A 112,021-nucleotide genomic window follows, 5' to 3' on the forward strand; every position below is an offset into this window, starting at 1 on the left:
GGGACGCGCCGCAGCGCTCGCAGGGGCACGTCGGCGTCGAGCACACCGTCGTTCAGGCCGGCCGGCTGTGCGTCGAGGTGGCCGGCCGGACCGTGGAGCTCGGGCCCGGCGACTACGTCGCCTTCGACGCCCGCGAGCCGCACCGGTACACCGCCCCGGACGGCCCCGTGCAGTCGGTGCTCCTGCTGCAGTACCGCGCGGGCGAACGGCTCGAGGGCGAGCCGCACCCCGTCCTGGCGGATTGACGGGACCCAAGCGGCGACCTATCGTTCGCTATACCGAACGGTGGAGGGTCGATGAACCGAACGCGGGTGGTGGTGATCGGCGCCGGGATCGTCGGTGCGGCGTGCGCCCGGGAACTCGCCCTGGCGGGGTTCGACGTCCTGGTCCTCGACCGCGGCCGTCCCGCGGGCGGCACCACTTCGCACGGGGAAGGCAACCTGCTCGTCTCCGACAAGGGGCCGGGCGCCGAGCTCGCGCTCGCGCAGCTGTCCGCCCGGCTTTGGCCGCGGCTGGTGGCCGAGATCGCCGAAGACGACCCGCGGGCGGCCGCCGCGACGGAGTTCGACCCGAAGGGCGGCATCGTCGTGGCCACCACCGAGGCCGGAGCCGACGCGCTCGTCGCGTTCGCCGAGGCGCAACGCACCGCGGGCGTGCGCACCGAGCGGCTCTCCGCGGCGGACGTCGCGGCGGCCGAACCCGCGCTGACCCGCGAGGTGACCGCCGCCGTCCGCTACCCGGAGGACGCCCAGGTGCAGCCGGCGGGCGCCGCGCTGGCCCTGCTGGGTTCGGCGCTGCGCCACGGCGCCCGGCTGCGCACCGGCGCCGAGGTCACCGGCGCCCGGGTCCGGGACGGCCGGATCACCGGGGTCCGCGTGGCCGGCGAAGTGGTCGAGGCGGACGTGGTGGTGAACGCCGCGGGCCCCTGGTCGGGGCCGGTGTCGGCCCGGCTGGGCGCGCCGATCGCGGTCCGGCCCCGCCGCGGCGAGGTCCTGGTGACCACGCCGATGCCGGGCGTGGTGCGGCACAAGGTGTACGACGCGGACTACGTCGGCGCGGTCGGCACGGGCAGCGGCGAGCTGCAGACGTCGGCGGTGGTGGAGTCGACCTGGGGCGGCACGGTGCTGATCGGCTCGTCGCGCCGCCGCGTGGGCTTCGACGACACGATCCGCCCGGACGTGCTGGGCGCGATCGCGGCCAAGGCGGTCCGGCTCTTCCCGGCTCTGGCCGACGCCGCGGTGATGCGCGCCTACGGCGGCTTCCGGCCGTACGTGGACGACCACCTGCCGGTGCTGGGCGAGGACCCGAGGCTCGCCGGGCTGTGGCACGCGACCGGACACGAAGGGGCGGGCATCGGCTTGAGCGTCGGAACGGCTCTTCTGCTGCGCGAGTTGCTGACGGGCGCGACCCCGTCGATGCCGGTGGCGGAGTTCACCGTGGACCGTCCGGCGGTGCTGGCGTGAGCGAGCCGATCGAAATCACCGTCGACGGCCAGACCGTCACCGGGCTCGCCGGGCAGACCGTCGCCGGCGTGCTGCTCGCTGCCGGGTGGCTGTCCTGGCGGACCACGCGGTCCGGTGCGCCGCGCGGGGTCTTCTGCGGGATCGGTGCCTGCTTCGACTGCCTGCTCACCGTCAACGGCGTCGCCGACGTGCGGGCCTGCCGCCGCCGCGCCGCCGACGGCGACGAAATCCGGACCCAGACACGGGAGGAGCGCGCGTGACGCACGTCGTCATCGTCGGTGCCGGGCCCGCCGGGCTCGCGGCCGCCGAGCACGCGCTCGCCGCCGGGGCCGACGTCACCGTCCTCGACCAGGCCGACGCGCCGGGCGGCCAGTTCCACCGGGGCGCCGCGCACCGGCTCGAAGCACTCCTGAGCCGGTGCGAGTGGTGGCCGGAAAGCACCGTCTGGGCGGTGGAAGGCCGGCGGGTGCACGTCCTGCGCGGCCCGGCCGACGGGACGCACCGCCGTCGCCGCACCCTCGAACCCGGCGCGCTGGTCCTGGCCACCGGCGCGCACGACCGCGTCCTGCCGTTCCCCGGCTGGCAGCTGCCCGGCGTGTTCACCGCGGGCGCCGCGCAGGCACTGGCCAAGGGGGAGCGGGTCGCCGTCGGGCGGCGGGTGCTCGTCGCCGGGGCCGGGCCGTTCCTGCTGCCGGTCGCCGAATCCCTGGTGGACGTCGGAGCCGAAGTTCTCGGCGTCCTGGAGGCGAACCCGGCCCAAACCGTCCTCAAAGGATGGTCGTGGCGGGCGGCCGCCCACCTCGGCAAGATGACCGAACTGGTTCGTCACGCCGGCACGCTGGCCCGGCACCGCGTCCCGTACCGCATGGGCCGGGCGGTGATCGAGGCCCGCGGTGGCGACCGGGTCCGCGAAGCCGTCACCGCTCGCGTGCGCGCGGACTGGTCGGTCGTCCCCGGCACCGAACGCACCTACGCGATCGACGCGCTCTGCGTGGGGCACGGCTTCGTGCCGCAGCCCGAACTGGCCGTGGCGGCCGGCTGCGCCCTCGACGGCGGGTTCGTCCGGGTCGGCGACGACCAGCGCACCAGCGTCGCCGGCGTGTTCGCCGCGGGGGAGCTCACCGGGATCGGCGGCTCGGTCGCCGCCGCGGCGGAAGGCGCGGTCGCCGGGCAGGCCGCCGCCGGGAGGACGCCGGGCCGTGCCCTGCTCGAACGGCGCGACCACGCCCGTGCCTTCGCCCGCCGCCTGGCCGCCGCCCACCCGATTGGCGCGGCGTGGCCCGGCTGGCTGCGCGAAGACACGGTCGTCTGCCGGTGCGAGGAAACCAGCTACGGCGACCTGAAGACCGCCACCGCGGACCCGGCCGCACCCGGCCCGCACGCGCTCAAGCTCGGCACCCGCGCCGGGCTCGGCCCGTGCCAGGGCCGGATGTGCGGCCTCGCCGTCGCGGACCTCTGCGGCGGTGCCGAACGCCACCACCGTCCGATCGCCCAGCCGATCCGCCTGGGCGAGCTCGCCGAACCGAAGGAGCTCCCATGACCACCCGCGACCTCGGGGGCGTGGTCGTCGCCGCCGCGTTGCCCTACCGGGCCGACGACACCGCGCCGGCCGGGCTGGCCGTCGACTACGACGCCTACGCCGAGCACTGCCGGTGGCTCGTCGCGAACGGCTGCCGCGGGGTCGGCCCGAACGGTTCTCTCGGCGAGTACTCCTCGCTCACCGACGACGAACGCCGCCGCGTCGCCCGCACCGCGATCGAGGCCGTCGGCACGGACGGGATCGTCGTCGTCGGCGTGCACGGCCCCGGCGCGCACCAGGCGCGGTACTGGGCCGAGGCGGCGGCCGAGGACGGGGCGCACGGCGTGCTCTGCCTGCCGCCGACGCTCTACCGCGCCAACCGCGGCGAGGTGCTCGCCCACTTCGAGGCGGTGGCGTCGGCAGGCCTGCCGGTGATGGTCTACAACAACCCGTTCGACACGAAGGTCGACCTCACGCCGGACCTGCTGGCCGAGATCGCGCAGATCGACAACGTCGTGGCCGTCAAGGAGTTCTCCGGTGACGTCCGCCGCGTGCTGGAGATCCGCGAGCGCGCACCCGGCCTGGCCGTGATCTCCGGCGCCGACGACGTCGTCCTGGAGAGCCTGCTGATGGGCGCGACCGGGTGGTTCGCCGGGTTCCCCAACGTGTTCCCGGCCGAGTCGGCGCGGCTGTACGAGCTCGCCACGGCGGGCAAGCTCGAGGAGGCCAGGGCGCTGTACGAACCGCTGGTGGCCGCGTTCCGCTGGGACTCGCGCACCGAGTTCGTCCAGGCCATCAAGCTCGGGATGGACATGGTCGGCCGCCGCGGCGGGCCGTGCCGCCCGCCGCGGGGCCCGCTTTCGGACGTCCACCGCGAGCAGGTCCGCGCCGACATGGGCCGCGCGCTCGCGGCGCTGGGGGTGGCGTAGATGCGGGCGTCGCGCGCGATCACGGCGGTCGACTCGCACACCGAGGGCATGCCGACCCGGGTGGTGACCGGCGGGGTGGCCCCGATCCCCGGTGCCACGATGGCCGAGCGCCGCCGCCACTTCATGGCGCACCTGGACCACCTGCGGCAGTTCCTGATGAACGAACCGCGCGGCCATGCGGCGATGAGCGGCGCGATCCTGCAGCCGCCCTGCCGCGAGGACGCCGACTGGGGCGTGGTGTACATCGAGGTGTCCGGCTGCCTGCCGATGTGCGGCCACGGCACGATCGGCGTGGCGACGGTGCTCGTGGAGACGGGCATGGTGGAGGTGACCGAGCCGACGACGGTGGTCCGCCTGGACACCCCGGCCGGGCTGGTGCACGCGGAGGTGTCGGTCCGGGACGGGCGCGCGACCCGGGTCAAGCTGCGCAATGTGGCGTCGTTCCTCGCCGAGCGCGACGCCGAGGTTTCCGTGCCGGGCCTGGGTTCGGTCCGCTACGACCTCGCGTACGGCGGAAACTTCTACGCGATCTTGGATCTGTCCTCCGTGGACATCCCGTTCGACCGGGCGGAGAAGGACCGGATCCTGGCCGCGGGGCTGGCGATCATGGGCGCGATCAACGAGCAGCGGCCGCCGAAGCACCCGGAGGACCCGCTGATCGGCGGGTGCAAGCACGTCCAGTTCCTGGCGCCGGGGTCGGACGCGCGGGCGTCGCGGAACGCGATGGCGATCCACCCGGGCTGGTTCGACCGGTCGCCGTGCGGCACCGGGACGTCCGCCCGGATGGCCCAGCTGCACGCCCGCGGTGAGCTGCCGCTGCACACGCCGTTCGAGAACTCTTCGTTCATCGGCACGACGTTCACCGGTGAGCTGGTCGCCGAGACCGAGGTGGGCGGCGTGCCGGCGGTGGTGCCGGAGTTCTCCGGCCGGGCGTGGATCACCGGCACGGCGACGTACCTGCTCGACCCGGACGACCCGTTCCCGGCGGGGTTCGTGCTCTAGTGTCGCGCGTCCGAGATTCGTTGACCGCGGCCCCGGCTCAACCGCCCCAATGTGGCCTTGGTTGCGTCTGACGCACCCAAGGCGGCCTTCGGTGCTCCTCCCATGCCCCCACCGCCACCCTCAACGGAGGCGCTTCGCGCCGCTGCGTCATTCAACGCACCGAAGGCCACATTGGGGCGCATCGGCCCGGACGGCGAAGAGCTTGCGACGCGCGACACTAGGCGGGCTGCCAGAGCTCGATCCGGTGGCCTTCGGGATCGGTGACCCAGCCGAAGCGCCCGACCCCGGCCATGTCCTGCACCTCGTCGGCGACGTCCGCGCCGCGGGCGCGGAGCTGCCCGAGCATGGCGTCGAGGTCGCGGACCCGGAAGTTGAGCATGGTCTGCTGGGTCTCGGAGCCGAAGTAGCCGGTCCCGGCCTCGAACGGCGCGAAGACGGTGGGCCCGGGTTCCTGCTGCCAGAGGCCGTTTTCGTCGGTGTCGAGCCCGAGGCAGTCGCGGTACCAGGCGGCCAGGGCGGCGGGGTCGGTGGCGCGGATGAAGTACCCACCGATGCCGAGCACACGTTCCATGCGCCCGATCCTGCCAGCCGGGGCACCGGTGGGGCGGCTGACACGCGGGCCGCTCCGGCACCGCACCCAACGCCGTCGTGAGTGAGAAACAGTGTTCTAACCCTGTTTCTCACTCACGGCAAAAACCGTGTCCGGGGTTCAGTGCGCGTTTTCGGTGGCGCTCGGACGGCGCGGGGGTTCGGGCGGGCGGGCGCCGCCGGTTCGCGGCACGATCCGGGCGGCGGCCGTGCCGAGCCCGGTCGGCCCGAACGCCGAGGCGGGCAACGCCGGCGGCCGGCCGGGTGCGTCGGGCGGGCGGGGCGGGGTCACGGGCTCGGGCATCATCCCTCCCGGCCGATCTCGGCGCTTTCGAGGACGGCGAGGGCGTCGGGGACGAGGACGGCGGCGGAGTAGTAGGCGGAGACGAGGTAGGAGATGATGGCTTGTTCGTTGATGCCCATGAAGCGGACGTTGAGTCCGGGTTGGTATTCGTCGGGGAGTCCGGTTTGGTGGAGTCCGACGACGCCTTGGGCTTGTTCTCCGGTGCGCATGAGCAGGATGGAGCTGGTGCGGGTTTCGGTGACGGGGATTTTGTTGCAGGGGAGGATGGGGATGCCGTGCCAGGAGGGGACTTGGTGGCCGGCGAGGTCGACGCTGGCGGGGTAGATGCCGGCTTTGGTGCATTCGCGGCCGAAGGCGGCGATGGTGGTGGGGTGGGCGAGGAAGAAGCTGGGGTCTTTCCAGACGAGGGTGAGCAGGGCGTCGAGGTCGTCGGGGGTGGGTGGGCCGGTGCGGGTGGGGATGCGCTGGGCGAAGTCGGCGTTGTGCAGGAGCCCGAAGTCGGGGTTGTTGACCAGTTCGTGTTCCTGCCGTTCCCGCAACGCCTCCACCGTCAGCCGGAGTTGTTGTTCGATCTGGTTCATGGGCTGGTTGTAGAGGTCGGCGACGCGGGAGTGGACGCGGAGCACGGTTTGGGCGACGGAGAGTTCGTATTCGCGGGGGCGGGCTTCGTAGTCGACGAAGGTGCCGGGAAGGACGGGTTCGCCGTCGTGGCCGGAGGCGAGGGAGATTTCGGCTTCGCCGTGGTCGTTGCTGGCGGCGGCGCCGCGGGCGCGGTAGCCGGTGAGGTGGGTTTGGAGGGTTTCGGAGCGGGCGAGGACGTCGTCGAAGGCGGCGCGGGGGAGGGACAGGACGGTGCAGGTGGTGACGGCTTTGGCGGTGAATTCCCAGATGCCGTCGTTCTGGGTGAGGGTGGTTTCGCCGAAGTGGTCGCCGTCGGCGAGGGTGCCGAGGACGACTTGGTCGCCGTAGGCGCCGGTGCCGACCTTGGTGATCTTGCCGTGGGCGAGGAGGAAGACTTCGTCGGCGGGGGAGCCGAATTCGACGAGGGTGTCGCCGGGGGCGTATTCGCGTTGGGTGAACCGGTCGGCGAGTTCGGTGAGGACGTCTTCGTCGTCGTAGCCGCGCAGGGGGGCCAGTTCGCCCAGCTCCGGGGGGATGACGCGGACGTGGGCGCCGGTGGTGGTGAAGGTGACGCGTCCGTCGCCGACGGCGTAGGAGAGGCGGCGGTTGACGCGGTAGGCACCGCCGGAGACTTCGACCCAGGGCAGGAGCTTGAGCAGCCAGCGGGAGGAGATGCCCTGCATCTGCGGGACGGACTTGGTCGTCGTGGCCAGGGTCCGGGCCGCCGCCCGGCTCAGGCTCGACGGCGCCAGCTCGGATTCCACCTGCTCGGATCCCACCGGGTCGGTGACAGTCACAACGAAAACCCCAATCACTGGTAGCGGGGATTGGTGGCGTGCCAGGTGAAGCCGCCGCCCATCCAGGAACGGACACCCACGAGGAAGCGCTGCAGCTCCGGCGACGGCACGGCCAGCAGCGCGCGGTGGCCGTCCTCGAACTCGTGGACGATCTTGTTGTGCAGCGCGACGGTGGCCTCCACCGCCTCCTCGACCGAGCAGTCCCGGTCGGCCGCGATCTGCAGCACCATGTTGCAGACCGGTTTCTCGTCGGCCGCGTCCTTGGCGACCGAGTGCAGGTCGTTGACCAGCACCGACGCCGTCCCGGCCCGCATCATCGCCTCACGCACGCGCGGGTCGTAATAGAACGGCGCGGCCAGCTCGTAGCCGCCCACGGCGTCGACGAGCGTCATCGACGTGTAGAAGCTGTCGTGCTGGCGAGCCGCCAGGTATTCCCACGCCGGGGGATACCGCCCGGTGTGGCGCCACGCCGCGTAGGCGTCCCAGCTGACGAACATCGAGAACGTGGCGTAGCAGACCCGCTGCACGAGCACCGGCGAGCCGTGGCGGCCCAGGTGGTCGATCCCCGAGTGCAGCCCGACGAGGATCGGGTCGCTGCGCAACGCCTCGTCCAGCGGATCCGAGAACTCCCCGGCCGGGGCGACCGGGTCCATCGCCGCCATCACCAGCGCCAGCCGCGGCGGGAGCTCGGTGGGGGCCGCGCCGAGCGTGCTGTCGTCGGCGTAGTAGTCGTCGGCCGCCCACCAGACCGCGTTGAGCTGCGCCGCGACCAGCAACCGGTCCGGGTCGTCGCAGTCGGTGTGGGCGAGCATCGCCAGCCGGCCGAACCCGGCGCCGGCGATCTGCTCCAGGCCCTTGCCGGTGAACCCGCAGTCCGCCGCCCAGGCGACCAGCCACCGGTCGACCTCGGCGGCCAGGCCGTCGTCGACGCGGCCCTGGACCGGGCAGTACAGCGGCGACGCGCTGCCGTCACCCCACGGCAGGTACGCGTACGCCGGGTCTTGCCCGGCCGACGGCGCGAACTGGGTCGCGATCCGCGCCGCCGACGTCCCGAGCCCGAACGGCGCCGCCGGCAGCCCGCCGACGGTCCACTGTGGACAACTGGTGCTCTCCCCGGTCACCGCGCCCGCCTCAGACGCGGTCGGCGGCGATCAGCAGGTAGTGGAAACTGCCTTCGCGGTAGGCGGTCAGGAACGGCTTTTCGACGCCGGTGGCGACCGACGACTTCTCCCGCAGCTCCCAGTAGGGAATCGTCGCCGCGGTCAGGTCGACGACGTTGATCGGCACGAACCCGTTGGCCGCCATGGCCTTGAAGTAGTCGCCGCGCGCGTGGATGTTGCAGATGTAGTGCTGGTCGATCTGGCTCACCGCGCGCGACCGGCCGCCGGTGACGTCGTTGTAGCACCCGGTGATCGTCACGTACCGGCCGCCGGGCTTGAGCTGCCGCGCGTGCTCGGCGAACAGCTCGTTCAGGTCCACGTACATCGTGCTCTCGTTGTTCCAGATGCCTTGGAACGTCCCGGATTCGAAGCCGGTGTCGAGCATGTTCTTCAGGTGGTAGCGCACCGAGCCGTCGATCCCGCGCTGCCGCACGTGCGCGTTGGCGAACCCGACCTGCTGCTCCGAAATGGAAATGCCGTCGACCTGGCAGCCGAACCGCAGGTGGGCCATGACGCTCGTGCCGCCGCGGCCGCAGCCGGCGTCGAGCAGCCGGTCTTCCGGCTTGATCGGGCCGAGGTGGTCGAGCAGGACGTCCGCCTGCGCGGTCTCGAGCCGGTGCATCTCCGCGATGATCGCCTCGTCGCGCCGGTCGGCCGGGGTTTCGAGCACGGCCGGGTCGTAGTCGCCGAGCCCGTAGTGGTGGTGGTAGAGCCCGTCGACGTCGCCCAGCCGGAGGTTCACCGGATCCTTCTCCGCGTTCCAGTAGTCGGCGACCGACTGCTGGTAAGCGGTCCGGGTCACGGGCTTCTCGAGAGCGGTCATCGATGGCACTCCTCGTCGTTTCCTTGGCAGGCAAGGGGATCCGCTCGGCGGCTGCCCCCTGGGAGGAAACGCTAGTGGCGGGGGTTTCTCAGGGACAAGAAGCTTCACTCGGGCTGGATCTTCGTTGCCCGTCCGGCTCAACGACGCCCAGCTCAGAGGTGGCGCGCACGGCGCTGCCACCCCTCGTTCGAGACCAGGCCCGCCACGACCGGGTGACGAAACGCGACAGCGCGTGTCAGGTGATTTCGAGGTTCGCCATCATGCCCCGGTCTTCGTGTTCGGCGTTGTGGCAGTGGAAGAGGTACCGCCCGCGGTAGCCGTCGAAGCGGGTGATGATCTCCGCCGCTTCGCCCGGGCGCAGCGAGACGGTGTCCTTGAGCCCGGCGTCGTGCGGCAGCGGCGGCCGCCCGCCGCGCGAGAGTACGCGAAACCCGGCCAGGTGCAGGTGCACCGGGTGGTGGACGTCGGCGACCAGCCGCCACACCTCGACGTCGCCGAGGGCGACCGTGACGTCCGTGCGGGCCGGGTCGAACGGCCGCCCGTCGATCACCCAGCCGCGCCCGTGGTCCAGTTGCCCGGCGCGGAAGGAGAAGTCGCGGACCCGGACCGGCCGGTCCCAGGTCGGCAGATCCGTCGACAGCACCGCGGGTACCCGGCTGTCGTCCCGGGCGCGGCGGGCGACCCGGAAGGCCATCACCTCGGCGGTGCGCCTGGACCCCAGCCGGTTGAGCAGGCGGACGCGGCCGCCGACCGGGACGTCCGCGAAGTCGACGACGACGTCGTAGCGTTCCGCCGGCCCGATCGGCAGGGTCGCCTGGGTGACGGGCGCGGCGAGCAGCCCCTGGTCCGCGCCGATCTGGACGAGCGGGAGCCGCCGCCCGTCGTCGGCGACGGCCTCGAGTTCGTAGTGGCGGGCGTTGGACGCGTTGAGGATCCGCAGCCGGTACCGGGCCGCGTCGACCTCGTGCACCGGCCACGGCGCGCCGTTGACCAGGAGCACGTCGCCGAGCACGCCGCCCAGGAAGCTCTCCCGCACGCCCGGCCGCTCCCGCAGCGTGCCGTCCACCGACGGGTAGTCGAGGCTGCCGTCGGCGGCGAACGCGCGGTCGGTGATCAGCAGCGGCAGTTCCCGTGCCCCCGAGGGAAGGCCGAGCGCTTCTTCGGCGTCGTCGCGCACGATGTGCAGCCCCGCGAGACCGCGCCAGAGCGCCGGAGCCGTGAAATCCATCCGGTGGTCGTGGTACCAGAGCAACGCCGGCCGCTGGTCGAGCGGGAAGGTGTAGCTGCGGGTGAGGTGCGTCCGCACGGCCCGCGGATCGGGCATGGCGTGGTGCCCCGCCGTCCAGCCCGCGGGCAGCACCAGATCGGTCGGGTAGCCGTCGGAGTCCGCCGGCGTCCGCCCGCCGTGCAGGTGCACCACGGTCGGCACGGGCAGCTCGTTGCGGTGGGTCACGGTGATCGGCCGGCCGCGGCGCGACTCGATCGTCGGGCCCGGGAAGGTGCCGCCGTAGGTCCACATCGGCGTGCGGATCCCGGGCAGGATCTCGATTTCCGCGACGCGCTGGGTGATTTCGTAGCGCCCGGGTGCCACCGGTGGCAGCACCCGGGGCAACGGCAGCGGCACCCGGAACGGCGGTGGCAGCGGCACGGCGCTGCGGAGTTCGGCGCCGGTGACCGCGGGACGCCGCGACAGCGCGGCCGCGGTGGAGATGCCGGCGACGGTCAGCAGGCCGAAGGCACCGCCGAGCCGCAGCGCCTGGCGACGGCTCAGCTCACGCATCGACGACCTCCAGGGGACGCCGCCACAGCGCGACGACCAGCGCGGCGAGCCCGGCGACGGTCAGCACGCCCAGCGGCAGGTGCAGCCACAGAGCGCCGTCCAGCCCGGCGAAGTACTGGACCGTCTCCGCGGCCACCACCGCCGCCGTGGCGAGGAACGGCCACGCCCGCCGCAGCCGGACCCAGACCACGATCGCGACGATCAGCTGCACGTAGCCGAGGGACGTGACGACGTCGGCGCCGGTCGCGTGCAGCCGCAGGCCGTCGTAGCCGCCGCTGAGGTACACCCCGGCGAACACCGGCTGGCCGGTGATCGCCACCAGGTGCGCGCCCGCCACGACCCGCAGGGTCCAGCTCGTTTTCCCGGTTCTTTCCACAATCCGAAGCTATGACCGCGAAGTCATCATGTCTAAGATCAATATCGCTATGCCGTTATGACGCGGGAGGCATGACGTGGACCTCGGGACGCTGCGGCAGTTCCTCGTGGTGGCCCGGTTGGAGCACCTCAGCCGCGCGGCCGAAGAGCTGCGCGTCGCCCAGCCGTCGCTCAGCCGCACCATCGCGCGGCTGGAGAACGAGCTCGGCACGCCGTTGTTCGACCGGGCCGGCCGGCTCCGGCTCAACGACGCCGGAAAACTCTTCCGCGGCTACGTCGAACGCGCCCTCGGCGAGCTCGACGCGGGGCGCCGCGCGGTCGCCGACGCGACGGGCGAGGGCTTCGGCACCGTGCGGCTGGCGTCGGAAACCTTCCTCACCCTCACCCGGCCCCTCGCCGCCTTCAAGCGCGCCCACCCGGACATCGAAATCGAACTGCACCAGCTGCCCGCCGACGCGATGGCGCGGGCCCTGCGCGCCCAGGAGATCGACCTGTGCGTGGCGTCCCAGCCCATTCCCGACGAGGGCCTGGCCGGGGTGCAGCTGCTCGACGAGCCGGTGCTGGTGGCCACCCCGCTCGGACACCGGCTGGCGGACCGCACCTCGGTCACCGTCGAAGACCTCGCCGGCGAGCCGTTCGTCACCGCCCGGCCCGGGCACTGGCACCGGCGGCTGCTCGACCGGCTCTTCGCCGCCCGGGACCTGACGCCGAAGATCGTCTTCGAGGGCGACGAACCCGGCGCCATCCAGGAACTCATCAGCGCCGGCCTGGGCATCGGGCTCAACCCGGCGATGGCCCGCCGCGTCGCCGCGCAGGTGCCGGTCGTCTGGCTCCCGGTCGACAGCCCGGACTGCCGGCGCACGATCACCCTGTTCTGGGCCGCGGGCGACCGGCTGTCCGCCGCGGCCCGGCTGATGCGCACCGCGCTCACCGGCTGGCTTTGGGACCCTCCGTCGTGATCCCGGCGAGGAAGTGGCGCTGGGCCACGAAGAACACGATCAGCAGCGGCACGGTCGTGATGACGCTCCCGGCCAGCACGATCTCCCACCGCTGCTCGCCGGCCTGGCCGAACTGGTCGGACAGCGCCTTGAGCCCGCGCGGCAGCGTGTACAGCGCCGGGTCGCGCAGGTAGATCAGCGGCTTGAGCAGGTCCGACCAACCGGCCTTGAGCTCGAACACGAAACTGACGATCAGCGCCGGGCGGCACAGCGGCACCGCGATGCGCCAGAACAGCGTCCAGTGGTTCGCGCCGTCGACGCGGGCGGCCTCGAACACTTCGCGGGGCAGGCCGAGGAAGAACTGGCGCAGCAGGAAGATGTAGAACGCGCTGCCGAACAGGTTCCCCGCCCACAATGGCACCTGCGTGTGCGCCAGGCCGACGCTGTTCCAGATCAGGTACACCGGGATCATCGTCACCGCGGCCGGCAGCATCATGGTGGCCAGCACCAGGCCGAAGAAGGCGCTGCGGCCGGGAAAGCGGAAGTAGGCGAAGCCGAACGCCACCAGCGAACTGGTCAGCGTGACGGCCACGGCCCCCGCGAGCGACACCACGACGCTGTTGAGCAGCCAGGCCGCGACCGGGGCGGCCCGCCAGATCTCGACGTAGTTGTCCCACGCCCAGGTCCGGGGGATGAGCAGGTTGTCGAAGACCTGCGCGCGCGGCTTCACCGACGCGCTCAGCAGCCAGACGAACGGGTAGAGGAACAGCACGGTCCCCGCGGCCAGCGCCGCCCAGCGGAGGACCTGCCGCGCCGTCACCGGTCACCGCCTTCGTAGTAGACGAACCGGCGGCTCAGCCGCACCTGCACGAGGGTGATCGCCAGGATCACCACGAACAGCAGCCACGCCATCGCCGAGGCGTACCCGAGGTGGAGGAACTCGAACGCCTGCTGGAACAGGTAGATGAGGTAGAACAAGGCGGCGTCGTTGCTGTAGGTCGCCGAGGCCGCGGAGCCGTAGAAGGCGGTGTAGGCCTCGTCGAACGACTGCAGCGCCGCGATCGTCTGGACGATGAGGGTGAAGAACAGGGCCCCGCTGATCATCGGGACGGTGATCCGCCGGAACCGCTGCCACGCCGACGCGCCGTCGAGCTCGGCGGCTTCGTACAGCTCGCGCGGCACCCCGCGGAGCGCGGCCAGGTAGATGATCACCGTGCTGCCCACCGACCACAGATGCATCAGCACCAGCCCCGGCTTCACCCACGGCCCGTCGGTACTCCACTGTGGACCGTCGATGCCGACCAGGCCGAGCACGGAGTTGACCAGGCCGACCTGGCCGTTGAACAGGATGAGGAACAGCACGCCGACGGCGACCTTCGGGGTGATCTCGGGCAGATAGAACACCGTGCGGAAGAAGCCGGCCGACCGGCGCCCGGCCCGGGCCAGCAGCGAGGCCAGTGCCAGTGAGAAGGCCATCGTGGCCGGGACCGACATGACGGTGTACACCATCGTGTTGACCAGGCTCTTGCGCACGGCCGGGTCTTCGAGGAGTCGCCGGTAGTTGGCCCAGCCCACGGCGTCCGGCGGCCGCAGCGCGTCGTAGTCGGTGAAGGAGAGCACCAGGCTGGCGATCATCGGGATCGCCATGAAGATCACGAACCCGATCATCCACGGTGACAGGAAGGCGTACGCGGCCCAAGCTTCTCTCGTGCGCCGCTTCACCGGGCGGCGTCCAGCGCGCGCTGGGCTTCCTGCTGGCCCTGGCGCAGGGCGTCGGCGGGCTGCTGCTCGCCCGAGAGCACCCGGTTGACGGCGTTCTGCCAGGCCGTCTTGAACTCGGAACCGGCCGGGGACGCGGGCATGGTGAAGGCGCTGTCCTGGGCTGCGAGGACGGTCCGGACGGCGGCGTCGAACGCGGGCCGGTCCTTCAGCTGCACGAGGGAGCTGAAGATTTCCCGGTCGGCGACGCGGTTGCCGGTGTAGACGCCGGTGAACGCCTTGCCGCCGGCTTTCCGCTTCTCCGCGCGGGCCTTGGCGGCGGCGACCCACGTCGGCGCGTCGGTCATCGTCTTGATCCAGGTGCAGGCCTGCTCCTTGTGGGTGCTCCCGGCCGGGATGACCCAGGCGCTGCCGGTGACCCAGTCGATCGGGGTGCCCGCGGTGTCGGTGAAGGGCGCCGCGGAGAACCGCACGTCGGGGGAGTAGTTGGCCAGGACGTTGAGGTACCAGTCGTCCATCAGGGTGGCCGCCAGCTGGCCCTGCTTGAACGGGTTCTTTTCGCCGAAGAAGTCGAAGGAGTCGCGGAAGGCCTTCACCGCGCTCCAGCCGCCTTGGACGTCGATCAGCGATTTGGCGTAGGTGAGAGCCTCGGCCAGCCGCGGGTCGTCGAGGTGGGCGGTGCGGCCGTCGTCGCTGAGCATCTGCACGCCGTTGGCCTTGGCCCACAGCGGGAGGAACTCGGGGATCTTCGGGTCGAACCCGATCCGCGACAGCCCGTTGCCCGTGCGGACGGTGAGCTTCTCCGCGGCGGTGGTGAGCTTGGCCCGGTCGCCGAGGTCCTGCGGAGTGAAGCCGCTCCCCTGCACGGCGGTGTCGTTCACCAGCAGCACCCGGTTGTCGTAGAACTCGGGCAGGCCGTAGACCTTGCCGTCGAGGGTGACTTCCTTGAGCGCGGCGGGCCGGTACTGGCCGACGTCGATGTGCTGCTTGGCGATGCAGTCGGTGAGCGGCTCGAGCGTGCCGCGGGCGGCGTAGGTGCCGAGCAGCTGCCGGTCCAGGTAGACGAGATCGGGTGGGGTGTGCGAGGCGACGGAGGCGAGGAACTGCTGGGCGTCGAAGGCGCTGCCGCCGATCTTCACGGTGGCCGGCGCGATCGCCTTGCCCGCCAGCTCGGCCCGGGTGGTGGCGATTTCGTCGCCGAGGCCGAACCCCATGGTCGTCAGGGTGGCCGCGGCGCCGGTGTCGCCACCGCTGCCTACCCCACCGCACCCGGCGAGCAGAAGGACCACACCGGCACCGGCCAGAGCTTTGCGCACCATTGCACACCCCTCCCAGAAGAAAGGGGAGAGTACCCGCTCGGGTGAGGGTCCAAACCAGTTCAGTGCGCTTCGGTGACCCACGGGTTCGGGCGGCAGACGGCCCCGTCCGGCCGGACCTGGCGGGCGGCACCGGGTTCCCCGCGGTTGAGGTTCGCGAGATAGGTGTTGGACAGCCCGAAGGTCTGCTGCATCATCACCGGCGCCGGCGCGCCGAAGGCCGGGCAGCCGACGTGGCCGAGGCCGAGGGCGTGCCCCATCTCGTGGTTGATGGCGTAGGCCCGGTAGCCGGTCAGGTCGCCGTCGTAGGAGTGCGCGCCGCGGAGCCACCGGGCGAGGTTCACGACAATCCGGCGGTCCCGCGACAGGCGGCAGGAGGAGTCGAACGGGATGCTGAAGCCGCAGAGGTCCGGACGCCGGGCGGTGCCGGGACTGGTCAGGCTGATCCGCACGTCGGGGTCGGGGCCGGTGACCCGCCGGAAGGTGACGGCGCCGAGGCTGGTCCACCCGCGCGGGTCGGCGAGGATCGTGTCGACGTCGTAGTCGAAGGAGGGCAGCTCGACACCGTCTTCGATTTCGACGGTGTAGGTGAGGACCTTGTCGCCGGAGCCGATGTCGTGGCCACCGCCGGGGACGACGTGCCAGGTGCCCTCGCCGGTTTCGGTGACGGGAACGCCTTCGGGCAGGGCGGCGGGTTCCGGGGCCGGTGCCGGGGTGGTGGTCTTCGTGGTCGGCTGGGCGGCCGCGACCCCGGAGATCCGCCGCGGCTGCGCGGCTTCCGGGCTGAGCAGAAGCCCCAGTGCGAGAACCACGGCGAACACGAGCACGGCCGGCGGCCACCACGCGGATTGAGTGGGCTCGGGGGCGGCGGCGCGAGTGGGTGGGACGGGTGGTGGGGGAGGGGCCGCGGGCGCGCGGGGCACGCGGGGGGCCGGTGGGCCGACGGAGATCGCCGGGGCGACGGAGAGGGTGGTGGGCAGGTGTGCGGAGGGGGTGGCTTCGGCGGTGTCTTCGGTGGTGGTCGGGTCGGGTGCCGGTGCCGGGTTCGGCGGGGTTGTCGGGGCGTGTGGCGCGCGGGGCGGCGCGGTCGCGGTTCGCGGCTCGGCGGCGGGTGCCGGGGTCGGGCCAGCCGGGGCGAGGTGTGTTGTGCGGGTGGCTGAGGTTGCGTCTTCGACCGGGATGCGCGGCTGGGCCGCTGGGCTCGACATGGCCGAGGCGGGTTGTGCCGGGCGGTGGGGTGCGATGGGAATCGCGTTTTCGGTGGCGGTGTGTTGGTCGGGCGCAAGTGCCGGGTTCGGCGGGGTTGTCGGGGCGTGTGGTGCGCGGGTCGGCGCGGTCGCGGTTCGCGGCTCGGCGGCGGGTGCGGGGGTCGGGCCAGCCGGGGCGAGGTGTGTTGTGTGGGTCGCTGAGGTTGCGTCTTCGGCCGGGATGCGCGGCTCGGCTGCCGGGGCCGAGTGGGCTGGTGCGGGCGGGGTTGCGTGTTCGCTCGTGGTGCGCGGCTGCGGCCCGGGTGCCGGGCTTGGCGTGGCCGGGGCCGGATCCGCCGCGCGGGTCGGCGCGGATGCGGTCGCGGTTCGCGGCTCGGTTGCGGGTGCCGGGGTCGGCGCAGCCAGGGCGGGGTGTGCCAAGTGGGTGGCTGAGGTTGCGTCTTCGACCGGGATGCGCGGCTCGGGCGCCGGGGCCGAGTGGGCTGGTGCAGGCGGGGTCGCGTGTTCGCTCGTGGTGCGCGGCTGCGGGGCCGGATCCGCCGCGCGGGTGGGTGCTGGCTGAGCCACCGGAGCCGCCGTCGCGCGGGCCGGTGCCGTCGGGCGAGCCGGTGCGACCTGAGGCGCCGCAGCCGAATTCTGTTCCACCGGAGCCGGAGCCGTTCGGGCCGCCGGGGGCGGGATGCGCGGCGACCTGGGGGGCGGTGTCCCGTGCGGCTGCGCCGGGCGGCGGCGCGGCTGGGGCAGCCAGTCCACGCGGGCCATCGGGTGGCGTTCAGTAGGCAAGGGCCACGCTCGCACACTCCGGCGCCACCGCACCCTCGGATCGCGGGTACGACACCGTCGACGGATCGCCGTCGGAGGTGTAGCGGTGGCCCGTGGGGGACGCCAGCTCGTCGAGCCAGTGGGCCGAGCCGTACTCCGCCTCCGCGCCCGCCGACTGCGAACGGATCCTCGGGATCGCCGCCGGCTCGAACTTGCTCGAGCACGGTGACGGTGCCGGCCCGGCGCCCACCAGCAGCGCGCCGCCGTACGAATAGCCCGGGCCCTGCACCGCCAGCGCGGGGCGGTGCGGGCGGCTTCCGTACGGCAGGGCCAGCGTCGTCGGCTGGTAGCCCGGGATCGCCTGGCGGATCAGCGCGTCCTCCTCGGCGATGGCCGCCGTGGCCGCCGATTCCGTTGCGGTGCGCAGGTTCGTGTGGTGGCGCGTGTGGTTGCCGATCTCGAAGTGGTGCTCGGCCAGCCAGCGCAGCGCGCGCCCGTCGGGGTCGCCGCCGAACGGGTGCTCGTTGACGTACAAGCTGGCCACCGGCCGGAACTTCGGGTGGGCCGCCGCGACGTCCAGGAGGATCCGGACCGCCGTGCCGGGCTCCGGTTGTCCCTGGGGCGTCAGGCGGAACACGCTCGGGTCGCCGTCGTCGAACGTCAGGACCACCGGGTGCGCGCCCGCGGGGAGGTCGAGCCGGCGGGACACCAGTTCGGCCGTGGTGACCGGGACGTAGTTCTCGTTCGCGAGCCGCTCGAGCTCCGCCGTGAAGTCGGCGGGCGTGCGCTCGTAGACCGACTTCGGCTGCGCGACGAGGCGGTGGTACATCAGGACCGGCACCCGGCCGAGCTCGTCCGCGCCCACCTCCCGGGCGGCGGCGGGCGTGATGCGGACCGGCGCGGCGGTGGACGCCGGTTGCGGCGGAGCGGGCGCCGGGGCGTCGGGCGCGGGGCCGCCGCAGGCCGTCAGCGCGAGGACAGCGGTGAACCCGGCACCGAACCGGAAAGGGCAACGCATGCCCGAAGTGTGCGTCCGGGCCGCCGCGGGTGCGGTCCGTGCCACCGGGTCGGGTGATGGCGGAATTGCGCTTCACGGCACCGGAACCTATATTTCCGCAGGCCGGGGCCATGAACTCGGAAATGCCCCTGGCACGATTCGGTGATTGCGAGGAAACGGGTTTGGTGAAGATCAGCGGTGGGTATTTTCCCGCGATGGTCCCGAAAAAGGCGGTCGCCGCCGAACGAACCTTCGATCGACGTCTGGTCCTCACCGCCGCCCTCGCGGGCTTGGCCACGAGTGCGTGCGGTGCGCTGCAACGGGGGAAGGCGCTGGCCGTGCCGGCCCCGGCGGCCGTCGCGGCCGCACCGCCGCCACCCCCTCCGAATCCGCTCGAGAAAGGCCTTCTCGTCGGCTTTTGCGGAGCTCCGGGGGCGAAGGCGCTCGGCCGCATGACCGGCGACCTCGGAGAAGCGAGCCGTGCGCTCCGCCGTCAGATCGACACGTTCCCGGCGGGACGCCCGATCACCCCGGTCGTCGAGCTGATCGCCACCACCGTGCACCGCTCGCCCGGTGAGGACGGCATGTTCCGCAGCCGCTGCGAGGATTCGACCGTGCGCGAGTACCTCGACGCCGCGCGGGCGCTGAAGGGCCTGCTGCTGCTGAACATCCAGCCCGGTCGCGCCGACTTCCTGCCCGAGGTGCAGGCCTACGAGCGCTGGCTGACCGAGCCGGACGTCGGGGTCGCGCTCGACCCCGAGTGGGCCGTGGAACCGGGGGTCATCCCCGGCCGGAAGTTCGGCCGCACGACCGGTGCCGAGCTCGACGGGGTCGCCCGGTACCTCGGGAGCCTGGCCGACACGCACAACCTGCCGGCCAAGGTGATGATCTACCACCAGGTCGCCGCGTCCGTGGTGCGCGAGGAAGAACTTCTCAAGCAGCACCGGGGAGTCTCGGTCGTGAAGGTCGTCGACGGTATCGGTTCGGCGGCCGCGAAGAAAGCGACGTGGAAAACCCTGATGACGACCATGCCCGACCACGTGCGGCCGGGCTTCAAGCTGTTCTTCGAGGAAGACACCCGCCGCGGCGCGGACCTGATGACCCCGGCGGACGTCCTGGCGCTGAACCCCACGCCCGCCTATGTCGTGTACGAATAGCCGGTGACGGCGAAAGCCCGGTGCGGTCCGCCGCACCGGGCTTTTTCGTGCGTTCGCGCCGGCTCACGCACGACGAAAGCCCGGCGCGGGAGGGGAACCGCGCCGGGCCGTCGCCGGCTTGTCCGTCCGGGGTACCGGCCGGCCTAGCCGACCGGGACGGGCAGCCCGCCGAGAAGGTCGTTCACCAGTGCGGAAAGGCTGATCAGCACGCGCTGCAGCAGTGCGTTGAGCAAGGCCGACACCGGCGGCAGCGACTGGCGGGCCGCCAGCTGGTTGGCCAGCTCGTCGACGCCCTTGCGTGCTTCGGCGTTGTCCTTCTGCGCCGTGGCCGCGCTGTCCTTGGCCGCGGCCTGGATCGTGTACCGCTTGCCCTGGGCCAGATCCGACAGCAGCGGGTCGAGCTGGGCGAGGGTGGCCTGCGTGCCGGGCACGTCCCCGTTGTCCGCACGGGCCGCCAGCTGGTCGCGCAGGCCCTGGACCTCCGCCGCGGCGCTCGTGGTGCTCGACGACCCGCTGCCACCGGGCCCGCCCGCCGTCGCCACACCCACCCCCGCCAAGGTCACCGCCGCCGCGGTGACGAACACCGTGAGCGCTCGGGTCAGTGCACTTTTCATGTCGTACTCCTCCGGATTGTGCGATGCCGACTGCGATCATGGTGAGCGCCGATCCGCGATAGCGCGAGCGGATGTCCGGGGGCGGGCGGACCAGTTGATCTCGCACGGTGTACGGCCGTGCCGGTTCCCCGGAACAAACATCGACATCGCGTGAAGTGGCTGTTCAGCGCTTTTCCGCATCGGCTACGGTGTGTGACGCCACCACTCGTCCGTGTTGGACGGTTACGATATACGGCTGAATTGGCGGGGTTTTCTTTGCCTCAGGTGCGATCGGCGCCAGATCCGGGTGACACGGCATGTTCACTCGATCGTGAGGTTTACGGGAAGATATGATGGGTAATCAGCCCCATTTGCCCGGCGCCGGGAACGCCACTCGTAAGTAGGGTACGGTGGGAAAACGCTTCTTGCGCGACGAGCGCCTGGTTAATCTGGGTGGTGGTTGCAGGGCCGGTTTTCCCGGCCGTTACTGTGACCTCCTCGGTGCCGAGACCTGACAACTGGGCGCCATTCGGAGAGATGAAAACGCAGAACGTCCCGACGCCGACGGCGCCGGGACGTTCTGCGCGAAGAGAAGAGGGATCGCGGTGCGGGGTACCAGGGTCACCCGGGCACCCGGCGGGAGCCGGGCGTGCGGGATCGCCGGTGCCCAAGCACCAGGTGACGACCGGCGGCCCGGCAACAGTTCGCGATCACCGGACGGAAATCCGTTGGGCCGGACGGGTGGTGCCGAAGCGCCGGGTGGATTCTGCCGCGGTGTGATCAGTGGGGACCGGCGCTGGGACGCCGCCGATGGTCGGGCGCCGAGCGGGTTCTGGCGCGGTGTGCCCGGTGGGGACCGGCATTGCGACGCCGCCGATGGTCAGGCGCCGGGTGGATCCTGCTGCGATGTGCTCTGTGGGGACCGGCGCTGGGGCGCCGCCGAGAGTCGGGGGCCGGGCGGGTTTTGCTGCGGTGCGCCCGGTCAGGCGCCGGGTGGGTTCTGGCGCGGTGTGCCCGGTGGGGACCGGTACTACGACATCACCGGCCGTCAGACGCCCGGCGGGTTCCGCCGCGGCTCGGCCGGCGGGTACGTGTTCGCCGGCGGGGCTGTCGGGGCCGCGGCCGGATATCCCGCCATCGCCCCCGGCTTGGGGTCGCGCCGGATCAGCCCGGCCAAGCCCAGCAACCCCACCAAGCCGAGCAGGCCCCACAGGCCGTTGTTGTCGTTGTCGTCGTCGCGGGCGTTGTTGTCGTGGTTGGTGCCGTCGTCGGTCTGCTGGTGCCACGCCGGTGCCGTGAACTCCGGCGCCGCCGACGCCGGCACCGCTCCCGTCAGCGCGAACGCCGCGGCCGCGACGCCGGCGCAGCACAGCTTGCCTGCCTTGCGGTTCATCCCGGTTCTCCCTTCCGTTCCGGAAATCGGTCTTCCAGGGCGTACCCCCGCCCCCGGCATCCACTCGCGCTGTCACGGGAACGGGCGAAGACGCCGGGGCCCGGTCTTCCGCGCCTTTCCCGTCTTTGTAGGATGGTCGCCGGTTCAAGACGGAGCCGTGCAGGGACGCGCCGCGTGCGCACGTCCGCCTCCGGTCGTCCCTCCCCTTCTCAAGCGCAGCAGCGCATCCGAGCCGGGCAACACCGTCCACTGCCGTGGACCGGGGGAGGAATGAACACTGAACTCGCCGTCGCGCCGCTCGGCGCGACCTACACACCACGCCTGATCTGCACCACCGGCGACCGCCTGATCCACCCGGCGGACGGTCGCAACGACCTCGCCAGGATCGTCGTGCGCTGGGCCCGCGCCTGGGTCCCCGAAACCTGGCCCGCCCGCCAGTACTTCGCCGCGCTGGGCATCGGCGACGACGAAAACCCTTGCTACCGCGACGAAGACGTCATCGGGTGGCACCTTCTGCAGCCCCGGCCGGACTCGCTCGCGTGGCGGGTGCGGTCGGGCGAGATCGACGTGACCACCGCGCTCACGGCCGAAGCCGAGGCCTGGCCCGGATAGGAATCCCCGCGAAAGAGCTCTGCGCCTCACCCCGGCGCAGGGCTCTTTCGCGTGCCCGGAAACATTCTTTGCCCCGCAAGCGATTCATGACACGACGGCCGGGAAGTGCTGTCCGGCAAGCAGAACTCGCCGGATAACCCGATCGGACCACACGCGACGCGGTCAGCGGCTTGCGGTACCCACACGATGGTGGCACGAAGTGGAAACCGCGTACGACCATCAGTACGTTTCCCTCACGCGGGACGCCGAACACACTTTCGCCGGCATCCCGTTCTCCGAATATCGTTCACCGAGGAGCAATCCATGCTGAAGAAGATCGGCTTCGTCACGGCCACCGCGGCGGCCGGTGCGTTCCTGGCGGGCGGCATCGCCGCAGCCGACACCCCGGACGGGCACCACCACCACGGGCACCACCACGGCCACCACTACGGCGGCTACGACTACACCGGCCAGGTCGGCCTGGTGAACCTGAACGACACCGACGTGCTGCACAACGTCGACGCCGTGCTCGGCGTGTGCGACAACAACATCAACGTGCTGGGCGTCCAGGTGCCGGTGCAGGACACCGCCAACGGCATCGGCGTGCCGATCCTGTCGCCGGGTGAGCACGAGGCCAGCGGCGAGAACCCGGAGAACTGCGCCTCGGGCGCCCTGTCCGACGGCGGCACCAGCCAGGGTCACTGAGTTTTCCGTGCCCGGTGCCGCGTGCGTGCGGAAAGACCGGCACCGGGCACGGGAAATCGGTCGCCGGTGCGACGCCGCACTGCGCGCCCGGAACACGGAGCGAGCTGCACACTCCGGTTCCGCGTTCCGGGCACGCCGTGACGCCGCACGGCGCCGACCCGGGTGGGACCGGCCACGACGCTGGAGAAGTGCGCCGGTCCCACCCGGCCTGACGGCACCATAACGGACTTTCGCGGGCCCGGCGAACCGAAGCCGGGCCCGTTCCCGTTCCCCGAACCTCCGCCGGATCGTCCGGTGGGTACCCAGAAGGAGTATTTTCCCCGTGATCAAGCAGCTCGGCTTCGTCGCCACCGCCCTCGCCGCCGGGATGGCGGTCCTCGGCGGATCCGCGTCCGCGGCCAACGTCACCGTCGCCGGCCACCCGGTCGACTCCACCGACCAGTTCGGCCTCGTCGGCAACGTGCAGAACCTCGACGTGGTGCACAACCTCAACGTGGTCGGCGGCGTTTGCGACGACAACGTCAACGTCCTCGGTGTCCAGGTGCCGGTGCAGGACACCGCCAACGGCATCGGCGTGCCGATCCTGTCGCCGGGCGAGCACGAGGCCGAGGGCCAGAACGCGGAGAACTGCTCCGCCGGTGAGATCGCCGACGGCGGGACCGCCCAGGGCAACTGACCCGAGTGGTCCGACCGCCGCGCGGGGTACGCCCCGCGCGGCGGTTTCGTCATGTCCGGTCGAGCCGGTGCACGGCCACTTCGCGCACGACGAGCAGCATCGCGGCCGCGACCGGCACCGCGACGAACGCGCCGACGACGCCGAGCAGTTCGAACCCGAGCAGCACCGCGACGACGGTGACCAGCGCGGGAATCCGGACGGCCCGGCCGACGATCTTCGGCAACAGCACGTAGTCCTCGATCACCCGGTAGGCGACGAAGAAGCCGAGCGTCGCGAGCCCGACCGGCACCGACACCGTGAGCGCGACGAGAGTGGTGCCGGCGCCGGCCGCCACCGATCCGGCCACCGGCACCAGGTCGAGCACGGCGACGAGCACGGCGAGCACGAGCGCGTACGGCACGCCGAACGCCCACAGCCAGCCCAGGGTCGCCGCGCCCGCGATCAGCGACACCACGACGTTGCCGACGAGGTACGCGCCGACCTTCCGGAAGACCGCGTCCCCGATCAGGATCACCCGCGGCCGCCGCGACCGCGGGGCCAGCCGGTAGAGCGCGGTGCGGATCCGCGGGAAGTCGGCGACGAAGTAGGTGGCGAGCACCACGACGATCGCGGCGTCACCGAGCAGCGCGGCGACCGATTTCGCCACTTCGGACAGCTGGACGGACCGGGCGGCGGCTTCGAGCCCGAACAGTTCGTCGGCGCGGCCGAGCAGGGTGCCGTGGTCACGCAGCAGCGCCACGAACCGCGGCGCGCCGTTCCGCAGCTGCGCCGCCTGGTCGGCCAAGGGGACGGCGGCCGCGGCGATGCTGCCGCCGAGCACGGCCAGCCCGGCCACGACGACCACCACGGCGGCCAGCGCGCGGGGCACCCGGCGGGCGAGGCGGGCGGTCACCGGCTCGAGCCCGACCGCGAGGAAGAACGCGATGCCGATCAGCAGCAGCACGTCGGAGGCCGCGAGGAGGAGCTCGACGACGGCGACCGTGACGACCACCCCGGCCGTGGCCAGTAACCCGGTGAAGAACGGCGCGCGGCGGTCGAGCGGTTTTCCCGGCCTGCCCAGCGGCTCTTCCTGCCGCGCCGCCGCTCCCTCGGCCTCGCCGATGGGGTGCCCGGCGCGGTGGGCCCCGCGACCGCTCGTTGCGTGCATGCCTCGGCGGCTACCCCCGGCAGCACGGGGAATCCACCCGATCGGGGTACGCGGGCAAGTCCACGCTTCCCGGTGACGGCGTCGGCCTGCCGTTGCCGGAACCGTTGTGCTATCGGCAAAATCGCCTATGCGCTTGAAGTCTCTCGTGCTCGTTCCCGTCGTCGCGCTCGCGGCCGCCTTCGCGGTGGCCCCGGAAGCGGCGGCCATCAGCGCGCCCCGGCTGCTGCTCGAACAGGACTTCCCGGATCCGGACGTCGTCAAGACCGCGTGGGGCTACTTCGCGTTCGCGACGGGCACGAAGGCCACGCGGATCCCGGTGGCCAGTGCCACCGCGCCGGAAGGGCCTTGGCGCATCGCGGGTGACGCGCTCGGAGCCGTGCCCGCGTGGGCGAAACCGGACGGCGGGTTCTGGGCCCCCGACGTCACCCAGCTGCCGGACGGCACGTTCGTGCTGTACTTCGCGGCCGCGCAGACGGCAGGCGGCGGGATGTGCCTGGGCGCGGCGACGGCGAAGAAGGCGGAAGGACCGTACACACCGGACGGCGACCGCCCGCTGGTGTGCGAGCCCGGCGATCACGGGGACATCGACCCGCAGACGTTCGTCGACACGGACGGGTCACGTTATCTGCTGTACAAGAGCGACGGCGCGGCGACCGGACCGCCGTCGGCGATCTGGGTGCAGAAGCTGCAGGCCGACGGGCGCAGCCTGGCCGGTCCGCGCACCGAGCTGCTGCGGGCCGATCTCAAGACCGAGAATTCGGTCGTCGAAGCGCCTTCGGTGGTGAAGACGGGGTCGCTGTACCTGCTGTTCTACTCCGCGGACACGTTCGACAGCCCGGGTTACCACACGAGCTACGCGTCGGCGCCGTCGCTGGGCGGCGCGTTCGTGAAGGCGGACGGCCCGTTCCTGTCGACGGACCTGCTCGGCGGCAAAGCGGACGCCCCCGGCGGCGCCGACGTGGTGGACGGCCACATCTTCTTCCACGGCTGGCTGGGCGGCGCCCGCACGGCGAGGGGGCTGTACCAGCTGCCCATCACCTTTCCGGGTGATGTGCCGCAGCTGGGCTGACGTGTCACCCACCCGGGTAGCGCTCGGTTGGGCCGGCCGGGAGCCGGATATCCGGGAACCGAGGAACGGAGGAAGGTCATGACGGTGTGGTGGGGCTTGGCGGGCTTGCTGGGGCTGCTGGGGGTGTGCGGTCTCCTCCGGAGCCATCGCGCCGACGGGACACCGGTCGACGACGACCCGCTGGCGCGCTACCCGGCGGCCCGCGAACCGGCCACGCCGAACGCGGACGCGGCCCACACGCCGCTGATGACCCCGGCGATCACCCCGGAGATGCTGGCCCGGCCGGCCTTGCCGCGGGAAGAGGCGGCGGTGCCGGAGTCGGGGAGCATCGCGGGGGAGATCCCGGCGCCGCGGCCGGTGGCGGATCAGCCGGGTGCGCCGCAGGAGGTTCCGGCGGCGGGGGTTTCCGGGGTGCCGCAGGGGGAAATGCGGGTGACCGGCGTGCCGGATCAGGTCCCGGCGGCGCCGCAGGCGGCCGCCCCTGCGCCGGAGGTCGAGTACTCCGGTTTACCGTATGAGTCGGTTTCGCCGGTGGTGCAGGAGCAATCGGCGCCGCAGGTGGCCGCGCCTGCGCCGGTGGGCGAGGAGTCTCGCGAGCCGTATGTGCCGGTTTCCCCGGTGGCGCAGGAGCAATCGGCGCCGCAGGTGGCCGCGCCTGCGCCGGTGGCCGAGGACTCTCGCATGCCGTACATGCCGGTTTCCCCGGTGGCGCATGAACAACCGGCGCGGCATGCGGCCCAGCCGGAGGCCGAGAACTCCCGCACACCGTATGAGGCGGTTCCCCCTGGGGCACAGGAACAACCGGCGCAGGCGTGGGCTCCGGAACCGCGGGCTTCCGACCTTCCGCAGCAGCCGAAGCACGCGCGCCGGGCCGAAGGAACCGAAGCTCCCGTACCGCAGCAGCACCGCCCGGCGAAGGAAACCTCGCCGCCGCCCGAACCGGTGGCGGGTGGGCTGGCCGGCCGGTTCAAGCGGTTTCTCGGGGGCGCCTGACCCTCACGGCAGCGGTGCGCTGTCCTTGGCCACCCCGGCGAGCAGGTCGCCGTGCTCCTCGATCCGGTCGAGGACCTCGTCCGCCGTGAACGTCAGCCGCGTGACGTTGTGGCAGGCGCGGACCTCGTCCCACGTCACCGGGGTGGAGGCCGTCGGGTGGTCGCGGCCGCGCAGGGAATACGGGGCCACCGTCGTCTTGGCCGGGTTGTTCTGGCTCCAGTCGATGAACACCCGGCCCGTGCGCTGGGCCTTCGCCATCACCGCCGTCACCGACTCCGGTGTCTCCTTCGCCAGGCGCTGGGCGAGCCGCTTGGCGTACGCCGACGGGGTCGCCGGGTCGTCCGTCCGGATCCCGCAGTAGAGCTGCATCCCCTTGGAGCCCGACGTTTTCGCGTACGGGGTCAGCCCGTCGGCCACCAGGACGTCGTGGAGGCGCTCGGCCACCCGGCAGCAGTCGACGATCGTCGTTCCCGGGCCCGGGTCCAGGTCGAACACCAGCCGGTCGGGGGGACGGCGGGTGCCCGACTCGACCGTCCACTGGGGAACGTGCAGCTCGAGCGCCGCCATGTTCGCCGCCCACACCAAGCCCGGGAGGTCGTCCAGGAGCGGGTAGTCGATCGTGCCGCCCGTGCCGGCCAGGCGCACCGTGCGCAGCCACGCCGGGGCGCCCTTGGGGACGTTCTTCTCGAACCACTTCTGGCCGTCGACACCGTTGGGGTAGCGGATGAACGTGATCGGCCGCCCGGCGAGGTGCGGCAGCAGCACCTCCGCGACGCGGGAGTAGTAGTTGATCACCTCGCCCTTGGTGAACCCGTCCGCCGGGTACAGCACCTTGTCCAAATTGGACAGGGTGAGCCGCCGGTGGCCGGCCTGGACGGTGATCCGCTGCCCCGCCGGCTCCGGCGAAGGTGACGGCGAAGGTGCCGTCGGCGGCGGAGCCGCGGGTTCCTGCGGAACCGCCCGGGGCGCGAGGACGTCGGCGGGGTCCTTGTCGTGGCGCAGACCCCGCCAGGCGGTGTGCCGGACCCGGCCGCCGCGGGTGAACTGGCGGTAGACGACCTCGCCCACCAGCCGCGGCTCCACCCAGCGGGCACGGACGGTGTCCTCGCGCGGCGGCGTCGTCACGAACGGGTGCGTGCGCCGCTCCATGGCCTCCAGCTGCGCCCGCAGCTCGGCGCGGGTGGCCTGGCTGAAGCCGGTGCCGACGTCGCCGATGTAGACCAGGTCGCCGGTGACGGGGTCGTGCGCGCCGAGCAGCAGCCCGCCGAGGGTGCCGGTGAAGCTGTGCTGGCCGGGGCGCCAGCCGCAGACGATCACCTCCTGCGTCCGCACCAGCGGGTGCTTGAGCCACGAGTCCGGCCGCTGGCCGGGGTGGTAGGCCGAGGAACGCAGTTTCGCGACGACCCCCTCGTACCCGGCGGACGCGGCGTGGGCCAGGAAGTCGGCGGGTGTGCGGCGGTCGGCGGCGAGCTCGTCGAAGGTGACCGCGCGGACCACCGAAACGCGGTACGGATCGGGCATCGGCAGCTCGGCCAGCAGGGCCCGGCGCTCGTCGTAGGGCAGGCCCAGCAGGCTCCGGTCCCCGAGCCGGAGCAGGTCGAAGGCCAGGAACCGGACCGGGACGTCCTTGAACTCCAGCCCCTTCGGCCCGCTCTGGTGCCGGACGTAGCGGCCGCGGCGCTCCTGCATCCGCTCGAAGTCGATCCGGCCGTCTTCGCCGTAGACGACGACCTCGCCGTCGAGGTAGGCGGCGCGGCCGTCGAGGGCGGGGGCGAGCACGCCTTCGAGGTCGGCGAACTCCGCGGTGAAGTCGATGTTGTTGCGGCTGGTGAGCACGGTCGTGCCGTCCGGGGCGATCCGCATCGCCGCCCGGTAACCGTCCAGTTTGTACTCGTAGGCCCACTCCGGGCCGCTGCGCAGCCGTCCGCCGTCGGCCTTGGCGAGCATCGGCTCCAGCCAGGCCGGGACGAGCGACGCCTCGTCTGCCGCCATGTCGACCTCCGTCACCTTCGTGCCCAAGGTAACCCGTTCGGCCTAGATTAGCCGGGTTTGTGCAGGTGAAAGCGGCGTGAACGCCTGTTCGGCACGCCGCTCAGGCGGGCAGGAAGTCGTCGACGGCGCGGCGCAGGGTGGTGCGGACCGTCTCGGCGTCGTCGAGTTCGCCGCCGTGCAGGGCGCCGTCGCGCAGCAGGACGAGCACGCGGGCCGCGTGGTCCGGTTCCGGGTGCCCCAGCTCGGCGGCCTGCTCGCGCAGGACGCCGAAGAACCACTGCCGGTGATCCTCGATGACCTGGCGCACCCGGTTTGCGGGATCGGGGTACTCGGCGGCGGCGTTGAGGAACTGGCAGCCGCGGAAGTCCTCTCCGCAGGTCGCGTCGCCGACCACCGCCATGGTTTCGGCGAGCGCCTCGCGCGGTGGCCTGCCGGCCCGCGCCGCGTCGACGGCGGCGCGGATCCGACGGCTGGTCTCGGCGAGGTAGGCCGCGACGAGGTCGTCCTTCGTGGGGAAGTGGCGGTAGAAGGTCGCCCGGGTCACGGCCGCCTCGGAGACCAGGCGTTCCACCCCGACGGCGTGGATGCCTTCGGCGTAGAACAGCCGCGAGGCGGTCGCGAGCAGCCGGTCCTTCGGGTGCGGCTCGGCAGTCCTCATCCCCGCAGCTTAGAGAAAGACCGATCGTTCTGCCAGATCGGCTACGTCACATTGCCACGGCGGCCCGAAAGGGTCAGAGTAGTCGGCAGAAAGACCGATCGTTCTCCCTGAAGGAGCCAGCCATGAGCAAGCCCACCATCGTCCTGGTCCACGGCGCGTTCGCCGACTCGTCGAGCTGGACCGGCGTCGTCGCGAAGCTGCAGGAACAGGGCTATCCGGTGCTCGCGGTCGCGAACCCGCTGCGGGGTGTCGAGTCCGACGCGGCCTACGTGAAGGACGTCGTCGACAGCGTCGAAGGCCCGGTCGTCCTGGCCGGTCACTCCTACGGCGGTGCCCTGATCACCCGCGCGGCCACCGAGACGCCGAACGTCCGTGCCCTGGTCTACATCGCCGCGTTCCAGCCGGACGCGGGCGAGAGCGTGTTCGAGCTGTCCGGCCGCTACCCGGGCGCCAAGCTCGGCCCGGAGACCACGAACGTCCTCGAGCGCGACGGCGAGCCCGAGCTGTCGATCAAGCCCGGGGACTTCGCCGAGGTCTTCGCCGCCGACGTCCCCGCGGCCACCGCCGCGATCATGGCGGTGACGCAGCGGCCGGTCGCGCAGCAGGCCCTCGCCGCGCCGTTCGAAGGCACCCCGGCGTGGTCGAAGCTGCCGTCGTGGACGCTGGTGGCCAACCAGGACAACGCGATCCCCGCCCAGGCGCAGGAGTTCATGGCCGAGCGCGCGTCGTCGACGGTCCGCCGGATCGACGCTTCGCACGCGGTCGCGGTGTCCCAGCCCGAGGTGGTCGCCGAGGTGATCCTGGCCGCCGCCGCGGCGAGCGTCGAGTGAGTCAGCGGCTGAGCGTCCTCGCCTCGTCGAGGCGGGACAGCTTCTCGGGGTTGCGCACGGCGTAGATGCCCGTCACGAGGCCGTCGTCGATGCGGGCCGCCAGGACCGTGTCGGCCCGGCCGTCGCGACGGAGGATCAGCGCCGGGTAGCCGTTGACCTGGGCGGCTTCGAGCGTGCCCACGGCGAGGTTGCCCAGGCCGGCGGCGAGCAGGCGGGCGACGTCCCCCGCTCCGGTGACGGGCTCCGGCGCCGCCTGCACGACCCCGCCGCCGTCGCCGAGGAACACGACGTCCGGCGCGAGGACGTCGAGCAGGTTCCGCAGGTCGCCGGTTTCGACGGCGTGCCGGAACGCTTCGAGGGCGTCCCGGGTCGCCGCCCGCGAGACGGTCCCGCGCGGCCGGCGCGCGGCGACGTGGGACCGGGCCCGGTGCGCGATCTGGCGCACCGCGGCCGGGCTCTTACCGACGGCGTCGGCTATCTCGTCGTAGCCGAGGTCGAACACCTCGCGCAGCACGAAGACCGCCCGCTCGGCCGGCCCGAGCGTCTCCAGCACCAGCAGCATCGCCATCGACACGCTGTCGGCCAGCTCGGCGTCCTCGGCGACGTCGGGCGTGGTCAGCAGCGGCTCGGGCAGCCACGGCCCGACGTAGGACTCCTTGCGCCTGCCGAGCGCCCGCAGCCGCATCAACGCCAGGCGGGCGGTGATCCGGACCAGGTACGCGCGCTGGTCGCGCACCGCGTGGAGGTCGACCTCCACCCACCGCAGCCAGGTCTCCTGCAGGACGTCTTCGGCGTCGGCGGCCGAACCGAGCAGCTGGTAGGCGACGGTGAACAGCAGGTTCCGGTGGGCGACGAAGGCCTCGGTGGCGGGGTCGGCCATGGGATGCGTCCTCGTTCCGTTCGCGGGCTTTTCCACCAGATGCCGCCGACCGCCGCGGTGTGACAGTGATCGCCGTCACCCGCCCAGGGTGTCACGAGCCAGGGGGCCGCCGGCATCTCGTGGTCGTTCGCAGGCACCCACGAGAGGACGAAGCCATGGAACCCCGGTTCACGTTGACCGCCACCGAAATCGGCACCAGGTTCGCCAAGCGGTTCGGCACCGCGAGCCTGGCCATCATCCAGTCACCGCTGGAGAAGGTCACGCAGGAACTGGTGTCGCTGCGCGTCAGCCAGATCAACGGCTGCGGCTGGTGCGTCGACATCCACACGAAGGAGCTCGCGGCCGCCGGGGAGACGGGCGTGCGGATCAACCTGGTCGCGGCCTGGCGCGAGGCCACGGTCTTCACCGAAGCCGAGCAGGCGGCCCTCGCCCTGGCCGAAGAGGGCACCCGGATCGCCGACGCCGCCCCCGGTGTCTCCGACGACACCTGGGCCCGGGTGCGCGAGCACTACGACGACGACCGGATCGCCGCGCTGGTCGCCCTGGTCGCGCAGATGAACTCGGCCAACCGGCTCGCCGTGATCGTCCACCAGAAGGGCGGCGCCTACGAGCCGGGCATGTTCGGCTGACGCCGTCCGTGCTTCGCTGGGGGACATGACGAAGGCGGAGCGGTGGCGTCGGTACTGGGACCGCAAGTCCACGACCTACGACGCGGAGATGGGCGTCTGGGACCGCCGCCTCTTCGGCGACTCGCGGGAGTGGGCGTGCGGCCGGGCCGCCGGCGAGGTCCTCGAAGTCGCGGTCGGGACCGGGCTGAACCTGCCGTGCTACCCGGCGGAGGTGACGCTCACCGGCCTCGACCTCAGCGAGGGGATGCTCGCCATCGCCCGCGACCGGGCCGCCCGGCTCGGCCGGCCGGTGACCTTCCGCCGGGGCAGCGCCCACGACCTGCCGTTCGCCGAGGCCTCGTTCGACACCGTTCTGTGCACGTTCGGCCTCTGCGCCATCCCCGATCCCGCGGCCGCGGTCGGGGAGATGGTGCGGGTGCTGCGCCCGGGCGGCCGGCTGATCCTGGTCGACCACGTGACGTCGTCGTCGCGCGTCGTGCGGGGCCTGCAATGGCTGCTCGAGCTGGCGAGCGTCCCCCTGGCCGGCGAGCACTTCCGCCGCCGGCCGCTGAAGCTCGTCGAGGCACGGGGGCTGCCGGTCGAACAGCGCGAGCGGTTCAAACTCGGCCTGGTCGAACGGCTGGTCGCCCGCCGGATCAGCTGATCAGCACGCTTTCGTCCAGCCGGTTCAGCAGCGTCGCGGCGTCGCTGTAGACCGCCACCGCGCCGGCGTCGGTCAGCTCCGCCGCGCCGACGCCGCCGGAAAGCACCGAGACCGTGCGCACGCCGGCCTTCGTGGCGGCGTGGACGTCCCAGACCGCGTCGCCGACGAAGATCGTGTCCTCCGGCGCGGTCCCGGCCTTCTCGAGCGCGGCGAACACCGGCTCCGGGTCGGGCTTGGTCGCTTCCACGTCGTCCCCGGAGACGATGCCGGTCACCACGTCGTCGACGTCGAGGACCTTGCGCAGCGCCTCGAGCTCGTCCGGGCTCGCCGACGTCGCCAGCACGACACGCACCCCGCGCCCGGCCAGCTCGCGGACGAGCTCGGGAGCGCGGTCGAACGGCCGCAGCAGGTCGGCCGTCTCGAGGTAGAAGCGGCTGTGCAGCTCCTTGGCCCGGTCGCCGATGCGGCCGGCGTCTTCTTCACCCAGCAGGGTGGTCAGCAGCTTGCCGGAACCCTTGCCGATCGCGCGGTGCACGCGCCAGGAGTCGACGTCCCGGTCCAGTGCGTGGAACGCCCGGCGCCAGGCGTGGACGTGGAGGTAGTTGGAGTCGACGAGGGTGCCGTCGACGTCGAACAGGACCGCGGTGGCGATGGCTGGCTCCTCGGGTCGGTGCGGGTTTCCCGGTGCCCGGCGCGGGTATCGGGAGGGGTGCTCCGAATACCCCGTCGCGAAGGGACGTACACATGACCGGCCTCGTCTCGGCGGGGTTCCGCGGGCTGGCGGCCCTGCGGCGCGCCCCGGCCTTCCACCCGGCGGGTGTGGTGCTGCGCGGCGAGCTCCGGGCGGTCGCCGACGACCTGCCGTGGCCGTCCGGGCCGGTTCCCGTCGTCGCGCGGCTGTCCAAGGGCGCCGGCACGCCCGGGCGGATGCCGGACGCGCTCGGGCTGGCGGTGCGGATCCCCGGTGCCGGCCGCGACGGCGGGCCGTGGGACATCCTGCTGACGACGGCGGGCCGTGGCCACCTCGGCCGGATGCTGCCCCGGCCGGCGCCCGCCTGGACGCGCGGGGCCTACAGCAGCCTCGTGCCGTACCGCCTCGGCGATCGGCTCGTCTGGCTGGGGGCGTGGGCGGAAGCGTCGTCACCGCGGATCGAGGCGTCGCTCGAAGCGGCCTGCGCGGCCCAGGCGTGGGAGTTCGTGTTCCGGACCGGTCGTGCGGACGGGCGCTGGTCCGACACGGCGGTGCTGACGTTGACCGGACCCGGTGCGGAAGCGCCGTCGTTCGATCCGATGCTGAACCGGCCCGGTGGGCTGGAGTTCGCGCCGGACTGGCTGGTGCGGGTGCGGGAACGGGCCTACGCGGGGAGCCGGGCGGGGCGGCCGTCGTGATCCGGCCGCCCCGCCCGGTGCCCGGTCACCGCGAGTCGGCGATGGGGCTGCGCGTGGCGCCCAGCGGGATGAGGCCGAGCGCGATCATCCCGATGCCCAGGCCGAGGTGCAGCCAGTTGTCGGCGGTGTTCACCGGGACGAAGTTGGCCGCGCTGCCGTGGTCGATCACCAGGCCGTAGAGCCACAGGACCAGGTAGATCACCCCGCCGCCGACGAGGAACGCCCGGGCGCCGCTCGCGGTGCGCGCCAGGGCGAGCCCGGCGACGCCGAACGCCAGGTGCACGATGTTGTGCAGGATCGAAACGGCGAAGATGCCCAGGAGCAGGGCGCCGGAGTGGTGCCCGGCAAAGGTCAGCATGTCGTAGTTCGTCGTCACGCCGGGGATGAACCCCAGCACGCCGACCAGCAGGAAAACCACTCCCACGATCGCGGCGAGAAGCTGGCGCGGAGTACGCCGGACCTCGGTCTCCATCGATGACATGGTCGCTTCCTCCGATTCGGTGTGCAGGCCCCTCGGCCGGGGGACCCGCCGGGCGGCATGCCCCGCGGCGGGGCGGGCAAACGCGTTTCACGCCGGGGGTCGCCGGGTATGCCCGGGTTTCGCCCGATCGGAGGAAAGATGAGCACTCCCGAAATCGACCCGGTGACGGCCGAGAGCATGGAAGACGACGCCGACATCGCCGGCGAGCACACCGAGCCGACGTTCCGCGACCAGGAGCCCCGCGCGGGCGACAGTGACGAAAAGGACGCCGACCGCGGGGGCATGCCCTCGGCGTGAGGTCAGGAGCGGGCGCGCGGGTAGGTCCGGCGCTCGCCGATCCGGCCGTCCTTCGTGTGGATGAAGTGGGCCGTGCCGCGCTTGATCGCGAGCCTGCGCCCCTCCGCGACGGCGTCGGACTTCGTCTCGGCGCTGCCGGACGCCCGCGTGTTGCCGACGACCTTGTTCTTCCAGACCGAGCCGTCGTGGAAGGTCTCGACATCGCCGTCGGCCGGTTCGAACGTGGGCTCGCTCCCTGTCTCGGCGGGACCGGTCCCGTAGGTGCCGAAGAGGGCGGGGTCGGGCTTCGGTGCGGTGCCGGGGCCGCCGAGCGGTTCGGGGTCCATGAGGTATTCGATGCCGGCGTCGGTGGTCCAGCTGGTGCCCTTGGCGCCGTCGGGGCCGTCGGAGAGGTGCCAGATCGTGTGGTTGTGGGTCTGGTCTTCTTCGTCGAGCAGGGCGCTGGGGGCGATGTCGCCTTCGAGGCCGTCGGCTTCGAGTTCTTCGATGGCGGCGAGCCACTGCTTCTGGTGGACGGTGTCGCGGGCGAGGTTGAACTGGAGCATGGCCTTGACGCCGGGGTCGTCGGTCATGTTGTAGAGGCGGGCGGTCTGCAGCCGGCCTTGGGCTTCGGCGGCGGCGTTGGCGCGGAAGTCGGCCAGCAGGTTGCCGGAGGCGATGATGTATTTGCCGTTCCAGGGGGTGCCGTTGCTGTCGGCCGGGAGCGCGCCGCCACCGGCGACGATGGCCTGCTGGACGTCCATGCCGCCGATCATGGCCGCCATCACCGGGTCCTTGACGGCTTCGGCGGTGGCGGTGGCGGGGGCGCCCTCCAGCAACCGGGCGACCATGGTGGCGAGCATTTCGACGTGGCCGATTTCTTCGGTCGCGGTGTCCATGATCAGGTCTTTGTACTTGCCTTCGATGCGGCAGTTCCAGCCTTGGAACAGGTACTGCATCGTCACGGTCATCTCACCGAAGGCGCCGCCGATGAGTTCCTGGAGCTTGTGGGCGTAGACGGGGTCGGGCTTTTCGGGCTTGGCTTCGAACTGCAGCAGCTTCGTGTGACGGAACACGTCGTCTCCCTTCCGAGCCCGCCGAGTTCCCCCGATTGGCCGCGTCAATCGGGAAAACGCGGTGTTTGACGGGTTCCGGACCGGTTATCCGATCGAGTGATCGTCCGTCTGATCGTCGTCGAGGAGGTGGTCAGCGGTGCTCGCCCGGCACAATTCGGTGTGGCTGGTGCCCCGGCACGGCGCCCTCGCCAAGGCGTCGGTCGTCGGCGTGCTGGACCGGACAACGTATTCCCAGCTGCGCGACCGGTTGCTGGAGTTCGCGGCGGACTCCGAGGACGGCGTGCTGATCGACGTCGAACGCCTCGAACTGCGCGACCGGGCGCTGGTCCGGGTGTTCGCCCTGGTCGCCCTGCGCGTCGGTGACTGGCCCGCGATCCCGTTCGCCCTGGTGACCGGCCGCCCGGAACAGCGCGCGGTGCTCGCGGCGAGCGGCGTGCCGGTGTACCCGGACGCGGCCGCGGCCGAGGCGGCTCTCGCCCGCCCGGCGCGGCGCCGGGCCGGCCGGCTGCTCGACCGTTCGCCACGCACGTCGGCGCGCGCCCGCGGGTTCGTCCGCGGGGTCTGCGCGGAGTGGATGGTGCCGGAGCTGGCCGAGGACGCCGAGCTGATCGCGACCGAGCTGGTGGAGAACACGTTGCGCCACACGGATTCGGCGCCCCGGCTGCGGTTGGAGCTGCGCCGCGGGACGCTGTCCGTGGCGGTGTCGGACGAGAGCTGGCGGCCGGCGGTGCTGCGGGAAGGCCTCGACCTGGCCGCCGCGGGCCTGGGCCTGCGGATGATCACCAAGGTCGCGAAGCGGTGGGGGAGCAGCCGGTCCCGCTCCGGCGGGAAGACGGTGTGGGCGCTGCTGGCCCGGTCGTGAGCGGAACCGGCGAAGGGCCGCCGCCCGGGCGTTCGGCGCCCCGGCGGCGGCCCTTCGCTGCCTTGAGCCGTCAGGAACCCGGGCCCGAGTAGATCTCCGCGGCCGGCGGTTCCGAGACCGTCGCCGGCTTGTTCCAGTCGCTGAACTCCATCGCGCCGGTCTTCGGGTCGGACATCCGCAGCAGGTAGTGCGGCTCGGCCGCCGCCACCGTGGCCGTGCCTTCCGAGCTCGGGAAGCTCAGCGCCGGCGTGCCCGCGACGGTCGTCGGCTCGCCCGGCTTGAACGTCGTCTTCTCCAGCTCGCCCAGCGCGCCCTGGGTGAACGACTTGTAGTCGAGGAACATCTTGAACGCGTCCGCGATGCCCGCGCCGATCTTGGCCGCCGACGACACCCACTTGCCGGTGATCTGCTTGGCCGCCGCGGCCGGGACACCGGCCTGCTTGACCAGCGAATCGGTGAACTTGAAGTAGTACTTGTCGCCGACCCGCACGACCGGGATCTCGAGGCCGTCCTTCACCACCGTGCCGCTCGCGCTGTCCGCGTTGAGCTGCAGGTCCAGGTTCACCGCGCTGCCGTCCTGGGCCATCGTGCCCTTGACGTGCACGGCCGAGGCCTGCTTGGCGGCGGCGGAGATCGCCGAACCCACCTCGGCGGCGTCGAGGGCCGGCGCCGCCGGAGCGGTCGGCGTCGCGGACGTCGTGGTGGCGGCCGCGACCGGCGCGGGCGTGTCCGGGGTGCCGGCGCAGCCGGCGAGGGCGAGGGAACCGGCCGTGAGGAGCGCGGCCAGGCGGAGGCGAGGCATGGGTAGTCCGTTCGTGAAGGCCGGGGCGTCCCCGGACACGAACGGGCTATCGCCTGGACGAGTGGTCCGTTACAGGCGCCGTGACGGACGCCACGCTCACTGCGCCGGGCGGCGGGGGCGGAAGTCGCGCTCGGTCTCGACCTCGCCTTCCGGCGTGTGGACGAAGTGCCCGACCCGGCGCTTCCGCGCGATCTGCCGCCCCGCCAGCACGGCGTCGACGCGGCGGGGGGAGGTGTTGGACGCCCGGCGGCCGCCTTCGACGCGGTTCTTCCACAGTCCGTCTTCGTAGTAGGTGTGCACGTCACCCTCGGCCACGACGCCGCCTCCCATCGTGAGTGCTGGAAGGCTGCGGATGCCCGGGGACGTAGCGGACAAACGTTATCCGGCGTTCAAGCCAGGCCGAGTACTTCGATGGCGTTGTCCTTGAGGATCAGCGGGCGCACCTCGTCCTTGAGGTCCAGTTCCGCGAAGTCGGCGAGCCAGCGGTCCGGGGTGATCACCGGGAAGTCCGACCCGAACAGGACTTTCCGCTTCAGCAGCGAGTTGGCCGCGCGCACCAGCTGCGGCGGGAAGTACTTCGGCGACCAGCCCGACAGGTCGATGTACACGTTCGCCTTGTGCGTCGCGACCGAGATCGCTTCGTCCTGCCACGGCACCGACGGGTGCGCCAGGATCACCGTGAGGTCCGGGAAGTCGGCGGCGACGTCGTCGAGCAGCATCGGGTTCGAGTAGCGCAGCTTGATGCCGTGCCCGCCCGGCAGGCCGGCGCCGATGCCGGTCTGCCCGGTGTGGAACAGGGCCGGCACGCCCAGCTCCGCGATGGCTTCGTAGAGCGGGTAGTACCGGACGTCGTTGGGCTCGAACGCCTGCAGGCTCGGGTGGAACTTGAACCCGCGCACGCCGTGCTCGCCCACCAGCCGCCGCGCGCGCAGCACGGCGGCCTTGCCGGCGTGCGGGTCGACCGAGCCGAACGGGATGAGCACGTCCGCGTGCTCGGCGGCCGCGTCGGCGATCTCCTCGCTCGAAAGCGCGGGGTGCCCGGTCGCGGCCGGCGCTTCGACCGTGAAGACGACCGCGGCCATGTTCCGCGCCCGGTAGTGCTCGGCGATCGCGGCGACCGTCGGCGTGCGGTCCTGGCCGGCGCGGAAGTACTTCTCCGACGCGTCCAGCAGTTCCTGGTCGAGGGCGAAGCAGCCGTGGCCGTCTTGCTCGACGTGCGTGTGGACGTCGATGGCGGTCAGGGAGGAAAGGTCCACGAAGAGCTCCAGGTCAGGGCAGGTCGGGCTGCGCGGCCTTGGCGGCCAGCAGGCGGTCGAGGACGGCGTCGCGGGCGGCGGCGAGCCGGTCGGGATCGGTGCCGGCCAGTTCGGCGTCGACCCCGGCGACGAGGGTTTCGGCGAGCTCCGGCGTCAGGTGGACCCGGCCGAGGTCGCGCCACCACTGCTCGGTCGGCGGGCCGAGGTGGCGCAGGACGTGTGCCAGCCCGCCCGCGCCGCCGGAGAGGTGCTGGTTGGCGAACGGGCCGAGCACGGCCCAGCGCAGGCCGGGCCCGTTGGCGATGGCGGCGTCGATGTCGGCGACCGTCGCGACGCCGCGTTCGACGAGCGAGTACGCCTCCTGCCACAGCGCCGCCTGCAGCCGGTTCGCGACGTGGCCCGGCACCTCCTGCGCGAGGCGGATGGGCCGCTTCCCGAGCGAGGTGTAGAACGCCATGGCCCGCTCGACGACCTCGGGCGCGGTGTCGCGGCCCGGCACGACCTCGACGAGCGGGATGAGGTGCGCCGGGTTAAACGGGTGCCCGACGACGACCCGCTCGGGGTGGTGCGGGCAGCCGCGGGCGATGACGCTCGGCAGCAATCCGGACGAGCTGCTCGCCAGGACCACGTCCGGCCGCGCGGCCTCGTCGAGGACGGCGAACAGCGCGTGCTTCACGTCTTCGCGCTCCGGCCCGTTCTCCTGGACGAAATCGGCTTCCGCCGCGGCGGAGCCGGCGTCGGCGACGAACCGCAGCCGGTCCGTCGGCGTGCCTTCGAGCGCACTCCGCAGCCGCTCTTCGGCCCCGGGCGCCGGATCGGTGGCGATGACGTCCAGGCCCCGGTCCAGGAACAGAGCGGCCCAGCTCGCGCCGATCACCCCGGTGCCGACGACCGCGACGGTGGTCATGCGGACGCCCCGAAGTGGTCCAGCGCGGTGGGATCGGCCAGGACGTCCCGGCCGACGACGTCGTCGACGCGGGCGCCGAGCAGGAGTTTCTTCACCGGCAGCTCCAGTTTCTTCCCGGTGCGGTTGCGGGGGATCGACGGCACGGCGGTGATCGCGTCCGGCACGTGCCGCGGCGAAAGCGCGGTCCGCAACGCCGAAGTGATCTTGCCGCGCAAGCCGTCGTCGAGTTCGGCGCCGGACCGCAGCGCCACGAACAACCGCAGGTCGCCGTTGCCGCCCGCGGGGTCTTCGAGGTGCACGACGAGGGAGTCCTCGATCTCCGGCAGCTCCTCGACCACGGCGTAGAACTCGGCGGTGCCCAGCCGGACGCCGCCGCGGTTGAGGGTGGCGTCCGATCGCCCGGCGATGACGCAGCTGCCTTCGGGGCCGAACCGGATCCAGTCGCCATGCCGCCAGATGCCGGGATAGGTCGAGAAGTACGTCTCGCGATAACGCTCCCCGGAGTCGCCCCAGAAGCCCACCGGCATCGACGGCATCGGCGCGGTGATCACCAGCTCGCCCAGCTCGCCGACCACCGGGGTTCCGTGCTCGTCGAACGCCTGCGCGTCGACGCCCAGGCAGGGCCCGGAAATCTCGCCCGCCACGACCGGCTGCAGCGGGCTGCCCTGGACGATCCCGCTGCACACGTCCGTGCCGCCGCTGCCGACGTTGAGCAGGACGCCCGGGAACTTCTCGTGCACCCAGTGGAAGCCCTCGGCGGGCAGCGGGCTGCCGGCCGCGCCGAGCTGCCGCAGCGCGGAGAGGTCGTACTCGGCGGCGGGGTCGAGGCCCGCTTTCCGGCACGCCATCAGGAATCCCGGGCTCGCGCCCATCAGCGTTGCCCGCGTCTGTTCGGCCAGCCGCCACTGCCAGGCCAGGTCCGGGTGCAGCGGGTTGCCGTCGACCAGCACGATCGACGTGCCGGTGAGCAACCCCGAGACGAGCGCGTTCCACATCATCCAGGCGGTGGTGGAGAACCACAGCATCCGGTCGCCCGGGCGCAGGTCCCAGCTGAGGCCGTGGTTCTTCAGGTGCTCCAGCAGGATCCCGCCGTGGCCGTGCACGATCGCCTTGGGCTTTCCGGTGGTGCCGGAGGAGAACAGCACGCACAGCGGGTGCGCGAAGCCGACCGGTTCGAAGCCGGGCTCGCTTTCGGTGAGCAGGTCGTTCCAGGCGAGTGTGCCGGGCAGGTCGTGGCCGCCGTAGGGGACGTGCACGACGTGCTCGGCGGTCGGCAGGCCCGCGCGGATCTCGGCGACCTCGGCGCGGCGGTCGACGTCCTTGGCGCCGTAGCGGTAGCCGGACACCGTCAGCAGCACCCGCGGCTCGATCTGGCCGAACCGGTCGATCACCGACCGGGCGCCGAACTCCGGCGCGCAGGACGCCCAGATCGCGCCCAGGCTCGCGACCGCGAGGTAGGCGACCACCGCTTCGGGGATGTTCGGCAGGTACGCCACGACGCGGTCGCCGCGGCCGACGCCGAGCCGGGCCAGCCCCGCGCGGGCGCGGGCGACCTGGTCGCGCAGCCGGGCCCAGGTCAGCTCGGTGCGCTCCCGCGTCTGGGAGTAGGCGATGACCGCGGGTGCGTCGTCCGGGCCGTGGCCGAGGGCGTGCTCGGCGTAGTTGAGGGTCGCGCCGGGGAACCACGTCGTGCCCGGCATGGTCCGGTCGGGCACGACCGCGGTGGCGGGGGAGTGGAACCGGACGCCGAAGAAGTCCTTGATCGAGGACCAGAAGCCGTCGAGATCGGTGACCGACCACCGGTGCAGGTCCGCGTAGCCGTCGAAGACGTGCCCGCGGGTTTCCAGCCACCGCAGGTACCGGCCGATCTCGGTGGTTTCGCGGACGTCGGGCGCGACCGGGCGCAGGATCATCGGCCGACCTTCCCGGCCCGCTTCTCGAGGAACGCCTGCATCTTCTCCTTCGCTTCGGAGCTGCCACTGGCGACCGCGGCCATCAGCGCCTCCATCAGGTAGCCCTCGGCCGGGTTGGCCTCGGCGATGCGGGGCAGCGCCTGCAGGACGGCGAAGTTCGTGATCGGCGAGTTGTCCGCGATCTTGCGGGCCAGGCCGAGCGCGTGCTCCAGCCCGTTGTCCACGCGGTAGTGCGACAACCCGGCGGCGTGGCCCTCGTCGGCGTCGAGGACGCGGCCGGTGAGCATCATGTCGGCCATCCGGTGCGCCCCGATCAGCCGCGGCACCCGCACCGACGCGCCGCCGCCGACGAACAGCCCGCGCTGTCCCTCCGGCAGGGCGTAGAACGCCGACGGTTCGGCGACGCGGATGTGCGCCGCGGCCGCCAGTTCCAGGCCGCCGCCGACGACCGCGCCCTTGAGCACGGCGACCACCGGCACCCGCCCGCGTTCGAGCCGCTCGAAGGCGCGGTGCCACATCATCGAGTGCTCCAGGCCCTCGAACGCGTCGCGCTCGGTGAGCTCGGACAGGTCCAGCCCGGCGGAGAAGTGGTCGCCGACGGCGTCGAGCACGACGGCCTTGACCCCCGGCGGCGGGCTGCCGAAGAACGTCTCGAGGCCGAGCACGGTCGCGTCGTCGAGGGCGTTGCGCTTCTCGGGACGGGCCAGCCACAGCACGGCGATGTCGTCCCGCAGCTCCAGGCGCAGCGAGGGGGGCAGGAGGGGGGTGGTCATGCGGATCCGTTCGTGAAGGTTTCGGCGGCCAGCGTGCGCAGTTCGACGCGGCGGATCTTGCCGGTGGCGTTGCGGGGCAGGGTGTCGGTGAACTGCACGTGCTTGGGGATCTTGTAGCGGGCCAGGTGCCGTTCGAGGTGGGCGCGGAACCGCGGTTCGTCGAGCTGCGCCCCGGGCCGCACCACGACGAAGGCCGCCCCGGCCTCGCCCCAGCGCTCGTCGGGCACGCCGACCACGGCGCAGGCGTCGACCTCGTCGAGCCGGACGGCGACGGCTTCGATCTCGGCCGGGTACACGTTCTCCCCGCCGGAGATGATCATGTCCTTGACCCGGTCGACGACGTGCGCCCAGCCGTCGTCGTCGACGCGGACGACGTCACCGGTGCGGAACCAGCCGCCCTCGACGAAGCTCGCCTTCGACTCCTCGGGACGGTTCCAGTAGCCCCCGAAGACGTGCGGGCCGCGCACCAGCAGCTCGGCCGGGGTCCCGTCGAGCGGCTGCGGGGTGAGCTCGGGGCCGAGCGCGGCCACGTCGGTGAAGAAGTGCGGCACCCCGGCGGCGACCGGGTGGTCGAGAGTGCCCTCGTGGGTGGCCATCGAGACGCCCGGGGCGGCCTCGGTCATGCCGTAGCCCTGCAGGAGCTTCACGCCGCGGTCGAGCCACGCCTGCGCGACGCGTTCGGCCACCGGGGAGCCGCCGTAGAGCACACACGTCAGTGAGCTGAGGTCGGTGGCGTCCCAGGATTCGTGCCGCCACATCATCTCCAGCATCGTCGGCACCGCCGAAAAGCTGGTGATCCCGGCTTCGCCGATCCGGGCGAGGATGGTGCCCGGGTCGAACTTGGCCACCGGTTCGACGCTGCCGCCCTTGAACAGCGTCGGCAGCGTGATCTGGCCCAGCCCGACGCAGTGGAACAGCGGCGCGATGCACAACGCCTTGTCGGTGCCCAGGACGTCGAGGTGGGCGAGCTGGTTGACGGTGTTCCAGGTCAGGTTGCCGTGGGTGAGGACCGCCGCCTTCGGCCGTCCGGTGGTGCCCGAGGTGTAGAGCAGCAGGCACGGATCATCGAGCCGCACCTCGGTGTCCGGCGCGGGTCCACCCTCGGCGATCTCGGGTTCGAAGTCCTCCTCGGTCGCGATGACGACGCCGTCCGGGAGCCCGCCGGCCGCCGCCACGAGGCCGGCGGTGTCCGCGCTGTGCACGAGGACCGAGGCGCCGCTGTCGGCGAGCATGTACCGGATCTCGGCCGGGGAGAGCCGGTAGTTGAGCGGGACGAAGATCGCGCCGCAGCGGGCGGTGGCGAAGAGCGTCTCGAACACGGTGATGTCGTTGACGCCCAGGTAGGCCACCCGGTCACCCGGACGCACGCCTCGCCGGGTCAGCGCCCCGGCGAGGCTTTCCACCCGGTCGGCGAGCTCGGCGTAGGTGAGCGACCGGCCGGCCTGCACCAGGGCGGTGCGGGCCGGGTTGATCCGCGCCCGCCGCGCGGGCCAGCTGCCCAGACCGAAGTCGGGGAGGTTCACCGCTGCCTCCTTCACCACGGCAGCACGGGCTTGATCGCCGTGCCGGCGAGCAGGTCGTCGCCCGCCTCCTGAATCTGCCCGAACTCCGAGCGGGTGACCAGCTTTTCGAGTGGGCACCGGCCGGCGGCGACGAGCCGGGCCGGCCGGGTGCCGGGGCGCTCCTCCACTGCGGTCATCGGCGTGCTCCTCACTGAGCGAGGTCTATATCAGGAACCCTGACATGGACCAGGATGCGGCGGGCGGCCCGTCCGTGTCAAGGGACCGGGCCCGCGCCCGGGCGCGGCGGGATTTCCGGCGCAATTTTTTTGACCGTCCGTTAACCGAATCCCTTGTGGACGGACGAGTTTTTCAACGGGGAACCGGATGTTTCACCCCAGTGGCGAGGATCCGTAACGACCGTGGGCGGAATGCCGACTCCAGCGTGCCCGGGAATGGGCCGTGTCCGTTCCGTCCGGCCCGCCGGGCTGTCGGAAAAGAGGTCACCCGTGAACCCGAAGAACCTCCGGCGGTTCGCCCGCCGATCCCTGCCGCCCGGCGCCGCGGTGTCCGCTCTGCTGGCCGGCGCCGGTGTCGCCGTCGCCACCACCTTCGCCGCCGGGGTGCCGGTCGCGGTGCCCGACCACCCGCTCGGTGGCGGGGCCGCGTGCGCCGCGCTCGTCGCGCAGCAGGAGGCCCGCGGCAGCGTCAACCACCCCGCGTCCGAGGTCGAGCCGTACGTCGCCGCCGACCCGGCCGACCCGCGCCACCTGGTCGGCTCGGCGCAGCAGGACCGCTGGAACGACGGCGGCTCGAACGGCCTGACCACCGTCGTCTCCCGTGACGGCGGGGCGACCTGGACCCCGGCCGCCGCGCAGCCCGCGTTCAGTATCTGCGCCGGCGCGACGGCCGGCTCGCCCGGCTACTTCCAGCGGACCACCGACCCGTGGGTCAGCTTCTCCGCCGACGGCCGGGTCGTGTATTCGATCGCGGACTCGTTCAACGCCGACGGCCCGGCGTTCGGCGGCGCGAGCGCGATTCTGGTCAGCCGTTCCCTCGACGGCGGCGACCACTGGGAAACGCCGGTCGTCGCGCGCCTGGACACCTCGACGCAGGTGCTCAACGACAAGGAAACGGTGACCGCGGACCCGCTGCTCGCCGACCGGGCGTACGCGGTGTGGGACCAGCTGGTCTCGCCGCAGAGCCACGCCAACCCGAGCGCGTACACGCACGCGATCACCTACCGCGGCCCGGCCTACTTCTCCCGCACCACCGACCGGGGCGCGACCTGGAGCACCGGCCGGATCATCTTCGACCCCGGGCAGAACGACCAGACGATCGGCAACCAGATCGTCGTGCCGACCACCGGCCCGGCGCGCGGCGTGCTGATCGACGGCTTCGACCTGATCACCAACAAGGGTGGCGCCTGCCCGTACACGCACGGCGGCCGGCATTGCCGCGGCTCTTCGACGTCGACCGCGGCGGTCGTCCGGTCCACCGACGGCGGGACGACGTGGTCCGGCGCGATCGGCATCGACACCCAGCAGGTGGCCTCGGTGACGATCGCCGGCCACCCGGTCCGCTCCAGCGACGAGCTGCCCGAGTTCGCCGTCAACCCGGTCAACGGCTTCGTGTACGCGGTCTGGCAGGACGCCCGGTTCAGCGCGACGGGCGCCTCGAAGATCGCCTTCGCCCAGTCCGCCGACGGCGGGCTGACGTGGGGTGACACGATCCGCGTCGACCAGGCGCCGGGGGACACGCCCGCGTTCGTGCCGCAGATCCGCGTCACCGCCGACGGCACGATCGGCTTGAGCTACTACGACCTGCAGAACGCGACCGCGGCGCAGCCCGGCCTCACCGACGCCTTCCTCGCCCACTGCCACGCCGCCACGAGCGACTGCGGCAACCCGGCGAACTGGGCCGTCAACGGCCGGACGAGGCTGACCGCGACGTCGTTCGACTTCACGACCGCCCCGGACGCCGGCGGCTACTTCCTCGGCGACTACTCCGGGCTCGCGGCCACGGGGCCGGCGTTGACGGCGTACTTCGGCGTCGCGCGGCCGGTGGCGGTCAGCGGGGCGTCGGACATCTTCGCCAACCACGCCGGATAGCGGTCCCGGACATGATTCACCCGGATGGGTGGTTTGAATGGCGCGCGTGCGGGTCGCGTGCGGAGGTAGGGGGTTCGGCCGTTGGCGGGGTTGCGCCGTTCGGATCAAGGACTACGCTGCGAAGTGCGGTCAAGCAGCACCATCCGTCCCCCGAACTTGCCAGCGACCGAACGGGTCCGGCACCCGTTCGTCACGTCATCTGCGAATGAGGCGTGGAGAATGTTAGTCGTCCAGCCCCCAGCGACGGCGATCCCCGTAGCGCCGTCGAAGCGCGAACAATTCGACATCCAGGTGATCCGCCCGTACTTCGGCGCGGTCATGATCCGCATCCGCGGCGCGCTCGACGCGGACAGCGCACCCCAGGTGCGGTCGGCGCTGAGCACCTGGGCCCACCGCCGCTTCCCGGTCCTCGTGCTCGACCTGTCCGAGGTCGACTTCCTCGACGGCGCGGGTCTCGCGGCCCTGGGCGGCATCCAGGCGCGAGTGGCCCGCGAGAACGCGACCCTGCGCATCGTCACGGGTGACAACCGGGTGGTGCGCCGGGCGTTGTCGGCCACCGGGCTCGACCACGCGCTCAACGTCAGCCGCCTGCCGTCCGGGTGGGAACGCGCCACGGAGATCCCCGGCCAAAGCTGAGTGGTGCCCGCCGGTGGCCGCCCGCAGTGCCGGGCGGCCACCGACGGGCGCCCCAACCGACCCTCCAGGCACGCAAGCCGACCCTCCAGGTTACGCAAGCCGACGCTCCAGGCACGCAAACCGACCATTCCGGTACGCGGCCCGATTCTGCGGGTGCGCGAGCTGACCCTCCAGGCACGCAACCCGACCGTTCCGGTACGCGAGCCGACCGTTCCGGCGCGGCCCGGCCTTTCCGGCTGCGTGCTGTGCTCAGGGGCGGTCGAGCGGGGCCAGCTCTTCGAACGGCCGCCGCACGCGCACCAACCGGTCCGACGTGTCCACGTCCTCCCACGCCACGTACCGGCTGTGGCGGTGCACCCAGCGGATCAGCCTCACCAGCGGCACCGGCCCCCGCTGGTCGTGGCGCTGGTAGCCGAACAGCCGCACGCGCGTGCGTCCCACGATCACCCCGCGCACCACCAGCTGCGGCAGCCCGTCGTTGCCCGGCGTCGCTTCGGCGCGGATCTCGCGGATCGCGCCGAGGTCGCGGCCCGCCGGGTCGCGGACCGGGCGGCCGATCAGGTCACCGGCTCGCACGGCCCGCTCCCGGAATCCGGCCGATCACGCGGCGGCGCAGCCAGTCCTCCGACGGGCTGGTCGTGGCCTGGGCGACGGCCGTCGTCACCACGATCGTCGGCTCGACGCGGCGGATGGCGGTCATGGGGATGCGTTGCGGCGCCTGGGCGCGGAAGCCGCGGCCGACGTGGTGCAGGAGCCTGCCGATCGGGCCGCCCATGCGGTCCGCCAGTGCCTCCGGGCCGACCAGGAGCGCGTCGACGACCCACCGCCCGTCTTCGGTGCGGAGCTCGAGGTCGTCGACCTTGCCGACCACCGTGCCGTCCTCGCCGATGATCTGCCGGTCGAGCAGGGTGTCGCCCAGGTCGACGAGGCCGAGATCGGTCCACGGGTTCATTGGCCTGCTCCGGTGAAGATCATGAGGGGGATCGCCACCAGCGCCGCGACGGCGATGACGACGAGCATGACGACGCCGACGGTGTTGCTGAAGTGGCCGTTGGCGTGCTTGCCGAGGTACTCGCGGTCGTTGGCGACGATGAGCACCGGCAGGTAGGTCAGCGGCAGCGCCACCGCCGAGAAGATCAGCGAAATCTCGGTCAGGCCGACCGGATCGAGCCCCGTCTGCACCACCAGCACCGCGATCAGCAGGCCGGCGCCGACGGTCAGGTGGAACCGGGCGGCGTTGCGCGGCGCGCGGCGCTTGCCCCAGTCCCAGCCGAAGTACTGCGCCAGCATGTACCCCGACGACAGGCCCGTTTCCAGCGCCGCCCCGAAGGTCGCGGCGAAGATGCCGATCAGCACAATCACCAGGCCCGCGGTGCCGAGCGCGAGCGTCACCGGCAGCACGATCTGGCTGACCTGGCTGACGTCGACCCCCGCCGGGAACAGCACGATCGCCGAGCACGCCATCACGGCGATGGCCAGCAGCCCGCCGAGGGGGAACCCGAGCAGCACGTTGGCCCGCTGGACCGACAGGTCCTTGACCGTCCAGCCCTCTTCGACGCCACCGGAGGAGAAGAAGAACACCTCGTACGGCGTCATCGCCGACGCGAACAGCGCCACCGCGTGGTAGGCGTAGGTCGGCAGCGCCTGGTCGGGCGGCGGGGCGAGCCCGGCGACCTGCGCGCCCAGCGACGACCAGTCGGGGTGCAGGAAGAACACCGCGACGGCGAACACGCCGATCGCCAGCCCGCCGAGACCGAACCCGGTCTCCATCCGCTCGAAGCCGACCCGCCAGACCACCAGCCAGATGAGCACGCCGATCGGCAGCACCCACACCAGCCGGTCGACCCCGGAGGCGAGCTCGATGACGATCGCGACGCCACCGATCTCCGCGCACACGGTCAGCAGCGTGATGAGGAACGACCCGGCGAGGTTGAGCATGGCCATCCGCGGGCCGAGGCGTTCGCGGATCAGGTCGAACACCGGACGCCCGGACACCGCCACGATCCGCCCGGACATGTCGGCGTACACGCAGATCCCGAGCACGCCGAGGACGGTCACCCAGACCATCGCCATCCCGTAGCGGGCGCCGACGACGCCGCTCTCGACGAGGTCGCCGATGTCGACGAAGCCGCCGACTGCGGTGAGGATGCCGAGGGTGACGGCGAGGAACTTCTTGCTCACGACGTCACACCCCAGCGCGCGAGCTCGCCGATGAGGCCCTGCAGTTCGGCGTCGATCCGGTCGAGCCCGTCGTCGGTGCCGTCGCCGAGGCCGTCGTCGAGCCGGTGGGCCACCGCGACCGCGCGGTCGGTGATCGACGCGAGCGCCGCGCGGGCGCGGTCGTCGGTCAGCTTGCCGACGTCCTGGCCAACCGCGCCGAGTTCGTCGGCCGCGTCCCGGACGGTGACCGACAGGCTCGGCACGGGCGGCACCTCGTCCCGGTCGGCGGTCACCACCAGCCGCAGGAGTTCGAGCTGACCGCGGATCTCGCGTCCGGCGTGCACGGTTTCGGCCTGGGGGTCGGCGCCGCAGGCCGCCAGCGTCGCGACCGCGACGACGGCGGCCATCGCGCAGCGCCGACTTCGCCGTAGCACGGTCACTCGGCCGGGGTACCCGATTGCGGAGCGGACAAACCTCCACCGTGGACAGACAGGGTGGTTGAACCCGTGCGGGGGTGGGAAATTGGGGGCCATGCCGAGCGAAATGTCTCCTCGGGCCGGGGATGGACCGGACGAAAACGACCTTCCGGTCACCCGGCCGGCGTGGCCGGTCACGGCGCTCAGCGCGGCGGCCCAAGGCGGCCTCCTGTGGGTCCTCATCGCCGGGGTGCTGGCGTGGCGGCCGGGTCCCCGGCGCCGGGCGGCGGCGCGCGGGCTCGTGGCGGGTGCGGCCGGCATGGCGTGCGGCCACGCCGTCAAAGCGGTGGTGCGCCGCCCGCGGCCGCCGGCGCAGAGCCTGCCGGCCCACCGCGCGCTGCTCGAACAGCCGAAGTCGTCCGCGTTCCCCTCCACGCACGCGACGACGGCGGCCGCGTTCACGGTCGCCGTCGGGCTCACCTCGCCCGCGACGGGGGCGGCGATCGCGCCGCTGGCGGCCGCCGTCTGCTACAGCAGGCTCCGGACGCGGGCGCACTGGCCGACCGACGTGTACGGCGGGGTGGCGATCGGCGCCGTCGCGGGCGGCCTCGTGCACGGCCGGCTCAGGCGCGGAAGTACGCCCGGAAAGTAGTGCCGCCCTCGCCGGTGTGCAGGCGGACGAGATCGGCGAGGTGGTTGACGAGCAGCAGCCCGCGCCCGCGCGGCTGGTACGGGCTCGCGGGGTGGCGGCCGGCGAGGGGATCGGTGAGCCGGCCGCGGTCGTGGACCTCGCAGACGAACTCGCCGTCGCCGCCCCAGAACCGGACGGTGCCGGAGCCGCTGCCGTGTTCGACGCTGTTGGACAGCAGCTCGGTGACGACCATCTCGACGTCGCCGAGCCGGTCTTCGGCGAGCCCGCAGGCGGCCGCGCGGACGTGGGCCAGCGCCCGGGCCGCCGCGAGGTCGGTGGTGCCGTCCAGTTCGAACGCCCCGGACGGCACGGGCAGCGGCTGGTTGTACCGCTCGATCAGCCCGGTCGGGTCGAACGCCGGGCTGGAGCGCTGCCCGGTGCCGTCGATCAGGACCGGGTGCGTGGCCTCGGCGTCGGCGAGGACGTCCGGGGCGAGCGCGTCGGCGTCGTAAGGGCAGAGGATGGTCGCGTCCCGGCCGCTGAAGGCGAGGTTGATGAGGGCCTCGTGCTGGGCGCACGCCGGGTACTCGACGGCCGAGCGCGCCGCCCAGATCGGCTCGCCGATGATCCGCGCCGGCTTTCCGGGGTGGCTGTCGGCGAAGGCGCGCAGCACGCCGGGGATGATCCGCCCCGGGTTGCGCCCGGCCACGGTCATGTCCAGCAGGCGAACCCGCGCGGCGTCGGCGCCGAGTTCGCGTTCGATCAGCTCGAGGTTGGCGCCGGGGACCGCCACCGCCACCGGCTCGCCGGCGGCGAGGCCGTCGCGGACGAACGGCACGGTGCCCGCCAGGTACTCGGCGGCACCGCGGTAGAACAACGCGGGGTGCCCGAAGGTGCCGGTACCCGTCTCCGCGGTCGCGCTCAAGCCGCCTCTCCTTCCGCCCGGGACCTCACCAGTATGCGGGATCCCCTCCGCATCGGGTGACCCCCCGGTCACCGGGCGATTGCCGGAGACGGAGACACGGCGGATCACGCGCGGGGACGCCGCGGCCCTGCTGGGCGGCCTGGTGTCCGGCGCGTTCGAGGTCTCGGGACCGGACGTGCTGGAGCAGATCGTCCTGATCTGAGGCTCGCCGGTCCACGGGAAGCCCGTCGCGTCGTGCTCGCGGAGCACCGTCAGGAGTCGGCCGCCGGCCGGGTCGTCTCCGCTTCGAACGTCGCGCCGAGTTCGGCGAACTCCTTCGCGGCGGCCGCCAGCAGGGCGGCGTCGCCTCGGTGGCGGGCTCGGGCGCGGGTCAGGGCCGCCGCCGTCCAGCGGTTGCGGGCCGCGTGGTGCTCGGCTCGGGTCAGGTGCTGCGGCGCGTCCGGCGCGTCGAGGAGCACAGCCAGTTCCGCGGCCACGCCGGCCGCGTAGCCGTTGAAGCGCCCGGGAGTGAACTCGGCGCCCGCTTCGGCGAGCCGTTCCGCCAGGCCGGTGCCCGTGTGCAGGGCGACCCTGGCCCGGACGAACGCGTCCAGCGGGGCGAGATTGGCCGAATCCGCCGGTGTGGCCACGCCCGCGACATCCGCCGCTCGGGTGCGCCAGCGGGTCATCGACGGCTCGTCGCCGGACAGGCCGGCCGCCAGCGCCGCCGCGAGCAGCGGAACACCCAGGGTCGCGTTGCGCGGGAGTCGGGCGCGCCACAGCTCTTCCGCGGCCTCGCCCGCTTCGGCGAACCGGCCGGTCAGTGCGAGGGTGGTGACCAGGCCGCTCGTGCCCCAATACGGGTGGCCGGCCAGCGCCGGGTCGCCGGCCGCGCGTCGGCTCAAGGCCAGCGCGTCGGACAGCGCGCCGGTGGCGACGGCGTAGGTGATCGCGGCCCGGAACGCGTCCAGGACCTCGACCGCCGCGTGCGGGTCGGTGCGGTCCAGTGCCGTGACGAGGGCGAGGCGCTCCTGGGTCGTGCGGTACGCCTGATCCGGACGGCCGGCCAGCGCCTGCGCCGTGCACCGGGCGTCCAGGGCCGCGCTGAGCAGCAGTGGGTCGCCGGCCGCCGCCGCCACGGCCCGCTCGGCCGCCGCGGGGTCGACCGACTGCGGGCCGGCCCCGGACCGCCAGGCGTGCGCCACGGCGAGGTCGGCCGCCGGTGCTTCGGCGGCGTCGGTGAGCATCCGGTCCAGTTCCGAGTCGGGGACGGGGTCGGTGACGAAGCCGGCGCCGCGGAACCGTTCGGCCAGCACGACGGCGCCGGCCAGGCACGCCGCCCGTGTGCCGGGGTCGCCGCCGGCGCGCTCGGCCGCGACGAGCAGCAGGTCGAAGTGGTCGCGCGCGTGGGTGAGCAGGTGGGTGCAGCTGCCGGCGAGCGCCAGATCCGCCGCGGCGGCCGCGGGGGAGGGGGCGCGGTCCGCGGCGGTGCGCCAGTGGGCCACCGCTTCGGCGAGGAAGCCGCGCGCGTAGGTCAGGCGGGCGAGGTCCGCGGCCAGGTCGTGGTCTCGGGTCGCGAGTGCGCCCGGGAGCTGGTTGGGGTTGGCCGGGGCGGGGGTTGCCGGGTGGGTGGGCCGGTGGTGGCTGGGCTGGTCGGGGGTTGCGGGGTGGCTGGGTTGCCGGTGGCTGACCGGGGCGGGGGTTGCCGGGTGGGTGGGCCGGTGGTGGCTGGGCTGGTCGGGGGTTGCCGGGTGGCTGGGGTGCTGGTGGCCGGGCTGGTCGGGGGTTGTGGGGTTGGTAAGCCGCTCGTGACTGGGCTGATCCGGAGTCGCAAGAGTGTTCACCGCGCCGGTGCGCGGGACCTGGCCGGGCTCGGCACGGACAGGCCCGTGGTGGCCGGGCGCCGATGCGCCTTCCGCGACGCAGGCGCGCAGGTCGTCGGCTATCCGGTCGAACTCGTCGCGCCAGTCGCCGCCGAGGCGGGCCACCAGTTCTCGTGCTCGCCGGGCGGCCCACTCGTGGTAGCGGGCGTCGACCTGCTCCGCCTCCGGCGATTCCGCCAGCCGTTCGCGGGCGAAGCGGGCCACTCCGTCGAACAGCGTCCAAGCGCCCGCCTCCCGGTGGGCCGTGACCAGGGATTTGTCCACCAGCCGCCCGATCACGTCGGACACCGCGCCGACCGATGACTCCGGCGACAGCGCCGCCGCGTCGGCCAGTGCGAAGGCGTTGCGGAACCGGGAAATCCGGGCCAGGACCGTCCGTTCCTCCGCACTCAGCAGCCGATGGCTCCACTCGAGCACCGACCGCAGCGACCGGTGCCGGTCCGGGCCGCGGCCGGTCGCCAGCACGCGCAGCGGGTCGTCGGCCAAGCCGGCGCGCAAGGCGTCGATGCCCAGCGACGCCACCCGCGCGGCCGCCAGCTCGATGGTCAGCGGTGAGCCGCCCAGCTCGCGGCAGAGCGCGGCGATCGTGGCCGGATCGGCGTCGAACGCGGGATCGACCGCCTTCGCCCGCTCGGTGAAGAGCTCCGCCGCGGCGGGCAGCGGGCCGAGCTGCAGCACCGTCTCGCCGGGCACGCCCAGGCGTTCCCGGCTGGTCGTCAGCACGCTCAACCCCGGGTTCGCCGCCGTCAAGGCCGTGATCACGTCGGCGACGTCGTCGGCCACGTGCTCGCAGTTGTCCAGCACCAGCAGCGCCCGGCCGGCCAGCTGCGCGGCCACCGCGTCGGGCAGCGGCTGCTGCGGGTGGGGCAGGACGCCGAGCCCGGCCGCGACCGACTCGAGCACCGAACCCGGCCGGCTGGGGACGAGGTTGACGAACGTCGCCCCGTCCGGGAACTGCGGCGCGGCCGCTTCCGTCGCGGCCACCGCCAGCCGGGTCTTGCCCATCCCGCCCGGGCCGAGCACCGTCGTCACCCGGCTTTCGGCCACCAGGCGCACCACGGCGTCGCGTTCGGCCACCCGGCCGACGAAGCTCGTCGGCGGCCGCGGCGTTCCCACGACCAAGCCCGCCGGGCCGGCCAGTCCGGGAGCCCGCGCGGCCAGCTCCCGGCGATCACGGGCGTCCAGCTTCCGCAGGAGCGCCGACACGTGGCTCTCCACGGTCCGCACCGACACGTAGAGCCGGTCGGCGATCTCCGCGTTGGTCAGCCGGTCCGCGACCGCCAGCAGCACCTCGCGCTCGCGCGGCGAGATCGTCGGCGCGGTCGGCATGCCACCGAGTATGCCGGGTCGGTCTCCGTGGTGGATTCCGTGGTCACCACGGATGCCCCCGCACCCGGGCCGGCCCGAAGATCACCACAGAGCAAGACCGATCCGAAAGGAAACCCCACCATGGTGGTCATCGCCAAAGAAGACGACCTGCGCATCGGCAGCGGGCGCACCGCCCGGTTCGAAGGCGAGGCCTACGGCTCCGGCGTCTCCTTCTTCCACGTCCACAACACCGAAGGCCAGGGACCGGGCGCGCACGTCCACCCGTACTCCGAAACCTGGGTGGTGCTCGCCGGCCGGGCGCTCTTCCGCACCGCCGACGGCGAAGGCCTGGCGAACCAGGGCGACGTCGTGGTCGTCGGCGCGGGCACCGCGCATGCGTTCCGGGCCGTCGGCCCCGAGCCGCTGCGGATGATGTGCATCCACGCCTCCCCGCGCATCGAGCAGGACTTCCTCGACGACGACGCGGCCGCCGAAGCCGGCGTCACCTTCTGAACCCCCGAAAGGACTCCGTCATGGACACCACCCTCGCCCGCCCGGCCGTCTCCGCGCGCCTGACCTGCCTCGCCCTCGCCGCTCCGCTGTGGACCACGGTGGCACTGGCCCAGGCCGCCACCCGGGACGGCTTCGACCTGACCCGGCACCCGCTCAGCGCGCTCGGCACCGGCGAACTCGGCTGGGTGCAGATCACGAACTTCGTCGTCGCCGGCGTGCTCGTCCTCATCGGCGCGCCCGGCCTCGGGGGCGCGGTCTCGTGGCTGCTGGGCGGCTACGGCGCCGGAATGGTCGCGGCCGGGCTCCTCGTCCCGGACCCGGCGGACGGCTTCCCGGCCGGCACGCCCGCCGGTGCGCCGTCGGCGCTGTCGTGGCACGCCGCCGGTCACCTGGCGGCCGGCAGCATCGCGTTCCTCGCCCTCATGGTGGCCTGTTTCGTGCTCGGCCGCCGGTTCGCCCGGGCCGGGGACCGCCGGGACGCCGTGCTGTCGGTCGTCGCCGGCGCCGCCTTGCTGCTGGGCAACCTGTGGGCGATGAGCGGCGGCCGGGCCGGCACGCTGACCCTGGCTGTCGGCGTGATCACCGCGATGCTGTGGATTTCGGCCGTCGCCGCCCGGCCTCGGTGACCGTCCCGCCCGGTTCGCGCGGAAACCAGAGGTCAGCCGATGCGGGCGCCGACCGCGGCCAGCGCCGTCGTCACCGGCTGGAAGAACGTCACGCCGCCGGTGCGGCAGTCGCCGCTGCCGCCCGAGGTGATGCCGATGGCGCTGCCGTCGCCGGAGAACAGGGAACCGCCGCTGTCGCCCGGCTCGGCGCACACCGTCGTCTGGATCAGGCCGGTGACCCGGCCCTCGGGGTAGTTGACCGTGGCGTTCAGGGCCGTCACCCGGCCGCTGTGCAGGCCCGTGGTACTGCCCATCCGGGAGACCTGCCGGCCGACCTGCGCCGCGGCCGCGCGGGTGATCGCGACGGTCCGGCCGCCGCCGGTGTCGACGACGCTCGGGGCGTTCGTGGCGGCGTTGTCGTAGGTCAGCAGCGCGAAGTCGCCGTTGCCCGGGAACGTCGACTGCTTGAGCGTGGCCACCGGCCGCGCGCCCTGTGCGAGCGACCACCGGCGGCCGGCGGCGGCGCAGTGGCCCGCCGTGAGGATGCCGGGCCCGCTGTTCGTCGTCACGTTGAAGCCGAGCGAGCAGCGCGCCCCGCCGGCGAAGATCGCGTCGCCGCCTTCGGCGAACAGGCTGAGGACCCCGGGCGTCCGTTCGACGCGGACGGCCTTGCCGCGGGTCGCCGCCAGCAGGCTGTCCCACTTGGCGCCCTGCACGGTGCTGTCGGCGGTGACGACCGTTTCGCCGGTCCGCTCGTCGACCGCCCAGGCCGTGCCGGTGATGCCCGGCGCGGCGGCCGCGTCGGTGACGGCGGTGCCGGCGTTGCCCGCGGCGTTCGCCTGGGGAAGGGCGATGGCCGCGGTGCCGGCGGCCAGGACGGCGGCCGCCGCGGCCAGGATCTTGCCGCGGCTGATCTTCCTGTGTCGGGAGCGCATGGCGAGTGACCTCCGGAGCCGTTGATCCACTTCCTGTAGTGGTGCACGGCCCGGCGGCGCGTCCGGTTCACCCGGTTCCGAACGCGGGCGTGCGCGGCGAAGGAGCGGAAAGCCTTCTCGCCGCGCACGAACCCGGAACCAGCCGCTGTCGAAGGTCCCCGGCTACGGCGTCGTCAAATCGAATCGCTGAAGGGTGACCGAGCCGCCGAGTGCCTGGGTGGCGTGGTTGAAGACGGCGAACCGGTAGCCCATGAAGAACTGCCAGGCGTTGTTCAGGGTGAACGCCGTGCCCAGCGGCGTGAAGTTCACCCCGTCGGTGCTGTAGGAGAACCGGGCCTGGCGGCCGGTGCCGGGACGGATGTCGGCGGTGGTGCGCAACCAGATCTTGCTGCCCGAGAGCGCGGCGCTCGCCACCTCCGTCCCCGTGCCGGTGGTGCTCCAGTTGCTGTCCATGGTCAGGCCGTTGACCATGACCACCCGGTTGCGGCCGCTGTCGCGTTTGATGCCGATGTAGGCCGAGGAGTCGCGCAGCATCGCCAGGCCGGTGCGATCACCGTCGCGCATCGACGTCAGGTCGAGCGTGGCGGTGGCCGTGGAGGACGGCCCCTGGATCCGGTGGGTCAGGGTGTTGCGGGCGGAGTACAGGTCGTTGGTGACCGTCGCCGTGGACAGCTTCACCCCGTTGCCGACGGAGAACTTGGTGGTGTCGGGGTTGTGGTTCCACTCCCACTGCGGGCTCAAGCCCGGGCCGGGGAAGGTGTCGGTCCCCGTCATCGGCTCCACCTGGCGCGGCGGTGGTGGCAGGTTCGGCTTCGGGTAGGTCGTGCCCCAGCGGCCGTTGACCGTCTGCAGCTTCGGCCAGCCGTCGGCCGTCCAGGTGACCGGGGCGAGGGCGGGGACGCGGCCGCCGGGGTAGGCGTCGACGAAGGCCAGGTAGTACCAGTCGCCGTTCTGCGTCTGCACCAGGCCGCCCTGGTGCGGGACACCGCCGCCGGAGATCGGGCCCGGCAGGTCCAGCAGCACCTGCTGGATGGTGTACGGCCCCCACGGGCTGCTCGCCTTGAGGATGTACTGGCCGTTGGCCGGACGCGTCACGAAGATGTAGTAGCTGCCGTTTCGCTTGTAGAACCGGGAACCTTCGAGCGTGCCGATGTTCGACGGCGTCTGGAAGACCTGCTGCGAGCGGACTTCCGTCTTCCCGTCCTTCGAGAGCTGGGCGACGCTGAGGGTGGTGTTGCCGTAGGCGACGTACATCGTGTCGTCGTCGTCGACGAGCATGCCGGCGTCGTAGTAGCACTTGTCGATCGTGGTGTGCTTCGACCACTGCCCGTCCACCGCGGTGGCGGTGTAGATGTAGGTCTTGGCGAAGTCGATGCAGCCACCCCAGTAATACGTGTCGTTGCTCGCGCGGTGGTTGAAGAACGACGCCCAGATGCCGCGCACGTACCCGCGTCCGCCGCTCATGTCGTACTTCGCGCCGAAGTCCAGTTTGGGCACGGAGTGGCCGGCGAACTCCCAGTTCACCAGGTCGTACGAACGCAGGATCGGCGCCCCGGGGGAGTAGTGCATGGTCGAGGCGGAGTAGTAGTAGGCGTTGCCGACGCGGATGATGTCGACGTCGGCGAAGTCCTGCCACAGCACCGGGTTCGTGAACGTCGACGGCTGGTTCGGCGTGGTCGTGGTGGTCGGGGTGGTGGGGGTCGTCGGGGTGGTGGGGGTGGTCGGCGTGGACGGCGCCGTGGGTTCGACGCCGCCGGTGCAGAGGGTGCCGTTGAGCCGGAACTCCGACGGCGTCGGGTTGGCCGAGGTGAACGAGCCGTTGAAGCCGAACTCCGCCTTGCCGCCGGTGGGGATGGCCGCGTTGTAGGCGACGTTCTTCGCGTTGACGGTGGTCCCGTCCTGGGTGATGGTCGCGTTCCAGTGCTGGCCCACCTGCTGGCCGCCGGTGAACGACCAGGTGAGCGTCCACCCGTCGACCGCGTCACCGAGGTTCGTGATCGACACCGACGCGCCGAAGCCGCCCTGCCATTCGGAGGTTTTCGTATAGGTGACCGAGCACCCGGCCGCGGCGTGCGCGGCCGGGGTCGCCACCAGGACGGCGCCGGCGAGGCCGGTCGCGGCGAGCAGGGCCGAGGCGGCCGCCCGGGATCGTCGGCGTGACACCACGTCTGTCCTTTCGCATCAGGCGGCGAACTGCCACCAGTTGACGTTGAAGAGGTAGCCGCTGCCGCCGGTGAACCGCAGGACCAGGTCCTGCGTGCCCGTCACACCGCTGACCGGGCAGGACACCGACGTCCAGGTCTGCCAGCCGCCGGTGCCGGCCACGGTGCAGCGGCCCACGACCGTGCCGGTGGCACTGCCCAGGCGCACCTCGATCGTGCCGCCGGAGCTCGCGGAGGCGACGCGGGCGGTGAACGTCTTCGCGCCCGCGCCGAAAGCGACGTTGCGGACCTTGACCGTGTCGCCGTTCTCGATCCACCCGATGTTCATGCCGCCTTCGGACGCCGGCTCGGTCTCGATCCCCGTTTCCCGGTTGATCGTCTCCGCTTCCTGCCGGACGTAGGGGTTCAGCGTGTCGGCCGGCGGCGGCCCGCTGGTGGTCATGTTGATCGTCGGGATGCTGCCGTCGGCGTTGTAGGCGAACTTCTCCACCGCCACCGAGCGGGTGTAACCGCCGCCGCCGGGCAGAGCACCGTTGTGGTAGAAGAAGTAAGAGCTGCCCTTGTAGTCGATGATGCCGGGGTGGTTGGTGAAACTGCCGCCCTGCGTGGGCATCACCGTGCCCCGGTAGGTCCACGGGCCGGTCGGGCCGGGCGAGGTGGAGTAGCCGATGAACTCCGAGCAGCACTTGGCCGCGAACACGTTGTAGTACGTGCCGTTGCGCTTGTAGACCCAGGGGCCTTCCTCGTACAGCGTCGGACGGCTGCCGCCGTTGGGACGCGTGCCGAACCCGGCCGTGGTGAGCGGGATCTGGTTGACACCGCCCGAGTACGACGTCATGTCGGCGTTGAGCCGCACGTACCACAGGTTCGGGTTGCCCCAGTACAGATACGCCTGCCCGTTGTCGTCGATGAAGACGGTGGGGTCGATCTCGCCGTTTTCGACGAGCGGGCGGCCGATGGCGTCGCGGAACGGCCCGGTGGGGCTGTCCGCGACGCCGACGCCGATGGCCATCCGGCCGGTGGCGCGGTTGACCACCGGGACGTACCAGTAGAACTTGCCGTTGCGCTCCACGGCCTGTCCGGCCCACGCGTCCTGTTTGGCCCAGCTGAACGTGGACAGGCTCATCAGCGAGCCGTGGTCGGTCCAGTTCACCATGTCCGCCGACGACCAGACCCGCCAGTCCTTCATGGTGAAGTAGGTCGAGCCGTCTTCGTCGTGCCCGGTGTAGAGGTAGACGCGGCCGTCGTGCACCAGCGGAGCCGGGTCGGCGGTGTAGATGTGCTGCACGATCGGGTTGTCGGCGTGCGCGGTGCCGGGCAGGAGCGCCATCGCGCACAGGGCCGCGGTCAGCAGGCAGGTCAGTTTGCGGCGCACGAGGTCGTCACCCCTTCGGCGTTTCCGGTGCCCTGGAAGCCGAATTCCGTGGACTGCCCGGCGGCGACGGTGCCGTTGTAGCTGACGTTGGTCCACGTGACGCTGCCCGTGGTGCCGCTGTTGCCGGCGCTCCAGGCGCTGGTGACGGCCGCGCCCGAGGGCAGGTTCGTCGTCACGCGCCAGCCGGTGAGGCCCGCGGTGCCCGCGCTGACCTTGACGTTCGCGACGAACCCGCCGTTCCACTGGTTCAGCGAGACCGAGGCGGTGCAGTCACCGGGCGGCGGCGTGGTCGTGGTCGTCGGCGTGGTGGTCGTGGTCGGCGTCGTCGTGGTGGTCGGCGTCGTCGTGGTGGTCGGTGTCGTCGTGGTGGTGGGCGTGGTCGGCGGGGCGGCGTTCAGTGCGTCGAGGACACTGTTGTACGCGGCCTTCTTGTTCCCGTTGCCGTCGAAGAGGAGCGGGTTCTCCCCGGTGCGCCACGAGTCGGTGTCGCGGATGCCCCACGTGGTGATGCCGGCGCAGCGGGCGACGGCCACGCAGGCGCGGGTCACCGCCGCATAGGCGTTGGCCTGGTTGGAACCGGCGATGTCGAGCTCGGTGATCTGGACTTCGACGCCGAGGTCGGCGAACCGCTGCAGGTTGGCCTGGTAGTCGCCGGGCGGGTTGCCGGAGAGGTGGGACTGGAAGCCGACGCAGTCGATCGGGACGCCGCGGGACTTGAAGTCCTTGACCATGTTGTAGATGCCGGTGCTCTTTGCGTTGACACCGTCGGTGTTGTAGTCGTTGTAGCAGAGCTTCGCGCCCGGGTCGGCGGCCCGCGCGGCGCGGAAGGCGGCCTCGATCCAGTCGTTGCCGGTGCGCTGCAGGTTGGAGTCGCGGCGGCCGCCGCTGCCGCCGTCGGCGAACGCCTCGTTGACGACGTCCCAGGCGTAGATCTTGCCCTTGTAGTGGGTGGCGACCTGGGTGACGTGGTTCATCATGGCGGAGCGCAGGTCGGAGCCCTCCATGCGCTGCGCCCAGCCCGGTTCCTGCTGGTACCACAGCAGCGCGTGCCCGCGCACCCGCTTGCCGGTGCTGACCGCCTGGTTGAGGATCCGGTCGCCGCCGCTGTAGTTGAACTGCCCGCGGTTGGGCTCGGTGGCGTCCCACTTCATCTCGTTCTCGGGGGTGACCATGGTGAACTCCCGGTTGAGGATGTTCACGTAGGTCGAGTCGCCGAGCTTCCCGGCCGCGACGGCCGCGCCGAAGTACCGGCCCGACTGGGCCGCCGCCGCGCCGAGCGTGGTGGCCGCGCCGGAGGCGGAGGTGGCGAGCACGAGCGAAACCCCGAGCGACGTCGCCAGGAAAGCCGAAGCCAGCGCGGCTCGGTGGAACGACCGCGATGTCGTCTTCATGTTCACACCTTCATTTCGTGGGGTTGCGGGGTGCGCGGTCACGAGCTGGTGCAGGTGGCCGCGTCGAGGCTCGGCGTGCCCGGACCGGACACGAGGAAGCCGAAGGTCGTGGTGGCGCCGGGCGCGAGCGCGCCGTTGTAGGCGACGTTCCGCACGGTCACCGGGCTGGTGCCGCTCGCCGTGCCGCTCCAGATCTGGCCGATGCTCTGGCCGCCGGCCAGGGTGAACTGCACGGTCCAGCCGGTGAGCGCGGCGGTGCCGGTGTTCGCGACGGTCACTTCGCCCTGGAAGCCGCCGTTCCAGCTGCCGACGACCTTCGGGGTCGCGGTGCACGGGCCGTTCCCGGCCGGGGGCGGCGGGTCGTCCCCGCCGATGCTGCCCGGCACGGCCTTGAGCGCGTTGTACCAGGTGGTGGCCATCTTGCTGTAGCCGGCCGCGTTGGGGTGGATGCCGTCGGGCAGGTCCGCGACGGCGACCGAGGGGTACATGTCGACCAGGTGCACGCGCTTGCCGGCGGCGGCCTTGGCCCGCACGTCCGGGGCGATCGCCGCGTTGAAGGTGCGGACGGCCGGATCGGCGAACCGGATCGGGATGATGGTGGCGACGAAGACGTCCGCGGCCGGGGCCAGGTTCGTGATCTTGTCGACCAGGGCCGACAGCCGGCGCGGCGCACCGGCCGGGTCGCTGCCGTACATGTCGTTGGTGCCGATGTGGAGCAGGATCGTGCGGGGGTGATAGGTGTTCAGCCAGCCGGCCACGTTCGCGTCGATCTGGGCGATGGTCCAGCCCGGGTGGCCTTCGTGGTTGCGGTCGGGCATGCTCGCCGGCCCGTCGGTCAGCGAGCCCACGAAGTCGATCGCGTGGCCGTCGGCCCGCAGTTTGGTGCCGAGGTCGAGGCGGTAGCCGCCGATCGAACCGCCCTGGGTGATCGAGTCCCCGAGCGGCATGATCGGCACCGCGGCGGCGGCGGTCGCGGCGCCGGGAACGACGAGCACCGCGACGCAGGCCGCGAGCACCCCGGCGAAAATTCTGGCGAGTTTCATCGGTGAATCCTTCGTGGGCCGCGAAACCGGTGAAAATTACTTTTCGCCGACTTTCCGAAACTTTCGGTTCCGGCTTTCCGCGAATTTTGCGTTAGCGCTAACACTGCGGTTCGGGAGCCGTCCGGGCGCCCCGGCGGGCGCCCGGACGGCGTTCCCGGCTAGTTGATGCTCGCGGAGAACGAGTTGACCGCGAGGCCGACCCCGCCGCTCCACGGCTCGAACCCGGCCTGGATGCTGGTGAGGTACCAGGACCGGTCGACGCGGGTGCGGTTGTCGACGTCGTTGACGAAGTCCATCACGTTGAACGACCACCCCGAGATGGTGGAGGTGGCCACGTAGGACACCACGTCGTTGCCGCCGTTGTTGCCCTGCCACACTTCCCAGCTGCGGCCCGCGATGTTCGTGGTGCCGACCCGGCCGCCCACCGGCTGCACGCCGCCGGTGCGGTTGAACCAGATCATGATCTCCATCTGGTTGACCCCGTTGGTCTTCGGGGTCGGGTCCAGCCAGATGTCGTAGGAGGCGTCGAAGACCCCGCCGGCGTAGGTGTAGGAGATCGACGTCGGCGCGCTGCCGATCCGGCTGAGCTGCCGGGGCAGCGGGGAGCCGGGGGAGCAGTTCGAGTAGTGGCACCCGAGGTAGACGGCCGGGTAGGACAGCGGCGCGCCGCCGCTGGTGGACCCCTGCTGGGTCTGGATCCGGAACCCGCTGCCGGTCACGTTGATGCACTGCTGCGCGCTGCTGCCCCACCGGTTGTTCATCACGACGTACCGGCCGCCGATGGTGGTCGAGCCGTACTGGTCGCAGATCAGGGTGTCCGCGTGCGCGGCCGGCGCGACGGCGACGGGCGCCGCGACACTGGCCGCGGCGAGCAGAGCCGCGGACAGGGCGTTCCTCAGTTTCATGATCTCCTCCACGTCGTCGTGGCATTTTCTGGGAGCGCTCTCAACCGATTCGCCAATGATGTAACCACAGCGGGCGGCCGGAGCAAAGGGGAAGGCCGTGATCGATTTACCGAATGCGTTCCCCCGTTCCCGGCGAACGGGGGAACACGCCGGTCACGCAGCCGCCCGCAGCGTCCACTTCTGGTTCGCCTGCCCGTGGCAGGTCCACAGGATCAGCTTCGTCCCGGCGGCGGTCCCCTGGCCGGTCGCGTCGAGGCACCGGCCGGACTGCACGCCGGTGACGGTCCCGTCCGCGTTGACGTTCCACTGCTGGTTGGCCTGGCCGGAGCAGGTCCAGATGATCACCGGGGTGCCGTCGGCGGTGCCTTGCCCGGACGCGTCCAGGCACTTGTTCCCGGCGGTCGTCAGCTGCTTGCCGGTGGGCGTCCACGGCGCTCCGGCGCAGTCGGCCAGCTGCACCGCGGTGCCGTCGGCGGTGGAGGGGACGTCCGCGCAGCGGCCGGACTGCGCGCCGACGAGCTGCCGGGCCGAGGACTGCCCCGGTGTGCCGATGCTGCCGGGGACCGCCTGCAGGGCCGCGTACCAGACCGCGGCCATCTTGTCGTAGCCCGTGGCCGTGGGGTGGACGCCGTCGATCAGGTCGGCGGTGCTCAGCGCGGCGTGCATGTCCACCAGGTGCACGTGCTTGCCGGCGTTCTGCTTGCTCTGCACCATTCCGGGGATGGTGGCGTTGAACGTGCGGGCCGCCGCCTCCTGCCCGCTGTGGGCGATCGGGATGATCGTCGCGACGAACACCTCGGCGTCCGGTGCCGTCGCGGTGATGTGGTCGACCAGGGCGGACAGGCGGGCCGGCGCACCCGAGACGTTGTAGTTCTGCAGGATGTCGTTGGTGCCGATGTGCAGCAGGACCGTGTGCGGGGTGCTGGTGCGCAGCCAGGAGACGATGTTGGCGTCGATCTGGTCGATGCGCCAGCCCGGATGGCCCTCGTGGTCGTGGTCGCCGAGGGACGCCGGCCCGTTGGACTGGGAGCCGACGAAGTCCACTTGGTACCCGCCCGCGGTGACCCGCTGCCAGAGCCCGATCCGGTACCCGCCGGGCACTTGCGTGCCTTCGGTGATGGAGTCGCCAAGGGGCATCACCCGGACGCCGCCGTTCGATTCGGCCGCGGCGGTGCCGGGCAGCAGGGTGGCGGCCAGGACCGCCGCGGCGGCGGCGAGCCACCCGAGCCGTGTGCGCATCTCGTCTCCTCGGGGATCCGCCGTCACACGGCGGTGATGGTCCACTGGTTGTTCGTGCTGCTGTTCGGAGTCCAGAGGCCTACGCTCGAGCCGGCGGTGGTGCTGCCCATCCCGTCGAGCGCCGTGCCGGTGGCCCGGTTGACGATCTGGTACCGGCCGTTGCCGAGGCTCGTCGGCTTCCACTGCTGGCTGGTGGCGCCGGTCCACGCCGTCTGCGCGCAGGTGGCGCCGTTGGCCGTGCTGCCCCGGCTGTCGGCGACCATCCCGTTGGTGCGGTTGACGATCCGCACGTACCCGCCACCCGCGTCGGTCAGCTGCCACTGCAGGTTCGTGCTGCCGTCCCAGTTCCACTGCTTGAGCGGGGAGCCGGCCGCGACACTGCCGCCGCTGTCCAGCACCAGACCGGTGGTGACGTTGGCGATCCGGGCCCAGCCGGTCGGCAGGGGACCGGAGCCGGGTGTGGGACTCTGGCCGGAGAACGTCAGTTTCACCACGTACGCCGGCGCGTCGAACGGCGGGTTCGCCGACGGCAGCTGGACGCGCAGCGCCGAGGCGTCCTGGACGGGAGCGGGCAGGGTCGTGGCGGTGCCGGCGTCCGGGCCGAGCAGCTGGGCGGACACGAGAGTGCTCACGTTGACCCGGTTCGAGCCGAGGGTGGTGATCGGGAACGTGCTTCCCGGCCAGCCCAGCACGGTCGCGTACAGCACGGTGTTGTCCTTGCTGCGGGTGAACCGGACGTCGGTCCTGGTCCCTTCCACCGGCGTGGTGAACGAGCCGCCGCCCATCTTCGTCGGCCCCTCGCCGTACACCGCCCACGCGCGGGTCCCGTAGACGGACTCGCCGAACCGCTTGAGGTAGTCGCCGATGCCGAGCAGGATCGTCCGCTGCCCGGACGGGATGGTGCCGTCGGCCATCGGGGCGATGTTCAGCAGCATGGTGCCGTTCTTGCTGACCCGGTCGAGCAGCGAGTGCAGGATGGCCTTCATCGAGTAGTAGCCGATGCCGTTCGTGTAGCACCAGCTCGAGCTGGAGATGCTGTCGTCGGTCATCCAGTACGGGCTCATGAGGTCGCCCGGCCCGCCGCGTTCGAAGTCGAAGACCTCCCCGCGGTTGTCGAACCCGTCCTTGTAGGTGGCCACGACGTCCTTGTTCCACGCCACGGCCTGGTTGTAGTAGTGCGCCAGGAAGTTCAGCCGTTGCGCCTCGTCGACCTGCGTCAGGTTGAAGTCCTGGTAGACGAGGTCGGGCTGGTAGCCGTCGACGACCTCCCGGAGCTTGTCGTACCAGAGCTGGTTTTCCGCGGTCCGGCCGTTCTGGCCGAACAGCCGGCGCAGCGACTCGGTGGGCTGGTTCGGCACGTGGTCGTAGTAGCCGGTGAAGTGGTAGGCGTGGTGCAGGGCCGTCAGCAGCTTCAGGCCCTTGGCCCGGATGGCGTCCGCGTGCAGCCGCAGCAGGTCCAGCTTGGACCCGGTCTTGACCGAGTTCCACTCGTTGGCCGTGCTGTTCCACATCGAGTAGCCGTCGTGGTGCTCGGCGACCGGGCCGGCGAACTTCGCGCCGGCGTCGGCGAAGAGCTGCGCCCACTCGGCCGGGTCGAAGTTGCCGCCCGCGGACTTGAGCTTCGGCGCGAACTGCACCCAGTTGCCCGCCTTGTCGCGGGCTCCGTTGATGAAGTTCTGGTACGGCCACGCCGACGGGTCGCCGAACACCTGCTTGTGGTGGTTGTTCTCGCTGGACCCGGCGATGTACATGTTCCGCGGGTACCACTCGTTGCCGAACGCGGGGACGCTGAAGACGCCCCAGTGGTAGTAGATGCCGAACTTGGCGTCCTGGAACCACTCGGGCGCGGGCGGGTGCTGGTCCACCGACGCCCAGCTCGGCGTGTAGCTGCTGGGTCCCTGGGTGGCCCATCCGGCGGGGACGCGGACCAGGCCGGCGGCCGCGGCGGCCCCGGCCACCACGATCAGCCGGCGCCGCGACAACTCGAACGAAGACATGGGGCGACCTTTCAGCTCAAGGACCACTTCTGGTTGTTCGCGCCGGTGCAGGCGGCCAGCTGAACCGGGGTGCCGTTCGCGGTCCCGGAGCCGGTGACGTCGAGGCAGAGCCCGGACTGGACCCCGGTGACCGTCCCGTTCGCGTTGAACGTCCACTGCTGGTTGTTCTGCCCGTTGCAGTTCCAGATGATGATCTTCGTGCCGGGCGTGGTTCCCTTGCCGGAGGCGTCGAGGCAGCGGAGGTTGCCGCCGCTGTAGACGTTCAGCTCGCCGGTGCCGGTGCGCGTCCAGGTCTGGTTCGAGCCGCCGTTGCAGTCCCAGATCTGGACCGTGGTGCCGGGCGTGGTGCTGACGCCGTTGACGTCGAGGCACTTGTTCGCGCCCGTCGCGTGCACCGCGCCGGTGTTCGTGCTGCCCCCGCTGCCGTACCCGGCGGCGATCACGCTGGCCTGCACCGCGTTCTCCGTGGCGTCCGTCGGGAAACCGCTCGTCACGGCGCCTTCGAAGAACTCGCCGACGCCGGAGACGCTGTTGTCGCCGCCGGTGCCCAGCAGGATCGACGGTTCCAGCTTCATCGGCGAGTAGCCGCGGGGCAGCCCGCCCGAATACGGCGTGGTGAGACTGCCGGTGGTGGCGTCGCCGTACTTCAGGGTGAAGTTGCTGGTGCCGTTGTTCTTCAGCCACGCGCTGACGAAGGGATGGTGCACGCCCGGGTTGTTCGGATCCTTGTTCGACCCGGATCCGGTGTGGTACATGCCGTTCTCGAGATCGGCCTCGACCCACGGGCCGGTTCCGGTGCAGCCGTTGAACCAGCAGGCGGTGCCCCAGTAGATGGCGTTCATGGTGGCGTTGCCGGTGTCGTTGTGGGAGACCTCGCCGCTGCCGTAGTCGAAGCAGCACCACTGGTTGACGTAGTTCGACGAGGTGATCATGTAGATCCCCTCCGGCTGGGCCCCGACCGGCGCGTTCTTGGCGTTGTCGATCCGGTAGCCGACGCCCTGGGTGACCTTGATCCCGTACACCGGGTGGCCGCCGACGGTCACCGGCAGCGCCATCGCGTCCGCCCCGATGTCCGACCCGTTCGGGCCGGGTCCCTTCCAGAACCCGCCCCACGAGATCGGCAGGTCGTTGTGGTTCGCCGTCTGGTCGTAGATCTTCGTGACCGTGCACTTGGTGCCGGCGCAGAAGGAGACCTGCGGGGCCGAGTCCGCGACCCCGCCCGCCGCCAGCAGGCCGACGTCGAGGTACTTCTGGTCCGAGGCCCGCTGGATCTGGTACAGCGGGCCGTTGTACGCCCCGAACAGGGCGCGGGTGGTGCTGTGCGCCGTGACGCACGGGGTGCCGCCGGCGGCGTAGAGGTCGCACGCTTCCTGCGTGGCGGCCTGGGCGGCGGCGCCCGTGGCGGCCACCGCGCCGGTGGCCAGCAGGACCGCCGCCGCGGCGGCCTGGAGGGTTCTGAGCAGCTTGCGGGAGACCATGGCCGAACTCCTCTGTTCGTCAGCCGAGAGTCCACTTCTGGTTGGTGGCGCCGGTGCAGGTGGCGAGCTGGATCGGCGTGCCGTTCGCGGCCGAGGACCCGGTCACGTCGAGGCACAGCCCGGACTGGACGCCGGTGATGCTGCCGTTCGCGGTGACCTGCCACTGCTGGTTGGACTGGCCGTTGCAGTTCCAGATGACGACCTTGGTGCCGGGGGTGGTCCCCTGGCCGCTGGCGTCGAGGCACCGCGTGCCGCTGTAAACCGTCAGCTCCCCGGCGCCGGTCCGGGCCCAGGCCTGGTTGGTCCCGCCGTTGCAGTCCCAGAGCTGGACCGCGGCGCCGGGCGTGGTGGAGACGCCGTTGACGTCCAGGCACTTGCCGAGCGCGCGGACCGGGCCCGCGGCCGGGGTGGTGGTCCCGCCGGTGCCGGCCGCGGCGATCACCTGCTGGGCGCCCGACGGCCAGTTCGTGCCGCTGACCTGGACGTTCCCGGTCAGGACGTTGTTGTGCGGCGATCCGGTGGCCACCTGGGTCGCGCCGCCGTTGTACCAGTTGCCGCTGAAGGTGCTGTCGTTGGTGTTGTTGCTGCCGTTGGCGTTGGTGAACGCCCAGACCCCGGAATCCTGGATCACGTTGGCCGACAGCGTCACGTACCGCGAACCCTCGTCCAGGTACAGGCCGACCGTGCGGTTGTTGTCGTAGATGTAGTTGTGGTCGATTGAGCTGCCCGGGTTGGCGGAGAGGTTGTAGATGCTGCCGCCGTCGTGCATCAGCTTCTTCGTGCCGTGCACCCGGTTGTAGCTGACGACGGTGTCGCGCAGCGTGGTGGGCGTCGAGTAGACGGGCTGGTAGTCGTACAGCCCGCGGTTGCGGTAGTCCTGGCTGCCGCCCTGGTCGTTCGCGCCCCAGCCCCAGCCGACGTCGATGCCGTCGTAGGTCAGGTTCGAGACGTCGTTGTGCGTGATGACGGTGTGCGTCGCGTAGGTGGAGAGGATGCCGGCCATCTCGCGGTAGTCGAGGGCGACCCGGCTGACCGTGTTGTAGGAGATGGTGACGTCCTTGTTGAGCATGGCGGCGTTCGACGGGTGGTGGGCGTCGGGCCGCACGCCGCCGACGATGACGCCGCCGCCGGAGTTCTCGGTGAAGGTGTTGTGGTCCACGGTGATCGACGACGCGCCCAGGCCGACGCCGGAGGCGTGCGCGTTCGCGTCGTTGCCGATGCCCAGGGCCACCTGACCGAGGTGGGTGAAGGTGTTGCCGCTGAAGGTGATCCCGGTGGCGGCCGAGACCTGGACGGCGGCGGGCGCCTGCGCCCAGCTGTTGCGGGCGCCCTCGAACTGGCGGCAGCCGGACTGGCAGGAGGTCAGGAAGTCGCCCGGCATCGGGGCCGCGGCCGGGAGGAAGGTGCCGGTCTGCTGGTTCGCGTACCCGACCGAGGTGCTGGGGGTGAGCCACGTGGTGTGCTCGAAGTTCAGGCCCTTGAAGGCGAGGCCGCGCACCGGGTTGTCGTAGGTGCCGCCGATCTGCAGCAGCGACTGCAGCCGCGGGAGCTCGACGTCGTGGCTGCCGGGCACCCAGCCGCCGGGCGCCTTGTAGTACAGCTTCCCGGCCTGCGGGTCGAGGTACCACTGGCCGGTGTTCTTCAGGAAGGAGTAGGAGTTCTCGAGGAACAGCTGGCCGCCGCCGAACGGCTTGGCGAGCGTGTCGTAGCCCCAGTTGTTGTTGTTCCACGCCGGTTGCTGCATGACGATCGACGTGCCGCTGATCCGGTCGACGGGGGAGTACCGGTCGGTGAAGGAGTTCTGGCTCTCCACCTCGATCCGGTTCTGCTGCGGCAGCGTGGCCAGGTAGTTCAGCGCGGGGTTGGTGATGGTCATCCCGGACGTGGTGAACTGCACGTCGTTGCGGGAGATGGTTATCCCCGCGCGCGGGGCGAGCGCGCCGTCGACGAACAGCTGCCGGGAGTCGGCGCCCTGGGGCACCGAAGCCACCCAGATGTTCTGGCCGGCGTCCTGCACCGACCAGCCGGTGACCTGGCTGCCGCCGGAGAGCACCGGCTTCTGGCCGGGCGCGGCCTGCCAGGTGACGGTGTGGCCGTTCTGGGCCGAATCGGCGCTGGTGAACCGCAGCGGGGCGGAGAGCCGGTAGGTCCCGGCGGCGAGCTGCACGACGACGTCGTTGCCGGCCGCCGACTGGGTGCGGGCCAGCTGCTGGGCCTTCGCCGGGGTGGCGACCGGCTGGTCCGGCGTGCCGGGGTTCGTGTCGTCGCCGCCGGGGGCGACGGCGATGGTGACGGTCGCGGCGTGGGCGGAGGGGGTGGCGAGCGCGGTCACCACGAGGGCGGTGAACAGCGCGGCGGCGATGCGCGACGGCATGGGCGGGCCTCTCCGGGACGGGGCTGGGCCCAACCGTCCACTGTGTACTGGAACCGGTGCCCGCTGGGCCGGGCCCGGGGCCGGCCGGCCCCCGGTCGACGGCGAACCGGGCGGGATGTGTACGACTCATCCGACACGGCGGAGGGCCGCCGGCTTTCGAAAGTTTCGAGGGCGCTCGACGGGTTTTCCGTTGTGGTGTCGGTGATCCATGAGAACAGCGCGCCTGCCCGGCGTCAAGCAAGGATCAGGCCCATTGCTCCGTCCCGGTGCCGGGGATGTAAGTTTCAGTCCGCCCCGGCAAGGATTGACCGGACGGCGGGTGAGCGAGGTAAGGTGCTGTCCGGAGTTACTGAGTCATACTCATTGCGTGACCCGTGACGAGGAAGTAGCACCGCCTGTCCCGTACCGCCCCGGCTACGAAGTGGTGGCGGAGCAGATCCTCCGGCTGATCGCCGAACTGGAACTGCGGCCCGGTGACCGGATGCCGACCGAGAACGAGCTGGCGGCGCGGATGGGAACCAGCCGGACCATGGTGCGGGAGGCCGTCAAGATCCTCTCGGCCATCGGCCGGGTGCGAGCGCACAAAGGACGTGGGCTGTATGTCTCCGACGACGAGGGCATGCTCGGCGGGTCCCGGTGGGGCGCGTTCTTCCTGCCCGCCGATCTCGACCACGTCTACATGCTCTTCGAGTTCCGCCGGATCCAGGAGACCGCGGCCAGCCGCCTGGCGGCGGCCAACGCCACCCCCGCCGAGCTCCGCGCGATCGAGGCCGCCGCCGAAACCTGCCGGCACGGCCACCTGACCGGCCAGTACGCGTTGTTCGACCGGGGCGACGACGACTTCCACGCCGGGATCGCCGCCGCGTCGCACAACCAGTTCCTGGTCGCGGCCGTGGGCGAGGCCCGCCGTCTGCAACGCCAGTCGAACATCATCGGGATGTCCGGCGCGATCGGCGGGCACGCGGTGGGTGCGATCGAAGAGCACGCCGCGATCTACCGGGCCATCTGCGACGGCGACCCGGACGCGGCCGCCCACGCCGCGGGCGTCCACCTGGACAACACCCTGGAGGACTACCGCCGGGAGATCCAGCGCCGGCTCTTCGGCCGGTGATCGCACTGCACCAGACAAATGCACTGTGTCAGACAGTCCATTGTGGACTGCTTTGCTCCCGGGGCCAGCCCCGGCCCGGGAGGACGACGACGTCCTAGTACAGAGGGAGCCGTGTGATGGTGAAGCAGAGACCCCTGTTCGCCTCCGCCGTGATCGGAGCCGTGCTCGCCGTGCTCGCCCTGCTCGCGGGCGGCACCGCGCTGGCCGCCCCCGCGGGTGCGGACCGGACGGCGGCGGCCGGCACCGCGGGCTGCGGGAAGGCGCCCGGGCTGGCGAGCGGCAACCACACGATCTCCAGTGGCGGCCAGAACCGTAGCTACATCCTGCGCGTCCCGGCGAACTACGACAACAACCACGCCTACCGGCTGTTCGTCGGCCTCCACTGGCGGGGCGGGACGATGAACGACGTCGACTCGGGCGGGACCGACGGCTACAACTGGTCCTACTACGGGCTCCGCCGGCTGGCCGACAGCTCCGGCAACAACACGATTTTCGTGGCGCCCCAAGGCAACGGGAACGGCTGGGCCAACCCGGGCGGCCAGGACGTCACCTTCATCGACGACCTCCTGCGGCAGGTCGAGGCCGCGCTGTGCGTCGACACCACGCAGGTCTTCGCCGGCGGCTTCAGCTACGGCGGTGCCATGAGCTACGCCCTCGCCTGCGCCCGGCCCACCGTGTTCCGCGCGGTCGCGGTGTACTCCGGGGCGAACCTCAGCGGCTGCAGCGGCGGCACCCAGCCGGTCGCCTACATCGGGATGCACGGCATCGGCGACAACGTCCTGCCCATCTCCTCCGGTCGTCAGCTGCGCGACCAGTTCGTCCGCAACAACGGCTGCACCCCGCAGAACCCGCCGGAGCCCGCGAGCGGCAGCCGGACCCACATCGTCACCGCCTACTCCGGCTGCCGGGCCGGGTACCCGGTCGTCTGGGCCGCCTTCGACGGCGGGCACGACCCGGGCCCGAAGGACGGCGGCGGCAGCGGCTGGCAGACCTGGACCTCGGGCGAGGTGTGGAAGTTCATCACGCAGTTCGGCACCACCACGCCGCCGGCGCCGCCGGTCCAGACCGGCGTGAACTACAAGCTGACGGCCCAGCACAGCGGCAAGCTCGTCGGGATCACCGGCGCCTCGACGGCGGCCGGCGCGCTCATCGAGCAGGAGCCGGCCAACGGCGGGCTCAGCCAGCAGTTCGACTTCGTCGACTCCGGTGACGGCTACTACCGGATCCGCGCGCGGCACAGCGGCCTGGTGCTCCAGGCGGCGAACGCCGACAGCGGCGCGGACGTCAGCCAGCAGGCCGACACCAACGCCACCCTCCAGCAGTGGCGGGTCGTCGACCAGGGCAGCGGCGCGGTGAGCCTGGTGAACCGGGCGAGCGGCCTGGCGCTGGACGTCTGGGGCGTCTCGACCGCCGACGGCGCGCGGATCTCCCAGTGGACGTTCACCGGGAACCCCAACCAGCGGTTCCAGCTCCAACGTGCCTGAAGCCGTGTCCGTCGCCGAAGAATCGCCGGGGTTGCGGCCCACGCTGGCCGACGTCGCGCGGGCGGCCGGGGTGTCGATCGCCACGGCCTCCCGCGTGCTCAACGGGTTCCCGCGCGTGAGCCCGGAACGCCGCAAGCAGGTGGAGTCCGCGATGCTGGCGCTGGGCTACGCCCGGCAGCGGGCGGCGAAGGCGAGCAGCGCGCGGCACACCGGCTCGATCGCCCTGGTGGTGTGCGAGGAAGTGCCGCGGTTGTTCACCGACCCGTACTTCCCGCGGATCGCCGCGGGGGTCGGCCGGGAGCTCACCGCGGTGGGGGTGCAGCTCGTGCTGCTCACCGTGCCGGCCACCGACGACTACCAGTCGCCGGTGGTCCGGTACCTCGACGGCGGGCACGTCGACGGCGCCCTCGTCGTCGGCATGCACGGCCGCCGCCCGCTCGACCTGGACTGGCTCGGCATCCCGGTGGTGTTCGGCGGGCGGCCGGTCCAGGCGGGGCGGACGGGCCGGCTGCCGTACGTGGACGCCGACAACCAGGGCGGGGCGCGGCTGGCGACCCAGCGGCTGCTCGACGGCGGCCGCCAGGTCGTGGCGACCGTCGCCGGGCCGCAGGACATGACCGCGGGGGTGGACCGGCTGCTCGGCTACCGGCAGGCGATGACGCGGGCCGGCCGGTACGACGAGACCCTCGTGGTGTGCGGGGACTTCGGGCAGGCGTCCGGCGAGTACGCGACGTCCCGGCTGCTGACCCGCCGCCCGGACGTCGACGGCATCTTCGCGGCCTCCGACATGATGGCGGTCGGGGCGTTGCGCGCGCTGCGCCGCGCGGGACGGCGGGTGCCCGAGGACGTCGCCCTCGTCGGGTTCGACGACCTGCCGATCGGCTGCTGGACGGACCCGCCGCTGACGACCGTGCGCCAGCCGGTCGAGGAGATGGGCGCCCGGATGACCGCCGAGCTGCTCGCGATGATCGACGGCGCGGCCCCGCGCCGGTCCACCGTGCTCGACACCGAACTGGTGCCGCGGAAGTCGGCCTGAGTCAATGTCCATTCAGGACTGAGGAGGAATCGTGCGCGTGTTGGTGGTGGTGGCCGCGATGCTGGCGGCGGCGGTGGCCGGGGCCGTCCCGGCTTCGGCGGCCGCCGCGCCGCTGGTGAGCGCGGCGTCGGGGCGGTGCCTGAACGTCAAGGGCGGCACCGACACACCGGGAACGGCGTTGGAGATCTACGACTGTGGCGGCCAGGCCGGGCAGGCGTACGAATTCACCTCGGCGGGTGAGCTGCGCACGCTGAACGGCACCCGGTGCGTGGACGCCTACGGCGGGCGGACCGCGCCCGGGACGGCGGTCATCATCTGGTCCTGCAACGGCCAGGCGAACCAGCAGTGGCGGCAGAACGCCGACGGGACGATCACCGGTGTCCAATCGGGACTGTGCCTGGACGTGACCGGTGCCGGCACGGCCAACGGCACCGCGGTCGTGCTGTGGACGTGCCACGGCCAGAGCAACCAGCAGTGGAGCACCGGGAGCACTCCGCCGCCGCCGACCGGCACGGCACCGTGCGACATCTACGCCTCCGGCGGCACGCCGTGCGTCGCCGCGCACAGCACAGTCCGGGCGCTCTACGGGAACTACGCCGGCAACCTGTACCAGGTCCGGCGCTCGTCCGACAACACGACCCGGAACATCGGGCTCCGGGCGGCGGGCGGGACCGTCGACGCCACCGCCCAGGATTCCTTCTGCGCGGGCACGAACTGTGTCATCACGGTGGTGTACGACCAGTCCGGGCGCGGGAACGACCTGTGGTACCAGGGGTCGAGCGTGGTCCCGGGGTCCAGCCAGAGCAGCCCGGCGAAGGCCACGTCGGAGTCGCTCACGGTCGGCGGCTCGAAGGCGTATTCGCTGTACATCAACCCCGGCAACAGCTACTGGCGGGACGGGCACACGACCGGCGTGCCGACCGGCAGCGCACCCGAGGGCATGTACATGGTGACCAGCGGAACGCACGTCAACAGCGGCTGCTGCTTCGACTACGGCAACAGCGAGACGACGCGGAAGGCCGACGCGGCCGGCGCGATGGACGCGATCAACTTCGGGACGGAGTGCTGGTTCGGCGGGTGCCAGGGGACGGGCCCGTGGGTGCAGGCCGACCTCGAGTGGGGGCTGTACCCGGGCGGCAGCCAGCAGTGGAACCCGAACCAGCGGGCGCTGCCCAGCAAGTTCGTCACGGCGATGCTGAAGAACAACGGCACGTCCCGCTTCGCGCTCAAGGGCAGCAACGCCCAGTCCGGCAGCCTGACGACGATGTGGGACGGCGGGCTCCCGAACGGCTACAGCCCGATGAAGAAGCAGGGCGCGATCATCCTGGGCAGCGGTGGCGACTGCTGCAAGCCCGGCGGCGGGGCGAACCTGAGCGCGGGGACGTTCTACGAAGGGGCGATGGTCGCCGGCTATCCGTCGGACGCGACGGAGAACGCGGTGCAGGCGAACGTGGTGGCCGCCGGGTACCGCTGAGCCGCTGGGGCGGACGGGAGGGGCTTTCCCCGCGTGGTGGCGCGGGGGAAGCCCCTTTCGGCGTGCGCGCCGGCCGGGCCGGGTCCGGGCAGGGGAGCGCCGTGCCGGGCCGGATGCAGTGAATGACTCATTCCTGACCTCCGACGCAGTGAATGACTCATTCCTGACCTCCGACGCCAGGAATGAGTCATTCACTGCGTGCCCGGGAGAGCCGGTATCCGCGCCGAACCGGTTCGCCTCCATTCGGCCGATTGTCGGTGAATTGCCCGCAGCGTAACGTGCCTGCTGGTCGAACCGGTTCGATGACCGCGCATCGACCTCTCCGCTCGTCCACCGCCAAAGGAGTCGTCCGTGGACCTCTCGCGTCAGCGGCCCCGCGTCCGCCGCGGCCTGGCCGCCATCCTGCTCACCGGAGCACTGACCGGTGCTTCCGCCGTGGCCCTCGTCGCGCCGGCCGCGGCCGCGGACGAGTCGGTCTCCGTCGACTTCTCCGCCGTCGGCGGGGCACCCACCTACCGGGCTTCCGGGTGGATCTACGGTATGACCGAGAACGCCGCGAACCCGCCCGACCACTTCTTTCGTGACGTGCGCTTCCAGGCGATGCGGGCCGGGGGCGCGCAGCTGGACAGCCCGGGCGGCTGGGTGTCGGGCAAGTACGACCGGCGGTGGAACGCCACCCGTGCCCAGCTGCTGCGCACCCGCTCGCTCGGCGGCCAGTTCGTCCTGCTGGTCCACGACCTCTGGGGCGCCGACGGCTACCCGATTTCCCGGTTCCCCGGCGACAACGGCGACTGGACCGACTACGACAACTTCCTCACCCGCCTGATCAACGACGTGCGCGCCACGGGCGCCCCGGTGGAGTGGGACCTCTGGAACGAACCCAACATCACGCTGTTCTGGAACCGGCCGCAGAGCCAGTACTTCGCCATGTGGCAGCGCGCGTACCAGCGCATCCGGGCGGCCTTCCCGGCGCACGCCATCGTCGGGCCCAGCCTCGCCGGGGTTCCCTCCACCTCGGCGAGCTGGTGGACGCAGTACCTCGACTTCGTGCGCGGCTCGAACACCGTCCCGGACATCGTCAGCTGGCACTCCCTGCCGGGTGATCCGGTGGCGAACGTCGCCGCGGCCGACGCGTCGCTCGGCTCGCGCGGCATCCCGCACCCGCGGCCCTACCAGATCAACGAATACGGGGCGTCGAACGAGCAGAACCCCGGTGACGGCGCCTGGTACATCGCCCGCCTGGAGCGGGCCGGCGCCGACGGGCTGCGCGCCAACTGGGCGAGCGCCGGAAACCTGCACAACGACCTCGCCAACCTGCTCGTCCGCAACTCCGCGGGCCGGTACCTGCCCAAGGGCGAGTGGTGGGCGTACCGCTTCTACGGCTCGCAGACCGGGCAGGTCGTGACGTCGAAGCCCAGCCCGGCCTACGACCCGTTCGCCACGAAGGCGGCCGGGGTGGCGAAGGTCCTCGTCGGCGGAGGTGGCACGACCGGGAACGTCGCGGTCGCCCTGCAGCGCCTGGACACCACGTCCGGCATCGTCCAGAACAACCAGGTGCGGGTCGTCGTCCAGCAGATCCCGTTCAACGGCGGTGCCGCGGTGCAGAGCCCGGTGACCATCCGGGATTCCGTGGTCACGGTGTCCGGCAACGCCGTGACCGTCGCCGTCCCGCACACGACGATCGACGACGCCGTCAGCATCACCGTGCTGCCGCCGTCGGACGGCAGCTTCCAGACCGTCGCGGTCGCCCAGCACTCCCAGCAGTGCCTGGACAACACCGACCTGAGCACCGCGGACGGCAACCGGCAGCAGCAGGACTTCTGCGAGGGCGGCGACCAGCAGCAGTGGACCTTCCGCCCGGTTTCCGGGGTGGCGGGCGCGTACACCGTCGTCAACCGGCAGAGCGGCAAGTGCCTCGAAGTCGCCGGTGCCTCGGCCGACGACGGCGCCGCCGTCCAGCAGCGGACCTGCACCGACGGCGCCACGAACCAGCAGTTCTCGCCGCGCCGGGTGACCTACGGCGGCAACGACGCCCACGACTACCAGCTCGTCGCCCGCCACAGCGGGAAGTGCGTCGACGTCAGCGGGGTTTCCACGGCCGCCCGTGCCGCGGTGATCCAGTGGACGTGCCGGGCCGCGTCCCAGAACAGCCCGCTCAACCAGACCTGGCGGCTCTCGGGGAGGGGACCGGCCTGACGCCCGTCAGGCCCCGGGCCGGTTGCCGGTGGGGATGGTGATCGGCGTGCTCGCCGGGGACGTGCCCTTGTTGAGGAACAACATGGCGAGCGCCCGGATGAACTGGTCGAAGAGGTAGAAGCCGGCCGGGGCGATGGGCAGCAGGCCCTCCCGGAAGGCGATGTACGCGGGCCACCCGGTGCGGATCAGGGTGGCCGCCGCGTAGTCGCGCGGCAGGCCGAGCCAGTCGCCGACCTCGTTGCTGAGCACGTACCGCACGAACTCGTTCAGGAAGCCGCGGGTGACGCCGAGGTCGATCTGCGCGGTCAGCCCGAGCAGGTCCGCCGCGAGCTCCTTGCCTTCGGGCGTCGGGGCGAGCAGCGGGGTGAGCACCTGGGCGGACTGCGCGTCGGCCGCGGCCCACGTCTGCGGGATGAACTCCTCGCGCACGCCGAGCAGGTGGATGGCGACCTGCCACTGGTGCAGGAAGGCGTCTTCGTCCGCGGCCGACATCGGGACGTGCCACTCGCGCAGCTTCCGGTGCACGAACGTGCCGAGGCTGTGGAAGGTGACCAGGATGTCGCCGTTGCTGATCGGGATCCGCTCGTCGGCGACCGCCCGCCAGTGCGGTGACTGCGGCAGCAGGTGGCGGACCGCGGCGTGCACCAGGCGGGTCTTGTTGGCCGTGACGACGAACTGGCCCGAGGGCTCGAACGCGCCGGCTTCGCTCAGGTCGTAGCCGAAGGTGAAGGTCTTGGCCGCGCGGTCCTGCATGTCGGCGCCGCCCGCCGACCAGTAGACCGAGCGGGCCTCCCGCGGGATGACCGTGCTCATGATGCCGCTGCCGAGGCCGTAGAGCAGGAACAGGTAGGTGTCCTTGCGCCGGTTGAAGTCGGCGGCGCGGCGCAGCTTGGCGGGGTCGGCCCAGGAGGGCAGCCGGTTGACCCGCCGGAGCCAGCCGTCGAGGTCGTCGGGCAGGCCGGGCGGCAGCGGGTCGTCGTTGTCCGTCCACGACCGCAGCGCGGTGTTGACCGCGGGCACCCGGCCGCCGTCGACGAGCCCGGCCACCAGCCGGTCGACCTCGTCGTCCCAGACCCACCACGGGTCGGCGCCGCCGGTCGACGCCCAGGCGGGGACGGCGCTCGCCGCACTCACCAGACCTAGCGCGACACCGAGGGAGAGAACGTTCCTCCTGCTGAGATTGCTCATTCACTTACCTAGCTTCCTTGATAGGTAATGGGCTCTTCGTGAGGAGATTCTTCATTAACATAGAAGGTGACTCGCGCGTCGGCAAGACCCGGTCGTCCTGTGGTTGACTGGCACGTATGGCCCGACTTCCGCACCCCTCCGCCCGGTGACCGCCGAGCCGGCCGCGGCCGTCCGGCCCCGCAACCGCAGGCAGCTCGTCGTCGAGGCGGGCGCCGCGGTGTTCAGCGAGCGCGGCTACCACGCGGCGTCGATGGAGGAGATCGCGGCGCGCGTGGGCATCACCGCGGCCGCCCTGTACCGGCACTTCCCGAACAAGTACGCCCTGTTCGCCGCGTGCGCGAACGTGATGGCGGACCGGCTCGTCGCGGCACTCGCCGACGTGCCCCCGGCGGCGTCCCTGGCGGAGATCTTCGCCGCCGTCACCCGGGTCACCGTGGCCCACCGGGAGACCGGCGGGGTGTACCGCTGGGAGGCCCGGTACCTCGAGCGCGAAGACCGACGGAAGCTCGCGGGCAAGTTCGCCCACGTCGTCGAGCGCGTGGCGGCGGCGGTGCGGCGCGAGCACCCGTGGCCCGGCGAGCACCTGCGGGCCGTGGCGGCGCTGGGGGCGATCGGGTCGATCACGACGCACCACAACGCGATCGCCCAGCGCCGGGTCGAGGACCTGCTGCGCGCCGCGGCCCGGCGCGTCGCCGCCACCGATCCCGCCGCGGTGCCCGCGCCCGCCGTCGAGATCCCCGCGCCGCCGGTGCCGCGGACACGGCGTTCGGAGATCCTCGCGGCCGCCGTCCCGCTGTTCGAACGGGACGGGTTCGCCACCGTGACCAACGGCCGGATCGCCGAGGCGGTGGGGCTGGTGCCGTCGGCGCTCTACCGCTACTTCCCGGGCAAGGCCGACATCCTGGCCGCGGCCTGCCTGCAGGCCGCGGACCTGCTGGCCCAGGCGGTCGAGCACAACCTGCGCGGGACGACCGGCCCGCACGAAGCCCTGAACGCCCTGACCGCGACGTACGTGGCATACAGCTTCGAGCACAGTGCTCTCAACAGCGTGGCCAACGCGGAGATCGCCGGCCTGCCGGACGGCCTGCGCGGCCCACTGGTCGCGGCGCAGCGCGAGCACATCGCGGTGTGGGAGCAGCACCTGCGCAAGGCCCGCCCGGAGCTCGACACGCGCCAGGCCCGGGTGCTGGTGCACGCCGGGTTCGGCGTGGTGGTCGAGGCCGGCCGGCGGCTGCGGTGGGCGGACGGCCCGGAGCACCGCGCCGCGGTGGCCGCCTTGCTGGTGAGCGCCCTCGGCCTGTGATCTCCGGGCGACCTCGCCGTCCTGCCGGGTTCACCCGGGTCGCGGAGGTGAACACCGGCCCGCCACGGCGGCTGAGCCTTCAGCAGGGCAAGGTGCCGATGCGCAGGGCGTGGCCGCCGTCGTTGCCGTCGTCGGCCCAGACGACCGCCCGGTGCCCGGCGGCGCAGGCCGGGGAGATGGCGAACCCTTCGTTGTTGTGGTTCGGCATCTTCGACGGCCGCGCGTAGGTCGCGGTGACGGTGAACCGGCCGCCGGTGAGCTGCAGCGTCGCCGATCTGCCGGAGCAGGTGTCGTCGCAGACCGACCAGAGGCTGCCGGTCGCCGGGTCGAATTCCAGCTCCATGACCTTCGGGAAGCCGGACGGGAAGGACGCCACCCGGGTGAACCCGCCGCCGCTCCGGTCGAGGGCGTAGGCGTAGACCCGGCCGGTGTCTTCGAGGCCGAGGAAGTAGAGGCCGGTCCCGTGGCCCGGGTAGCGGGCGGGGTCGTAGCGGGCCCCGGTGTGGTCGTCGCGGAACCCGCCGGCGGTGAGGAAGCGGTCCGGGATCCAGGTGATGCCTTCGAAACCGCCGTTGTCGTCGACGGCGGGCAGGTCGCCGGTGAGATCCCACTCGGCGGTGGCGTCGAGCTCGCTCGCGGTCGATCCGGTGTCGTACCGGAGCACCTTCAGCAGGCTGCCGTCGCCGTCGTTGTCGCGTTCGGTGGCGGCGAAAAGGCCGTCGGGTGTGACGACGACCCCTTCGGCGTCCGGGTCGCCGCCGCCGTTCCGGTAGCGCAGCGGCCAGTCGGCGGCGGGCCGCCAGCCGCCGCCGTCGCGGACGAGCCGGTAGAGGGTGCCCGGGCCGTTCTTGACCGCCCACAGCACATCGGGGCCGTCGAAGGAAAGCCCGCTGACGTTGTCGCCCAGGACACCGGCGGGATCGGCGACCGCGATCGCAGGATCGCCGGGCCATTTCCGCGTGGTGGCGGCCGCGGCACTGCCGACGGGAACGGCGAGAAGGACAGCGGCGAGGCAGAGGAGGGTACGCACGTCGTGCTTCTGGGATCGAAGGGGCAACGCGGCGTCATTCCGGACTGTACCGAGCCGATCACCCGGCGGGCAACCTGGTCTCGCACCGCACCTGCGGCGCGGCCTCGGTCCCGGAGGCCACGCAGTCGACGACCCGGCCGGGCGCGGGAACGGGAAAGGCGAAGAAGACCGGCCCGTCCACCCCGGCCGAGAACTTGACGACCGTGTGCTGCCGGTTCCCGGTGCCGTGCAGGGTTTTCGAGTAGTAGCTGGTGTGCGGCCCGATGGCGGTGGTGAGGCCTTCGCCGTCGTCGTCGAGTTCGTGCACGTCCAGCACGTAGTCGCCGGTGGTGTACTTGCCTTCGTTCTCGTGCCCGGCTTCCGCGGGGACGGCGCTGACGACCTCCGGGGAGACGGGATCCGCGGCGGTGGCGATCACGGTGGCCCCGGCGGCCACCACGGCGACCCCGGCCACGGCCCCGGAGACGACGATTCGCTTGGCGGTGAACTTCACGGGTCCCTCCTCCCCACCTGACGATCAAGGTAGGGCGGGGAGAGGGCCGGTCACCTCGGCCGAAGGGGCGGTCCGGGCGCCGCGGCCTCGTCCTTTCGGCCGAGGTCCGGCGGCGCCGGGCCGATCGCGGTGACCGGTCCCGGCGTGGGCGGCCTGCTTCGGCGTGGCGGACCTCCGCGCTCGGTCAAGCTCCGGCGCGTCCGCGGGTGGTGACCGGCCCGGGGCCCGGTCAGTCCCGGGCCCGCCGCCACACCGCCAGCGCCGTCGCCGCCAAGGCACCACCGGCCGCCGCGACGACCCCGTGGTGCCGGCTCGCCCACAGCTGCGCGCTCTTCGGTGTCGCCTTGTCGTCGAACTGGCCGTGTGCCCCGAAGTCCCGCTCGCGATCCGCCGGCGACCACAGGTTTTCCGGCTGGTCCGGGGACTTCTTCGCCCCCGTCTGCTGGGACCGGTACCCCGTCCTCGCCAGGTAGCGATCGAGGATCCCCGGTGCGACGGCGTTCGCGAGCAGCGTCCCGACCGTGCTCCCGCCCACCCAGTACTCGCGGCGGCGCGGGTGGTCGGCCGCGTGCACGACCGCGCGGGCGGCGACCTCCGGCTGGTAGATCGGCGGCACCGGCTGGGCCTGGTGCGGCAGCTTGGACCGGACCCACGAGAACTGCGGGGTGTTGACCGCCGGCATCTGCACCATCGTCGTGCGGACGCCGCTGCCGTCGTGCAGGAGCTCGCAGCGCAACGCCTCGTTGAACCCCTGGATCGCGTGCTTCGCGCCGCAATACGCGCTCTGCAACGGAATCCCGCGGTACGCCAGCGCCGAGCCGACCTGCACGATCGTGCCGCGGTCGCGGGACTGCATCCGGCGCAGGGCGGCCATCGTGCCGTGGACGTAGCCGAGGTAGCTCACTTCGGTGACGCGGCGGAACTCCTCCGGCTCGATCTCGCCGAAGGGCGCGAACACCGACGTGAAGGCGACGTTGACCCACACGTCGATCGGGCCCAGCTCCTCCTCGGCCCGGGCCGCGGCGGCGTCGACCTGCTCGAAGTCGGCGACGTCGGTGGGGATGGCCAGGGCCGTGCCTCCGGCGCGGGTGACGTCTTCCGCGGCGGCTTCGAGGCCTTCCTTGCCCCGCGCGAGCAGGGCCACGCGGGCCTGCCGGGCCCCGAACGCCCGCGCGACGGCGCGGCCGATGCCGCCACTGGCTCCGGTCACGACGACGACCTGGTTCAGGACTGCCTCCGTTTTCCCGTACGAGCCCAAGCGGCCGCGACGACCGCGTTCGCCAGCGCCGCGGTCCGCCACCGGCGCGACACCGCGGCCAGGCCGAGCATGCTCACACTGTGCGCGACGTCGATCGTCCAGCCCCAGCGGGCGACGACCCCGTCCGGCCGCCGCAGCACGGCGGCGGCCTGGGTCAGGTGGCGGAATCCCAGCGCCAGCGCCACTTTCCGCGGGATCGGCAGGGACCGCGACGCGACCACGATCCCGCCGCCCCAGACCGCCCGCGCGACCGCGACCCCGCGCGTCACCGGGCCCACCGTGCCCACCGAGCCACCGCGACCCCGAGCGCCGCGACGCCGGCCGCGGCGGCCAGCCCCTTCAGCTTCCGCTTCGGGGTCTCCGCCGGGGCGTCGAGCCCCCGGGCCAGCAGCTCGGCCAGGTGGACGCCTTCGCGGCCGCCGCTGTCCAGCTCGTGCAGCTGGGTGCGGCAGCTGAACCCGTCGGCCAGCACCGCGGTCTCCGGCGACGCGTCCCGGACGCGCGGGAGCAGGACCCGCTCGGCACACGCCTTCGAGACGTCGAGGTGCCCCTTCTCGAAGCCGAAGTTCCCGGCCAGGCCGCAGCACCCCGAGTCGAGGTGCTCGGCGTCGACCCCGGCGGCTTCGAGGAGCGTCCGGTCCGCGTCCCAGCCCATGACCGCGTGCTGATGGCAGTGAACCTGCGCGATCGCCTTCGCGTCCAGGCGCGGCGGCCGGTAGCCGGGGGAGTGCTCGGTGAGCAGCTCGGCGAGGGTGACGGTCTGCGCGCGCAGCCGCCGGACGTCGTGGTCGCCCGGGAAGAGCTCGGCCGCGTCGGCGCGGAACACCGCGGTGCAGCTGGGTTCCAGGCCGACGACGAGCCCGCCGTCGTGCAGGTGGGCGGCCAGTTCGCGGACCGTGCGCGCGAGGATGTGCTTCGCCACGCCCAGCTGCCCGGTCGAAATCCAGGTGAGCCCGCAGCACAGCGCCGCGGACGGCATGGTCACCCGCCACCCGGCGTCCTCCATGACCCCGATCGCGGCCTGTCCGACGTGCGGGTGGAACGAGTTGGTGAAGGTGTCCGGCCACAGCAGCACCGTCCCGCGGGCGCCGGTGCCCGACGGCCCGCGCCGCGCGAACCACTGCTGCAGCGTTTCCCCGGCGAACAGCGGGACTTCGCGGTCCTCGACGCCCGCGACGAGGGTCGCCAGCCGCGACAGGCCGGGCGCGTGCGTCAGGGCGTTGACCACCCGGCCCGCCCGGAGCCGGCCCACGACCTGGGCGATCGCCGGCAGCCAGCCCATCGTGAAGTCCGACCGCGGCCGCCGCCACGGGCGCCCTTCGTAGTGGTGGGCGAGGAACTCCGCCTTGTACGTCGCCATGTCCACATTGGCCGGGCAGTCGGTCTTGCACCCCTTGCACGCCAGGCACAGATCCAGCGCTTCACGGACCTCCGTCGAGCGCCAGCCGTCGCCGACCGGGCTGTCGCCGTGGCCGTCGAGCATCTCGAACAGCAGCCGCGCCCGCCCGCGCGTGGAGTGCTCCTCCTCGCCGGTCACCTGGTACGACGGGCACATCACCTGCCCGCCGCTCGTGGTGTGCTGCCGGCACCGGCCGACGCCGACGCAGCGGTTGGCCCCCTCGGCGAACGAGCCGCCGTCGTGCGGGAAGCGGAAGTACAGGTCCTGCGGGTCGGCGGGCGCCCAGCCGGCGCCCAGCCGCAGGTTCTCGTCGAGCCGGTAGGGGGCGACCACCTTGCCGGGGTTCATCCGGTTCCCGGGGTCGAACACCGCCTTCAGCCTGCCGAACGCGGTCACCAGGTCCGCGCCGAACATCTTCGGCAGCAGTTCGCCGCGGGACTGGCCGTCGCCGTGCTCGCCGGAGAACGACCCGCCCAGCTCGGCGACGAGGTCGGCGGCGCGCTCCATGAACCGCCGGTAGGTGGCGACGCCGTCGGCGGTGTAGAGGTCGAACGGGATCCGCGTGTGCACGCAGCCCTGGCCGAAGTGCCCGTACAGGCTCGGGCCCGTTTCGCCCGCGTAGCCGAACTCTTCGTAGAGCGCGGTCAGCTTCCGCAGGTACTCGCCGAGCCGCTCCGGCGCGACGGCGGAGTCTTCCCAGCCTTCGAAGGTGTCGGGCCGGCCCGGCAGGTGGGCGGTGGCCCCGAGCCCGGCTTCACGCACCTGCCACAGCTCGTCTTCGCGGGCGGGGTCGTCGAGGAACTCGGCGTCGGCCTCGTGTTCGGTGCCGTGCAGGGCGTCGAGCATCTTGTGCGCCTGCCGCTCGGCTTCCTCGTGGGTGCCGGCGGCGAACTGCACCATGAGGAACGCGCGCCCGTGCGGCAGCTCGCCGAGGGCCTTCGGGTTCATGTGCTTGATCTGCTCGTCCCGGATCAGCTTGTGGTCGACGCCTTCCAGCGCGACCGGCTCGTGCGGGAGGACGGCGGGCACGGCGTCGGCGGCGGTGGCGATGTCGCGGTACCCCAGCACCACGAGCGTCCGCTCGGGCAGCACGGGCACGAGCTCCAGCTCGGCCCGGAGCACGGTGACCAAAGTGGACTCGCTGCCGACGAGCAGCCCGGCCACGTCGAAGTGGTGTTCCGGCAGCAGGGAATCGAGGTTGTAGCCCGAGACGCGGCGCGGGATGTCCGGGTACCGGCGGCGGATCTCCTCGGCGTACTCGTCGCGCAGCCGGCGCAGCTGCCGGTAGAGCGCCGCGCGCGGGTCGCCGCGGCGCTCGATCTCGGCGTATTCCTCGTCGGTGGTTTCCCCGCACCAGAAGCGGGTTCCGTCGTAGGTGAGGACTTCGAGGCGGGCGATGTTGTCGACGACCTTGCCGGTGCGCTGGGCCGTGGCCCCGCAGGAGTTGTTGCCGATCATCCCGCCGAGAGTGCAGTTCATGTGCGTCGCCGGTTCCGGCCCGAACCGCAGGCCGGTGTCCGCGAGCTGCCGGTTGAGCTCGTCGAGCACGATCCCCGGCTGCACCACGCAGGTCCGGGCTTCGGCGTCGACCGACTCCAGCCGGGTGCAGTACTTGGAGAAGTCGAGCACGACGGCGGTATTGGTGCACTGGCCGGCCAGGCTGGTGCCGCCGCCGCGGGAGAGCACCGGGGCGCCGAACTCGCGGGCCACCGCGATCGCCGCCGCCGCGTCCTCCGGCGTCCGGGGCAGCACGACGCCGAGGGGCACCTGCCGGAAGTTGGACGCGTCGGTCGAGTACGCCGCGCGCGTCCCGCGGTCGAAGCGCACTTCGCCGTCGACGCGCTCGCGCAGCGCCGCCGCCAGCGCGCCGGTGTCGAGGTCTTCGTGATCCGCGTGGCGCACCACCGGATCGGGAGCTGGACGGGTCCCATCGCGGATCCTCCTTCAGAGTGCGTACTCGGCGGCGGCTTCGGCGCGGAAGGTGAGCCCGTGCCCGGGCGCGGCCATCGACGGCGTCACGGTGCCGCCGTCGGGGTCGAGACAGCCGTCGAAGAAGCGCCGTTCGATCCGGTCGTGGTCGGCGAACCACTCGATGTGCCGGAAGTTCTGCGTGGCCACGGCGGCGTGCGCCGAAAGGTTCGGGGCGCAGTGGGCCGACACGTCCCGGTTCACCGCCGCGGCCAGTGCCGCCGCGCGCCGCCACTCGGTGTAGCCGCCGCACCGGGTGATGTCGACCTGCAGGCAGTCGACCGACGGCAGCATGCGGGCGAAGTAGGGCAGGTCGTAGCCGTACTCCCCGGCGGCGATGTCCGGGCCGCCGGGGAAGCGCGCCGCCGCGAGCCCCGGCAGGTCGTCGCTGGAGACGGGCTCCTCGAACCAGGTGACGTTCCACTCCACCAGCCGCTCGGCGACCCGGCGGGCCGGGCCGGGGGAGTAGGCGCCGTTGGCGTCGACGTACAGCGCCGGGTCTTCGCCGATCACCTTGCGGGCCAGCGCGACCCGGTCGAGAGCGCGATCCGGCGACGCGCCGATCTTGATCTTCACGCGCGGAATGCGCTGCTGCCGGACCCAGTGGTCCAGCTGGGCGGCCAGTTCGTCGTCGGAGAGGCTGGTGAAACCGCCGCTGCCGTAGACGGCGACCTCGTCGTGCACCCGGCCGAGCAGCCTGCTCACGGGCAGTTCGAGCGACCGGGCCGCGGCGTCCCACAACGCGATGTCGACGGCGGACATCGCGCAGGAGACCAGGCCCGCGCGCCCGAGGTTGCGGATGGCGTGCTGCATGGCCGCCCAGCAGGCGGGCACGTCGAGCACCGGGCGGCCGCGGACCGCGGCCGCGAGCACGCCTTCGATCAGCGGCACGCAGGCCGCGTCGGCGTAGGTCCAGCCCAGCCCGTGGACCCCGCCCGCTTCGGCGTGCACGACGACGATCGTGGTCGCCTCCCACTCGAGCGTGCCGTCGGCCTCCGGCTGCGGGGTCGGCACCCGGTAGGCCCGGGCGCCGACCCGCTCGATCGTGGTCACCGGTTCTTCCCGGGCAGGAACTCCTGCAGCTTCGTCTTGACGCCCTGGGCGACCAGGTGCAGCGCGTCGGGGTCGCCCTTGAGCACGGCCTGGGCGGCCGACTTCATTTGCTCGAAAGTGGCGTGCGGCGGGATCGGCGGCACGTCCGGGTCGCAGCGGACGTCCAGCACCGCCGGCTTGCCCGCCGTGAGCGCGGTGTCCCACGCCGTGGCCAGCTGGTCGGGCTTGTCGACGGTGACCGCCGCGAGCCCGAGGGACAGCGCGAAGCCGGCGTAGTCGACGTCCGGCAGGCTCTGGGACTGCTCGAACTTCGGAGCGCCGCCCATCGCGCGCAGCTCCCAGGTGACCTGGTTGAGGTCGTTGTTGTGGAAGACGCAGATCACGCAGCGCGGGTCGCTCCACAGGTGCTGGTAACGGGCGATGGTGATCAGCTCGGCGAGGCCGTTCATCTGCATGGCGCCGTCGCCGACGAGGGCGATCACCGGCCGGTCGGGGTGGGCGAACTTCGCGCCGACGGCGTACGGCACGCCGGGGCCCATGGTGGCCAGGGTGCCCGACAGCGACCCGCGGATGTCGCCGCGGATCCGCAGGTTGCGGGCGTACCAGTTGGTGGAGGAGCCGGAGTCCGCGGTGACGATGGCGTTCTCCGGGATCCGCTTCGACAGCTCGGACACGATGGCCATCGGGTTCACCGGATCGGCGTCCACCGCCGCTTCCTTTTCGACGGTGTCCCACCAGGAGGCGACGTTCTTCTCGATCGTCTCGCGCCACGAGCGGTCCGGCTTGCTCGCCAGCTTCGGCAGCAGCGCGCGCAGCGTGGCCGCGCTGTCCCCGACCAGGTTGACCTCGGTCGGGTAGCGCATCCCGATGAACCGGCCGTCCAGGTCGATCTGCACCGCGCGCGCCTGCCCGAAGTCGGGCAGGAACTGGCTGTACGGGAAATTCGAGCCGATGATCAGCAGCGTGTCGCAGTCGCGCATCATCTCGTAGCTCGGCCGGGTGCCGAGCAACCCGATCGAGCCGGTCACCCACGGCAGGTCGTCGGGCAGGACGTCCTTGCCCAGCAACGCCTTCGCGACGCCGGCGCCGGTGACCTCGGCGACCTGGCGGACCTCCTCGGCCGCGCCGCGCGCGCCCTGCCCGACCAGGATGGCGACCTTCTCGCCGGCGTTGAGCACCTCGGCCGCCGCGTCGATGTCGGTCTCCGCGGGCACCGGCCGGGACCACGCGGTGCCCGGCGGACTGGAGGGCACCTGCTTGAACGCGTGCTGCGGCGGCGTGTACTCCTCCTCCTGCAGGTCGGCCGGGATGATCAGGGCGGTGGGGCAGCGGGACGACTCGGCGGTCCGGATGGCCCGGTCGAGGGCGTTCGGCAGCTGCTCGGCGACGTTGACCTCGACGAGGTATTCGCTCGCGACGTCCTTGTAGAGCGCCTGCAGGTCGATCTCCTGCTGGTAGCTGCCGCCCATCGCGCTGCGCGCGGTCTGCCCGACGATCGCGACCACCGGGACGTGGTCGAGCTTCGCGTCGTACAGGCCGTTGAGCAGGTGGATCGCGCCCGGGCCCGAGGTGGCCATGCAGACGCCGACCTTGCCGCTGAACTTCGCGTAGCCGACGGCCGCGAACGCGGCCATCTCCTCGTGCCGGGCCTGCACGAAGCGGGGCTGGTCGTCCGCCTTGCCGAACGAGGCGACGAGCCCGTTGATGCCGTCGCCGGGGTAGGCGAAGACCTGCTCCACTCCCCACTCGCGCAGGCGCTGGAGCAGGTAGTCACCGACTGTCTGGCTCATGAGTACTCCCTTGGGCGTGCGGTGCCGCTTCGGTGAGCGCCTCGTGGACCCGGCGGGCCACGACGGCGGGCCGGGGCCGCGCCGGGTCGGGCCAGCGGACCAGGACCGCGGGCTCTTCCGCGCCGTCCGGCTCCACGGCCAGGCACCACCCGCCGCGGTCGGTCCACGACAGCATCAGGTGCCGGCCCGCGCGCCGGTCGGCCAGTGCGATGTAGGCACTCGACGGACTGCCGCATTCGCTCCACGACGCGGCCGGTTCGACGCGCAGCAGCTCGGCGACGGTCTCGACGTAGTCGCGCAGGGCCGCGGCCTCGACGTGCCCGGGATCGGGTTTCACCGGCGCGGACGCCTCCTTCCGTGGTCGCCTTCGGCGCTCACGGATCGCTGTACCCGCTTTCGCCGTCTATCATACTTGCGTGACGCAAACGTGGCAGGAGCAAGACGGTACCGACGCGGCCTTGGCGGCGTTGCGGGCGATGGTGCTGATCGCCGACTCGACCGTCGAGCGGAACACCGAGCACCTGACGCTCACCCAGTTCCGCGCCCTGCGGGTGGTGGTCGACCGGACCCCGGTCACCATGGGCCGGGTAGCGCGGGAGCTGGCGATGAACCCGTCGTCGGTCACCCGGGCGTGTGATCGGCTGGTCGCGCTGAACCTGCTGGAAAAGGCGGCCAACCCGCTGAACCGGCGGGAAACGCTGCTCGCCCCGACCGGACCGGGCCGTCAGCTCGTGGACCGCGTGGACCGCGATCGCCGCCGGGTGCTGGCGAGCGTCCTCGGCCGGCTCGACCCGCCGGCCCGTGCCGCCGCGATCGCCGCGTTCGAGCGGTTCGCCCGAGCGGTCGAATCGGACGAACCGGAATCCGGCTCACTTTTGCGTCGCGCAAACTAAAACGCCCGAATCGAAGTTTGCTCGCCGTGATCGCGGGTATCCCTCGCTCAGCTGCGGCGTGATCGGAGGTCCTTGCGGTGGGAAAGCGCGACGGAATCACCGAACCCTGGGGGACCAGAACGCCCTACGGACCGGGCCAGGCGTGGCCGGTGCGGGTGGACACCCACCTCGCCGACGGAGTGCGCCCCGAGGACGTCGACCGCTGGGTCCGCAGCGCCGCGGTGTTGCATTCCAACGGCGACGGGCTCGACATCGCGGTCAAGGACGGCCGGATCGCCGGGGTCCGCGGCCGCGCCGACGACCGCGTCAACCACGGCCGCCTCGACCCGAAGGACCTCTTCGGCTGGCAGGCGAACTCGTCCCCGGACCGGTTGACGACCCCGTTGGTGCGCAAGGACGGCGAGCTCGTCGAGGCGACCTGGGATGAAGCGATGGACCTGGTCGTCCGCCGCAGCAAGGAACTCCTGGACGAGCAGGGCCCGGGCGCGCTCGGCTTCTACACCAGCGGCCAGCTGTTCGCCGAGGAGTACTACACGCTCGCCGCGATCGCGCGCGGCGGGCTGGGCACGAACCACCTCGACGGCAACACCCGGCTCTGCACGGCGACCGCGGCCGCGGCGCTGAAGGAGTCCTTCGGCTGCGACGGCCAGCCGGCGTCCTACACCGACGTCGACCACGCCGACGTCATCGCCCTCTTCGGGCACAACATGGCCGAAACGCAGGCCGTCCTGTGGTCGCGCGTGCTCGACCGGCTCGCCGGGCCGAACCCGCCCGCGGTGCTGTGCGTCGACCCGCGGGACACCCCGGTCGCCCGGGCGGCGACGCTGCACCTGGCGCCGCTGCCCGGGACCAACGTCGCCCTGATGAACGGGATCCTGCACGAGATCGTCGAGCACGGCTGGGTCGACCGCGAGTACGTCGACCGCTGCACGGTCGGCTACGACGACCTCGCCGCGATGGTCGCGGACTACCCGCCCGAGCGCGCCGCGGAGATCTGCGGCGTCGACGCGGGGCGGATCCGCGAGGCCGCCCGGCTGCTCGGCTCGGCGGAGCGGCTGCTGTGCACGGTGCTGCAGGGCTTCTACCAGTCGCACCAGGCGTCCGCGGCGGCGGTGCAGGTCAACAACCTCGTGCTGCTGCGCGGCATGCTCGGCAAGCCCGGCGCGGGCGTGCTGCAGATGAACGGCCAGCCCACCGCCGAGAACACCCGCGAATGCGGCGCCGACGGCGACCTGACCGGGTTCCGCAACTGGGCCAACGACGCGCACGTGGCCGAGCTGGCGCGGCTGTGGAACGTCGACGTCGGCAAGATCCCGCACTACGGGCCGCCGACGCACCTCATGCAGATGCTGCGCTACGCCGAAACCGGCACCCTGCGGTTCCTGTGGGTGTCGGCCACCAACCCGGCCGTTTCGCTGCCCGAACTGCACCGCATCCGGTCCATCCTGGACTCTTCGCGGCTGTTCGTGGTGGTGCAGGACGCGTTCCGCACCGAAACCACCGAGTTCGCCGACGTCGTGCTGCCCGCGGCGATCTGGGGCGAGAAGACCGGCACGTTCACCAACGCCGACCGCACCGTGCACCTGTCGGAGAAGGCGGTCGACCCGCCCGGGCAAGCGCGTCCCGACCTGGACATCTTCCTCGACTACGCCCGGCGGATGGACTTCCGGGGCAATGACGGCGAACCCTTCCCGCAGTGGCACGATGCCGAAACCGCGTTCGAGGCGTGGAAACGCGCGTCGGCCGGGCGGCCGTGCGACTACAGCGGCTTGAGCTACGCGAAACTGCGCGAAGTCAGCGGGATCCAGTGGCCGTGCACTTCGGACAGTCCGGACGGGACCGAACGGCTCTACGCCGACGGGAAGTTCTTCGCCCAGCCGGACTACTGCGAGAGCTACGGCCGCGACCTGGTCACCGGCGCGCCGATGGAACCCACCGAATACCGGGCGATGAACCCGGACGGCAAGGCCATGCTCAAGGCGGCCGAGTACGTCCCCCCGCACGAAAAGCCGGACGAGGACCACCCGTTCTTCCTGGTCAACGGCCGGACGATCTACCACTTCCACACCCGCACGAAGACCGGCCGGGCGCCGGAGCTGCGCGCGGCCGCCCCGGAGGTGTGGCTCGAGGTGTCCGCACGGGACGCCGAAGCCGCCGGGCTGGCCGGAGGCGACCTCGCGGAGGTCTCGACTCCGCGCGGGGCGGTCCGCGCCCGGGTCCGCGTCGGCGGCATCCGCGACGGCGTGCTGTTCCTGCCGTTCCACTACGGCTACTGGGACGTCGAGCACCCGGCGGGCAAGGACGGCGACCGCGCGGCCAACGAGCTGACCTTCACCGACTGGGACCCGGTGTCCAAGCAGCCGCTGTTCAAGACGGCCGCGGCCGCGCTGCGCAAGGTGGCCGCCGTCGCGGCCCCGCGGCCGGAGCCGGTGCCCGCGGCCGTCGACGAGGAGGTGGTCCGGTGAAGCTCGGACTGGTGCTGCGCGAACTGCACCGCGCGGAGACGCACCTGGCCAAGGACCTGCTGAAGACGTCGGACCGGCACCACGCGGAGCACGAGGTCCACCACGTCGCCCGCGACCTGGCGGCCTGGTCGGCGGCGCACGTCCGCGATCTCGCCCGCGCGGGGCGCGCGCACGACCTGGACCTCGGCGAGGACGTCCCGGGGCCGGGCCCCCTGGAGCCGCTGCGAACGGCGCTGGCCGAACTGAGCGGCCGCCGCCCCGAGCCGGGCCTGCTGCTGCTGGCCGACCTGCGCCGCCTGCACCGCCGCGCGGCGGGCGTGTCGCTGGACTGGGAGCTGCTCGCCCAGAGCGCCCAGGCGGCGAAGGACAGCGAGCTGCTGGAGCTGGCGACCCGGTGCCACCCGCAGACGCTGCGGCAGCTGAAGTGGACGAACGCGATGCTGAAGGTGCTCTCGCCGCAGATCCTGACCAGCTAGGTCAGCCGGGTAACGCGTGATCATGCTGCCGACGGTGAAGGATCTGGCCGAGCTGGCCCGGCTCTTCGAAGCGGAAGGCGACGACCTGTACGTCCGCTGGTCCCGGGGCCCGGAGGTCGACCTGGCGGACAGCGCGTCGAGCCGAGACGGCCTGACCGGCATCTCGCTGCCGGGCCTGTCGGCGAACTCGCTGCGGCTGGAGCCGTGGTGGCGCGACCGGTCGCTGCGGCTGTGGCTGGCGCGCCGCCTGTACGACTACGAGCACCTCCGGGAGGTGCGCGGCCCGGACGTGCGGCCGTGGGTCCTGCGCGGCCGCGAGATCGCCCGCGGCCCGGACAACGAGCCACTGGTGGTGGCCGTGAAGCCGCTGGCCTGGGTGGCGGACGAGGTGCTGCGGGAAGCCCGGCGGCTGGTGGACGAGCAGGGGTCGCGCGAGTGGGGGCCGATGGACCGCCGGGTGCACCGCTGACCCGCGGGATCGCGGCCGACTTCGGCGGGTCCGTTCCGGCGAAGCGGCTGGGGGCCTCGAGAGCAGCGCCCACCCTCCCTGGGGGTCCGTCCCCGCTCCAGCCTATCGACCCCTCCCGACGAAAACCCCGCCGAACCCACCCCTCGAGCCGACTTGTCCACACCCCGGCCGAGATGGGGACCGGGCGCGGATCTTCAGGCACCGCCCTCGGGGTCCGTCGAGATGGGGACACCGGGCGGATCCTCAGGCGCCGCCCTCCGGTTCCGTCCCGCGCCCCTCGGAGACCTGCCGCAAGAACGCCACCGGGTCGTCGCCGAGGCGGGTGAAGCTGCGGTGGCGGATCACCGCCGTCACCACGGCCGTCGCCACCGCCCACACCGCGATCACCAGCACCACCGCCGGTGCCGGCAGGACGCGGTCCAGGAACGCCAGGTTCACCGTCGCCGCCAGTGCCGCCACCCGGGCCACTGCGACGTACCAGTGGTGCGATCCCGCCGCGAAGACGCGCGTTCCGGCCAGGTACATCGTCAGGCCCGCCGTCGTGAACCACGCCGCCGCGGGGGGTGGGGATTCGTGCAGGGACAGGTTCACCCCCGCCGCCATCAGCAGCAGCGCGAACGCCGGCATCAGGTGCCCGCCCGCGTACAGCGAGTACGCCAGCGCCGGGTTGCCGCCCGAAAAGCCGAGCAGGCGTTCGTAGATCTCCACCGCCGAGGAGAAGTACACCCACCACAGCGCCCCGGCCAGGACGAGCCCGCCGGCCAGGGCCAGCCAATACCCCAGGTCGTCGGCCGGGCGCTCGAGCGCCGCCGTGCCGACCGTGATCACCAGCTCGCCGAGCAGCAGGATCATGAACAGCCCGAACCGCTCGGCCAGGTGCGCCGAGTCGACCGCCAGGTTCGGGTCGCGCGGCGGCGTGAACATGGTGCGCCACCGCGCCTCCCGCGTCGGCCGTTCGCCACGACCCCGGTCGCGGTCGCGGTCGCCCAGCAGCAGGAACCCGGCCTCCTGCACCAGCGCGAACGCCCACAGCAGGCCGAAGTGCGGCAGGACCGCCGAGACGCCGAACAGGACCGCCGAAACCGCGTAGCCCCAGCTGATCCGCCGCTGGTCGCCGCCGCCGCGCGGCCACCGGTGCGCGGCCGCCAGGATCAGCCGGACCGCGGCCATGGCCACGGCGAAGACCTCGGGGTGCCCTTCGAAGACGTGGTGCGGCTGGGTCGCGGCGATCCCGCACGGGATCGTGCCGGCGAGCACGAACAGCCGGTCGGCGACGCGGCTGTCGTCGCCCCGCCGGTTGTACATCACCGCGAAGCCGATCCACGTCCACCACAGCGTCGCGAACAGGCCGAGCGCCGCGGCGGCGCGCGCCCAGTGCGGGTCCGCGACGATGCCGTGCGCCACCTGGCCCACCGCGAACACGAAGACGAGATCGAAGTACAGCTCGACCCAGCCGACCCGCTTGCCGCCCCGTTCGTCCACTTCGGTCACGGCCGCGATTCTGCCGCGTCCCGGGTCGGGACTTCCAGCCGGGCACATCGCGGAAATTAATAACCCACCATTCGAACGATGGCCGAATTCGCCCCGGCGACTGCTGTGGGTAATTCTGCCGCCAGCGCGCGGAAGTGTTTGATCTACTGCCGGGTAGCCGCCAGAGCTGCGCAAATGTGCTTGAACGATGTGCAAGCAGCGACCGGAAGAACACGATGCGTCAACGGGGAGAGGGTGTCGGAAATAATTCGATCCCGGCATTCCGAAACGCCGCTGTGCAGGGTTGACAAGCACGCCGGGGGTGATGTTCGCTGCTGGTCGGCTCGATCAACGCCACGTCGTACCCGGTCCGGGAGCCGGGTTCCCGTCCGCTTCTCCGGCGTCCTCGATCGGCCCTGGGGCCCCCTCGTCCTGTCCGAGTTCGACGTCAGCCGTGCGCGCGGCTGGGAATCGAGCGATTCCGCCATGCACGAAAGCAGATCCACCCTCCGCCGCCCGGCGGACGCCGCGTGGTGGCCGGGGCACTGGAGCGTCCGCACCAAGATCAGCGTCGTCCTGCTGCTGCCCGTCCTGGTCGCGGTGGCGCTCGCGGAAATCCGGATCCAGGGCGAACTCGACCGGGCGACCGCGCTCTCCGCGGCCCGCGACCGGCTGCCCGTGCTGCGCGACACGATCGACCTGACCGCGTCGCTTGGCGAGGAAATGGTCGCCGCCGTCGCGGTCCCGGCCGGCGCGCCGGACACGCTGACCGCGGCCGTCGACGCGAAGGTGGCCGCGGTCCAGCGCGACCTCGGCTTCGCCCCGCTGCCCGCCGACACCGGCCGGGCGCTGAACACCGCGCTGGGCAAGCTCGCCGGGATCCGCGCGGCCGGCGCCGGCGGCGGCGACGTCCGCACGAAGGCCGCCGGCTACAACGACATCATCGCCACCCTCGGCGACCTCGTGCCCGCGTTCGTCCCGGCCGACGCCGCCGGCGCGGAACCCACCCGGCTGCTGGTGCACCTGCGCGGCGAGCTGGCCACCGAAGAGACCTACCGGCGGGCCGCGCAGACCAGCCCGGACGACGCTTCCCTGCGCCCGGCCGTCATCGGGACCGTCGCCGAGCAGGAGGTCCTCGCCGAGCAGGCGGAGCACCAGCTGACCGGCGACCAGCTGGCCCGGTTCACCGACGCGGCCGACCGGCGGCTCGACGCCCTGCAGGAGCCGGGCGACCGCCCGCTCGCGTCGCTGCTGCCGTCGATCACCGCCGAGGCCGCGGGGGTGACGGGCGTGCTGAACGACGTCGCGGCGCAGCTGGCGGCGGACGTCTCGACCGCGGCCGACCGGGCCCGCGCGGACTCGCTGCGTGACACGGCACTGGTGCTCGGGTCGCTGCTCGCCGCGCTCGCGATCGCGCTGCTGGTGGTGCGCTCGCTGGTCACGCCGGTGCGCCGGTTGCGCGCGGCCGCCCTGCACGCGGCGAACGACCAGCTGCCCGAGACGGTCCGGCAGATCCGCGAAGGCCACGAAGTCGACTGGCGTGCGGTGCCCGGTAGCGGCGTCGGGACCGACGAGGAGATCGGTCAACTGGCGCGGGCGTTCGATGACATGCACCGCCAGGCGGTCCGGCTCGCGGTCGAGCAGGCCGAGCTGCGCAAGCAGGTCAGCGAAATGTTCATGACGCTGTCGCGGCGGAGCCAGTCGCTGGTCGAGCAGCAGCTGTCGATCATCGAAGACCTCGAGGCGGGGGAACAGGACCCCCGGCGGCTCGACGAACTGTTCCGCGTCGACCACATCGCGACCCGCTTGCGCCGCAACGGCGAGAACCTGCACGTCCTGGCGGGCGGCCGCCCGGTCCGCCACGGCCGCGAACCGGTGCCGACCCGCGACCTCCTGCGCGCGGCGACGTCCGAGGTCAAGGACTACCGGAGGGTCGCGCTGGGCAACGCGCCCCGCAGCTCGGTCCAGCCCGAGGCGGCGGCGGACGTGGTGCACATCCTCGCGGAGCTGCTGGAGAACGCCACGCGCTTTTCGCCGCCGGAGCACAAGGTGGCACTGACGGCCGACCGCGGCGCCGACGGCGGGCTGCTCATCGAGGTGGTCGACCAGGGACTCGGCATGACGCAGGAGGAGCTGGCCACGGTGAACGACCGGCTGGCCGCGGCCGGAACGGTCGGCCCGGAGACGACCCGCCGCATGGGGTTGTTCGTGGTCGGCAGGCTGGCGGCCCTGCACGGGGTGACGGTCCGGCTGCGCGCCACGGGAACGGGAGCACGCCACGCGGGGGTGACGGCGAGCGTCCACGTCCCGGGAGCACTGGTGATCGCGGACTTGGCCCGCCCGATCGGCGCGGGCCGGCTGGTTTCGGCGGCCCGCAACGGCCACCCGCGGCCACCGGTGGTGCCGGCCCAGGCTTCGACGCCGATCTTCGAGCAGGTGGTGACGAGCTGGTTCACCGAGCCGGCGGCGAAACCGGTGGCCCGGCGGAACGGGAAGACGGTGCCGGTGGAGTGGCCGGCGGTGGGGGAGCGGGCGGAGCTGCCCGCGGCCTCCGCGCCGGAGGAGAATCCGGATTGGCCGCCCGAGATCCCCGCGGTTCCGGCCGACCGGGCAGCCCTCGCTGGGCCGGTGGATTCGGCCGCGCCTGCAGAAGTGGCGGGGTGGGCCGCCCGAGCGGAAACCCCGGCCGCGCGCGCTTCCTCGGCCGGGCCGGCGGAGCCGGCCGAGGCGGGAGACCGGGGTTCGGCTGGGGCACCGGCAGGCGGGGTGGAGTTCGCGGCGAGCCGGTCCGAGCGAGCCGAACCCGCCGCCGCCGGGGCCGCCGAGGCGGCGGGGCGGGCCGCCCGAGCCGAGGCCTCGGCCGGGCCGGCGGAACCGGCCGAGGCGGGAGACCGGGGTTCGGCTGGGGCACCGTCAGCCGGGGTGCAGTCCGCAGCGAGCCGATCCGAGCGCGCCGCGGCCGCCGCCGGTTCCTCCGCCCGTCCCGAACCCACCCCCGTCGGTGACTGGGACACCCCCGCCGACCGCGTCCGGCAAGCCGCCGAAAGCGCTCTCGAGCCGCCGGCCGCGCAAAGCCTCACCGGGGCCGGGCTGCCCACTCGGCGGCCCGGCGCGCAGCTCGCCCCCGGTGCCGTCGTTCCGCGCGTTCGCGAACAGGCCGGTGGCAGCTTCCGCGACGCCGCCGCCGTGCGCAGCAGTCTCTCGCGCCACTACCAGGGCATGCGCGCGGCCCGGATGGAGACCGCCGCGCGTGCCGAACAATCCGGAAAGGACGAAGTGGATCCGCGATGACGGAACTGCACCCCCGGCGCTCCGCCACCGAGCCGGCGGCCCGCTCCCTCGGCGGGACGCGGACGACCGCCCGGTCCGCGACGCTGAACTGGCTGGTCAACGGGTTCGTCCAGGACGTCACGGGCGTCGCGCACGCCGTGCTGGTCTCCGCCGACGGGCTGCTCGTGGCCGCCGACGAAAACCTGCCCCGGGAACGCGGCGACCAGCTCGCGGCCATCGCCGCCGGTCTGTCCAGCCTTTCCCTCGGCACCGCCGAGCTGTTCACCGCCGGGCGGGTCGTGCAGTCGGTGATCGAGATGGAACAGGGGTTCCTGCTGCTGATGAGCGTCGGCGACGGCTCGAACCTCGTCGTGCTCGCCTCGACCGGCTGCGACATCGGGCTGGTCGGCTACGAGATGACGATGCTGGTCGAGCGAGTGGGGCAGAAGGTCGACGTGCCCGCGCGCGAGATGCCGGTGGCCCAGGACCACCGGTGATCGACGACCCGCCCGGGGACGAGCCGCGCCGCAGCCCGGCGCTGGCCCGCCCCTACGCGTGGACCGAAGGCCGGACCGCCCCGGCGGTCGAGATCGCCGTCGAAGCACTGGTCGAGACCACCGCCGACGGGCGGGCCGAAGCCGCTTACCAGACGTCGAGCGCGCCGGCGGAGGTCCTCGAGCTGTGCGTGCGGCCGCGGTCGCTGATGGAGATCGCCGCGCTGCTGGCCCTGCCGCTCGGCGTGGTCCGGGTGCTCGTGTCGGACCTGATGCAGGACTACCTGGTGATCGTCCGCGACACGCTGTCGGACACCGCCACCTGGGACGAGCGCCACGACCTGATGGAACGCGTGCTGCACGGGCTGCGCGACCTGTAGAGAGGACTTCGCCATGGAGCATTTCGCGCTGGGGCACTGGCTGCTCGTGCTCGCGTACCTGACGTCGGTGGTCGGCTGCGCGCTCGGGCTGGCCTGCGCGGTCCAGGCCCGGTACGCGGCCGATCCCCGCCACCGCGTGCGGTGGCTGGTGCTGGCGGCGATCTCGATCGGCGGCGTCGGCATCTGGCTGATGCACTTCGTCGCGATGCTCGGCTTCAGCACCCCGGGCATGCCGGTCCGCTACGACATCTTCCGCACGGTCCTGTCGGCGATCCTGTCGGTGGCGGCCGTGTTCGCGGGCCTCCTGGTGGTGGGCGGGCGCGCGAAGTTCGGCTGGTGGCGCCTGGCCCTCGGCGGCGTCATCACCGGACTGGCGGTGAACGTCATGCACTACACCGGGATGTCGGCGCTGCGGGTCAAGGGCGACTTCGGCTACGACGGCGGCCTGGTGGCGCTGTCGGTGGTGATCGCGGTGGTGGCGGCGACGGCGGCGCTGTGGTTCGCGGTCTTCCTCGACCGCCTCGCGCTGCGGCTGCTGGCGGGCTTCGTGATGGGCGCGGCGGTGACGGGCATGCACTACACGGGCATGGCGGCGGTCCGGATGCACATGGACATGACCGCCCCGGACCCGGCGGGCGCGGAGGTGTTCTCCTTCCTGTTCCCGGTGTTCGTGGTGGCGGCGATCGCGATGGCCGTGCCGCTGTGCGCGGTCTTGATGGCGCCGGCCCGCGGAGAAGGTCCCCTCGGGCCGGCGATCTCACCTCCCTACAGGCCGCACAGCAGCGAACACGCCTTCGCCGACGACCAGTCCGTTGTGGACACCGGCGTCCCCGGCGGGACGTTCACCGGCAGGTAGCTCACCTTCGCCTGGTTGGTGATGGGGAACAGGTTCAGCAGGGCGTAGGTGGCGCAGTACACCTGCTTCGACTGGCCCGCCGCCAGTGCGAACGGACCCGTCTGGCACGACGGCTCCACGGTGTCCACCACCTGCGCGGAGGTAATCCCGACCGGACCGGAGTTGGTCACCGTGATCCGCCAGTACGCCGACGCCGCGAGCACCCCGAGCAGGCCCACGGGGGCCTGTTTCGCCCACGGTCCGGCGCCGCCCGGGCCGCACTGGGCCGGGTGGACCGCCGTGCAGATCTCCTTCTGCACGGTCACCTTCGGGGTGCACGACGCGCCCGGGGCCACCGGGAGCGTCACCGTGTTGGACGTGAACGAACCCGTCGAGTCCGTGCCCGTCGCCGTGTTCGCCACCAACGTCACCAGGCAGTCCGCCGAGATTGTCGTGCGGAAGCACAGCTGTGGTGCGTCACCCGCGAAGTCGACCACCAGCGACCCGCTGAAGCCCGCCGCGCTGTGCAGCACCAGCGTCGTCGTCACCGTGATCGACGGGTGCGCCGCCACCGAGACGCCGGTCAGGTCGACCGAGCCGTCGGGCGCGAAGCCCGGGGTCGGCACCACCGCGTTGTCCTGGTCGACGACCGTCACCCGCGACGCCGCGAAGTCGACGTTCGCCAGGTCGACGCCCGTCAGCCGCGCGGACGTGTAGCCCTGGACGTGGCTTCCGCCGTCGCAGTAGAAGTCGCCCGGACGCAGGGTCACCTGCCCGCCGGAGCGCACACACGGCGACGCGCCGGTGGCCGGGTCCATCGAGAACAGGACCCCGGCGTCGCCCAGGCCGATCAGGCAGCCCGACGGCGCGTCGTACGCGTAGCCGTAGTCCCGCGTGGCGCCCCCGTTCACCGAGGGGTGGGTGATCCGGGCGGGCAGCCCCGCGCACGCCGTCCCCGTGGTCCAGTCGTGGCACACCGCCGCGCCCGCGATACCCCCGTTCCACACCGGGAGGTAGCTGCGCAGGTGACCACCCGGGTCGGTGACGACCTCGGGGTTGAAGACGTACGTCCCGTTCGGCAGCGCGGCCGCGCCCGGTGGTGCGGGCAGCGCGGATCCGTCGAGGGCGTAGCACGTGGTCACGTTGGTGACGCCGGTCGTCGACGAGCACACCCCCACGGGAGTGCCGGTCGTGCCGAACGCCGTGTAGGCGTTGTAGGTGAAGTTCCCCGCCGGCCCGGTCGGCCGCCAGGACGCCCAGCCGGCGCACGCGGTGGCCGTCGCCGGGTCGAAACAGCCCAGCGAGGGCACCTGCGCGGTGCTGGGGTTCGACGACGAAGCGAACACCTTGCCCGCCACGACGTCCATGGCGCCGTAGACGTACGGGTTGCCGCTGATGGCCGGCGCGATCGGCGCGTACGGCTGACCGCCGCAGGCGCTTTGGGTCGCGATGGTCCAGCAGACCACCGTGCCGCTGGTGACCAGGCCGTACAGGTTGCCGCCGGTCTCCACGAACCCGGTGAGGCCGTTGACCGCGGGCGAACCGCCGGTGGCGGCCAACGGCCAGTACCCGCAGTTGGCCGCGGCGGCCATGTCGAGGCAAGCGACCCCGACGGACGCCGCCGTGACGGCGGGGTAGTAGACCTTCGCGGGCGCCGCGGGATCGCGGACGTACTGCTCGACCATGGTGGTGGCGATGTCGCCGGCCCCCAGGGTGCCGAGCGGGCCGGGGGCGGTGTTGAGCACCTTCGGCCACGGGCCGCCCGGGCAGCGCGCCCCGGTGGCGAGCTCGGTGCAGACCACCTTCGGCGACGTGGCCCCCAGGTGGTGGTAGATGTTCCAGGCCTGCAGCACGCCGCTCGGGGTGCGGTACAGGATCGGCGTGAAGCCGTCGCCGCCGGTCGCGGTGGTCGCCGCCGGCACGGGCGGGGTGAGGGCGCCGGTCAGCTGGGTCGCGTCGGGTCCGGCGGCGGGATTCGTCCCGCGGACCGCGGTGACGCCGGACGCCGGTTCGGCGCCGGTGAACGTGCTGCCGTCGGTGGACCACTGCGGCGTCCAGCCGGGCGGGACGTGCAGCGAACCGGACTGGTAGGCCTGGCCGGCCCCGACGGCGTCGGTGATGGTGGCGGCGCCGGTCGTGGTCGCGTGGTCTTCGTAGCCGACGACCCAGTTCGCGGTCGCGCCGTGCGCGGCCGGGGAACCGGTGCCCTGCACGGACTTCGTCAGCGCCGAAACCGGCGGGGCGGGGTCGGCCGCCGCGGGCAGCGGGACGGCGGCCGCCGTGGCGAGCACCAGGGGCAGGACCGCCCCCAGCATGCGTCTTCGCATGGTTGGTCCTCGATTCTGGAAATGGGTGGAATGGGCCGGGAAACGTTTTCCCGGCCGAAGGAAAATCCTATGCCGAACCGGCGGCGTGGTTGAAGCACTCTCACCCGGGCGCCGGAAAGGCGAAACCGAACAGTCCAACCTGATGGGTGGCCCGCCGGGGCGGAACCTGCTTTGAAGAGGGGTTTTGCGGCCGGTTGTCACCCGGACGCCACGCTCGATTCACTCGTTCGAGTTACGCGTGGTCGCCGATTTCGCCGGAATCGGAACCGGTGAAGATCTATTGTCCTTGATTTATCCGGAATCGGCGTCGAAGCGGAGTTTCGACGTGATGCGGTAGCGGTCGCCGCGGTAGACCGAGCGGGTCAGTTCGACGATCCGGCCCGCCGTGTCCCGGGTGATCCGCTCGATGCGCAGGATCGGGGCGTACACGGCGATCTCCAGCAGCTCGGCCTGGCCGGGGTCGGTGACCGCGGGCTCGATCGTCTGCACCGCGTCCTGCACGGTGATCCCGAAGCGTTCCCGCAGCAGGCGGTAGAAGTTGCCCGCTTCGAGGTCCGCCGGGCGCAGGCCGGGGACCAGGGCGGCGGGCAGCGCCAGGCCCTCGATCGCGATCGGTTCGTCGTCGACGTGCCGGACCCGGGTGACACGCAGCACCGGCGTGCCCGGTTCGAGCTCGAGTTCCCCGGCCAGCGACCGCGGGGACGGCGCCACCGCGAACGCGACCACCCGGCTGGTCCAGTGCCCTTCCGCCGGGGGCACCGCGAGGCCGGTCGCCAGTTCCTGGGTGACCTTCTGCGGGCTGGTGAACGTGCCGCGGCCGCGCTGGCGCACCAGCAGCCCGGTGCGGGTCAGCTCGTCGATGGCCGCGCGGACGGTCGGGCGCGAGACGCCCAGCTCCGCGGCCAGGTCGCGTTCGGAGGCGAGGCCGGTGCCGGGGCCGGCGTTCTCGATCACCTTGAGCAGGTGCCGCCGGACGCGGTCGCGTTTGACGGTGGGCGGCCGGTCCGCCCCGGCTTGGGGCGAGGCCCCGGATGTCACACCGGTCAAGGCACCGTCTTCCCAGGAACTCCGAGCGCGCCGGCGAACCGGACGCGCTCCTTCGGCAGGGCACCCAGCGCCCGCAGCCGGCCGAGGTGGCCCGTCAGGCGCTGGCGGAACTCAGCATAACCGCGGCCCGGCGGCGACCACGCCCGCTCGGCCAGCGCGCACAGCCGCGGGAACGCCAGGTGCCGCACGTGCTCGGGCGTCGGCGCGTGCTCGGTCCACAGCTGGGCCTGCGTGCCCAGCACGCCGGGAGTGGTCCCGTGACTGACCGGCAGCCCGCCGGCCAGTGGGTCGAAGCGGTAGACGTCCTCGAGCGTCGTCACCGGCTCGCGGGGCGGCTCGCCGGGCTCCTCGCTCTGCCGGTAGTCGAAGTAGGTCGCCGTGTGCGGAGCCATCACGACCTGGTGACCGCGGGCGACGGCGAGCGCGCCGTGGGCCGCGTCGCGCCAGGCCGTGACGACCAGGTCCGCCGGCAGCCGTCCCGCGGCGTGGCCGGTCTCGTCCCAGCAGACGGCCCGGCGACCCAGCTCCCCGACGATGTCGTGCAGCCGGCCGAGGAACCAGGGGTGGAGTTCGGCGGGACGCACCCCGAGATCGGCCGCCTTCCGCCGCGCGACCGGGCTGGTCTCCCACTGCGTGGTCGGGCATTCGTCCCCGCCGATGTGCAGGTACGGCGACGGGAACACGCCGGCGACCTGGTCCAGCACGTCCCGGCAGAAGGCGAAGGCTTCGTCGTGGACGCCGAGGATGTCCGGGCTGATGCCCCATTCCGTCCACACCGGCAGCGCCACCGAAGGCCGGTTGCCCAGTGAAGGGTAGGCGGCCAGCGCCGCGCGCACGTGCCCCGGCAGGTCGATCTCCGGCATGATCCGCACGCCGCGCTCGGCGGCGAAGGCGACCAGCTCGCGCAGCTCCCGCTGGGTGTAGAAACCGCCGTGCGGGACGCCGTCGAAGACGCCGCTGCCCGCGGGTCCGACCATCGACTCCGCCCGCCACGCGCCGACTTCGGTGAGCCGCGGCCGTCCGGCGATCTCCATCCGCCAGCCCTGGTCGTCGGTGAGGTGCAGGTGCAGGACGTTGTACTTGTGCAGGGCCAGCAGGTCGACGAACTCGCGCAGGAACTCCAGCGGCATGAAGTGCCGGGCGACGTCGAGCAGCACGCCGCGCCAGGGCAGCCGGGGTGCGTCGCGGATGGTCAGGCACGGCAGCCGCGGGGACAGCTGGCGGATCGTCTGCACCCCCGCGAGGAGGCCCGCTTCCGTGGACGCGGTGAGCAGCGCGTGGTCCGGGGTGACCTCCAGGGTGTACTCCTCCGGCCCGAGCCCCGGCTTCAGCGCGAGCCGGACCGTCGGTCCATTGTGGACCAAGGGGAGCCCGGTGTACGTGGCGAGCAGCCGGGCCGGGCCACGGGTGCCGGGGCCGGCCAGGATCCCGGTGGGCACGCAGGAACCGGCGTGGCGGGTCAGCCGCGCGGGGCGGGGAACGAGCATCAGCCCTTCACCGCGCCTGCGGTCATGCCTTCGACCAGGTGGCGCTGCACGAGCGCGAAGAAGACGACGACGGGCAGCGCGAACAGCGTCGACGCGGCGATGAGCCCGCCGTAGTCGGTGCCCGTGCTGGTGCTGAACGACACCAGCCAGACCGGCAGCGTGTAGCCGGAGCTGTCCTTCATGATCACGTAGGCGAACAGGAAGTCGTTCCACGCGGTGATGAAGGCGAACACGCTGGTCGCGATCAGCCCGGGCAGCACCAGGGGCAGCAGGACCGAGCGCATGACGCGGCCGCGCGTGGCGCCGTCGACCATCGCCGCTTCCTCCAGTTCGACCGGGATCCCGTGCAGGAAGCCGCGCAACGTCCAGATCGTGAACGGCAGCACGAGCGCGACGTACGTCAGGACCAGCCCCGGCAGCGTGTCGAGCAGGTGCGCGCTCTTGAGGCTGAGGAACAGCGGGATGACCAGGGCGGGAACCGGCACCATCTGCAGCACGAGCACGCCGATGAGGAAGCTGCGGCGTCCGAAGAACCGGAAGCGCGTCAACGCCGTCGCGGCCAGGAAGGCGACCACGATGGACAGCACGACGACCGCCACGACGACCACGGCACTGTTGAGCAGGTCCCGCACGAACCCCGGCTTGGCGAGGGCGCCGGCGAAGTTGTCCAGCGTGACGTCGACGGGCAGGAACTCCGGCGTGGGCTGGAGGATCTTGCCCGCCGGCTTGAACGCGGTGAGCACCATCCAGTACACCGGGAAGATCCACACGAGACAGAAGACGGCGGCGGTGAAGTTGCGGCCGAAGCGCCGGATCACAGGTCCTCCCCGGAGCGGACGAGCCGCCGCACGTAGACGGCGGTCAGGCCGACGAGCAGCACGACCGAGACGACCGCGATCGCCGCGCCCTGGCCGAAGTCGTTGCGGCTGAAGGCACGGGTGAACGTCCAGATGCCCAGCGTCGTCGTGCCGCCGCCCGGGCCGCCCTGGGTGAGGATCCAGATCTGGTTGAACACGGTGAAGTCCCAGATGACCGAGAGGATGGTGACCAGCCCGAGGATCGGCTGCAGGAAGGGGATGGTGATCGTGCGGTGCACCCGCCACGGCCCGGCGCCGTCCAGCGCCGCGGCTTCGTAGTAGGACCGGGGGATCTGCGAAAGACCGGCGTGGAGGGTGAGCGCGGCGAACGGGACCGACTGCCACACGACCAGGAGCCAGACGAGGGTGAAGGCCGACGCCGGGCTCGTCGTCCAGTCGTGCTGGGTGAGGTTCCCGAAGCCCAGCCGGGTCAGCAGCCAGTTCACCACGCCGTAGCCGGGCTGGAAGAGCCACTGCCAGACCAGGGTGGACGCCACGTTCGGCAGGGCCCACGCCGCGATCAGGCAGAGCGTGACCGCCGTGCGCATCCGGCGGCCCAGCCGTTGCAGCAGCAGGGCGACGCCGGAGGCGATCACCAGCGTGCCGAGCACCAGGGCGGCGCAGAACCCGACGCTGCGGGCGAGGACCGGGAGCAGCTGGGGGTCGGCGAGGACGGCGGCGTAGTTTTTCCCGCCGGCGAAGCCCGTCTTGCCGGTGAACAGCGACCGCAGGCCGTAGTCCTGCAGCGAGATGACGACCAGCCGGACGAGCGGGTAGCCGAGCACCAGCCCGAGCAGCGCGGCGGCGGGCAGGAGCAGGCCGTACGGGAGCAGGGAACGGCGTCGCGTTCTTTCCCGGACGCGCGCCTTTTCGAGCAGCACGAGGACTCCTTCGCGGAACAGGGGCGGGGTGGCTCGGCGGGGACGGCGGTCGGCCGGGCCACCCCGCCGGTCAGCGGGCGCCCAGCGCCTCGGTGAGGTGGGCGTCGAACTCTCGGGCCGCGTCGGCGATCGGACGGCGTCCGGTGGCGATGTCGGCGAAGAAGGTGTTGATGGACTTGTCGCTTTCGATGGTGGCCCAGCCGGGGGCGGCCGGAGTGGCGACACTGGTCTTCGCCGCGGTGGCGAAGGCCGCGTTGAGCGGGGGCAGCGTCGGCGTGATCCGGTCGATCAGCTCGGTCGAAATCGGCGTCCAGCCGTCGATGCCCGAGATGGCGTCCCGCTGCACGGCCGGGTCGGTCGCCGCCTTGAGGTAGGCCAGCGCCAGGTCCTGGTGGCTGCTCTTGGCCGCGACGGCCAGGTCCGAGCCGCCGAGGAACACCGGCTGCGTCTTCCCGGGCGTGGCGCTCGGGAACGGGAAGATGCCCAGCCGGTCCTTCAGCTCCGGCTTGTTCTTGAGCACGGTGTTGACGCTCGTGTCGAGGATGGCCGCCGCGCCACCGGAGGAGAAGATCGCGGCCTGGTCCGGCGCCTTCGTGTCGACGTTGCGGGACGCGGGGGAGGAGTAGGCGTTCTGGAAGTCCTTCCACGCCTGCAACCCCTTCAGCGCCTCGGGGCTTTCCAGGGCACCGGTCCACTTCCCGTCCCGCTGCGTGGCGATCTGCCCGCCGGCGTCCCAGACGAACTGCAGCGCGCCGAACCAGTACCGGCCGGGGAAGTGGAAGGCCGAGAAGTCCGGTGCGGGGTGCTTCGCCTTGATCTTGTCCAGGGCCGCGGTGAGCTCCGGCAGCGTGGCCGGTGGGGCGGTGACGCCGGCGTCGGCCCAGACCTGCTTGTCGTAGATGACCGCGCGGTTCCCGGCGAACAGCGGCGCACCGTAGAGGTGTCCGTCCACAGTGGCCGGTCCGGCCAGTCCGGGCAGCCAGGTCTGGCCCGCGGCGAGCTCGTCGCGGTGCGGGGTCAGGTCGGTCAGCGCCCCGTTGGCGGCGAACAGCGGGACGTTCGTGTTGCCGATCTCGATGACGTCCGGCGTGGTGTCCTGGGCCAGCGCGGTGCTGATCTTCGTGTTGATGTTGTCCCATTCCTGGATCTGCACGGTGACGTGCGCGCCGGTGGCCTTCTCGAACGCGGCGTTGATCGCCGCGGTGGCCTTGTCGCTGAGGTCGCCGTTCATCAGCCAGACGGTGAGGGTGCCACCGCCGGCGGCGGCGGGAGCGGGGGTGTCGGTGCCGCAGGCGGCGGCGGTCACGGCGGCGACGGCCAGTGCGGCGGCGAGGATGCGTCTGCGCATGGGGAGCTCCGGAAGGCGTGAGGTGGGCGCGGTGCGGGGCTCGTGAGTGGTAAGGCGGGTTCTAACCCGCCTTACCACTCACGACCGGGGTCAGCAGTGGCCGAGGTCGCGCCACTGGGCGGTGAGGCCGGGCTCCGAACCCTGGGTCCACCAGTTCGCCTGCCACAGGTGGGCGTTGTGCTTCACGCGCTGGCCCTCCAGGTACACCGTGCCCCAGTCCCATTCCGGCGCCGCCGAGCAGTTCGCCGGCTGGGAGGGCGTGGTCGGCGTGGTCGGCGTCGTCGGCGTGGTGGGCTTGGTGGTCGTCGTCGCCGGCGGGGTGGTCGGGGTCGTGCAGCCGGTGACGGTGTCCACATGGGACGTTCCGGCCGAGCGGTACTGCCCGGCCTGCGCGACGGCGTCGGACGGCGGAACGACCTGGTTGACCGCGTAGTAGGTCCAGTCGACCTGTTCGGTGTAGACGCTGTTCCCGCTCGTGTGGCCCGCGGTGTCGATGAACCACATGTTGTAGTTGATCGACATCGGCGTGCGCGGGTACACCGGGTTGCCCTGGGCGTCGGTGGTGTGGTCGGCGGTGAGCACGCCGTCGATGTAGTACTTCACGTGCCCGCCGGAGACCTGGGTGACGATGTCGTGCCAGCCGGCCATGCTGCGGTTCTGCGCGGTGGACGTGCGCAGGCCGTCCCAGGTCGGGTTGTTCCAGTAGGTGTACCAGCTGGTCTGGTAGTTGGCCTGCGAGCCGCCCCAGCCGCCGTTGGGCAGGTACTCGGAGAAGTCGAGCTCGCTGTAGAGCGGGTCGCGGTCGTACCGCAGCGGGGAGATCGTGAAGTACGTTTCGTTGACGTGGTCGCCGTCGGGGCCGCTGTCCGGCGCGTCGGTGAAGCGGACCCGGCTGGCGTACGTGCCTTCGAAGAACCGCAGCTGGTTCTGGTACAGCTCGGCGTGCGTGGTGCCCGCGGCGCTGCCGTCGGTGGTGGCGGTGAGCTGGGCGACGCGCTCGCCGTTCACGGCCGGGAAGCTGATGTTGCCCGTCAGCCAGCGCGCCCCGGGCACGCCGGGGCTGCCGACGTCGTTGCGGGTGGTCCAGCCGGCTTGGCCGAAGGCGCCGTCGGTGGGCGAGGCGTAGTGGAAGTCGTCGAAGAGCACACCACAGCCGGCCGCCGCGGCCGCCGGGCTGGCGTCGGCTCCGCCGGAGAGGATCAGGGCGGCCGCGGCCGCGGTCGCGAGGCTCGTCAAGGCTGCTGTGGTGGTCCGGATGCTGCGGGACATGGGTCTCCTCCTGGGGATGCCGTCCGCGGGGAGCGCCGATTGGTCTAGACGAATCAGGTGGCCAGTACCTTCCTCTTGACCATTGGTAAAGTCAAGAAGGGAGCAGAAGTTACCTTTGGTAATTTCTGTGGCTCAGTCGCCGGCCGCCCACATCCGGCGGACAAGCTCCAGGAACGAGCGCCGGTCGCCCGCGCCGAGCGCGGCCCGGCGATCGGCGTAGACGTCGAAAGTGGCGTAGGGCGGGCACGACCGCAGCGCATGGCGCGTGGCGGGGTCCACGGGGGTGGTGATCCGCAACGTGCTCCCGCAGCCCGCGACGTGATCACGGGCGTGCGGCAGGACCCGCAGGCCGGCGGGGGTCACCGCGGTGACCCCCGCGAGGTCGAGCACGACGACCTCGGGCACGGGCTCCCGGGCCACGCACTGCGCGATCGCGCGGGCCATCAGCAGCACGGTTCCGCTGTCGAGTTCGCCGTCCAGCGCCACGACGGCCGGGTCGCCGTGCGACCGCGAGACGATCAGCCGGCCCGGACGCGACGGATCGGCCGAAGGCATGGGCGAACCACCCTCCCGCGACAAGGGGACAGGGGATGGCTCGGGGTTGAACCGCGCAGGTCGTTCCAGGGTAGAACCGGCTCCGGCCGGCCACAACGAGCCGAACGGCCTCAGCCGACCCAGCCGCGGTAGGCGGCCGGGTCCACGTTGCCGCCGCAGATGACGGTCACCACGTGCCGGCCGGCGAAGCGGTCGCGGTCTTCGAGGATCGCCGCGATGCCCAGCGCGGCCGACGGTTCGGCCACCAGCCCGGCGTGCTCCAGCAGCAGCCGCATCCCCGCGATGATCGACGCTTCGGAGACGAGGACGGCGTCGTCCGCGACGACGAGGAGGTCGGCCAGCACCTCCGGGATCGGCCGCCGCCCGGCGACCCCGTCGGCGATCGTGTCGGTCGGGCCGGTGGTGACCACGCGCCGCGCGTGCCAGGACCGCGTCATCGCCGGGGCGCCCGCCGGCTGGACGCAGACGACCTCGGTGCCGGGAGCCGCGGACCGCAGCACGTGGCCGACCCCGGTGGCGAGGGCCCCGCCGCCGAGGGCGATCAGGACCACGTCGAACGACGGCGCGGCGGCCGCGAGTTCCAGTCCGATGGTCGCCGCGCCTTCGCAGGTCTCGAGGTCCAGGCTGTCTTCGACCAGCCGGATGCCGTCGCGGCGGGCGATGGCCGCCGCGCGCTCGCGGGCCAGCTCGTGATCGCCGTCGACCAGTTCGAGCCGGGCGCCCAGCGCGCGGATGCGGTCCAGCTTGGCCGCCGTCGCGTGCCGGGAGGCGACGACGGTGACGTCGAGCCCGCGGCCGCGGCCGGACCAGGCGAGGGCCTGGCCGAGGTTGCCCGCGCTGGCGCAGACGACCGCCCCGGCGAGCCCGCTCACGACCACTTCGGTGCCGCGGCCCTTGAAGCTTCGCACCGGGTTCGCCGTCTCGAGCTTGATGCTGACCGCACACCCCAGAACCGGCTCCAGCGCCTCGCAGGGATAGAGCGGTGTGTCGAGGAAGACCGGGTCGATCACCCGGCGGGCCGCCCGGATCCGGGCGAGGTCGAGGCGCGTTTCCGGCACCCGCCGCAGCCTAGTGCGCGGGCTGGAACAGCTCCACGAGGTTTCCGGCCGGGTCCGCCAGGAGGATCTGCCGCCCGCCCGGACCGGACACCACCTCGGTGCGGAAGGCCACCCCGGCCGCGGTCAGCCGGGCGATCTCGGCGTCGAGGTCGGCAACGACCAGGTGGATGCGGTTGCGCCCGGCGGCGGAGGCGTCCGCGGGGGTGGCGCGGGCGCCGGAGCTCGCCGGGCCGGACAGCAGCAGCCGCAGCGGGCCGCGGACGACGTCGGCGAACGCGGGAGCCGCGCTCATCCGCACCGTGAAGCCCAGGTGCCCGGTGTAGAAGTCGATGGCTGCCGGGACGTCGTCGACGACGTACCGGACGACGGCGTGCTGCTCGCTCATGGCCGGACCTCTTTCTGTTGCGGGACAACGAGTTCCGGCAGCAAGTACCGGACGCGCCGGTCGAGCTCCGCGGCCGTTTCGGAAAAGGAGCCCGGCTCCGGGATGCTCCAGTGACGGCGGCGCGGGTGGTGCGGGAATTCGGGGCACACCTCGCGGACCTTGTCGCAGACGGTGATGACGTGGTCGAACCGGTGCCCGGCGACCGTGTCGAGGTGCCGCGGCCGCTGCCCGCTGACGTCGATGCCGAACTCCTCGCCCAGCACCCGGACCGTGCCGGGGTGCAGGGCGGTCTTCGGGTGGCTGCCCGCGCTCGTCACCGTCACCCGGCCGGCGCCGCGGCGGCGCAGCAGGGCTTCGGCGATCGGGGAGCGGGCGCTGTTGCCGGTGCAGAGGAACAGCACCGAGGCCGGCCCGGGCGGCGGAACTTCCGTGCGCAGCGCGGGATGCAGGGCCGCGCCGGTCTCGGCGAGCGCGCCCGCGCAGCGGCCGAGATCGAGGTGGTAGTAGCTGTCCCGGCCGTCGAAGCTGCTGCGGGTGGCGGTGACCAGGCCGCCGCCGCGCAGCAGCCGCAGGTGGTAGGAGACCAGGTTCTGCGGCTCGCCGACGCGGTCTACCAGTTCCCGGACCCGCAGGTCGCCGCCGGCCAGGGCGGTCAGCAGCGCCCACCGCAGGGGGTGGGCGGCCAAGCGGACGAAGGCGGGCGGCTCGGCGGCCATCCCCGGACGATACATCAAATGAGTTTGATGGAAAAGGCCGTCAGGACGGGCGCGAGCCGAGCGGCACCGCTGCGGCTGAGGTGGAGTGAGCGTGGTGGGCCGTGCCGTTGGGGGGAGGGGATGGCACGGCCCACCACGCTCGGCCGGGCGCGCGAGGTGGCGCCGCGTGCCCGGCTGGTCCGGAAATGCCCTACCGCGTCCGGGTTCCGGCCGCGTGGGCGGTCCACGGGGGATTGCCGCAGTGCGGCCGCCAGGTGCCGACGTGCACCCATTGACGGCCCCAGGTGTGCGACATGAGGACCGTCGGGCGCCGGCACCGGGGGCAGGTCTGCGGCGCCGAGTCGATGGTCACCTCGTCCTCCTCCGAGCGGTTGCTGGTCGCGGGAAAAGGATCGTCCGAACGGGACTCGAGCGGACCGGGGAAACTACCCGGATGGCTACGCGGGTGGCCCGGGCTGGCCCGCCAGCCACGAAGCGACCTGGGTGCGCGAGGTGAGGCCGAGCTTCACCAGGATGTTCTCGACGTGCCCCTCGACCGTCCGTCCGCTGAGGACCAGCGCGGCCGCGATCTCCTTGTTGCTCATCCCGCGCGCCACCAGTTCGGCGATCTCCCGCTGCCGCCGGGTCAGCCCGCCGGGTTCGGCCGTTTTGCCCGCCACGTGGGCGGCTGGCCCCTCCCGCAACGCGTACCGCACGACTTCGTCGAGACCGAAGCCGGTCGCCTCGGCGAACGCCGCGTCGAAGACTTCGTCCCCGAGTGCCTTGCGGGCCAGGGTCGCGCACTGCTCGTCGACACCCTGGTAGGGGCTCATCTCGCCGACGCGGGCGCCGCTGAGGCGCCAGACCGCGGCGGCCCCGCCGAGCAGCCGGGCCACCCGCTCGTGCTCGCCTTCGGCCGAGTGGCACCACGCGAGGGCCTCCACGAGGAAGGCGAGCAGCGTCCGGTCGGGCAACCGCAGGGCGACGGCCTCGTGCAGCAGCTCCGCGGCCTGCCGGGGC

Annotated in this window: 108 protein-coding genes and 2 pseudogenes (2 of these 110 running past the window's edge); 40 read left to right on the plus strand and 70 right to left on the minus strand. The window is 72.3% G+C overall.

Annotated features, from left to right (window positions below; all coding sequences use genetic code 11):
• The 6 genes in view from ACFPLC_RS31685 to ACFPLC_RS31710 are tightly spaced (at most 51 nt apart) and all read left to right on the plus strand, a layout consistent with a single transcriptional unit that may run on beyond the window.
• On the plus strand, window positions 1–245 hold the 3' end of the coding sequence (locus ACFPLC_RS31685; protein ID WP_378206487.1) for a helix-turn-helix domain-containing protein. The gene continues 370 nt to the left of window position 1, outside the view; 245 of the gene's 615 nt are visible here — the last part of the coding sequence; its start codon lies off the left edge, out of view; the stop codon is at window positions 243–245.
• Between the two features lie 51 nt (window positions 246–296).
• On the plus strand, window positions 297–1,463 hold the full coding sequence (locus ACFPLC_RS31690) for an NAD(P)/FAD-dependent oxidoreductase (protein WP_378206484.1): 1,167 nt from the start codon (window positions 297–299) through the stop codon (window positions 1,461–1,463).
• Window positions 1,460–1,723, plus strand: a complete 264-nt coding sequence (locus ACFPLC_RS31695) for a (2Fe-2S)-binding protein (protein ID WP_378206481.1) — start codon at window positions 1,460–1,462, stop codon at window positions 1,721–1,723. Before ACFPLC_RS31690 ends, ACFPLC_RS31695 begins: the two co-directional genes overlap by 4 nt.
• The gene (locus ACFPLC_RS31700; RefSeq protein WP_378206478.1) at window positions 1,720–3,003 is read left to right on the plus strand and encodes an FAD/NAD(P)-dependent oxidoreductase; all 1,284 of its coding nucleotides are present in this window, start codon (window positions 1,720–1,722) and stop codon (window positions 3,001–3,003) included. Before ACFPLC_RS31695 ends, ACFPLC_RS31700 begins: the two co-directional genes overlap by 4 nt.
• The gene (locus tag ACFPLC_RS31705; protein WP_378206476.1) at window positions 3,000–3,911 is read left to right on the plus strand and encodes a dihydrodipicolinate synthase family protein; all 912 of its coding nucleotides are present in this window, start codon (window positions 3,000–3,002) and stop codon (window positions 3,909–3,911) included. Before ACFPLC_RS31700 ends, ACFPLC_RS31705 begins: the two co-directional genes overlap by 4 nt.
• The gene (locus tag ACFPLC_RS31710; protein ID WP_378206473.1) at window positions 3,912–4,913 is read left to right on the plus strand and encodes a proline racemase family protein; all 1,002 of its coding nucleotides are present in this window, start codon (window positions 3,912–3,914) and stop codon (window positions 4,911–4,913) included.
• Window positions 4,914–5,130: 217 nt separating this feature from the next.
• On the opposite strand, the gene ACFPLC_RS31715 is transcribed toward ACFPLC_RS31710, so the two are convergent.
• From ACFPLC_RS31715 to ACFPLC_RS31745, 7 genes are all read right to left on the minus strand, one after another.
• Window positions 5,131–5,484 (minus strand): VOC family protein, encoded by a 354-nt coding sequence (locus ACFPLC_RS31715; protein ID WP_378206470.1) that lies wholly within the window; start codon window positions 5,482–5,484, stop codon window positions 5,131–5,133.
• Between the two features lie 138 nt (window positions 5,485–5,622).
• On the minus strand, window positions 5,623–5,805 hold the full coding sequence (locus tag ACFPLC_RS31720) for a hypothetical protein (RefSeq protein ID WP_191316156.1): 183 nt from the start codon (window positions 5,803–5,805) through the stop codon (window positions 5,623–5,625).
• Window positions 5,805–7,223 carry a family 2B encapsulin nanocompartment shell protein gene (locus tag ACFPLC_RS31725; RefSeq protein ID WP_378235988.1) on the minus strand — a complete coding sequence of 473 codons (1,419 nt, stop codon included), beginning with the start codon at window positions 7,221–7,223 and terminating at the stop codon, window positions 5,805–5,807. The genes ACFPLC_RS31720 and ACFPLC_RS31725 overlap by 1 nt, the downstream gene beginning before the upstream one ends.
• A 14-nt stretch (window positions 7,224–7,237) precedes the next feature.
• Complete coding sequence (locus ACFPLC_RS31730; RefSeq protein ID WP_378192384.1) at window positions 7,238–8,344, minus strand: family 2 encapsulin nanocompartment cargo protein terpene cyclase; 1,107 nt, start codon at window positions 8,342–8,344, stop codon at window positions 7,238–7,240.
• Window positions 8,345–8,354: 10 nt separating this feature from the next.
• On the minus strand, window positions 8,355–9,206 hold the full coding sequence (locus ACFPLC_RS31735; protein WP_378192382.1) for a geranyl diphosphate 2-C-methyltransferase: 852 nt from the start codon (window positions 9,204–9,206) through the stop codon (window positions 8,355–8,357).
• Between the two features lie 235 nt (window positions 9,207–9,441).
• The gene (locus tag ACFPLC_RS31740; protein WP_378192380.1) at window positions 9,442–10,986 is read right to left on the minus strand and encodes a multicopper oxidase family protein; all 1,545 of its coding nucleotides are present in this window, start codon (window positions 10,984–10,986) and stop codon (window positions 9,442–9,444) included.
• Window positions 10,979–11,362: a hypothetical protein gene (locus tag ACFPLC_RS31745; RefSeq protein WP_378192379.1), complete on the minus strand. Its 384-nt coding sequence runs from the start codon at window positions 11,360–11,362 to the stop codon at window positions 10,979–10,981. Before ACFPLC_RS31745 ends, ACFPLC_RS31740 begins: the two co-directional genes overlap by 8 nt.
• Before the next feature lie 76 nt (window positions 11,363–11,438).
• Here ACFPLC_RS31745 and ACFPLC_RS31750 point away from each other — a divergent pair, with 76 nt between their 5' ends.
• Window positions 11,439–12,320, plus strand: coding sequence for a LysR family transcriptional regulator (locus ACFPLC_RS31750; RefSeq protein WP_378192378.1), 882 nt, complete (start codon window positions 11,439–11,441; stop codon window positions 12,318–12,320).
• Here ACFPLC_RS31750 and ACFPLC_RS31755 read toward each other — a convergent pair.
• From ACFPLC_RS31755 to ACFPLC_RS31775, 5 genes are all read right to left on the minus strand, one after another.
• On the minus strand, window positions 12,289–13,119 hold the full coding sequence (locus ACFPLC_RS31755; RefSeq protein WP_378192377.1) for a carbohydrate ABC transporter permease: 831 nt from the start codon (window positions 13,117–13,119) through the stop codon (window positions 12,289–12,291). The genes ACFPLC_RS31750 and ACFPLC_RS31755 overlap by 32 nt on opposite strands.
• The gene (locus tag ACFPLC_RS31760; protein WP_378235989.1) at window positions 13,116–14,021 is read right to left on the minus strand and encodes a carbohydrate ABC transporter permease; all 906 of its coding nucleotides are present in this window, start codon (window positions 14,019–14,021) and stop codon (window positions 13,116–13,118) included. The genes ACFPLC_RS31755 and ACFPLC_RS31760 overlap by 4 nt, the downstream gene beginning before the upstream one ends.
• Window positions 14,018–15,337: an extracellular solute-binding protein gene (locus ACFPLC_RS31765; RefSeq protein WP_378192373.1), complete on the minus strand. Its 1,320-nt coding sequence runs from the start codon at window positions 15,335–15,337 to the stop codon at window positions 14,018–14,020. Before ACFPLC_RS31765 ends, ACFPLC_RS31760 begins: the two co-directional genes overlap by 4 nt.
• 59 nt (window positions 15,338–15,396) lie before the next feature.
• Window positions 15,397–16,161, minus strand: coding sequence for a DUF3152 domain-containing protein (locus ACFPLC_RS31770; protein ID WP_378192371.1), 765 nt, complete (start codon window positions 16,159–16,161; stop codon window positions 15,397–15,399).
• A gap of 1,153 nt (window positions 16,162–17,314) precedes the next feature.
• Complete coding sequence (locus ACFPLC_RS31775) at window positions 17,315–18,322, minus strand: polysaccharide deacetylase family protein (protein ID WP_378192369.1); 1,008 nt, start codon at window positions 18,320–18,322, stop codon at window positions 17,315–17,317.
• A 194-nt stretch (window positions 18,323–18,516) separates the two neighbouring features.
• Between ACFPLC_RS31775 and ACFPLC_RS31780 the strand changes: the two genes are divergently transcribed.
• The gene (locus tag ACFPLC_RS31780) at window positions 18,517–19,458 is read left to right on the plus strand and encodes a hypothetical protein (RefSeq protein WP_378235991.1); all 942 of its coding nucleotides are present in this window, start codon (window positions 18,517–18,519) and stop codon (window positions 19,456–19,458) included.
• Between the two features lie 143 nt (window positions 19,459–19,601).
• Here the strand turns inward: ACFPLC_RS31780 and ACFPLC_RS31785 are convergent, their stop codons facing one another.
• Together ACFPLC_RS31785 and ACFPLC_RS31790 are read right to left on the minus strand one after the other, a co-directional pair.
• Window positions 19,602–20,072: a hypothetical protein gene (locus tag ACFPLC_RS31785; protein ID WP_191316727.1), complete on the minus strand. Its 471-nt coding sequence runs from the start codon at window positions 20,070–20,072 to the stop codon at window positions 19,602–19,604.
• A 1,027-nt stretch (window positions 20,073–21,099) separates the two neighbouring features.
• Window positions 21,100–21,444 carry a WGxxGxxG family protein gene (locus tag ACFPLC_RS31790; protein WP_378192365.1) on the minus strand — a complete coding sequence of 115 codons (345 nt, stop codon included), beginning with the start codon at window positions 21,442–21,444 and terminating at the stop codon, window positions 21,100–21,102.
• A 270-nt stretch (window positions 21,445–21,714) separates the two neighbouring features.
• Between ACFPLC_RS31790 and ACFPLC_RS31795 the strand changes: the two genes are divergently transcribed.
• From ACFPLC_RS31795 to ACFPLC_RS31810, 4 genes are all read left to right on the plus strand, one after another.
• Window positions 21,715–22,056 (plus strand): hypothetical protein, encoded by a 342-nt coding sequence (locus ACFPLC_RS31795; protein ID WP_378192364.1) that lies wholly within the window; start codon window positions 21,715–21,717, stop codon window positions 22,054–22,056.
• A gap of 303 nt (window positions 22,057–22,359) precedes the next feature.
• Window positions 22,360–22,740, plus strand: coding sequence for a hypothetical protein (locus ACFPLC_RS31800; protein WP_378192362.1), 381 nt, complete (start codon window positions 22,360–22,362; stop codon window positions 22,738–22,740).
• Window positions 22,741–22,754: 14 nt separating this feature from the next.
• Window positions 22,755–22,952: a hypothetical protein gene (locus ACFPLC_RS31805; RefSeq protein WP_378235992.1), complete on the plus strand. Its 198-nt coding sequence runs from the start codon at window positions 22,755–22,757 to the stop codon at window positions 22,950–22,952.
• Between the two features lie 110 nt (window positions 22,953–23,062).
• Window positions 23,063–23,416, plus strand: a complete 354-nt coding sequence (locus ACFPLC_RS31810; protein ID WP_378192360.1) for a hypothetical protein — start codon at window positions 23,063–23,065, stop codon at window positions 23,414–23,416.
• Window positions 23,417–23,465: 49 nt separating this feature from the next.
• Here the strand turns inward: ACFPLC_RS31810 and ACFPLC_RS31815 are convergent, their stop codons facing one another.
• On the minus strand, window positions 23,466–24,476 hold the full coding sequence (locus ACFPLC_RS31815; protein WP_378192404.1) for an AI-2E family transporter: 1,011 nt from the start codon (window positions 24,474–24,476) through the stop codon (window positions 23,466–23,468).
• Window positions 24,477–24,690: 214 nt separating this feature from the next.
• Here ACFPLC_RS31815 and ACFPLC_RS31820 point away from each other — a divergent pair, with 214 nt between their 5' ends.
• Window positions 24,691–25,632 (plus strand): glycoside hydrolase family 43 protein, encoded by a 942-nt coding sequence (locus ACFPLC_RS31820; protein ID WP_378192358.1) that lies wholly within the window; start codon window positions 24,691–24,693, stop codon window positions 25,630–25,632.
• Window positions 25,633–25,710: 78 nt separating this feature from the next.
• Window positions 25,711–26,625, plus strand: coding sequence for a hypothetical protein (locus ACFPLC_RS31825; protein ID WP_378192356.1), 915 nt, complete (start codon window positions 25,711–25,713; stop codon window positions 26,623–26,625).
• 3 nt (window positions 26,626–26,628) lie between these two features.
• On the opposite strand, the gene ligD is transcribed toward ACFPLC_RS31825, so the two are convergent.
• Window positions 26,629–28,617, minus strand: coding sequence for a DNA ligase D (gene ligD, locus ACFPLC_RS31830; protein ID WP_378192354.1), 1,989 nt, complete (start codon window positions 28,615–28,617; stop codon window positions 26,629–26,631).
• Window positions 28,618–28,717: 100 nt separating this feature from the next.
• Window positions 28,718–29,275: a TetR/AcrR family transcriptional regulator gene (locus tag ACFPLC_RS31835; RefSeq protein ID WP_378192352.1), complete on the minus strand. Its 558-nt coding sequence runs from the start codon at window positions 29,273–29,275 to the stop codon at window positions 28,718–28,720.
• 122 nt (window positions 29,276–29,397) lie between these two features.
• Between ACFPLC_RS31835 and ACFPLC_RS31840 the strand changes: the two genes are divergently transcribed.
• Window positions 29,398–30,105: an alpha/beta fold hydrolase gene (locus ACFPLC_RS31840; RefSeq protein WP_378192350.1), complete on the plus strand. Its 708-nt coding sequence runs from the start codon at window positions 29,398–29,400 to the stop codon at window positions 30,103–30,105.
• Between the two features lies 1 nt (window position 30,106).
• Here ACFPLC_RS31840 and ACFPLC_RS31845 read toward each other — a convergent pair whose 3' ends face one another.
• On the minus strand, window positions 30,107–30,985 hold the full coding sequence (locus ACFPLC_RS31845; protein ID WP_378192348.1) for an RNA polymerase sigma-70 factor: 879 nt from the start codon (window positions 30,983–30,985) through the stop codon (window positions 30,107–30,109).
• A 155-nt stretch (window positions 30,986–31,140) separates the two neighbouring features.
• Here ACFPLC_RS31845 and ACFPLC_RS31850 point away from each other — a divergent pair, with 155 nt between their 5' ends.
• Window positions 31,141–31,614 carry a carboxymuconolactone decarboxylase family protein gene (locus ACFPLC_RS31850; RefSeq protein WP_378192347.1) on the plus strand — a complete coding sequence of 158 codons (474 nt, stop codon included), beginning with the start codon at window positions 31,141–31,143 and terminating at the stop codon, window positions 31,612–31,614.
• 25 nt (window positions 31,615–31,639) lie between these two features.
• Window positions 31,640–32,257 carry a class I SAM-dependent methyltransferase gene (locus ACFPLC_RS31855; RefSeq protein WP_378192345.1) on the plus strand — a complete coding sequence of 206 codons (618 nt, stop codon included), beginning with the start codon at window positions 31,640–31,642 and terminating at the stop codon, window positions 32,255–32,257.
• Here the strand turns inward: ACFPLC_RS31855 and ACFPLC_RS31860 are convergent.
• Window positions 32,250–32,909 carry an HAD family hydrolase gene (locus tag ACFPLC_RS31860; RefSeq protein ID WP_378236287.1) on the minus strand — a complete coding sequence of 220 codons (660 nt, stop codon included), beginning with the start codon at window positions 32,907–32,909 and terminating at the stop codon, window positions 32,250–32,252. The genes ACFPLC_RS31855 and ACFPLC_RS31860 overlap by 8 nt on opposite strands.
• A 92-nt stretch (window positions 32,910–33,001) precedes the next feature.
• Here ACFPLC_RS31860 and ACFPLC_RS31865 point away from each other — a divergent pair, with 92 nt between their 5' ends.
• Entirely contained in the window at window positions 33,002–33,646 is a 645-nt protein-coding gene (locus ACFPLC_RS31865) for a hypothetical protein (protein WP_378192343.1), read from the plus strand.
• Window positions 33,647–33,671: 25 nt separating this feature from the next.
• On the opposite strand, the gene ACFPLC_RS31870 is transcribed toward ACFPLC_RS31865, so the two are convergent.
• Window positions 33,672–34,118, minus strand: a complete 447-nt coding sequence (locus tag ACFPLC_RS31870; protein ID WP_191316739.1) for a DUF4383 domain-containing protein — start codon at window positions 34,116–34,118, stop codon at window positions 33,672–33,674.
• A gap of 147 nt (window positions 34,119–34,265) precedes the next feature.
• Here ACFPLC_RS31870 and ACFPLC_RS31875 point away from each other — a divergent pair, with 147 nt between their 5' ends.
• Window positions 34,266–34,424: a hypothetical protein gene (locus ACFPLC_RS31875; protein WP_378192342.1), complete on the plus strand. Its 159-nt coding sequence runs from the start codon at window positions 34,266–34,268 to the stop codon at window positions 34,422–34,424.
• A gap of 2 nt (window positions 34,425–34,426) precedes the next feature.
• Here ACFPLC_RS31875 and ACFPLC_RS31880 read toward each other — a convergent pair.
• Window positions 34,427–34,600, minus strand: a pseudogene (locus ACFPLC_RS31880) (DUF2188 domain-containing protein); the annotation flags it as partial.
• Window positions 34,601–34,681: 81 nt separating this feature from the next.
• Window positions 34,682–35,479 (minus strand): annotated as a pseudogene (locus ACFPLC_RS31885) (manganese catalase); the annotation flags it as partial.
• Between the two features lie 136 nt (window positions 35,480–35,615).
• Between ACFPLC_RS31885 and ACFPLC_RS31890 the strand changes: the two are divergent.
• Complete coding sequence (locus ACFPLC_RS31890; RefSeq protein ID WP_378192340.1) at window positions 35,616–36,341, plus strand: ATP-binding protein; 726 nt, start codon at window positions 35,616–35,618, stop codon at window positions 36,339–36,341.
• A gap of 70 nt (window positions 36,342–36,411) precedes the next feature.
• On the opposite strand, the gene ACFPLC_RS31895 is transcribed toward ACFPLC_RS31890, so the two are convergent.
• The 8 genes from ACFPLC_RS31895 to ACFPLC_RS31930 all read right to left on the minus strand — a co-directional run bounded on the left by ACFPLC_RS31895 (window position 36,412) and on the right by ACFPLC_RS31930 (window position 43,691).
• A complete protein-coding gene (locus ACFPLC_RS31895; protein ID WP_378192338.1) occupies window positions 36,412–37,143 on the minus strand; it encodes a hypothetical protein in 732 nt (243 codons plus the stop codon).
• Between the two features lie 96 nt (window positions 37,144–37,239).
• A complete protein-coding gene (locus tag ACFPLC_RS31900) occupies window positions 37,240–37,458 on the minus strand; it encodes a DUF2188 domain-containing protein (RefSeq protein ID WP_191316760.1) in 219 nt (72 codons plus the stop codon).
• A gap of 74 nt (window positions 37,459–37,532) precedes the next feature.
• Window positions 37,533–38,399 (minus strand): 4-hydroxyphenyl-beta-ketoacyl-CoA hydrolase, encoded by an 867-nt coding sequence (gene couO, locus ACFPLC_RS31905; RefSeq protein WP_191316744.1) that lies wholly within the window; start codon window positions 38,397–38,399, stop codon window positions 37,533–37,535.
• A gap of 13 nt (window positions 38,400–38,412) precedes the next feature.
• Window positions 38,413–39,306, minus strand: coding sequence for a 3-hydroxyacyl-CoA dehydrogenase NAD-binding domain-containing protein (locus ACFPLC_RS31910; protein ID WP_378235993.1), 894 nt, complete (start codon window positions 39,304–39,306; stop codon window positions 38,413–38,415).
• The gene (locus ACFPLC_RS31915; RefSeq protein ID WP_378192334.1) at window positions 39,303–41,219 is read right to left on the minus strand and encodes an acetoacetate--CoA ligase; all 1,917 of its coding nucleotides are present in this window, start codon (window positions 41,217–41,219) and stop codon (window positions 39,303–39,305) included. Before ACFPLC_RS31915 ends, ACFPLC_RS31910 begins: the two co-directional genes overlap by 4 nt.
• Complete coding sequence (locus tag ACFPLC_RS31920) at window positions 41,216–41,992, minus strand: crotonase/enoyl-CoA hydratase family protein (RefSeq protein WP_378192333.1); 777 nt, start codon at window positions 41,990–41,992, stop codon at window positions 41,216–41,218. The genes ACFPLC_RS31915 and ACFPLC_RS31920 overlap by 4 nt, the downstream gene beginning before the upstream one ends.
• On the minus strand, window positions 41,989–43,515 hold the full coding sequence (locus ACFPLC_RS31925) for an acyl-CoA synthetase (protein ID WP_378192331.1): 1,527 nt from the start codon (window positions 43,513–43,515) through the stop codon (window positions 41,989–41,991). Before ACFPLC_RS31925 ends, ACFPLC_RS31920 begins: the two co-directional genes overlap by 4 nt.
• An 11-nt stretch (window positions 43,516–43,526) precedes the next feature.
• On the minus strand, window positions 43,527–43,691 hold the full coding sequence (locus tag ACFPLC_RS31930) for a hypothetical protein (protein ID WP_378192330.1): 165 nt from the start codon (window positions 43,689–43,691) through the stop codon (window positions 43,527–43,529).
• Window positions 43,692–43,946: 255 nt separating this feature from the next.
• On the opposite strand from ACFPLC_RS31930, the gene ACFPLC_RS31935 reads away from it, so the two are divergent.
• Together ACFPLC_RS31935 and ACFPLC_RS31940 are read left to right on the plus strand one after the other, a co-directional pair.
• Complete coding sequence (locus tag ACFPLC_RS31935; protein WP_378235994.1) at window positions 43,947–45,602, plus strand: sialidase family protein; 1,656 nt, start codon at window positions 43,947–43,949, stop codon at window positions 45,600–45,602.
• 219 nt (window positions 45,603–45,821) lie between these two features.
• Complete coding sequence (locus ACFPLC_RS31940) at window positions 45,822–46,238, plus strand: STAS domain-containing protein (RefSeq protein ID WP_378192325.1); 417 nt, start codon at window positions 45,822–45,824, stop codon at window positions 46,236–46,238.
• 249 nt (window positions 46,239–46,487) lie between these two features.
• On the opposite strand, the gene ACFPLC_RS31945 is transcribed toward ACFPLC_RS31940, so the two are convergent.
• Genes ACFPLC_RS31945 through ACFPLC_RS31960 form a run of 4 tightly spaced genes read right to left on the minus strand, consistent with a single transcriptional unit; the run spans window position 46,488 to window position 48,838 of the window.
• On the minus strand, window positions 46,488–46,814 hold the full coding sequence (locus ACFPLC_RS31945) for a hypothetical protein (protein WP_378192323.1): 327 nt from the start codon (window positions 46,812–46,814) through the stop codon (window positions 46,488–46,490).
• Window positions 46,801–47,190 (minus strand): PRC-barrel domain-containing protein, encoded by a 390-nt coding sequence (locus ACFPLC_RS31950; RefSeq protein ID WP_378192321.1) that lies wholly within the window; start codon window positions 47,188–47,190, stop codon window positions 46,801–46,803. The genes ACFPLC_RS31945 and ACFPLC_RS31950 overlap by 14 nt, the downstream gene beginning before the upstream one ends.
• Window positions 47,187–48,419 carry an NRAMP family divalent metal transporter gene (locus tag ACFPLC_RS31955; RefSeq protein WP_378192319.1) on the minus strand — a complete coding sequence of 411 codons (1,233 nt, stop codon included), beginning with the start codon at window positions 48,417–48,419 and terminating at the stop codon, window positions 47,187–47,189. Before ACFPLC_RS31955 ends, ACFPLC_RS31950 begins: the two co-directional genes overlap by 4 nt.
• Complete coding sequence (locus tag ACFPLC_RS31960; protein ID WP_378192317.1) at window positions 48,416–48,838, minus strand: hypothetical protein; 423 nt, start codon at window positions 48,836–48,838, stop codon at window positions 48,416–48,418. Before ACFPLC_RS31960 ends, ACFPLC_RS31955 begins: the two co-directional genes overlap by 4 nt.
• A gap of 91 nt (window positions 48,839–48,929) precedes the next feature.
• Here ACFPLC_RS31960 and ACFPLC_RS31965 point away from each other — a divergent pair, with 91 nt between their 5' ends.
• Window positions 48,930–49,466 carry a phosphatase PAP2 family protein gene (locus ACFPLC_RS31965; protein WP_378192315.1) on the plus strand — a complete coding sequence of 179 codons (537 nt, stop codon included), beginning with the start codon at window positions 48,930–48,932 and terminating at the stop codon, window positions 49,464–49,466.
• On the opposite strand, the gene ACFPLC_RS31970 is transcribed toward ACFPLC_RS31965, so the two are convergent.
• Window positions 49,438–50,370, minus strand: coding sequence for an anti-sigma factor RsbA family regulatory protein (locus ACFPLC_RS31970; protein WP_378192313.1), 933 nt, complete (start codon window positions 50,368–50,370; stop codon window positions 49,438–49,440). The genes ACFPLC_RS31965 and ACFPLC_RS31970 overlap by 29 nt on opposite strands.
• A 79-nt stretch (window positions 50,371–50,449) precedes the next feature.
• Between ACFPLC_RS31970 and ACFPLC_RS31975 the strand changes: the two genes are divergently transcribed.
• Entirely contained in the window at window positions 50,450–50,572 is a 123-nt protein-coding gene (locus ACFPLC_RS31975; RefSeq protein ID WP_378192311.1) for a hypothetical protein, read from the plus strand.
• 49 nt (window positions 50,573–50,621) lie between these two features.
• Here the strand turns inward: ACFPLC_RS31975 and ACFPLC_RS31980 are convergent, their stop codons facing one another.
• On the minus strand, window positions 50,622–53,561 hold the full coding sequence (locus ACFPLC_RS31980; protein WP_378192309.1) for an ATP-binding protein: 2,940 nt from the start codon (window positions 53,559–53,561) through the stop codon (window positions 50,622–50,624).
• Window positions 53,562–53,681: 120 nt separating this feature from the next.
• Here ACFPLC_RS31980 and ACFPLC_RS31985 point away from each other — a divergent pair, with 120 nt between their 5' ends.
• Window positions 53,682–54,053 carry a cupin domain-containing protein gene (locus ACFPLC_RS31985; RefSeq protein ID WP_191306784.1) on the plus strand — a complete coding sequence of 124 codons (372 nt, stop codon included), beginning with the start codon at window positions 53,682–53,684 and terminating at the stop codon, window positions 54,051–54,053.
• Between the two features lie 20 nt (window positions 54,054–54,073).
• A complete protein-coding gene (locus ACFPLC_RS31990; protein WP_378192307.1) occupies window positions 54,074–54,679 on the plus strand; it encodes a DUF998 domain-containing protein in 606 nt (201 codons plus the stop codon).
• Between the two features lie 32 nt (window positions 54,680–54,711).
• On the opposite strand, the gene ACFPLC_RS31995 is transcribed toward ACFPLC_RS31990, so the two are convergent.
• From ACFPLC_RS31995 to ACFPLC_RS32040, 10 genes are all read right to left on the minus strand, one after another.
• Entirely contained in the window at window positions 54,712–55,593 is an 882-nt protein-coding gene (locus ACFPLC_RS31995; RefSeq protein ID WP_378192305.1) for a S1 family peptidase, read from the minus strand.
• Between the two features lie 162 nt (window positions 55,594–55,755).
• Window positions 55,756–57,759, minus strand: coding sequence for a family 43 glycosylhydrolase (locus ACFPLC_RS32000; protein ID WP_378192303.1), 2,004 nt, complete (start codon window positions 57,757–57,759; stop codon window positions 55,756–55,758).
• 15 nt (window positions 57,760–57,774) lie between these two features.
• The gene (locus ACFPLC_RS32005) at window positions 57,775–59,085 is read right to left on the minus strand and encodes a glycoside hydrolase family 43 protein (protein ID WP_378192400.1); all 1,311 of its coding nucleotides are present in this window, start codon (window positions 59,083–59,085) and stop codon (window positions 57,775–57,777) included.
• A gap of 29 nt (window positions 59,086–59,114) precedes the next feature.
• Window positions 59,115–60,521, minus strand: a complete 1,407-nt coding sequence (locus ACFPLC_RS32010; protein ID WP_378192301.1) for a glycoside hydrolase family 10 protein — start codon at window positions 60,519–60,521, stop codon at window positions 59,115–59,117.
• A 38-nt stretch (window positions 60,522–60,559) separates the two neighbouring features.
• On the minus strand, window positions 60,560–61,564 hold the full coding sequence (locus tag ACFPLC_RS32015; RefSeq protein WP_378192299.1) for a cellulose binding domain-containing protein: 1,005 nt from the start codon (window positions 61,562–61,564) through the stop codon (window positions 60,560–60,562).
• 158 nt (window positions 61,565–61,722) lie between these two features.
• Window positions 61,723–62,469 carry a GH12 family glycosyl hydrolase domain-containing protein gene (locus ACFPLC_RS32020; RefSeq protein WP_378192298.1) on the minus strand — a complete coding sequence of 249 codons (747 nt, stop codon included), beginning with the start codon at window positions 62,467–62,469 and terminating at the stop codon, window positions 61,723–61,725.
• A gap of 153 nt (window positions 62,470–62,622) precedes the next feature.
• On the minus strand, window positions 62,623–63,708 hold the full coding sequence (locus tag ACFPLC_RS32025) for a ricin-type beta-trefoil lectin domain protein (RefSeq protein WP_378192296.1): 1,086 nt from the start codon (window positions 63,706–63,708) through the stop codon (window positions 62,623–62,625).
• 23 nt (window positions 63,709–63,731) lie between these two features.
• Window positions 63,732–65,705 carry an alpha-L-fucosidase gene (locus tag ACFPLC_RS32030; protein WP_378192294.1) on the minus strand — a complete coding sequence of 658 codons (1,974 nt, stop codon included), beginning with the start codon at window positions 65,703–65,705 and terminating at the stop codon, window positions 63,732–63,734.
• Between the two features lie 11 nt (window positions 65,706–65,716).
• Window positions 65,717–67,183: an arabinofuranosidase catalytic domain-containing protein gene (locus ACFPLC_RS32035; protein ID WP_378192292.1), complete on the minus strand. Its 1,467-nt coding sequence runs from the start codon at window positions 67,181–67,183 to the stop codon at window positions 65,717–65,719.
• Between the two features lie 19 nt (window positions 67,184–67,202).
• On the minus strand, window positions 67,203–69,557 hold the full coding sequence (locus ACFPLC_RS32040) for a ricin-type beta-trefoil lectin domain protein (RefSeq protein ID WP_378192290.1): 2,355 nt from the start codon (window positions 69,555–69,557) through the stop codon (window positions 67,203–67,205).
• Between the two features lie 367 nt (window positions 69,558–69,924).
• On the opposite strand from ACFPLC_RS32040, the gene ACFPLC_RS32045 reads away from it, so the two are divergent.
• The 5 genes from ACFPLC_RS32045 to ACFPLC_RS32065 all read left to right on the plus strand — a co-directional run bounded on the left by ACFPLC_RS32045 (window position 69,925) and on the right by ACFPLC_RS32065 (window position 76,858).
• Window positions 69,925–70,668 (plus strand): FadR/GntR family transcriptional regulator, encoded by a 744-nt coding sequence (locus tag ACFPLC_RS32045; protein ID WP_378192288.1) that lies wholly within the window; start codon window positions 69,925–69,927, stop codon window positions 70,666–70,668.
• Window positions 70,669–70,784: 116 nt separating this feature from the next.
• A complete protein-coding gene (locus ACFPLC_RS32050) occupies window positions 70,785–72,152 on the plus strand; it encodes an RICIN domain-containing protein (protein ID WP_378192286.1) in 1,368 nt (455 codons plus the stop codon).
• Window positions 72,153–72,156: 4 nt separating this feature from the next.
• On the plus strand, window positions 72,157–73,188 hold the full coding sequence (locus ACFPLC_RS32055) for a LacI family DNA-binding transcriptional regulator (protein WP_378236288.1): 1,032 nt from the start codon (window positions 72,157–72,159) through the stop codon (window positions 73,186–73,188).
• 31 nt (window positions 73,189–73,219) lie between these two features.
• Window positions 73,220–74,662 carry an arabinofuranosidase catalytic domain-containing protein gene (locus ACFPLC_RS32060; protein WP_378192284.1) on the plus strand — a complete coding sequence of 481 codons (1,443 nt, stop codon included), beginning with the start codon at window positions 73,220–73,222 and terminating at the stop codon, window positions 74,660–74,662.
• 351 nt (window positions 74,663–75,013) lie between these two features.
• The gene (locus ACFPLC_RS32065; protein WP_378192282.1) at window positions 75,014–76,858 is read left to right on the plus strand and encodes an RICIN domain-containing protein; all 1,845 of its coding nucleotides are present in this window, start codon (window positions 75,014–75,016) and stop codon (window positions 76,856–76,858) included.
• A gap of 6 nt (window positions 76,859–76,864) precedes the next feature.
• On the opposite strand, the gene ACFPLC_RS32070 is transcribed toward ACFPLC_RS32065, so the two are convergent.
• On the minus strand, window positions 76,865–78,046 hold the full coding sequence (locus tag ACFPLC_RS32070; protein ID WP_378192280.1) for an oxygenase MpaB family protein: 1,182 nt from the start codon (window positions 78,044–78,046) through the stop codon (window positions 76,865–76,867).
• Between the two features lie 145 nt (window positions 78,047–78,191).
• Between ACFPLC_RS32070 and ACFPLC_RS32075 the strand changes: the two genes are divergently transcribed.
• Complete coding sequence (locus ACFPLC_RS32075) at window positions 78,192–79,349, plus strand: TetR/AcrR family transcriptional regulator (protein ID WP_378192278.1); 1,158 nt, start codon at window positions 78,192–78,194, stop codon at window positions 79,347–79,349.
• Window positions 79,350–79,428: 79 nt separating this feature from the next.
• Here ACFPLC_RS32075 and ACFPLC_RS32080 read toward each other — a convergent pair whose 3' ends face one another.
• The 9 genes from ACFPLC_RS32080 to ACFPLC_RS32120 are packed head-to-tail and all read right to left on the minus strand — an operon-like array spanning window position 79,429 to window position 88,677.
• Window positions 79,429–80,379, minus strand: a complete 951-nt coding sequence (locus tag ACFPLC_RS32080; protein ID WP_378192276.1) for an esterase-like activity of phytase family protein — start codon at window positions 80,377–80,379, stop codon at window positions 79,429–79,431.
• Between the two features lie 58 nt (window positions 80,380–80,437).
• Entirely contained in the window at window positions 80,438–80,872 is a 435-nt protein-coding gene (locus ACFPLC_RS32085; RefSeq protein WP_378192274.1) for a hypothetical protein, read from the minus strand.
• Window positions 80,873–80,922: 50 nt separating this feature from the next.
• Complete coding sequence (locus ACFPLC_RS32090; RefSeq protein WP_378235995.1) at window positions 80,923–81,060, minus strand: hypothetical protein; 138 nt, start codon at window positions 81,058–81,060, stop codon at window positions 80,923–80,925.
• A gap of 41 nt (window positions 81,061–81,101) precedes the next feature.
• Window positions 81,102–82,082, minus strand: a complete 981-nt coding sequence (locus ACFPLC_RS32095) for an SDR family oxidoreductase (protein ID WP_378192272.1) — start codon at window positions 82,080–82,082, stop codon at window positions 81,102–81,104.
• Window positions 82,083–82,096: 14 nt separating this feature from the next.
• Window positions 82,097–82,399, minus strand: a complete 303-nt coding sequence (locus ACFPLC_RS32100; RefSeq protein WP_378192270.1) for a hypothetical protein — start codon at window positions 82,397–82,399, stop codon at window positions 82,097–82,099.
• Window positions 82,396–85,434 carry an FAD-binding and (Fe-S)-binding domain-containing protein gene (locus ACFPLC_RS32105; protein WP_378192268.1) on the minus strand — a complete coding sequence of 1,013 codons (3,039 nt, stop codon included), beginning with the start codon at window positions 85,432–85,434 and terminating at the stop codon, window positions 82,396–82,398. The genes ACFPLC_RS32100 and ACFPLC_RS32105 overlap by 4 nt, the downstream gene beginning before the upstream one ends.
• 39 nt (window positions 85,435–85,473) lie before the next feature.
• Window positions 85,474–86,550: an enolase C-terminal domain-like protein gene (locus tag ACFPLC_RS32110; RefSeq protein WP_378192266.1), complete on the minus strand. Its 1,077-nt coding sequence runs from the start codon at window positions 86,548–86,550 to the stop codon at window positions 85,474–85,476.
• Window positions 86,547–88,340: a thiamine pyrophosphate-requiring protein gene (locus ACFPLC_RS32115; protein WP_378192264.1), complete on the minus strand. Its 1,794-nt coding sequence runs from the start codon at window positions 88,338–88,340 to the stop codon at window positions 86,547–86,549. Before ACFPLC_RS32115 ends, ACFPLC_RS32110 begins: the two co-directional genes overlap by 4 nt.
• Window positions 88,321–88,677 carry a DUF6292 family protein gene (locus ACFPLC_RS32120; protein WP_191306764.1) on the minus strand — a complete coding sequence of 119 codons (357 nt, stop codon included), beginning with the start codon at window positions 88,675–88,677 and terminating at the stop codon, window positions 88,321–88,323. Before ACFPLC_RS32120 ends, ACFPLC_RS32115 begins: the two co-directional genes overlap by 20 nt.
• 79 nt (window positions 88,678–88,756) lie before the next feature.
• On the opposite strand from ACFPLC_RS32120, the gene ACFPLC_RS32125 reads away from it, so the two are divergent.
• The 4 genes from ACFPLC_RS32125 to ACFPLC_RS32140 all read left to right on the plus strand — a co-directional run bounded on the left by ACFPLC_RS32125 (window position 88,757) and on the right by ACFPLC_RS32140 (window position 92,643).
• Entirely contained in the window at window positions 88,757–89,233 is a 477-nt protein-coding gene (locus ACFPLC_RS32125; protein WP_378192262.1) for a MarR family winged helix-turn-helix transcriptional regulator, read from the plus strand.
• A gap of 77 nt (window positions 89,234–89,310) precedes the next feature.
• On the plus strand, window positions 89,311–91,698 hold the full coding sequence (locus tag ACFPLC_RS32130; RefSeq protein ID WP_378192259.1) for a molybdopterin oxidoreductase family protein: 2,388 nt from the start codon (window positions 89,311–89,313) through the stop codon (window positions 91,696–91,698).
• Window positions 91,695–92,174 carry a hypothetical protein gene (locus ACFPLC_RS32135; protein WP_378192257.1) on the plus strand — a complete coding sequence of 160 codons (480 nt, stop codon included), beginning with the start codon at window positions 91,695–91,697 and terminating at the stop codon, window positions 92,172–92,174. The genes ACFPLC_RS32130 and ACFPLC_RS32135 overlap by 4 nt, the downstream gene beginning before the upstream one ends.
• A 22-nt stretch (window positions 92,175–92,196) precedes the next feature.
• Window positions 92,197–92,643 (plus strand): DUF6098 family protein, encoded by a 447-nt coding sequence (locus ACFPLC_RS32140; protein ID WP_378192255.1) that lies wholly within the window; start codon window positions 92,197–92,199, stop codon window positions 92,641–92,643.
• A gap of 243 nt (window positions 92,644–92,886) precedes the next feature.
• On the opposite strand, the gene ACFPLC_RS32145 is transcribed toward ACFPLC_RS32140, so the two are convergent.
• Window positions 92,887–94,134, minus strand: coding sequence for a low temperature requirement protein A (locus ACFPLC_RS32145; protein WP_378192253.1), 1,248 nt, complete (start codon window positions 94,132–94,134; stop codon window positions 92,887–92,889).
• A gap of 465 nt (window positions 94,135–94,599) precedes the next feature.
• On the opposite strand from ACFPLC_RS32145, the gene ACFPLC_RS32150 reads away from it, so the two are divergent.
• Genes ACFPLC_RS32150 through ACFPLC_RS32165 form a run of 4 tightly spaced genes read left to right on the plus strand, consistent with a single transcriptional unit; the run spans window position 94,600 to window position 99,113 of the window.
• The gene (locus tag ACFPLC_RS32150; protein WP_378192251.1) at window positions 94,600–97,404 is read left to right on the plus strand and encodes a sensor histidine kinase; all 2,805 of its coding nucleotides are present in this window, start codon (window positions 94,600–94,602) and stop codon (window positions 97,402–97,404) included.
• Window positions 97,401–97,880, plus strand: a complete 480-nt coding sequence (locus ACFPLC_RS32155; RefSeq protein WP_378192249.1) for a roadblock/LC7 domain-containing protein — start codon at window positions 97,401–97,403, stop codon at window positions 97,878–97,880. The genes ACFPLC_RS32150 and ACFPLC_RS32155 overlap by 4 nt, the downstream gene beginning before the upstream one ends.
• A complete protein-coding gene (locus ACFPLC_RS32160) occupies window positions 97,877–98,257 on the plus strand; it encodes a DUF742 domain-containing protein (RefSeq protein WP_378192247.1) in 381 nt (126 codons plus the stop codon). Before ACFPLC_RS32155 ends, ACFPLC_RS32160 begins: the two co-directional genes overlap by 4 nt.
• A gap of 13 nt (window positions 98,258–98,270) precedes the next feature.
• The gene (locus ACFPLC_RS32165; protein WP_378192245.1) at window positions 98,271–99,113 is read left to right on the plus strand and encodes an MHYT domain-containing protein; all 843 of its coding nucleotides are present in this window, start codon (window positions 98,271–98,273) and stop codon (window positions 99,111–99,113) included.
• On the opposite strand, the gene ACFPLC_RS32170 is transcribed toward ACFPLC_RS32165, so the two are convergent.
• The 13 genes from ACFPLC_RS32170 to ACFPLC_RS32230 form a co-directional block, all read right to left on the minus strand.
• On the minus strand, window positions 99,023–101,419 hold the full coding sequence (locus ACFPLC_RS32170; protein WP_378192243.1) for a DUF7617 domain-containing protein: 2,397 nt from the start codon (window positions 101,417–101,419) through the stop codon (window positions 99,023–99,025). The genes ACFPLC_RS32165 and ACFPLC_RS32170 overlap by 91 nt on opposite strands.
• Window positions 101,420–101,710: 291 nt before the next feature.
• Window positions 101,711–102,457, minus strand: coding sequence for a GntR family transcriptional regulator (locus tag ACFPLC_RS32175; RefSeq protein WP_191306754.1), 747 nt, complete (start codon window positions 102,455–102,457; stop codon window positions 101,711–101,713).
• Between the two features lie 5 nt (window positions 102,458–102,462).
• Window positions 102,463–103,953 carry a beta-N-acetylhexosaminidase gene (locus tag ACFPLC_RS32180; protein WP_378192241.1) on the minus strand — a complete coding sequence of 497 codons (1,491 nt, stop codon included), beginning with the start codon at window positions 103,951–103,953 and terminating at the stop codon, window positions 102,463–102,465.
• The gene (locus ACFPLC_RS32185) at window positions 103,953–104,771 is read right to left on the minus strand and encodes a carbohydrate ABC transporter permease (protein ID WP_378192239.1); all 819 of its coding nucleotides are present in this window, start codon (window positions 104,769–104,771) and stop codon (window positions 103,953–103,955) included. Before ACFPLC_RS32185 ends, ACFPLC_RS32180 begins: the two co-directional genes overlap by 1 nt.
• Entirely contained in the window at window positions 104,768–105,691 is a 924-nt protein-coding gene (locus ACFPLC_RS32190; protein WP_378192238.1) for a carbohydrate ABC transporter permease, read from the minus strand. The genes ACFPLC_RS32185 and ACFPLC_RS32190 overlap by 4 nt, the downstream gene beginning before the upstream one ends.
• Before the next feature lie 70 nt (window positions 105,692–105,761).
• Complete coding sequence (locus ACFPLC_RS32195; RefSeq protein WP_378192236.1) at window positions 105,762–107,039, minus strand: extracellular solute-binding protein; 1,278 nt, start codon at window positions 107,037–107,039, stop codon at window positions 105,762–105,764.
• Window positions 107,040–107,129: 90 nt separating this feature from the next.
• Complete coding sequence (locus tag ACFPLC_RS32200; protein WP_378192234.1) at window positions 107,130–108,308, minus strand: carbohydrate-binding protein; 1,179 nt, start codon at window positions 108,306–108,308, stop codon at window positions 107,130–107,132.
• Window positions 108,309–108,440: 132 nt separating this feature from the next.
• Complete coding sequence (locus ACFPLC_RS32205) at window positions 108,441–108,863, minus strand: STAS domain-containing protein (protein WP_378192233.1); 423 nt, start codon at window positions 108,861–108,863, stop codon at window positions 108,441–108,443.
• A 110-nt stretch (window positions 108,864–108,973) separates the two neighbouring features.
• Window positions 108,974–109,921: a threonine ammonia-lyase gene (locus tag ACFPLC_RS32210; RefSeq protein ID WP_378192231.1), complete on the minus strand. Its 948-nt coding sequence runs from the start codon at window positions 109,919–109,921 to the stop codon at window positions 108,974–108,976.
• Between the two features lie 10 nt (window positions 109,922–109,931).
• Window positions 109,932–110,306 (minus strand): VOC family protein, encoded by a 375-nt coding sequence (locus tag ACFPLC_RS32215; RefSeq protein WP_378192229.1) that lies wholly within the window; start codon window positions 110,304–110,306, stop codon window positions 109,932–109,934.
• Window positions 110,303–111,022, minus strand: coding sequence for an arsenate reductase/protein-tyrosine-phosphatase family protein (locus ACFPLC_RS32220; RefSeq protein ID WP_378192396.1), 720 nt, complete (start codon window positions 111,020–111,022; stop codon window positions 110,303–110,305). Before ACFPLC_RS32220 ends, ACFPLC_RS32215 begins: the two co-directional genes overlap by 4 nt.
• A gap of 190 nt (window positions 111,023–111,212) precedes the next feature.
• On the minus strand, window positions 111,213–111,374 hold the full coding sequence (locus tag ACFPLC_RS32225; protein ID WP_378235996.1) for a hypothetical protein: 162 nt from the start codon (window positions 111,372–111,374) through the stop codon (window positions 111,213–111,215).
• A gap of 85 nt (window positions 111,375–111,459) precedes the next feature.
• Window positions 111,460–112,021 carry the end of an ATP-binding protein gene (locus tag ACFPLC_RS32230; protein ID WP_378192227.1) on the minus strand. Its footprint extends 1,727 nt past the window's final position, so 562 of the gene's 2,289 nt are visible here — the last part of the coding sequence; its start codon lies beyond the right edge, outside the window — the gene reads right to left on this strand; its stop codon occupies window positions 111,460–111,462.

This window comes from Amycolatopsis plumensis (assembly GCF_042652605.1).
GTDB classification, from domain to species: domain Bacteria; phylum Actinomycetota; class Actinomycetes; order Mycobacteriales; family Pseudonocardiaceae; genus Amycolatopsis; species Amycolatopsis plumensis.

Coding starts and splice junctions, on each gene's coding strand:
- ACFPLC_RS32165 (WP_378192245.1), top strand. CDS start 98,271: ATGGAGCATTTCGCGCTGGGGCACTGGCTGCTCGTGCTCGCGTACCTG.
- ACFPLC_RS31835 (WP_378192352.1), bottom strand. CDS start 29,275: ATGAGGACTGCCGAGCCGCACCCGAAGGACCGGCTGCTCGCGACCGCC.
- ACFPLC_RS32115 (WP_378192264.1), bottom strand. CDS start 88,340: ATGAGCCAGACAGTCGGTGACTACCTGCTCCAGCGCCTGCGCGAGTGG.
- ACFPLC_RS31690 (WP_378206484.1), top strand. CDS start 297: ATGAACCGAACGCGGGTGGTGGTGATCGGCGCCGGGATCGTCGGTGCG.
- ACFPLC_RS31895 (WP_378192338.1), bottom strand. CDS start 37,143: ATGCCTCGCCTCCGCCTGGCCGCGCTCCTCACGGCCGGTTCCCTCGCC.
- ACFPLC_RS31840 (WP_378192350.1), top strand. CDS start 29,398: ATGAGCAAGCCCACCATCGTCCTGGTCCACGGCGCGTTCGCCGACTCG.
- ACFPLC_RS31775 (WP_378192369.1), bottom strand. CDS start 18,322: ATGCGTTGCCCTTTCCGGTTCGGTGCCGGGTTCACCGCTGTCCTCGCG.
- ACFPLC_RS31995 (WP_378192305.1), bottom strand. CDS start 55,593: ATGCGCTCCCGACACAGGAAGATCAGCCGCGGCAAGATCCTGGCCGCG.
- ACFPLC_RS31820 (WP_378192358.1), top strand. CDS start 24,691: ATGCGCTTGAAGTCTCTCGTGCTCGTTCCCGTCGTCGCGCTCGCGGCC.
- ACFPLC_RS32035 (WP_378192292.1), bottom strand. CDS start 67,183: ATGGTCTCCCGCAAGCTGCTCAGAACCCTCCAGGCCGCCGCGGCGGCG.
- ACFPLC_RS31850 (WP_378192347.1), top strand. CDS start 31,141: ATGGAACCCCGGTTCACGTTGACCGCCACCGAAATCGGCACCAGGTTC.
- ACFPLC_RS31735 (WP_378192382.1), bottom strand. CDS start 9,206: ATGACCGCTCTCGAGAAGCCCGTGACCCGGACCGCTTACCAGCAGTCG.
- ACFPLC_RS31780 (WP_378235991.1), top strand. CDS start 18,517: ATGGTCCCGAAAAAGGCGGTCGCCGCCGAACGAACCTTCGATCGACGT.
- ACFPLC_RS31710 (WP_378206473.1), top strand. CDS start 3,912: ATGCGGGCGTCGCGCGCGATCACGGCGGTCGACTCGCACACCGAGGGC.
- ACFPLC_RS32170 (WP_378192243.1), bottom strand. CDS start 101,419: ATGCGAAGACGCATGCTGGGGGCGGTCCTGCCCCTGGTGCTCGCCACG.
- ACFPLC_RS31930 (WP_378192330.1), bottom strand. CDS start 43,691: ATGACCGCAGTGGAGGAGCGCCCCGGCACCCGGCCGGCCCGGCTCGTC.
- ACFPLC_RS32010 (WP_378192301.1), bottom strand. CDS start 60,521: ATGAAGACGACATCGCGGTCGTTCCACCGAGCCGCGCTGGCTTCGGCT.
- ACFPLC_RS31875 (WP_378192342.1), top strand. CDS start 34,266: ATGAGCACTCCCGAAATCGACCCGGTGACGGCCGAGAGCATGGAAGAC.
- ACFPLC_RS32155 (WP_378192249.1), top strand. CDS start 97,401: ATGACGGAACTGCACCCCCGGCGCTCCGCCACCGAGCCGGCGGCCCGC.
- ACFPLC_RS31765 (WP_378192373.1), bottom strand. CDS start 15,337: ATGGTGCGCAAAGCTCTGGCCGGTGCCGGTGTGGTCCTTCTGCTCGCC.
- ACFPLC_RS31865 (WP_378192343.1), top strand. CDS start 33,002: ATGACCGGCCTCGTCTCGGCGGGGTTCCGCGGGCTGGCGGCCCTGCGG.
- ACFPLC_RS31870 (WP_191316739.1), bottom strand. CDS start 34,118: ATGGAGACCGAGGTCCGGCGTACTCCGCGCCAGCTTCTCGCCGCGATC.
- ACFPLC_RS32200 (WP_378192234.1), bottom strand. CDS start 108,308: ATGTCCCGCAGCATCCGGACCACCACAGCAGCCTTGACGAGCCTCGCG.
- ACFPLC_RS32220 (WP_378192396.1), bottom strand. CDS start 111,022: ATGGCCGCCGAGCCGCCCGCCTTCGTCCGCTTGGCCGCCCACCCCCTG.
- ACFPLC_RS31845 (WP_378192348.1), bottom strand. CDS start 30,985: ATGGCCGACCCCGCCACCGAGGCCTTCGTCGCCCACCGGAACCTGCTG.
- ACFPLC_RS31795 (WP_378192364.1), top strand. CDS start 21,715: ATGAACACTGAACTCGCCGTCGCGCCGCTCGGCGCGACCTACACACCA.
- ACFPLC_RS32025 (WP_378192296.1), bottom strand. CDS start 63,708: ATGCGCACACGGCTCGGGTGGCTCGCCGCCGCCGCGGCGGTCCTGGCC.
- ACFPLC_RS31790 (WP_378192365.1), bottom strand. CDS start 21,444: ATGAACCGCAAGGCAGGCAAGCTGTGCTGCGCCGGCGTCGCGGCCGCG.
- ACFPLC_RS32005 (WP_378192400.1), bottom strand. CDS start 59,085: ATGGCGCTCCTGCCCGGCACCGCGCACGCCGACAACCCGATCGTGCAG.
- ACFPLC_RS31715 (WP_378206470.1), bottom strand. CDS start 5,484: ATGGAACGTGTGCTCGGCATCGGTGGGTACTTCATCCGCGCCACCGAC.
- ACFPLC_RS31800 (WP_378192362.1), top strand. CDS start 22,360: ATGCTGAAGAAGATCGGCTTCGTCACGGCCACCGCGGCGGCCGGTGCG.
- ACFPLC_RS31785 (WP_191316727.1), bottom strand. CDS start 20,072: ATGAAAAGTGCACTGACCCGAGCGCTCACGGTGTTCGTCACCGCGGCG.
- ACFPLC_RS31910 (WP_378235993.1), bottom strand. CDS start 39,306: ATGACCACCGTCGCGGTCGTCGGCACCGGGGTGATCGGCGCGAGCTGG.
- ACFPLC_RS32140 (WP_378192255.1), top strand. CDS start 92,197: ATGCTGCCGACGGTGAAGGATCTGGCCGAGCTGGCCCGGCTCTTCGAA.
- ACFPLC_RS31990 (WP_378192307.1), top strand. CDS start 54,074: ATGGACACCACCCTCGCCCGCCCGGCCGTCTCCGCGCGCCTGACCTGC.
- ACFPLC_RS32215 (WP_378192229.1), bottom strand. CDS start 110,306: ATGAGCGAGCAGCACGCCGTCGTCCGGTACGTCGTCGACGACGTCCCG.
- ACFPLC_RS31940 (WP_378192325.1), top strand. CDS start 45,822: ATGTTAGTCGTCCAGCCCCCAGCGACGGCGATCCCCGTAGCGCCGTCG.
- ACFPLC_RS32030 (WP_378192294.1), bottom strand. CDS start 65,705: ATGTCTTCGTTCGAGTTGTCGCGGCGCCGGCTGATCGTGGTGGCCGGG.
- ACFPLC_RS32195 (WP_378192236.1), bottom strand. CDS start 107,039: ATGCGCAGACGCATCCTCGCCGCCGCACTGGCCGTCGCCGCCGTGACC.
- ACFPLC_RS32150 (WP_378192251.1), top strand. CDS start 94,600: ATGCACGAAAGCAGATCCACCCTCCGCCGCCCGGCGGACGCCGCGTGG.
- ACFPLC_RS31965 (WP_378192315.1), top strand. CDS start 48,930: ATGCCGAGCGAAATGTCTCCTCGGGCCGGGGATGGACCGGACGAAAAC.
- ACFPLC_RS31950 (WP_378192321.1), bottom strand. CDS start 47,190: ATGAACCCGTGGACCGATCTCGGCCTCGTCGACCTGGGCGACACCCTG.
- ACFPLC_RS31705 (WP_378206476.1), top strand. CDS start 3,000: ATGACCACCCGCGACCTCGGGGGCGTGGTCGTCGCCGCCGCGTTGCCC.
- ACFPLC_RS31720 (WP_191316156.1), bottom strand. CDS start 5,805: ATGCCCGAGCCCGTGACCCCGCCCCGCCCGCCCGACGCACCCGGCCGG.
- ACFPLC_RS32180 (WP_378192241.1), bottom strand. CDS start 103,953: ATGCTCGTTCCCCGCCCCGCGCGGCTGACCCGCCACGCCGGTTCCTGC.
- ACFPLC_RS32020 (WP_378192298.1), bottom strand. CDS start 62,469: ATGAAACTGAGGAACGCCCTGTCCGCGGCTCTGCTCGCCGCGGCCAGT.
- ACFPLC_RS31855 (WP_378192345.1), top strand. CDS start 31,640: ATGACGAAGGCGGAGCGGTGGCGTCGGTACTGGGACCGCAAGTCCACG.
- ACFPLC_RS31985 (WP_191306784.1), top strand. CDS start 53,682: ATGGTGGTCATCGCCAAAGAAGACGACCTGCGCATCGGCAGCGGGCGC.
- ACFPLC_RS31740 (WP_378192380.1), bottom strand. CDS start 10,986: ATGCGTGAGCTGAGCCGTCGCCAGGCGCTGCGGCTCGGCGGTGCCTTC.
- ACFPLC_RS32205 (WP_378192233.1), bottom strand. CDS start 108,863: ATGCCTTCGGCCGATCCGTCGCGTCCGGGCCGGCTGATCGTCTCGCGG.
- ACFPLC_RS32015 (WP_378192299.1), bottom strand. CDS start 61,564: ATGAAACTCGCCAGAATTTTCGCCGGGGTGCTCGCGGCCTGCGTCGCG.
- ACFPLC_RS32070 (WP_378192280.1), bottom strand. CDS start 78,046: ATGAGCAATCTCAGCAGGAGGAACGTTCTCTCCCTCGGTGTCGCGCTA.
- ACFPLC_RS31935 (WP_378235994.1), top strand. CDS start 43,947: ATGGGCCGTGTCCGTTCCGTCCGGCCCGCCGGGCTGTCGGAAAAGAGG.
- ACFPLC_RS31825 (WP_378192356.1), top strand. CDS start 25,711: ATGACGGTGTGGTGGGGCTTGGCGGGCTTGCTGGGGCTGCTGGGGGTG.
- ligD (WP_378192354.1), bottom strand. CDS start 28,617: ATGGCGGCAGACGAGGCGTCGCTCGTCCCGGCCTGGCTGGAGCCGATG.
- ACFPLC_RS31980 (WP_378192309.1), bottom strand. CDS start 53,561: ATGCCGACCGCGCCGACGATCTCGCCGCGCGAGCGCGAGGTGCTGCTG.
- ACFPLC_RS31915 (WP_378192334.1), bottom strand. CDS start 41,219: ATGATCCTGCGCCCGGTCGCGCCCGACGTCCGCGAAACCACCGAGATC.
- ACFPLC_RS32040 (WP_378192290.1), bottom strand. CDS start 69,557: ATGCCGTCGCGCATCGCCGCCGCGCTGTTCACCGCCCTCGTGGTGACC.
- ACFPLC_RS32050 (WP_378192286.1), top strand. CDS start 70,785: ATGGTGAAGCAGAGACCCCTGTTCGCCTCCGCCGTGATCGGAGCCGTG.
- ACFPLC_RS31920 (WP_378192333.1), bottom strand. CDS start 41,992: ATGACCACCCCCCTCCTGCCCCCCTCGCTGCGCCTGGAGCTGCGGGAC.